Genomic DNA, 114,889 nt, shown 5'->3' on the forward strand with positions numbered 1-114,889 from the left:
CGGGCTCTTGGGGTCGACGCTGTGGACGTAGCTGGCCAGCGCCTGTTCGCGCATCCCGGCGCGCAGGCGCGATTCCGCGCTGCCATCGTCCGGCAGTGCCAGCCACGGCGCAAGCCCGTCGATCAGCCGGCCGAATGCCTCCAGATAGGCGACCTTGGGATTGCGGCCGTCCCAGGAGGGGCTGAGTTCCGGCGTCCATTCCTGCTGCAGCCGACCCTGCGCCATGCGTGAGAGCACCGGGGTTGCCATGCGCTCCAGCAGGCCCAGCATATAGGCGCGATCTTCCGTGCCCGCGTGAAGTCCGGCCTGGCCCAGCGGCTTTTGCCCTGCAACGCGGGCAGTGGCCGCACCGGTCGAAAGCGCCGCAGTCCCGGCCACAGCGCCGGCGAGCATCGCGCGGCGATCCAGATTCATGGTCATGTTCAGTCCTTCGGAATCGAGAAGTCGAGCGTTTGGGAAGCGGCGTAGGCATCCCACGCCTCCCGCGTCGTGAAGGTATCCTGCCCTTTGCTCCACGCGCTGCCCGAATAGTAGACGAAGGGCTTGCCGGGTTGCACGTTGAGCAGCACGAGGTAATTGTCCGCATCCTGCCTGATGTCGGCGATCATGCCGGGATCGACGCGCACCGCGATCGCCATGCGGCCATGCGCGCCGTCTTCCGGTCCCCACCAGGAAATCAGGCCCTTGGCGCGATCGACGGTCACTTCGCCGTCACGCGAGCCGGTCGTGCGCTTGCCGACACCGATCCCGACAACCAGCGGCGCGGGCGAGTCCGATTGCAGCGTCGACACCAGCCGCGTGAAATGCGTGCCAAGCGGGAGCGTGAAGCGCCGCGTTTCCCAGACCTTGCGATTTACATCCACCGGCCAGGGCGCATAGTCCACGCTGAAATCGGCTTCTTTCCCGCCGGATTTCAGGATGCGCGCACGCACATAATTGCGGGAGGTCCACAGCTTGTTGTCCTGCCAGATCCCCAGTCCACCGGCGCCGCGCGCAGTGCCCACGTTGTAGAAATCCAAACCCTCGCCGTGATAGCCGTGCTGGTCGCCACTGCGCAGTTGCCGGTCTGTGAACGGCCAGGACACGTTCTTGCCCCAGCTGTCGATGCCCGATCCGGACGGCGACTCCGCCGCTTCCAGCGCGTGTCCATAGATGCGGTGCGCGGTCTTGTCGTTTTCCCAGAGCAGGTCGTCATAGCGATAGGGGGCGAACTGGGCCACGGCTGCCGGCGTCTTGCTGTCAGGCGCGGGAAGCGGCTTATCCATTTTCAGTTGCGTGTCGCCCTGCTGCTGGGCGAGCACGGCGCCCGGTGCACAGGCCAGTGCCATGCTCGCCACGATCAGGGTGCGCGCCGATCTTCGAATTTGCCGCATGTCCTCTCCAAGACTATGTGCCAAAGTTGTATGCCAACCTGATAAATTGCTATCTGTCGTTTGCCAAGAGCTTCGTGTAGGAATGAACCGTGCCGGAGGTTCTTCTCCTGCCAGCGACGAAAGACTGCCCATGGTAAAAGCCGCCTCCCTGGCCGATATCCTCTACGCGAAGCTGGAGGAGGAGATCATCTCCGGGGTCCTCCCTGCCGGATCCAAGCTGCCTTCGCAGAAGGATATTGCCGAGCGCGAGGAAGTGAGCCGAACCGTGGTGCGAGAGGCGGTGGCGCGGCTTGAAGCGCAAGGGTTCGCGGTGGCCCGTCAAGGGTCCGGCGTCTATGTGTCCGAAAACGCCCAATACCGTGCCTTTCAGGTGACGAAGGAAGAGCTTACGGAGCTTTCCGACGTGATCAAGTTGCTCGAAATGCGGCAGGCGATCGAGGCTGAAATGGCCGGTCTGGCTGCTGCGCGGCGTACTCAGGCCGATATTACCGAAATGCGCGCCGCGCTGCGCCGCATGCGTGACGTAGGGGATGATGCCACAGCTTCCGCGCAGGCAGACAGCGAGTTCCACCTAGCAATCGCGCGGGCCACGCAGAACGATTATTTCTTTAGATTCATACAGTTCCTGGGCGTGCGGCTGGTCCCGCCGCGAAGCCTCTATCTGCGCGACCAGTCCGAAGACGCGCATCAGGCCTATGTCGGCAAAGTTCGTGACGAGCACGAGGCGCTGCTGGAGGCGATCATCCGGATGGACATCGAAGGCGCACGCACTTCCGCGCGGCTGCACATGCAGGAAAGCCTTATCCGCCATTCCGAACTGAGCGATGCCATCACTGGTGCGGATCTTGGTGAAAGATCCTAAGTAGTCCGACAATTGACAAATAGGTATGGTTGTATGACAACTTTCTCGTCACGCGGCGAATCGCGGATGAGGGAGGATGTTCATGAGGGTGGTTACTGCCGCAGCATTGACGGCGAGCGCTTTGGCAATCCTGGCGGCGAGCAACGCGGCCTACGCGCAACAGGCAACAGCTTCGGGTGAAGCGGCCGGTGAAGCGGCCGGTGGGGGGGCGACAGACGCCTCCGCGCCGACGACCGAGGACATCGTCGTCACCGGGTTCCGTAAGAGCCTTCAGCAAGGCATCGAGCTGAAACGCGAAGCGGTGGGCGTGCGCGATTCCATCGTTGCGGAGGATATCGGCAAGTTCCCCGAGGCCAACGTTGCGGACTCGCTCCAGCGCATTCCCGGCGTATTCCTTTCCCGCGACGGCGCCTCGAACGAAGGGCAGCGCATCAGCATCCGCGGGCTGGGTTCGGAATTCACCGTCACCACCATCAATGGGGCGCCGGTTCACACCACTTCTTCGCAGAACGTCGGATCGTCGACGCGCGACTTCAACTATGACGTGTTTCCGTCCGAGCTGTTTGGCCGGGTGGACGTCTACAAGTCGCCGCTGGCCAATCTTGAGGAAGGTGGCATCGGCGGCAACGTGGACCTGCAAACGCCGCGCCCGTTCGACAGCGCGGGTCGGGTGATCCGCTATACCGCGCAGGGCAACTACAACACCCAGTCGAAGAAGTGGCAGCCGCGCGGATCGCTGCTGTTCAGCGATACGTGGGGCGATTTCGGCGTTTTGCTGGGGGCGGCCTATGCCAAGAATGTCAACGAGCGTTCGGGCTTCCAGTCCACCGGCGGCTACAACTCGTCCGCGATCGGTTCGCTGGCCTATCAGGGGCCGACTACGGTGGGCGGGCCGTTCCAGTTCCAGATGGATCTCGATAATCCGCTGGCGAATTTTGGGGATCTGACCCGCGATGAGATCAACAACGCCTACTTGCCACGCTTCTACCGTGTGTTCACATCGAACAACACGCGCGAGCGCATCGGTCTGGTCGGATCGATCCAGTACAAGACCGATCGGCTGGACGTCAGCGTGGACGGTATCTTTTCCGAACTGAAGGACCAGGCGGACGAGTTCACGTTCGGCGCGGCCGTGCGCAATTCGCGCACCGTTGCCGGCACCACCAATGCGCCGGGCGTCGGCACGAATTCGGGAATCATCCCGCTGGACGTGCATATCGACGAATTCAATAATCTCTACGGCACGTTCGGCAACACCAGCTTCATTCAGGAAAGCTTCTTTCGCAACGCGCGGACCCGCTTCAAGTACGGCATCGTGCGCGCCGTCTATGACTTGACCGACAATCTGAAGCTTTCAGCGCAGGGCAATCTCAGCGACAGCAATGCCCGCTACACCGCAAACCGCATCACGAGTAATATCTACGGCATCACCAGCACGTTCGACCCCACGGTCAACGTCACGTACCCGACGATCAGTTCGCCGGTCGATTTCACCGATCCCGCCAACTTCACGGCGCCGGGCCTGGGTTTCTCGCTCAATCGGGAGATCGACAAGGAAAAGACCGCGCGCGCGGTATTGGACTGGAAGCCGGTGGACGACGGCGACCGGACCTTCGCCATCAAACTGGGCGGCAGCTATGTGGACACCGGCAAGCAAATCTCGCAGCAGGACGGCAGCAGCATCGCCTCTGCCCAGCTCGCCGGGCTGGACGTGTTTTCGTACATGGATCCCTACATCCAGTTCGGCCGGATCCGCGACGGGGGTAACTCCGGCTATCCCTCGCAATTTGCGACCTTTCCGCGCTCCTTCGTGATGGACGTTCTGGATGCCAATGCCGCCAACGCGGCGGCGCCGGTCAATCTCAACGGCGCGTTCAAAGCCAACGAGATCGTCAAGACCGGATTCTTCGAAGCCAACTTTACGCTGCCGGTCTTCGGCCGCGAACTGCGCGGCAACGTGGGCATGCGCTATTCCAACACCTCCACGATCATTCATAACTACCAGAGCGCGGGCTCGGGCGTGTTCGTGCCGCAGCGGCGCGAGGGCGGCTATGACAACTGGCTGCCATCGGCCAGCCTTGCCTATGACGTGACCGACAAGGTGGTGCTGCGCGCATCCGCCGGCAAGACGATTACCCGTGCTGCGTTGACCGCGATTGCCGGTGGCACCATCGTGCCCAACGTGTTCAACGCGGACGTGACGGTGGGCAATCCGAACCTGCGGCCGCAGATGGCGACGCAGTTCGACGCCGGTGTCGAATGGTACTTCGCGCCGGGCGGCCTGCTCAGCATCGGTGCGTTCAAGAAGGACATCGTCGATCGCGCCATGGCGGTGCAGGACTTCGTGACCTTCGGCTCGCTCGGCCTGCCGGACACGGCATTCAACGCGGTTGCGCTGGGCTATCCGGATGGGGACATCCCCGACGATTTCCTGATCCGCCGAACCCAGTACGTCAATCAGGGACAGTTGAAGCTGAAGGGCCTGGAATTCGCCTATCAGCAGAACTTCACCTTCCTGCCAAAGCCGTTCGACGGACTGGGCTTCACCGGAAGCCTGACGCTGATCGACCAGAAGGGTGACGACTTCGTCACGACGGAGGGGACGCGCGTGCCGATCCAGTTCGTGCCGAAGTATTCGTACAGCGCCACCGCCTTCTACGAAAAGGGCCCCTTCGCCGTACGTGCTTCTTACAATTATCGCGCGAAGACCGGTATAACCTCGCAGAATACCGGCAACGATCAGATCCCCTATACGGCGCCGCAAGGCTTCCTGGATGGAACGATCAGTTACAAGCTGAACGACATGATCGAACTGCGGATCGACGCGCTGAATATCACCAACGAGAACGTCTACATCTTCTACTCCGATCCGGATGGCCCGAAGGGTAACGGCAAGTCGCGGCGCGACAACTCGTTCTTCAACGGCACCACCGTCTCGTTCGGCGTTCGCGGCAAATTCTGAGCCACTCCCAACTGGGCGCCCGGGCCCATGGTCCGGGCGTCCTCTCTTTCGCGAGGGGACGATAATGCAGCAAATGCCGCGGAAAGTGTTGGAACAGGCTGTCGTCGAGCAGGCCGCACAAACGGCTGCACGCAGGGCCGGGCGCTATCGCTGGGCGATCTGCGGACTGTTGTTCGCGGCAACCGCGATCAACTATGTCGACCGCCAGATGATCGGCGTGCTGAAGCCGGTGCTGCAAGCCGATCTGGGCTGGAGCGAGCGCGAATATGCCGACATCGTGTTCTGGTTCCAGTGCGCCTATGCACTGGGATTTCTGGCGATGGGCCGCTTCATCGATGCGGTGGGCGCGCGGCTGGGCTATGCCGTGGCGTTCACCTTCTGGACTTTGGCGCATGCGGCGCACGGCCTGGTGGGCAGTGTCAGCCAATTCGTCATGGTGCGTTTCGCATTGGGTGTGGGTGAGGCGGGAAACTTCCCTGCTGGCCTGAAAGTCGTGGCGGACTGGTTTCCGCAGCGCGAGCGCGCCTTTGCGATCGGCCTGTTCAACGCCGGCGCCAATGTGGGCGCGATCGCCACGCCGCTGATCGTCCCGGCCATCACGCTCGCATACGGCTGGCGGGCGGCGTTCATCGCCACCGGGCTGGCCAGCCTGATCTGGGTGGCAGCCTGGCTTGCGATCTATCGACGGCCGGAAGAGCATCGACGCGTCTCGCCGGAGGAACTGGCCTATATCCGCAGCGATCCTGCCCAACCCACCCAGCATCCGACTTTGGGCCGGCTGCCCTGGGGGCGGCTGTTCGCGGTTCGCCAGACCTGGGCCTATGCCATCCCGAAGTTCTGCATAGATCCCATCTGGTGGATGTTCCTGTTCTGGCTGCCGGATTTTTTGGGCAAGCGCTATGGCCTCGATCTTAAGAGCTTCGGCCCGCCGCTGGTCGTCATCTACCTGATGTCGGACCTTGGCAGTGTGGCGGGCGGCTGGATATCCTCGCGACTGATCGCACGGGGCTGGAGCGTCAATTCCGCGCGCAAGCTGACCTTGCTGGGCTGCGCGCTGGCGGTCATGCCGGTGATGACCGTCCAGTCGGTCGACAATCTCTGGCTGGCTGTTTTGCTGATCGGCCTGGCGACCGCCGGGCATCAGGCATTCTCCGCCAATATCCTGACTTTGCCATCAGACCTGTTCCCGCGCGCGGCGGTCGGCTCGGTCGTCGGCATCGGCGGTACGGCCGGCGCGATCGGCGGCATGCTGATCGCCCAGTTCGTCGGCACCGTTCTGCAGTTGACCGGCAGCTATGCATTGATCTTCATGGTCGCCGGATGCGCTTACCTCGTCGCCCTAGTGGCGCTTCACCTCATCAGCCCCCGCCTGACCCCGACAGGAGAGCTTGCCTCGTGAATATCCGAAACCTGATCCCCGCCGCGATCGTCTGTGCGGCCATGGCGCCCCCCGCTTTTGCGGCGCAAGCGCCCAAATCGGCAGCTGCCCAGCCAGCAAAGTCGCCCATGGCGGCAGCGGTGAAGCTGGCCGACTGGCAACTCGCCCATCTCGACGATCTTTCCCACATCCCCCGCGCCACGGACGAGACGCGCAGGACTCGCGGATGGGAGCAGGCAGTGTTCTGGGTCGGCATGACCGCGCTGGCTGATGCCGGCGCGCCGCCGCGCATTACAGAGGCTGTGTTGGCGATGGGCCGCCGCAACGCATGGCGTCCTGGCGACAACCTCTACTTCGCCGACGACCAGGCCATTGCGCAGGCCTATGTCTGGGCTGCCGGCCACGGCGGCGGAGAGGGGGCGTTGGCGCCGACCAGGGCCGCGTTCGACACGGTTGTGAACAAGCCCGCCATCACCACCCTCGCTTTCGCGATCCCACCCGAGGGCTATGGCGCCACGGAGTGCCTGAAACGCTGGTGCTGGTGCGACGCGCTGTTCATGGCGCCGCCCGCCTTTGTGGAACTGTCCCGCCAGACCGGCGACAACCGCTACCTGACCTTCGCGATGAAGGAGTTCTGGGCGACCACGGACTTCCTCTATGACCCGGTCGAACATCTCTACTACCGCGACAGCCGCTTCTTCGAACGGCGCGACATCGGCCGCAAGGTGTTCTGGAGCCGTGGCAACGGCTGGGTCTTCGGCGGCATGGCGCGGGTGATCCCGCAGCTCGATGCCGGCAGTGCAGACCGCACGCGGATGGAGGCGCTGTTCAAGGATATGGCGACCAAGGTGAAGGCCTTGCAGAAGCCGGACGGTTACTGGGCGCCGTCGCTGCTCGCGCCGGAAAACTCTCCGCCGGAAACCAGCGGAACGGCGTTCTACACGTACGGCATCGCCTGGGGCATCAATCAGGGATTGCTGCCAAGGGCCGAGTACGAACCGGTGGTGCGCAAGGGCTGGGCGGCGCTGGAGCGCGCGATCCAGCCGGACGGCCGCCTTGGCTGGGTGCAGCAAGTGGGCGATCGCCCCGATCAGGTTCTGCCCAGCGACACCCAGTACTTCGGCGTCGGCGCCTTTCTGCTGGCGGCGACGGCAGTGGCGGAACTCGACCGCAAGCCGCGCTGACGGAGACGATCCTTGTTCGAAAAGACCTACTATGGCGCCCATCCCAACATGATGCAGGGTGCGAGCAATGCGGACTTGCGGGAGCGGCATCTGGTTTCCGGCCTGTTCCGCCCGGGTGAGATTGTGCTGACCTATTCGCATGGCGAACGCTTCATCATCGGCGGTGCGGTGCCGGGGCATGAGCCGTTGGCGCTGCCGTGCCAGACGGAGCCTGAAAGCGCGGGCGGGCGCTCGCTGCTGGAACGCCGCGAGCTGGCGGTGATCAACATCGGCGCGGGCGAGGGTACGGTCACCGCCGATGGACAGGCGTTCCCGCTGGCGAAGTATGAGGCGCTCTATGTGCCGATGGGCACAGAAGCGGTCAGCTTCGCAGGCGAGGGTGCGCGCTTCTATCTGCTGAGCGTGCCCGCTCACGCGGCGTTTCCCTTGCGCAAGGTGGGAACGGCGGACGCCAATGTCATGCAGCGCGGCAGCCTGGAGAATTCCAACGCGCGCACGATCTATCAGCTGATCTTGCCGCACACTTGCCAAAGCGCCTCGATCTGCCTGGGGCTGACCCGGCTGGAGCCGGGAAGCGTGTGGAACACGATGCCGCCGCACGTTCATGAGCGCCGCTCGGAAATCTACCTCTACTTCGATTTGGAGCAGGACGACCGGGTCTTCCATTACATGGGCCAACCTGAGGACTTGCGCCACATCGTCATGGAGAACGAGGACGTGGTGATTTCGCCACCATGGTCGGTCCACATGGGCGCGGGAACGCGAAACTACAGCTTCATCTGGGCCATGGCGGGCGAGAACCTGGATTATGAGGACATGGACGTCCTCGACATCTGCCAGCTGCGATAACGGGAGAGAATTAGGTGTCTCGCATGGGGAAATGGCGCGCGGCGGCAGCCGGTATCGGATTTGCGACTGCAACCTTGGCGCAGGCCCAGCCGCCGCAAGTGCAGCCGGTGCAGGTCGATCCGACTCGTCCGGACTGGGAGAATCCGGCGGTCAACGCGATCGGCAAGCTGCCGCCCCGCGCGACCGGGTTTCCGTTCGAAAGCCGAGAACGTGCCATTGCCGGCCATCGCACGCACTCGTCACGGTTCCTGCTGCTGAATGGCGAGTGGAAGTTCGCGCTCTCCCCCAGTGCCGATGCGCTGCCGGCGGGCTTCGAAAAGCCCGAATATGACGTGTCGGCCTGGAAATCGATCAAGGTCCCCGCCGACTGGCAGGCCGAAGGGTTCGACCAGCCGCGCTACAACAACATCACCTATCCCTTCCCCGCCAACCGTCCGCTGATCCCGCATGCGACCAATCCGGTCGGTTCCTACCGCCGCGACGTTGACGTGCCGGCGGGGTGGAGCGGGCAGGACGTGATCCTGCACATCGGCGCGGCGGGATCGGCCTACTATGTCTGGGTGAACGGCCAGAAGGTCGGCTATTCGGAAGACAGCAAGCTGCCGTCCGAATTCGATGTGACGCGCTTCGTCCGTCCTGGCCGCAACACGGTGGCCATCCAGGTGTTCCGCTGGTCGGACGGGTCCTACCTCGAAGATCAGGATTTCTGGCGCGTGTCGGGCATCGAGCGCGAGGTGTTCCTGATGGCGGCGCCGAAGACGCGCATTCGCGACTTCTTCGTCCACGCCGGGCTCGACGAGGGCTTTACCACCGGCGCGCTGGCGATCGACGTCGCGGTCACGCCCGGGGCGGTGACGAGCGCACGCTATGTGCTGATGGACGGCGACCGCGCGGTTCTGGAAGGGAGGCAACCGGTGTCGGCCGGGAATGCCGAACGTACCATCACGCTCACCGGCCGCCTGCCGGGGGTGAAGCCGTGGACGGCGGAAACGCCCAACCTTTATTTCCTGCTGGTCGAACTCTACGATGCCAAGGGCGGGATCATCCAATCGACCTATGCGCGCGTCGGCTTCCGCAACGTCGCGATCCGAAATGGCCTTGTCACCGTGAACGGCAAGCCGATCACCATTCGCGGCGTCAATCGGCACGAGCACGATCCGGAAACCTTCCACGTCGTTTCGCTGGAAACGATGGAGCGCGACATCCAGTTGATGAAGCGGAACAATATCAATGCGATCCGCACATCGCACTATCCCAACGACCCGCGCCTCTACGAGCTTGCCGACCGCTATGGCCTCTATGTCATGGACGAGGCGAACCTGGAGAGCCATGCCTACATGGACTATGCCAACAAGCATCCGGAACGGCGGGCCGAATTCCAGCTCGGCTTCGATCCGGCGTGGAAGGACGCGCATGTCAGCCGCGCGGTGAACATGGTGGAGCGGGACAAGAACCATCCCTCGGTGATCTTCTGGTCGTTGGGGAACGAGGCGGGCATCGGCCCGAACTTTGCCGCTGCCGCCGCTGCAGTGAAGGCGCGCGATCCGGATCGGTTGGTCAGCTATCTGGGCTGGGGCACGTGGGATGGAATCAGCGACCATCGCCCCAACTGGTACGCGGACATCTATGCGCCGATGTACGATCCGGTGGCGAAGCTGGTCGACTATGCCACCAATTGGAACTTCAAACAGCCGATGATCCAGTGTGAATATGCCCACATGATGGGAAATTCGGGCGGTAATCTGAAGGAATACTGGGATACGATCTACGCTTATCCAGACAAGTTGCAGGGCGGTTTCGTGTGGGACTGGGTAGATCAGTCAATGTACCGATATACCAAGGATGGACGCCGATATTGGGGCGATGGCGGCGAATATGGTCCCAATCCGGGCGGCGATATCGAATTCGGTGACGGGCTGCTGCAATCGGACCGTACCCCGAATCCGGCGCTGTTCGAAGTGCGCAAGGTCTATGCGCCGATCCAGTTCGACGGATTCGATCCGGCAACGGGCCGGGTCACCGTGCGCAACCGGCACGATTTCGTCGATCTTTCCGGCTTTACGTTCGACTGGGAATTGCTGGAGAACGGAATCACGGTGGCGCAAGGCGTGCTGCCGGCTCCAAACGTGGCCGCTCATCAGGCGGGCACGCTGACGCTGCCGATCGGGACGTTCCCGCGCCGCGCCGGGGCGGAGTATTTCGTGACGGTTCGCGCCCACGCCAAGGCGGGCATTGTACCGGCGGTAGAGGATGGGCAAGTGATCGGCTGGGAGCAGTTCGCGCTCGATCCGGGGGCACGCCCAGTGGTGCCAGGTGTGGCGCCAGCCGTCACAGGGCCGGTATCGACTTCGGAAACGGGCGGAGTGATCGAACTCTCGGCAGGCGGTGCCAGCTTGAAGGTGGACCGCAAGACCGGGTTGCTCAAGTCCTACGCCCGCAACGGCCAGACGCTGGCGTCAGGAGGCACGCCCAATTTCTGGCGCGCGGTGACGGACAACGACATTGGCATCGGAACCGAGCGCCAGCTGGCCGTGTGGAAGACTTTGAGCCACGAACGCAAGGTGGCAAATGTCACGACGCGCTCTGTCGATGGCGGCGCGCGCGAGATTGCGGTTACGTACGATCTAGGCAAGGACGACGCACGCTTCGTGCTTGGTTACCGGATGGAGGGTGATGGTGCCGTCGCGGTTTCGGGCGAACTCACGCCGCTCAATTCCCGGCTGCCGCCACCTTTCCGCGTGGGCCTGGAATTCAGCTTGCCAACCGATCTGGACACGGTCGAATGGTACGGACGCGGGCCGCACGAAAGCTATGTCGACCGCAAGACATCGGCACCGATCGGCCTCTGGCGCGGGCCCTTGGCGGGGCAGAACCACGACTACATCCGGCCGCAGGAGACGGGTAACAAGGTGGACGTGCGCTGGATCGAGGTGTCGGGTGCGGGCAGGGGCCTGCGCGTGGAAGGGGCTGAGCCGCTGATGGCGAACGCGCTGGCCTTCCCTTACGAGGATCTTGACCGGCACGCGCCCGGCACGTGGAAGTCCACCGACATCCGGCCGCACGACCATGGCACTCTGCTGATCGACGGCGCGCAATGGGGCGTCGGCGGCGACACGCAGTGGAGCGAATTTGGCAAGCCCATGCCCCAATACCGCACCCGTCTGGAATCCACCCGCTTCACGTTCCGCATCAGTGCTTTCGATGGTGCAGGGACCGCGCCAGACAAGGCGAAGCCTGCCGCCGATACGGAGGGCGAATGATGCGGTCGACAGAAATGGGTCCGTCCATGCAAGCGTAGCGACAGCCATTGGCGTGTTCAGGACAGGCGTAATCTGGCGCAGGATGAATGACCGGTCGGACATCCTGCGCCGGGCGGATGGCGGCGACTGACCGTTTTCGGCCAGCCTTGGATATCTATGGAGCGGACGAGCCGGCCCCGCTTCCCCTTATCGGAAGATTCATAGTAGCCACCAACGATTCTTTCAGTAATTGCGAAAATTCACGGCTTTCAAGAAAGAAGGGGCCGGGGCGATTGCTCAAAGTATTGTTGAGGACGCCGTACATGATCTGGAAAGCGAAGCGAATGCGTTCCTCGTTCACGCCGGTTTGATCTATCTCCGGAGCGGCAAGGACGCGGTCGATATACGCGCTGGCGAGATTTTGAGAGTTGCGCCGAAAGGGCTCCCACGCTTGTTCGCTATCAAGGCTGACCTTGAATGCAGAACGGAAAAACGTCTGCTGGCTTAAATATCGGTCAACTTGCGCGCTCACCAGTTTCGGCAGGATGTCCTCGAAAGCCTCATCGCGGACTATGTTTTCCAAAAGTGGCCCGGATTCTGCGGCGGCGAAGACCATTACTGCCTTGAAGAGCGTAATTTTGTCCGGAAACCTCGAATAGAAGGCGCCGGTCGAACACTGCGCGGCGGCGCAGATATCGATGATACTGACATCGTCGAACGGCACCTTACGCGCAATTTCCAACGATTCCTGGATCAGCCTATCGCGCAGCGTACGGCTGCGGGATTGCTGCGCGGGCATCACGCCCACACGGGCAAGGTCGTCCTCGATATTTATGGTCAGGCTCGCCTCCGTCATGAACCGGGCATCGCCGATGGAGCGACCCTTGTCCATCGCTATAAAAACAGAATGAGATTCGCATTCGTATTGACGAGGGGGGAAAGCGGGTGTTAGGCAGAGCCCAACAAGCCCGGCCAGGGCTGGATTCGAGTGGTTGAGAGGAGTTCCCATGTTTTCCGCGTCGCGCATTCCCGCGCTCAATCGCCGCACATTGCTGCAGGCAGCGATGACGACTGCCGCTGGCGGTCTGCTGGCAGGTTCTGCCCAGTCGCTTCTGGCGCAGTCCATCGTGGCCAAGCCCGCCGGAGCGAAAGGCGCAAAGCTGGTACTGCTGGGCACGAAGGGCGGCCCGCGTGTGGGCGGTACCCGTTCCAATCCGGCCAATGCGCTGGTGGTGGACGGCAAGGTCTACGTCATCGATACCGGCATGGGGGTGACCGCGCAGATCGTGAAGGCCGGGCTTAATCTGGCCGATATCCGCGCGATCTTTATCTCGCACATGCATTCGGACCATGAGCTGGAATTCGGCAACCTCGTCTACAACATGTGGGCGGCGGGCGCGCTGCGCACGCCGGTGGATGCCTATGGCCCGGTGGGGATCGAGGCGATGGCGGCCGACTTCTGGCGGCTCAACCGCATGGATATCGCCACCCGCATGGCCGACGAGGGCAAGGTAGATCCCTCCACGCTGCTGCGCGCGCACGATTTCGCGGCCAAGCAGGGGCCGGTCATGGCCGAAGGCGGCGTGAAAGTGACTGCCTTCACCACGCCGCATCCGCCGATCGAGAACCTCGCCTATCGGTTCGAGACGCCTTACGGCAGCGTGGTCTATTCGGGCGATACCGCCTACAATCCGGCGCTGGCGGACTTCGCACGCGATGTCGACGTGCTGGTCCACGAAGTGCTCTACGTTCCCGGCGTCGACCGTCTCGTCCAGAAGGCGAACGGCACCCCGGCCTTCCGCAACCATCTTATCGAAAGCCACACCACGGCAGAGCAGGTCGGCCAGATTGCCACGCGCGCGCGGGCGAAGAAGCTGGTGCTCAGCCACTTCGTACCGGGTGACATGGACTGGATCACCGACGCCATGTGGCGTGAGGAAGTCGCCAAGCACTACAAGGGTGAGATCGTGGTCGGCCGCGATCTCATGGAAATCCCGCTCGGATAAGCGTGGAGAGGACAACGATGCGCAACCGGATCTTTCCGCTGCGCGATCGGGGTCTTGCCGGATGCGTGACGATCGGACTGCTCATGCCGGGCTGCGCTTTTGCAGCCGCGGGCGATGACGTGCAGGCCGTTTCCGCGCAGACGGTGGCTCCGGCGCCGCAGCCCGCCACTTCTTCCGCCCCTCTTTCCAGCACAGCAGGCGATCCGCTGAGATCGCCTTATCCGGCCGAGGCAGATGGACAGGGGCCGAAGATGGGCCCCAACTACATGATGCTGCGCGGTGCCGAGGACTGGCGCTTCCTTCGCAGTCCGAAGGCGAAGCGCGACTGGGCCTCACCGCTCAAGTTCATTCCACTCGATGGAGACGGGGATGTCTCGCTGACGCTGAACGGCGATCAGCGCAGCAGCGTCAGCCTTTCCACCCGCCCGCTGCTGAGCGATACGACCGATCGCGTGGAAGTGCTTTCGCGCACGACCATCGGTGCCGACCTTCGGATCGGCCCGGCGGTGCGGTTCTACGGCGAACTGGCGTCGGGCCAGATCTTCGGGAAGAATGAGAACAAGCACATTCCGATCCAGAAGAACGACCTGATCGTCCAGCAGCTTTTCGCGGAAGTGCGCGCGCCGGTCGCGGGGGGCGTGGCGCGGATGACCGTGGGGCGGCAGGAATTCTTCGACGGTCCGCGTTTCATCATCAGCCCGCGCGAGAATCCTAATATCCGCGTCTCGATGAACGGTGCGCGGCTGTCCATGGACTGGAGCCGCTTTCGCTTCAGCGCCTTCTACTTCGAGCCGACCGAACAAGGCACCGGGTGGTTGGATGACAGGATCGGAAACGGCGAGAAACTGAGCGGCATCTATTCCAGCTTCCTGGTCTCGGGCGGAGGCCCCAAGGCCAAGTCCGCGGTCTATTTCGACCCGTTCTACTATCATTTCGAGGACGACGATCGCACGCTGGGCCGCCTGTCGGGCAAGGATCGGCGGGAGACTTACGGGGCACGGCTCTGGGGCCATCTGGGGCCGGTCGCCTTCGACTGGACGGCGATGAAGCAGGATGGTCGCTTCGACAACCGCACGGTCGATGCCTGGGGGGTGAGCACCAACCAGTCGGTCGCGCTGGGCAAGGGCGCGTCGGCTCCGAAGCTGGGCTTCCATGCCGACTATGCCTCTGGCGGGGGCACGTTCGATACGAGCGGGAAGGTGAACTCGTTCAACTTCCTCTACAACGCCACCGTCATGTTCAGCGACGACAATTATATCGGCGCGGTCAACATGATGGGCGTGGCGCCCACGCTGGTCGTGCCGGTGACCAAGAAGCTCCAACTGACGGGAGAGACCGGCTTCTACTGGCGGCCGGACGAGAACGATGCCGTCTATCGCGGCAATTCGCAGGTCTATGCCGGCACCCAGAACGTCGCCGGGCGGCATGTCGCCAATATCGCCAGGCTCAAGGCGAACTGGACGTTGGATCCGCATGTCACCCTCTCGGGCTTCGTGAACTATGTCGATGCCGGAAAGGTCTTACGCCGGGCCGGCTATGGCGATAACCTGTTCGTCGAGACGATGGTGACCCTGCGGTTCTGAGGCCCGGGGCGAGGAAGCAGGGCGGTCAAGTGGCACAGGGCAGATGGCGCGGCGTGGCGATGATCCTGTGCTGTGCCATGGTCCTGTTCGTCAGTGGCTATGCATTCCAGGTGCTGAGCTTCTCTATGCCCGGTTTGGTGCGGGACTGGCAGCTGCCTGCCCGACTGGTCGGGCCGCTGCTGTCCGCCGCCATCTTCGGGCTGCTGCCGGGATATATCCTCATCGCCCCGCTTGCCGACCGGTGGGGAGCACGCCCCGTGCTGAGCGCCGCGATGGTGGGGCTCTCGCTGGCGACGGTAATCTGTATCGCCGCGCCGGGCTACGACGCTCTCTTCCTTGGGCGGGTGCTGACCGGCCTGGCCATCGGAGCGGCGCTGCCGAGCGCGGTTTCCGTCGCCAGCCAGCATGGCAGTGCCCGTTGGCAAGGCGCGCAGGTCGTGGGCATCTACGTCGCCTTTTCATTCGGCTTTCTGGTTGCAGGGCTGGCCAGCGGCGCGCTTGTGCCAAGGCTGGGTTGGCACGCGCCGTGGTGGCCCACGGTGCCGTTCGGGGTGGCTCTGGCGGGGCTGATCCTGATCGTTTTGCCGCAAGGCGAGGCGCGAGCCTTACAGGCGCGCCCGCTTGCGGTTCTGTTCGCGCCCCGCTTGCGGACGGGGACGGTGCTTTTCTGGATCATGTTCTCGGTCGATCTGGGTCTGTTCTATGCGCTCCAATCCTGGCTGCCGCTGCTTGCGGCGCGGGAGGGGATGGCCTTTGCCACCGGCGTTGCCGCAACCAGCATGTTCACGCTTGGCACGGCCTGCGGCGCCTTGCCGGCGATCTGGTGGGCCGATCGCCTGGGCCCGTTCCGTGCGCTGGCGGCAATGAGTGGGATCGGCCTGGTCGGCATCCTTTGCCTCGGCGCGTTTGCCGGGCCGGGCGGCACCCTGTTCCATGCTGCGGCGTTCATGGCGGGCATCGGCATCGGCGGCGGCCAGAAGGGCATGATTGCGGCCGCCTCGCTGTTTTATCCGCCACCGGTGCGCACGACCGGCCTAGGCTGGGCGCTGGGTATCGGCAGGTTGGGCGCGGCCTGTGGCCCCCTGTTGATCGGCTATCTCACGGCGCAGGATCTGCGCAGCGGTACGGTCTTGCTTTGCCTGGCGCTGCCCGTTCCGGTGGTGATCGCCGCCTCGAGTTGGCTGGAGAGGACCTACGGCCGGATCGACCGTGCCGCTCACCATCCATCGTCGTTCTAGGCCGTAAACTCAGCCTTGAAACGCGGCGGCTTTTGCCTTGCTCGCGGCGACGAAGGGCGCGGGATCGTAGTAATAGGGCTTGATCGCGCAGCACTTGCCGTCGCGGAAGCGGAACATCTCGCAGATTTCGGCCGGCGGCAGCGACGGGTCCGCGAAACGGAGCGACAGGATGGTCACCGCGTGATCCTTGCCAGCCGTCGTCTCGATCTTGTCCAGCGCCACTACATCGCACAGGCCCATGACTTTGGCGTAGAGGTCGCGCAGGCCGCTCTTGCCGCGATATTCGCCCGCCATCGGCAGCCCGTCCGCCTCATAGGCGACGAAATCGTCGGTCAGCATCTGCTCTGCCGTGTCCCAGTCGCCCACGCCGGTGGCGGCATAGAGGCGGTCGACGAAATCGATCATCTGGTCGGGACTCATGGTCATAGCGATGCTCCTCTTTTCCCGGCACCAACTCTGACAAAGCCGCGATTGTCCCGAACCTAGCGTTTCGACTAGCGTGCCAGCGCCAGAAGCGCGGTTAAGCTGCCGGGATGGGAAAGGTCAGACAGATCGTGCTGGCGCGGCGGCCTAAAGGGGTGCCGGTGCCGGAAGACTTCCAGCTGGTGGAGACGGAGGGCCCCGAGCCGGGGCCGGGCGAGTTTCTGGTGGCGATGCGGGTAGGATCGGTCGATCCCGCAATCCGCGGATTCCTGGACGATCGGCCCAGCTATATCGATCCGGTGGCGCTGGGCGCGCCGATCAACGGCATGTCGCTGGGCGAAGTGGTTGCCTCCAACCACGCCGACTATCCGGTGGGCACTTTCGTGCGCGCCTTCGCCACATGGTCGGACCACTACGTGCTGTCGGGCGATGCCTGGGGACTGGAGACGGTGCACCGGCAACCCGATACCGAGCTGCATCACTACATGGGCGCCTTGGGCCCGGTGGGGCTGACGGCCTGGGTCGGCCTGTTTGCGGTGGGCGAGGCGAAGGCGGGCGAGACCGTAGTGGTCAGCGCCGCAGCCGGCGCCACCGGATCGACGGTGGGCCAGATCGCCAAGGCGCGCGGCTGCAAGGTCGTGGGCATCGTCGGATCGCCGGAGAAGGCGCGGGTGATCCGCGAATTGGGCTTCGACGCTGCGATCGACTACCGCGCCACGCCCGACATCGCGGCGGAGATCGCCAAGGCCGCACCGGAAGGCGTGGACGTCTATTTCGACAATGTTGGCGGAGAAGTGCTGGAGGCGGTGCTGCCGCTGATGCGCCTGCACGGCCGCGTCGCCGTTTGCGGCATGGTTGGCCAGTACAACGATGCGGACCATCCCCACGGCGTCACCACGCTGTGGCAATTGGTGGTCAACCGCATCCGCATGCAGGGCTTCATCACGTACGACTATCCCGATGTGCTGGCCCAGGCTCAAGCCGAACTGGACGGCTGGGTGGCCGAAGGCAAGCTGAAGCCGCTGGCCAATGTGCGCGACGGGTTCGAAAAACTTCCCGAGGCCTTCATCGAACTGATGTCGGGCCGCACCATAGGCAAGACTCTTGTCCGGATCTGACATCATGGGTGAAACTTGGCACCCGCTCGTGGCCGAGGCCGATTTCCCTGAGGACGGCAAGCTGGCCACGCGGATCGCGGGATGGAGCGTACTGGTGGCGCGCACCGAGGACGGTTTCAGCGCCGTCAACGATCGCTGCACCCATCAGGCGGCGTTGCTTTCGGGCGGCAAAGTGCGGCGCGGCGCGATCATGTGCCCGCTGCACGGCGCACGTTTCGAGGTGGCCACCGGCCGCTGCATCGGCGGCACGTACGCCGATTTGCGCCGCTTCGACTTGCGCATTGTGGGCGGGATGATCGAGGTGGCCGTACCCGACGTTCCGCCGGGCCCGCACGAGCGTCCGGTCGAAAGCTGATACCTGAACGGGAGAGAACCATGCCCTATACCGGACCTTTCGAGGACCGCCTTGCCATCCGCGAACTGCTGGAAACTTATGCCGATGCGGTGACGCGCCGTGATGCCGACGCCTGGGGCGCAACCTGGGCGGAGGATGCCGAATGGTCGCTGCCGGATTATCCTGAACTCGGCACGCAGAAGGGCCGCCCGGCCATCGTCGCCATGTGGATGGAGGCGATGAAGGCCTATCCCGGCATCATGTTCGAAGCCTGGCCCGGTTCGATCGAGGTCAATGGCACGAGCGCGACGATGCGCAGCTACACCTCTGAAATCTACGACAAGGACGGCGTCACCATGCGCGACCGGGGCGTCTATGAGGACACCTGCACTAAAATCGGCGGCAAGTGGCTGTTCCAGAGCCGTACGTTCCGCAACATCCACCGCCAGCACGCGCCGAAGGGCTGTTAGGGCAGAACTCCAAACACGGGCTGGTCGTCAGTCGAACGTCCATTTGAGCAGGGAAGCGTCGACCACGTCGCTTCCCATATGCCGAAGGAACGCGTCCATCAGGCCGCGCCTGTGCTTTAGCCATTTCGATGGATCGTCTGCGGGATCCAGACCATCCGCCCGAAACAGCCAATCGACAAATTGGTCGGCGGAAACGGGCCCGCTTTCCGGAATGAAATCATCCACATGCGACGGACGTCCATCGACGATACCGCCGCACCATCCGCGATCGACGCAGACTTCACGCATCAGCGCGTTGTAGGCAGCTTCCTGTCGCATCGGCCTGCAAACTACCCTTGCGGCGTGGCGTGGCAAAGAGGCTGATTGCGGGTGTCGAGCTGGTCGAAGTGTGAGCCACGCATGCCCAAAGAAAAGCCCGGCCTCCTTGCGTGGAGACCGGGCTTTTCCCTTGCAGGAGAGAGCAAGTACGGAGGGGATCAGAAGTTCTTCGTCAGTTCCACCATGACGGTGCGCGGCAGCGTGCCGAAGCCAAGCTGGTCGGCATGAACGCCTGCCGCCGTTCCGGTGCCGCTGCCGGTGGAGGGGCCGTCCACCACGCCGGTGACGTAGAACTGGTTGGTCAGGTTCTTGCCGATCAGCGCGATCTGCCAGTTGTCGTCCTCCGCGCCGAAGCGCAGGCCGGCGTCGAGCGTGACGTACTTGTCCTGCTTCGACAGCGGATTGCCGAAGGCGGAGGCCAGATAGCTGTCCGAATAGCGCGCATCGACATTCATGCCGAGCTTCATCGAGGATCCGACCGACATCTCGTAGTTCACGCCCAGGTTGCCGGTCCAGCGCGGTGCCACCGAAAGCGGCGCGCCGGTCAGGTCCTGCCGGGTATTGCCGGCAAGATTGCAGCCTTCCGTCGGGGTCTGGCCGGCATAGCACGGGGCCAGCGGGAAATCGGTGTAGCGGGCCTTGTTGTAGTTGATCGAACCGTGCAGATCGAAGCCGGGAATGCCGTTGGGCGCGAACTGGAATTCGGCCTCTACCCCCTTGGTGCGCGCATCGGCGGTCAATGTCTGGAACGCGAAGATGGGCGAGTTGAAGAAGTCCACCTGCAGGTTCTTGTACTTGTAGTTGAAGGCCGTGACGTTGAAGCGCAGCTGGCGGTTGAACAGGGTGGATTTGAAGCCCAGTTCGTAGCCTTCCGCCTTTTCCGGATCGAACGTAAGGTCCGCCGTGGGATCGTTCGAGAATTTCGAATTGATGCCGCCGTTGGAGAACCCGCCGGACTTATACGCCGTCTTGTACGCGGCATAGACCATCAGGTCCTGCGTGGGCTTCCAGGTCAGCGTCGCTTCGGGCGACCAGTTGGTGAAGTGTTGGCGCGCGGTCACTTCGCCCAACCCGTCCGGATCGTTCTGGTCGCGGAAGATGCTGGTGACCAGCGGGTTGTTGTAGGGCTGGGTGAAGAAGCTGTTCTTGGTCTCGTCCGAATAGCGCACGCCGCCCGCCAGTTCCACGGTGGGGACGATCTTGTAGGTGAGCTGGCCGAACACGGCCATCGTCTCACCCTTGGTGAAGCTGCTCTTGGCCGTGGCGACATATTCGTAGCCTTCGGGCGCGGCGGAATTGGAAACGCCGCCGGTCATCACGAACTGCGCGAAATCGCGCTTCGTGTTCTGGTAGAGTGCGCCCACCATCATGTTGAACGGCCCGCTGAACTGCGTCAGTGCGCGGAATTCCTGGCTGTATGCCCGCCAGGACGAATTCTCCGTCGCCCAGGTGCTGCCCGGGCCGCTGCCGCTGTCGCTGGACTGGAAATCGCAGGCGCAGGCCCAGCGGTTATTGTTCCACTGGTAGTTGGTGACGGAGGAAAGTTGCAACTCGTCGGCGTCGTAGGTCACGTTCAGCGTGCCCGATGCCGAGTGGTAACGGTTGTAGAGCGAACCGTCCTTCTTGGCATAGGGGTAGTTGGCGGCGATGTCGGCCGGCATGTTGTTCTGGTGGGTGACGAAGTCCTTCTGACAGGCGTAGCCGTTCAATTGCGATGTCTCGCCGTTGCCGCAGGCATAGGCGACGTAGTTCCAGGATGAGTTGTTGACCTCGTTCAGATCCACGCTGCCCTTCAGGCTGACGGTAAGCCGGTCGCTCGGTTCCCACTTCAGGGTGCCGCGCGCCAGGAACTCTTCTTCTCCCGGTGCCTTGTGCGCTGCCGGGGTGGCGATGTGCGAGGTGGGATTGCCATTGCCGCCGGCCAGGATGCTGACGGAATCGATGTCCGTGAACGTCACATCGTTGGCGACGTTGCGGTAATAGCCGCCATCCATCTTCGAATAGCGCGCGGCGATGCGGATGCCCAGAGTATCGGTGATCGGCATCGAGGCGAAGCCTTCGACGCGGTATTGCTGGCTCTTGAACTCGTACCCGCCCTTGATCTGGAACTGCGGGGTGGGCGTGGGGTCGGCGGTGGTAATGGAGATCACGCCGGCGGTGGCGTTCTTGCCGAAGAACAGCGCCTGCGGGCCCTTCAGCACTTCCACGCGGGCCAGATCGAAGAAGCCTTCCTGGATCACGCGGCCTTGCCCGTAATAGGCGCCGTCCACCACCACCGCCACCGACTGTTCGATGCCGATCGAGGTGGAGGAGGAGCCGATGCCGCGTAGGGTAAGCTGCGCGCCCGATCCGTTGGAGGCGCGGCCGACGTTGAATTGCGGGGCGATGGCGGCGATCTTTTCCACGCTGGTGATGTCGCGCGAAACGATCTGCTCGGCCGAGATCGCAGTGACCGCCACCGGCACGTCCTGCGCGGTTTCCTGCCGTTTGCGTGCGGTGACGATGATTTCCTGGATACCGCCGGTGGCATGGGTCGCCTCGGCTTGCGCGGGCGACGGGGCCGGGGCGGGAGACCCCGCCGGCGGCGCCTCCTGCGCATGAGCCGAAGCGGTGCCCAGCGCGACGGTTAGCACCGTCGATGTGAGCAGGATGGATTTCGAGAATCGCATGTCAGGACCTCCCACCAATTTTCTTGTCGCGTATTTTCTTGTCTTGGCTCCTTCGTAGAACTGCGGGGGCGGTGCGATGGCCTGTGCAAACGGATAGCCCTATCTGTTTGGTCAGGTGGCGGGGGCGGGCCTACGGGCGACGGTGCCCGTTCGGGCCAAGAGAACCCGGCCAAAGAGCCGGCCAAGCCAAAAAAAGCAGACAGGAGAGTGAGTTTGACCGGCAACCGTTTCTGGCGCCTGGACCGTCATCCCGAAGGCAATGCGGATTTCGCTCGCTTCCTTACGCTTTGCGAGGAGGATGCGGTGCCGCTGGCGGAGGGTGAAGTGCGCATCGCGGTCGAATGGCTGTCGATGGATGCCGGCACCCGCATGTGGATGAGCCCGCGCACTGATGGCTATCAGCCGCCGCTGCCGCTGGGCGCGAAGATGGTCGGCCTGGTGCTCGGCCGTGTCAGCGAGAGCCGCGATTCGGTCTTTCCGGTGGGCACCCTGGTGCGCGGCTTCGGCCAATGGGCGGAGGAGGCCGTGGTCGTGCCCGCGCTCGCCGGGCTGGAGGCGGTGGACGAGAGCGTCTCCGATCCACGCCAGCATTTCGGCGCATTGGGGATGAACGCCTGGACGGCCTATGTCGGTGTCAGGGAAGTGGCGGCGGTCAAGCCGGGCGAATGGCTGGCGGTTTCGGCGGCGGCGGGGGCGACGGGCAGTCTGGCCTGTCAGGTCGGCCGCAATCTCGGCGCCAACGTGGTCGGCATCGCCGGCGGGGCTGAGAAGTGCCGCTGGCTGATCGAGGAGCTGGGCGTCCAGATGGCAATCGACTACCGCGCGGAGGACGTGGAGGCCCGGTTGGCGACGATCCCCGGCGGAATCCATGCCTTCTTCGACAATGTCGGCGGCCCGATCCTCGACGCGGTGCTCCCCAACATGGCGCATTACGGGCGCGTGGCGATCTGCGGCATGGTGGCGGGCTACGACAGCGACGCGCCGATGCCCGGCCCCGCGCGTTTCGACCAGATCCTGATGCGGCGTTTGCGGGTGGAGGGGTTCTTCATTCCCGATTTCCTCGAACGCGGCGCCGAATTCCTGCCGCAGCTGCGCGCGTGGCTGGATGCGGGCAAGCTGACGGTGCGTTTCGACGAGACGCGGGGGATCGAAAACGTGCTCACCGCCTATGAGCGGATGCTGACGGGCAAGAACATCGGCAAGGTTGTCGTGCGGCTTTAGGCGGCCGCCTTGAGGCACTTATTCCCGCCATCCTTCGCCGTCTAGCACCCCCGTCGCCCCCGCGCAGGCGGGGGCCCCGCTATCTTCTGCGGCTAAGCGCGATGGCTCAGTAATAAGCGGGATCCCCGCATGCGCGGGGATGACGAAGGGAGTTTTCTTCAGCGCTCGTGGCGCATCGCATCGTGCCGCCGAGAAATGCGCGCTCGTTGCAGCGGCAAATGATAGAGGCAGAAGCGGCCGATTTGCGCTGCCTGCTTGAGCCGATAGATCCGTCCGGCAGGGACGAACCGGCCCGGGCACCGCTTTTTTCGCGCGCAGCCCAGGCCGGCCGGCTCACATTGCGGTCACGCCCCCGTCCACCACGAACTCACCGCCGGTGATGTAGTTCGCCTCATCGCTGGCTAGGAACAGGATCATGTTCGCAATGTCGAGCGGGCTGCCCATGCGCTTCATCGGGATGGATGCGACGATCTCCTTGAAGCCTTCGGGATTGTCGTGCCGGGCAACGTCCTGCATGGCCGTCTCGATCATGCCGGGGTGCACCGAATTGCAGCGAATGCCCTCCGCCGCGCATTCCATCGCGACGACCTTGGAGAAGATCCGCACGCCGCCCTTGGCGGCGCCATAGGCCCCGCACATCGGCACGCCGACCAGCCCGCCGATGGATGAGAGGTTGACGATCGATCCGCCCCCGCCGGTCTTGCGCATCAGTTCCACCGCGCGGCGCGTGCCCAGGAACACGCTGTCCAGATTGACCTTGTTCTGCCGCTCCCAATCCGCGATCGAGAGCGAGGTCAGCGGCTTCAGCACCGCGATGCCGGCATTGTTCACCAGCACGTCCAGTCGGCCATGGCCTTTCTCGATCGCCTGGAAGAGGTCTTCCCATGCGGTCTCGCTCGTCACATCCTGCGCGAAAGCTTCGGCCTGGCCGCCGCTGTCGCGGATTGCGGAGGCGACGGCTTCGGCGCCCTTTGCGTCCAGGTCGGTGAGATAGACGAACGCGCCTTCCTCCGCGAAGCGCCGCGCCGTAGCTGCACCCAGCCCGCGTTCGTTTCCGGCGCCGGTAACCAGCGCGATCTTGCCTTCCAGACGGCCCATGCTTTTCTTACTCCGATTGTGCGACCCGATAAGGGCCTAGAATTTGATGCCGATGGTGGCGCCGTAAGTGCGCGGTTCCAGCGCCATGCCGAACGACCAAAGCCCGGCGACGGTGAAGGCGTGCGTCGTCGTCTTCTCGTTCAGAAGGTTGCGGCCGAACACGCGCAGGTAGGCTTCCTTGTCGGCGATATCGAAATTGAAGGTCAGGCTGGCATCGACCAGATCCTGCGTCGTGGTGCGCACGCGCGGGTCGTTGCCGTTGACGATCACGCTGGTAACGTTGCCGTCGGCATCGAGCACGGGCGTGAGCGAGGCTTGCGAGATCTGCTCGTCATAGGGGCTGATATGGCGCCATCCCGCCGTTGCCACCACTTTGCCGAAGCTGGTGGGAATGGTGTAGTCGCCATTGATCGAAGCGGTGAACTTCGGGGCGTAGATCAGCCGGTTCGCCGAATAGTCGAACGGCACGATCAGCGTGCCATAGGCCCCGTCGGTCACGAAATTGCGGAAGTGCGACTTCATGTAGGCAGCGGAAGTGGTGATCGTGAAGTCCGGCATCACGCGGAAGGTCCCGTCCATCTCGATGCCCTTGATCAGCGCGCCGCCGGGCACGTTGCCGGTGATCGTCTGGTTGCCGGTGGGACCGCCGGGCACCGTCAGGTTCTGCTGCATGTTCTTGTAGTCGGAAACATAGGCGGCCAGGTTGATCTGCACCCTGCGCTGGAAGGCGGAAAGCTTGGCGCCGATTTCGTAGGCGTCCACGGTCTCCGGCTGAAACGGCGTGCTGGCAGTATCTTCCGTTGCCGCGCGCGGGCTAAACCCGCCCGACCGGTATCCGCGCGACCAGCTGGCATAAAGCATCACGTCCGAATTGGGCCGATAGTCGATACCCACTTTCGGCGTGAACTTGGAAAAGTTGGCATCGCCTGATCCGATCAGACCGGTTTCGGCAAAGCTGTTGGTCAGCTTCTTGTTGTCATGGGACCAGCGTCCACCGAACGAGAGGCGCCATTTGTCGGCAAAGGCCCAGTTGAAGTCTCCGAAAAATGCATAGCTGGTGGTCCTGCCCTCCACGCTCTGCGGATTCTTGTCAAACGTCGTCGGTGGGATGGACGAATCGAAGCCGAACAGGCGCGTCCACTGGATCAGGTCGTAGTTGGAGTGGAAATAGTATCCGCCGACCACGTAATCGAACCCGGTGAACAGGTTGCCGGCCGCACGCAGTTCCTGGCTCCATTGGGTATAGTGTTGGCGCCGGTCGACATAGTAGAGATCGGTGGACGATCCGTCGAAATCCTGCGTCTGGCGCTCCTTGCTGTGCCGCCAGCCCGTGATCGAGGTCAGCTTCACGCCGCCCAGATCGTAGTTCATCTGCAAGGTAGCGTTAGGGGCGTGATAGGTGCTCTTCGCCGCATCGCCGAACGTGGTATAGAGGTCGCTCGTCGTGTTGCGATTGCACTGGTTCGCCGGCTCGTACTGGCAGAACACTTCGGTGCTGTTGGTCAGGTTGCTGACCACAGGGTTGAACGACTGGACCACGTTCTCCACGCTCAACTGCGCGTCGAAACCCGTACCCTTGGGTTCGAACAGCACGCTGGCGCCATAGCTGTCGCCTTTGCTCCAGCCGTCGCTCGTGTCGCGGGTGACGTTGTGGTAGAAACCGTCGGTCTGGTCGTGGAAGTACCAGGCCTTCACGCCCCAGGTCTCTCCATCGCCATAGTTGGCGATGGCCTTGGCGGCCAGGTGTTCCAGCGGCCATAGGTGAATTCCGCCCGCACCCCCGGCTGCATGGTGGGCTTGGTACGGGTAATGTTGATGACGCCGCCGATCGTGTTGGCGCCGAACAGCGTGCCCTGCGGCCCGCGCAGCACTTCGATCTGTGCGATGTCGAACGCGTCCTGAAGCTGGCCGGTGCTGGTACCGATCGTTACCCCGTCCACCACGACGCCCACGGTGGGGGTTTGGGACTTTTCGATATCGGCATAGGTCAGGCCGCGGATGGAAATATTCGCCGCTTGCGCGCCCGAATTCTGCTGGGTGATCAGCAGGCCCGGCGCGGCACCTTGAAGGTCGCCGATGTTCACCGCCGCCTTGTTTTCCAGCATCGCGGCGTTGATCGCGGTGATCGCCACGGGCGTCGATTGCAGCGTTTCGGAACGCCGGCGGGCGGTGACGATGATCTCGGTGGCATCCACCGTAGCGTGTTGGGGAGTGGCCGCCGGCGCTTCCGGCGGGGCAGCGCTGGCACCCTCGCTTTGGGCATAGGCTGGAGACGCGATGCATGAGAGCGCGCTTGTCGATAGTGCGACAAGCAACGCTCCGCGACGATGTGCGGATGCCATTGGTTTTCTCCCTCTCCCCGACTATTCGTGTAGCCGTCTTTTACTCTGCTACTATGCTACGAATTCAGTCCGAGCCCGACCTGACAATTTGCACAGGTGCACACTAGGCAGGGAATGGCGAGGCAGCGGATGCTGGAGAGGAGAACCACGCCATGCCCGTAAACCGCCGCTTCCTGCTTGCCCGCAGACCCGTTGGCGAACCCGTGCCCGAGGATTTCGTACTGGTGGAGGAGGCCGTACCGGCGCCGCCACCCGGTGGCATAGTGGTGCGTAACCATTACGCCTCGCTCGATCCCGCGCAGCGTGGGTGGATGGACGATACGCCCAGCTATATGCCGCCTATCCCGCTGGGCGATCCGGTGCGCGCGACGACGGTGGGTGTAGTGCACGCCTCGGACAATCCGGACTTCCGCGTGGGGCAATGGGTGATGGGCCTGAATGCGCTGGAGGATTACTCGCTGGCGATGCCGGGCGGCTTCACGATGCCGATCGACGTCGATGCGGTGGCCTCGCCCTCCAACTACCTCTCGGCTCTCGGGGCGGTGGGTCTGACGGCCTATTTCGGCCTGCTGGAAGTGGCACAGCCGCGCGAGGGCGAGGCGCTGCTTATCTCTGGCGCGGCGGGCGCGGTGGGGTCGGCGGTGGGGCAACTCGGCAAGATTGTCGGCTGCCGCGTGGTCGGCATTGCGGGCGGCGCGGAGAAGTGCCGCCGCCTGATCGAGGATTACGGCTTCGATGCCGCCGTGGACTACAAGGACAAGGATCACGCCGCGCTGGTCGCCGCGATTGCCGAGGCAGCACCCAATGGGGCGAACGTGGTGTTCGAGAACGTGGGCGGGCCAGTACTGGAGGCGGAGGTGTTCAACCTTGCGCTCCATGCCCGGATCGTGCTCTGCGGGCTGATCAGCGAATACAATGCGCCGGAGAAGCTGGGCCTGCGCAACCTCTGGCAAGTGCTGACGCGGCGGGCGACCGTGCACGGGTTCCTGATCGCGGATTATGCCCACCGTTTTGCGGAAGGCGGCACGCAGATGGCGAAATGGCTGGCCGACGGCCGCCTCCGCGCGGATGAGGATGTGCAGGACGGGCTGGAGAACGCCTATGCGGCGTTCATGCGGCTGTTTTCCGGGGCAAATACCGGGAAGCTGGTGTTGCGGATTGCTTGAGCGCGGGGCCAGCGTGTGCCGGCCAACGAAAAACCCCGTCGCCCCCGCGAAGGCGGGGGCTCCGCTTCCATCCTCCACGCTCGCGAAGAACAAGCGGGATCCCCGCCTTCGCGGGGATGACGGGAGTGGGGGAAATCGCTTGGAAGCGTATATCTCAAACTGGCTCAAGGCGGGCTTTTTGAAGGCCCCGCGCCATCAAGAAAAAAGACGGCGGACCTTGCGGTCCGCCGTCAGCTCCATGCTCGGAGGGTAATGCTTAAAACTGCACGCGCTTGGTATAGCCGCCGTCGACCACGACATTGGTTCCGGTGGTGTAGGAGGAGGCTGCGCTGGCGAGGAACACGATGGTGCGCGCCACTTCCTCCGGCCCGCCCCAGCGGCCCAGCGCGAAAGTGGCTTCGGTGGCCTGGTAGAGTTCGGGCATGGCCTGCCCGATCGCTTCCCAGTTGCCGCCGGGAAACTTGATGGGGCCAGGCGAGACGCAGTTCACGCGAATGCCCATCGGACCCACCATCTGGCTGAGTTGGCCGGAATAGGCGATCAGCGCCGCCTTCATGGCGTTGAAGGCCTGGGGCACGATGAATGTCTCGGTCCCCGCCGTGGAGGCCATGATGACGATGGCGCCCGCGGCCGATTTCTCTAGCCAGGGCTGCAGGGTCTCGCAGCCGAGCACGGTGCCCTTGATGTCGGCGGCGAAGCAGGCTTCCCAATCGCCCGTCGCGCCGGAGCCGGAGGCGCTGGCGCCGGGGACGAATACGTCGCAGCCGCCTAGCCGGTCGGCAGCGGATTTCAGCCATTCGACGTAAGCGCCGTGGTCCAGCATGTCGAGCGCCTCGCCGATAACGATGCCGCCGTGGCGCGCCAGCGATTCCACCGTTTCGGCCACTTGTTCGGCATTGCGCGAGAAGAACGCGATATCGCAGCCTTCCTCCGCGAAGACTTCCAGCGCCGCGCGGCCGATGCCGCGGCTGCCGCCGGTGAGAATGACCTTCTTGCCTTTCAGTCCAAGATCCATGGCTGCCTGTCCTCTGCCTTCGCGCGTTGTTCTGTGCCCCGGTTGTCGCCGCTCGCGGGGCCGGGGGCCACTCCTATTTTGGTCAGGAACGAGGCGCCGCCCGCCATGCTAGCCCCACGGAACAAACGGGAGAGAACGATGGGACGACTGCAAGGCAAGCGCGCCGTGATTCTGGGCGCCAGCAGCCCGGACAACATGGGCCAGCACATCGCCCGGCGCTTCATCGCGGAAGGTGCGCGCGTGCTGGTTTCGGGACGCAAGGAGGCGGTTCTGGCCGACTTCGCCGCGCGTAATGGCTGCGAATGGGCGGCCTGTGACCTGACCGATGCGCAGAGCGTCGAGGCATTGGCCGAAGCAGCGGCCGCGAAGCTGGGCGGCATCGACATTGCCCTCAATGCCACTGGCTGGGGGCTGCTGAAGCCGTTCCTCGACACCACGCACGAGGATGTGATGGCGATGACCATGCTCCAATATGTGGGGCCGTTTCATTTCTTTCAGTCGATGGTGCGGCGCATGGCGCGCAGCCGGGGCGGGGAGGGTGGATCGATCATCCAGATCAGTTCCGCCACCGCGACGATCATGCTGGACGACCACGCCGCCTACATGGGCACCAAGGCGGGCACGGACCATGTGATCCGCTGCGTGGCCAATGAATTCGGGCAAGAGGGGGTGCGGGCGAACTCGATCTCGCCGGGACTGACAGATACGCCGATGACGGCGGAGGCCAAGCAGGTGCCGGGGCTGTTCGACGCGTTCCTCGCCGGTTATCCGCTCGGTCGCATCGGCACTTCGGACGACATCGCCGCCGCCGCCGTCTGGCTGGCCAGCGATGAGTGCTTCATGACCGGCGAGAACCTTCAGGTGAACGGCGGGCTGACCCTGCGGCGCAATCCGATGAAGAGTGAGATTGAGGCAGCCGTGGCGGCGGCGATGGGGGGATAAGCGACTTCGCCGCAGCCAGAGCGTCGAATCCCGTCTCAATCCCGTCATCCCCGCGAAGGCGGGGATCCCGCTTCTGTTGAGAAGGGCGAGAGCGCGCAAAGGCAGCGGGGCCCCGCCTTCGCGGGGGCGACGATGCGGAGGAGGCACAGGTTTCGCTTGAATCAGATCGTCCGGGACAGCTGCTCGGACCTCACGGAACCAGCAACGCCCGCACATCCTTGCGCAGCAGGTCCTTGCGCACTTTGCCCGAGGCGGTGCGCGGAAAATCGTCGCGGAATTCGAAGCGCTCCGGGATTTTCTGTCGCGCCAGACCGCTTGCCGCTACGTGGGCGGCAAGGTCTTCGCCCGAAACCGGGCCCTCCGCTGCGATAACGTAGGCGCAGACCCCTTCGCCGAGGCGCGCGTGGGGCATGGCGACCACCGCCGCTTCGCGCACCAGCGGGTGCGCATGAAGCACGTCCTCGATCTCCTTGGCGGAGATGTTTTCGCCGCCCCGGATGATCAGGTCCTTCTTGCGTCCGGTCACGGTGATCGCGCCTTCGGCTGAGCGAACGCCAAGGTCGCCGGTGCGGAAGAAGCCCTCTTCCGTAATCGCCTCGGCCGTCTGCGCGGCGTCGGCATAGCCCAGTAACATGCCCGGCCCGCGCGCGAGGATTTCGCCTTCCTGCCCGTCGGGCCGGTCGCGGTCCTCGTCGTCGACGATCCGCACTTCGTAATCGACCACCTTGCCATCGGTGGTGGCGGCAAGCGCCCCATCATGCGGCCAGCCGAAGGTGACCAGCGGTACTTCGGACGCCCCAAACACGCGGAACGCCCGGCACTGAGCGAAAGCGGCATTGGCGGCCGGGATCAGGTCCGCCGGAACCGCCGCGCCGCCGCAGGCGAAGAAGCGGAATGAGGGAAGCGGATTGCCCGCCGCCCGTGCCGCTGCCGCCAGTTCGACTAGAAACGGCGTTGCCGCCACCGTGCCGACCAGCCGGTGCGAGTCGATCAGTGCTACTGCCTCAGCGGCGTTCCAGCTTTCCATCAGCACCGTGCGCGTGCCGCAGATGAAGGGCGCCTCCAGCCCGTTGGCATAGCCAGAGACATGGGTGACGGGGGACGGCATCAGCGTCGCCTCACCGGGGGCGAGGCCCCAATGCGCGGCGCTTGTCCGCAGGATCCGGGCGATCGAGACGTGGCTGTGCAGCACGCCCTTGGGCCTGCCCGTGGTGCCGGAGGTGTAGAGCACCATTTTTACACCCAGCGGATCGACCGTGGGCCGGGAGAAGCGGGCGGCGCGTCCTTCGGCGACAAGCGCGGCGTAATCGTTCGCGCCGTCCCCGCGCACGGTGAAGACGTGGCGCAAGTCCGGCAGATCGGCGGCGATGCGGGCGGCCATGGCGGCATAGTCGAACTTGCGGAAGGCCGCCGGCACGAACAGCGCGGAGGCGCGGCAGTCGGCCAGCATCTGCGTTACTTCGTGGTCCCGGTAGATCGGCACGATCGGGTTGACCACCAGGCCGGACATCGCGGCGGCCAGATTGATTACCATCGCCTCACGCCAGTTCGGCACCTGAAACGCCAGCACGTCACCCGGCCGCAGACCCCGCGCGTACAGGGCGGCCGACAGCGCTTCCGCATCGGTCAGCGCCTGCGTGCGGGTTACCGAAACATCGCCGTCGATCAACGCCACGAAATCGGGGTCTGCCTCGGCCAATGCTGCTGCCTGCTGCGCGATCGTGCGCGGATCCCAGACGCCTGTTCCGGCATAGGCGGCAAGGTGCGGCGGCGGCGTTTCCAGCCACGCCCAGGGGCTTTCGTTCCTCTCCATCATCGCCGATGACTGCCCCTGCCGAAGATCGCGGCCAACTGGCCAAAGTGCCAATCCGATGCCGATCGATTCCTGTCGACCTATCACCTTGCGCAGCTTGCCGCCACTCGCCGGGGCGCACAGGATCGGGGACGATAACGATGCGGGAGAGGACCGAGTGGACCGCGTGAAGCAGATTGGCGACGTTGCCGAGATCATGCTCGATTACGTCGAGAACAAGAAGACTTTCCAGACGGACCGTACCTACAAGGTCCCCACAGCCAGTTATACCGACAAGGACCAGTTCAACGCCGAGATGGAGCTGGTGTTCAAGCGCGTGCCGCTGATGCTGGCCTTCACGGCGGAAATGCCGAATCCCGGCGATTACAAGGCGATGGAAGCCGTCGGCCTGCCGGTGCTGATCACCCGCGACAAGCAGGGTAAGGTCCGCGCGTTCCTGAACGTCTGTTCGCATCGGGGCGCACCGGTGGCGGCGGACGGGCATGGCAACTGCGCGCGCTTCACCTGCAAGTATCACGCCTGGACGTACGGGGCCGATGGCCGCCTGCTCGGCATTTCGGAGGCGAGCACGTTCGGACAGGTCGACAAGGCCGAGATGGGCCTGCGCCAGCTTCCGTGCGAGGAACGCAGCGGAATGATCTTCGTCTGCCTGACGCCTAATGCGCCGATAGACCTCGACAATCATTTCCGGGGTTTCCTGGAGGATTTTGACGCGCTCGACTTTGCGGACTGGACGTACCTGGGCAACCGCACGATCGAGGGCGCGAACTGGAAGATCGCCTTCGATGGGTATCTGGAGGGCTATCACTTCCAGTCGCTTCACCCGGAAACGATCTTCCCGCGCACGCCGTCCAACTGCACGCATTACGAAGGTTTCGGCCCGAACATCCGTATCGGTTTCCCCCAGCACTCGATCGCCGAGCAGCTAAAGGACGTGCCGCGTGCGGAATGGGGTTTGAAGGAGAACTACGGCTACGATTTCGTGCGGATTTTCTTCCCTAACGTTTCGATCTTCATTGCGCCTGAAATCACCCAGGTTGCCCAGCTTTTCCCGGGACCGACGCCCGATCGCAACCGCACCGTGCTGAACTATCTGCGACGCGATCCCGTGCGCGATGAGGCGGACCGCGAGGGTGTGGAAGCGGCGATGAACTTCTTTCGCGACGTAACCTACCAGGAGGATTACGTCATCGGGCTGGAGATCCAGAAAGGCCTCGAATCCGGGGCGCATGACGAGCTTACCTTCGGTCGCAACGAAAGGGGCAACCAGTACTTCCACGAGTGGCTGAACTGGTATCTGCAGGACGACGCTTCGCTTCCCGAACCGCAGATGTAAGGCGGGCGGGACAGATGGCGCGCAAGCTTTCGCTCGCTTCGGGCGTCTTGCCCGAATTTGGCGCGGTGGACGTGGTGGAGGCGGGCGCGGCGACGGGGTTCGACGCGGTCGGCCTCTGGATCGATCCGGCGGAATGGACGGTGCAATCGACGCGGGAAACGCGCGCGGCGCTGGTCCGCACCGGGCTTCCCGTGCTGGATGTGGAGGTGGTCTGGATCAAGCCCGACTCCGCGCTGGACGATCATCGCAAGGTGATCGACGTGGGCGCGGAATTGGGCGCGGCGAATGTGCTGTGCGTCTCCTCCGATCCCGATCACGGCAAAACCGCCGCCACGCTGTCCGCGCTGTGCCGCCATGCGGAGGGTTCGGGGATGCGTGTGGCGCTGGAATTCGGCATCTTTACCGAAGTGCGGAACCTGAAACAGGCGTTGAACGTGATCGGCCAGGTCGACCATCCGCTGGCGGCGGTGCTGGTCGATCCGATCCATGTCGATCGTTCGGGCACGACCGTGGCAGAAGTGGCGGCGATCGACCCGGCGCTGCTACCCTATGCGCAGTTCTGTGACGCCCGCACAGTACGGCCCGATCCCGCTGATTTCGCTGCCGTGATTACCGATGCCGTGGACCTACGCGAACAATGCGGCGAGGGCGCGCTGCCGCTGGCGGCACTGCTGGAGGCGCTGCCGGTGGATGTCCCGTTGTCGATAGAGTTGCGCTCTGCCGCGCTGCGGGAGGCGTTCAGTCATCCGGCCTTGCGCGCCAAGGCGGTGCTTGATGCCACGCGCAGCTGGCTGGACACGCTGGCGTGACGGTTACCGTCATCACTCTGCTCAAGCGCCGGCAGGGCATGAGCCATGAGGACTTTCGCATCTATTACGAGACGCATCACCGCCGCATCGGTGAGCGGGTGCTGGCCGGCCATGCCACGCGCTACGTCCGTCGCTATCTCGCCCCGCTCGACGGTGTGGACCAGCCTTGCGACGCCGATGTGGTGATGGAGATCGACTTTCCCGACGAGGCCGCGCGCGACGCCTGCTTCGCCTCGCTGGCCGATCCCGCGACGCAGGCGATGATCGCCGAAGACGAGGAGCGCCTGTTCGATCGCGCGCGCATACGCACGTTCAGCGTCAGCGAAGCCAGTTCGGATATGAGCTAAAGACCTCTCAATCTTCCCGCGCGTCCATCGTCGTGTATTCACGCCGGGTGAACAGCCATTGCCCGTCGATCTGCGCCAGTTCGTCGGCATAGCGGCCGCGTAGGCGCATGGTCTTGCCGCTGGCCGGATCCTCGAAGATTTCGGAAGTGTAGGAGATCGCCGTCGCCCGGTTCCCCTCCACCCGGATCTCGCCGGGATGCGCGACGTAGATCATCGGCCGGCTGCCACCGCCAAGGCCATAGCGCTTCATCGATTCCGCCCAGGCGGCAGCGATCGCCGGCTTGCCGGTATAGCCGCCCAGGTCGGGAAACTCGGGCAGCGCCCAGTAGGCATCTTCCGCCCATGTTCCCGCCCACAGCTCGGCATCGCGCGTCATCACCCCGTGGGCGTAAGTATCCAGCAGTTCGCGGATCAGGATGCGGTCTTCCAGCGGTCCGGTGAAGGCCATGGGCGGGTCTCCTGCCTCAATACGCGTGGGGTTCGCCGTTCCACTTGTAGAACCCGCCTGACATCGCCGGGGTTAGCCGTTCGGTCAGCGCGGCGATGCCTTCGGCACTTTCCTGCGGGGTCAGCTCGGCCTGCGGGCCGCCCATGTCGGTCTGTACCCAGCCGGGATGGACGCTGATCGCGATGATCCCGCGATCTTTCGTGCCCAGCGCTAGCGAGACCATCAGCCGGTGCAGCGCCGCCTTGGAGGCGGAGTAGGCCTCATACCCCGCATAGGGCCATGTCGATGCGCCCACCTGGCTGCCGAAGCTGACGACTTTTGCGCCCGGCTTCAGGCGCGGCAGGAAGGCCTGGAACACGCGCATCGGGCCGTTGACGTTGATGTTGAACACATCCAGCCAGTCCGCGAAATCGGCATCCGCCAGCTCGGACGTGGTGCTGCCCGATACGCCCGCGACGTTGTAGAGCACGTCGATCGCCTCATCTCCGGTATCCGTCGCGCCTGCCTTGACCGAGGCATCGTTCGCCACGTCCATCGCGTGTAGCGTGACGCGGCCACCCGACCCGGCGGCGATTTCCCGCAGCGCGGCGGCGCCGTTCGGATCGCGCAGCAGGCCGAAAACCCGATCCCCCTTCGCCAGATGCAGCTTGACGAGTTCGAGCGCGATGCCGCGCCCCGCACCGGTGATTGCCACGTTCGCCATCAGGGCTTCCTTCCTTCGATCCAGTCGTTGAGCACTTCATGGAAGAAGCGCACGCGGGTTTCCTGCGCCGGCAGGTAAGCGTCGGTATAGCCGCGCGAATGCATTCCCGCCTGCATTCCTTCGGCCAGTTCCATGTCCTGATAGACGATTTGCCCGGCGAGTTCCGGAATGCCCCGGCCGCCGTCGAAAGCGCGGTGCTCGCATTCCGCCGCCTCGCGCAGCGGCCTTGGCCCGGCCATCACCGATTCCACCATGTCCTGCCCGGCCACCGGGAAGGCCATGCACCACAAGTCGAAGAAGCACTTCTCCGGATCGTCGGGATGGGGTTCGGATCGGAACAGCAGAAGGTGATCAGGCAGGAAGCTGATGGTGACATTGGGGAAGATCACCGTGTGCGGACTGTCGGTGATCTCCTCCTCGTCCATATGCTCGTAATGAAGATAGCCGCGTTCCTTCCAGTCGCGCTTCTTCACGGCCTTCAGGTCCAGCCAGCCCTGCATCGCCATGTCCTCGTAAGAGGCATAGCCATCCGGATCGATGCCCCAGGACTGGAGGATCAGCTTGTAGGGATGCGGCAAATCGTCCGGCAGCCGGTCGGAGAGCGAGGGGCGCATCGGCTGCACCGTGCGACCATGTCCGGCGGGCCACATCTCATGCCGGGCGGTGTCGACGTCCTGATCGATCCATGGTGGCACTTGCGGATGGGCGGTGCGGGTATGGTAGCTTTCGGAGAAATTGTCGGTCACGAATTTCCAGTTGGCATCCAACGCAATGCGATACCAGGCGACGCGAACGGCCGTTTCCATCGGATAGCGCGCGTAGACTTCGGGCAGGGGCGCCAGATAGTCGAGCAGGCCTGGGCCGCTCCCGGCCATCGTGTACCAGACGAAGCCGCCCCAGCTTTCGCAGCGAAGCTCCTTCAAAGACAGTTTGCCGCAAGGGCTGCCCTGCGGAAAGTCGCCTTCATCCTGCACATGGACCAGCTTGCCGTCGAGGGCGTAGCGCCAGCCGTGATAGGGGCAGGAAATCGTATCGACCGAGGACATGCCGCGTACCAGCCGCATGCCGCGATGCGCGCAGGAATTGTAGAAGGCGCGGACGCTGCCGTCGTCCTGCCGGATCGCGATCACCGATTCCTTCATGAAATCGTGCACCATGAAGTCGCCCGGTTCCGGAATGTCGGCCAGGCGCCCGGCGATGTGCCAGATGCGGGTCCAGAGGTGGTCCCACTCCTTCTGCGCGAAGTCGCGGGCGAAGTAGCGGTCACCGGTGATCGGATCGCCGCGCAGATTGGCGGGATCGCGGCCGTCGAGCGGGGCCATGCCCTCGGCAGGCTTGTTCATGTCGATGCTCTCCCGTTCTCGATTTGCCGGCCAGTCTGGTGGCGGACGATCGGCGCGGCACCTGTCACTTGTGCGAGAAAGCCCGCGCCTATCGCCGTTCGTTCAGGTCCTGCATGGTGCGCGCGGCGAAGCGGCGCAGGCGGTCCATCCGCTTTCCGTCCTGCTCCCCATCACCGAAGATCGGGCGATGCAGCAGCATGCCCATGTGCAGGGCGCTGGTGAAATCGTGCGCCAGTTTCAGGTTGTCCCAATCGTCGCGCCACTGGGGAAAGGCCTCGATCATCTCGCTCATCCAGATCTCGTCATAGCGGCGCGCGACCGGGGCGAAGATCGCGGAGAGTTCGCCATCGGTCCGTGCGGCGACAGCAAGTTCCAGCCAGGCGGCATATTCGCGCGTCTGCACCGATCGCCAGTGCGCCTCGCACGCCAGCTCAATCTTCGGTTCGCCCGAGCGGCGGGAAAGCGCATCGAGATAGTCGTCCAGAAAGCTGCGCATTCGGTGATAGACCGCGTGGTCCAGCACGGCGGCGACCAGCGCCATGCGCGAGGGGAAGTGGTGGTGCATGGCCCCGCGCGAAACGTCGCAGCGGGCGGCGACGGCGGCGGTGGTGAGGCCGGGATAGCCGTGATCCACCAGGCAGTCGATCGCCGCCGAGACCAGCCGCTCGCGCATCCGCGCGCTCTTGCGCTGCTGCCATTTGGCCGGCGGCTCGGCATGGATATCCGGGGCCAGGGCGCCCAGAATGCGGTCCTGAAGGGTCTCGCTGTTCATGGCCTCTCCTTGACGACAAGGCTGCCTGTCCCGCCTCCCATGCGTCACCTAGCCTAAGTCGCAGGTGAGGAATTGTGCCGTGGCAGACCATAAAACCGGCAGATGAGTCGGTTTCAGCAAGGCCGACCGCGAGCCCCTCCAGACATGCCGCAAAGGCATGCGCGGGCGGAGAGGAAGGCAGACCATGACCGAGGCGCAACTGGCGCAAGGATTCGATTTCGCCGCCGAACTGCGCGACCTTGCCGCGCGGCGCGACATTGCCGAGGCGGCGCACCGCTACATGCGCGGGCTGGACCGGCTGGACCCTGTCCTGCAGCGCCGGGCCTTCCACGACGATGCCGTGGTCGACTGCGGGCTGATGAAGGGCACGGCGGACGAATTCGTGGCCTTCTGCCAGGACTTCCTGGGCACGATGGAGGCCACGCATCACTTGCTGGGCCAGCACCGCATCGAGATTGTGGGCGATAGCGCAAGCGGAGAGGCTTATTTCCAGGCCTGGCACGGCGTGCGCGACGAGGGCGGCGCGGTGCGCGATCTCTTCATCGCCGGGCGCTACCTTGACCAATATGCCTGCCGGGACGGCGAATGGCGCATCACCGCGCGCCTGCTGGTGACCGACTGGGTCAAGGACGATCCCGGTTCGCTCGATTTCTTTGCCGCCAATCCCGGCGCCGTGCGCGGCGGCCGGCGCGGCGCGGATCCCAGCCAATCAGGAGTACGTTCATGAACCTCCAGAGCAAGGTTTCCCGCTACTCGCAGGAATACGATCCGCCGGTGCGCGGGGACACGATCACGGCGGACCGCTATATCTCCAAGGAATGGATGGCGGGCGAGATGAAGAACCTCTGGCCCAAGGTCTGGCACCTTGGCGGCGTGCTGGCCGATCTGGAGGAGCCGGGCGATGTGATTCGGCACAATTTCGCCAAGGAATCGGTGATCATGGTGCGGCAGGAGGACGATTCCATCCGCGCCTTCTACAATTCCTGCCCCCATCGCGGAAACCGGCTGATCCTGGCCGATGTGACCAGCGTGCCCCGCATCACCTGCGGCTATCACAACTGGACCTACGACTTGGACGGCACGCTGATCAAGGTGCAGGACCCGGATGACTTCGAGGGTGGCAGCCCCTGCGGCAAGGTCCACTTGTCCGAACTGCGCTGCGAGACCTGGGGGCCGTTCGTTTTCTGGTGCATGGACGATGATGTCGCCCCGCTGCACGAATGGCTCGCGCCTTTCCCGGAGCGTCTGGCCGGTTACGGCATCGACAACTGGGTGCGCGTGCTCAACCTCTCGGCCGATTGCGAATTCAACTGGAAGATCATTCGCGACAATTTCAACGAGAGCTACCACCTGCCGACCATCCACCCGGAACTGGCGACGTTCATCAACGACGGGCTGCCGGATACGCTGTTCGAGATGTACCCCTCGGGCCACAACTCGATGTGGATGAAGGGCCATCAGGCTACCACCCGCGTCGATTACCACACCACCGAAGTTCCCGCCCCGCTCGACCAGATCGCGCAGGCCTGGGGCATCGATCCGGCGGATTATACCGGCCATACCGGCGACCTTCGCGCCGCGGTGATCGAGGCGAAGCGGCGGCTGGGGCCTGAGCGGGGCTTCACCAACTATGACCAGATGAGCGACCAGCAACTGGTGGACTATTTCCACTGCACGCTATTTCCCAACCTGACGCTGACCATGAGCCCGGAGCAGTTGCAGGTGCTGCGCACCGAACCGCATCCGACCGATCCCGAGAAATGCATCTTCCAGCATTGGTGCCTCTATCCGCCGATTGCGGGGATGCGAGAGGTGGAGACCCCGCTCGGCACCGTGCCGTTACGGCATGACGCGGTGGCGCGCCATTCGACTTACGGCGACGGCGTTTCGGTGGGCTTCGTGGCCGATCAGGACCTGTCGATCGGTACCAGCCAGCAACAGGGCCTCAACTCGCGCGGCTTCAAGGGCTGCATCCTACCGGGCCAGGAAAAGCGCGTGCAGCGGTTCCACGAACTGCTCAACGACATGGTGCAGCCGCAGGAATGAACGGCCCCGCGCCCGGCGTGCCGGGGCGGCACGTGATGCAGGCGGCGTGGATGGTCGACGACCTGCACGCCGCTTGCGCGCGCTGGACGCGAACCACCGGCATTGGGCCGTTTCTGACCGTGCCGCATGTCGTGCTGGAGGAATATCGCCATCGCGGACGGTCGGCCGGCGGCCTCGATTTCTCGGTGGCGATCGCGCAGTGGGGCGGAGTGCAAGTGGAACTGGTGCAGCAGCACTGCGACAACCCTTCCGCCTATCGCGACACTATCGCGAAAGGGCAGGGCGGTTTCCATCACCTTGCCATCTATACGGCCGATTACGATGCGGCCTACGCGCACTACCGCGACCAGGGTTTCGAAGCGGCGGTGGACGGCACCTTCGGCGGCTTCCGTTTCAGTTACATCGATACGAGCACGGCGATCGGCTGCATGGTCGAACTGATCGAGGAAAACCTCGCCCAGTCCGACTTCTTCCGCCGCGTCGCCCAAGCCGCTGACGGCTGGGACGGCGCGACCGACCCGATCCGCCCTGGCTTTCCGGCATAACTCCTCACCCAAGGAACCAAAGCCCATGGTGCACTGCCCCGTCGAGGATCGCCTGGCGATCCAGGACCTGCTCATCGCCTATGCCCACGCCGTGGACAGCTTGCACGACATCGACGGGATATTGGACATCTTCGTGGAAGATGCGGTGTTCGATCTGTCCGGTATCGGCTTTCCGAACCTGGAAGGGCATGGCGCGATCGGCGGGTTTTTTCGCGATACGTTCGCGGGGATGGCGGCCCACGCGCATTACCTGACCAACTTCGCGATCACGGCCTATCAAGGCGATCAAGCCTCGATCCGGGCCTATGTGATCGGCATGGGGCGGTACAAGGCGGGCGGCGGGATTACCGTCCATGGGCGGTACTATTTCGACGTGGTGCGCACCTCGGCGGGGTGGAAGGCCACGCGGTATACGATGGATTTTCTGATACCGCCGGAGGGGTGAGGGGCATCAATCCCGCTGGAACGATCAGTCCATGGTCGGTGCACTAAGGCTGGCAATCAATGTTTCGTCGCCCCCCCGAAGGCGGGAGCCCCGCTTCCTTCTCGCCCCGCTCGCAGGAACAAGCGGGATCCCCGCCTTCGCGGGGATGACGGGGTTGGTTGGGTGAGGTGGGTGTTGAGCGGTGGGAAGTGCGTTGAGGGGTTGGGGCCTCAGTGGATTGAGTTCTGAAGCGAGACGCCGAATATCTCCGTTCGCGGCCATCCTTCGTCATCATAAACGGGCTCGATCCCGGCGGCGGAATAGAGCTGCACCGCGAAACCCGTCAGCTCGAACTCGCCCAGATGCTCGCGCATCGCCGCATAGGATGCATGCGCGAAGTGGCCGAGCAGGGCGCGTTCGCTTTCCCATTCCTCGTAGACGTGGATCAGGCCCGGATCGAGCGGATCGACCGCCCAGTTGTAGGCGACGCATCCCTCTTCCTGGCGGCTGGAAGCGATGTGCTCGGAGCCGCCCTGGATGATCCGCGTGCAGAGCGCCTCGTCTCCGGCGAAGCGGAGGGTTCCGGCGACGATGATGCGCATACTTGGTCCTTTCAGACGATCGGACGGATCGCCGGCGTCTCGTGGATTTCCAGGATTTCGAAGACGTTGCCGAAGTAGTCGCGGCAGTAAGTGCCCGCATAACCGTGCCTGGTGCCGTTCGCGTCGGTGGTGATCGTCGCCAGTTCGGGTGGGGCGTGGACGGGCAGGCCCGCCGCGACGATCCGCTCGTGAACGGCGGCAAGGTCCTCCACCTGCAGGGCGATATGAGTATAGCCATATTCGTTGACGCCCCGGCGCGGATCCTGGGCCTGCTTCTGCTTCGGGGCGCTATATTCGAAGCATTCGATCTGCACGTTGCCAAGCCGGCAGAAGAACTGCTCCGCCGCACTGCCTTCCAGGCCGACGATCTCGTCGATGAAGGGATTGTCCGCCCATTGCAGTGGTTCAACTTCCTCCACCGCGCCCAGGATATCGAGGTAGAAGTGCCGCGCCTTGGCAAGATCAGGCACCGAAACCCCGATGTGATGGACACCCAGGATACCGGGCAGAACGTCGGAACGCGGCGCGCTCATGCCGCCACCGTGCTTTCCGCGCCGACGTTGCGCTGGGCGGCGTGCTTGCCGGCGAGATAGCCGAAGACCATGCCCGGCCCAAGCGTGCCGCCGCCGCCGCCGTAGGTCATGCCCATCATCGATCCCATGGCGTTGCCCGCGGCATAGAGCCCGTCGATCGGCTTCAGGTCAACGTCGAGCACGCGGCCCAGCGTGTCCGTCTTCGGCCCGCCCTTGGTGCCCAGTGCGCCGGACTTCACCTCGGCCGCGTAGTACGGCCCGCCGTCGATCCTGCCGAGCGTGGCTTCCTTGCGGCCCTTGGCGTCAGGATCGCCCCAGTAGAGGTCGTAGTAGCTGTCGCCCCGGCCGAAGTCGGCGTCCTTGCCGTTGTCGACCATGGCGTTCCAGCGTTCCACCGTGGCTTCCAGCGCGTCCGCCGGAATGCCCAGCTTGTCCGCGAGTTCGGCCAGGGTGTCACCGCGCACGATCCAGTCGGCAGGCTCGCGCTTGTGGTCGCCGTCGCCGACGCCGATCAGCTGCGTGTCGAGGAAGCCCCATTTGTCGTAGAAGGCCTGATTGAACAGGCACCAGGCGGGAAGATTGGCCCAGGAGCAGGAATTGAGGTCCTGCACATGGAATGCGGCACCGAACGCGTTGTAGTTGGCGGCCTCGTTGGTGAAGCGCTTGCCGGTCCTGTTGACCATGATCGTGCCGGGCAGCGTGCGCTCGCCGGTGAACAGCATGCGGCCCATCTCGTTGAGCGGGGCCTCCACCACCGGCATCCACCACGCTTCCCGCATGGAGGAGAGCATGGCCCCGGCCTTCATCGCCATGCGTAGGCCGTCACCGGTATTGGTGCGGATCGAAACGGGCGAGGTGAGCGGGCCGCGCAGGAAGGCGGTCTTGAACGCCTCGTTGTGTTCGAACCCGCCGGTCGCCAGCACCACGTTGGGCGCGTCGATCACGGTGCCGTCGTCCAGCTCCACGCCTTTCATCGCTCCGTCCTCGATCCGCAGCTCCTTGCCGCCGGTGCCGAGCCGGAATTCCACGCCGCGATCGAGGCATCCGCGCAGCAGACGGCCGACGAGGGCATGGCCCAGTCCGCGCTCGTCGTTGTCGGCGCGGCGCTTGGCTTCAGCCGGATCGAGCGGATCGGGTATGGCCTGCGCCAGCGAGGTTTCGCCCACGGTGAAGTAGACGTGCGGCCAGTAATAGGGCGAGACTTCCACCCGGTCCCGCCATTCGCCCAGCTCGCCATAGGGATAGACCGCGCATTCCAGCGTCCGTCCGCCGCGCGATGCCGCGCCGGGCTGCTCGGGGTGGTAGTCCGGGAAATCGGGCACGACCATGAACTTCACCGGCGTGCGGCCTTCGAGGAAGGCGACCATCTCGACCCCGCCGTCGATATAGGCCTCCGCCATCTGGGGCTCGATCAGTCCGTTGGACATCGATGCGAGGTAGGTCAGCGCCTTGTCGCGGCTGTCTTCCTTGCCGAATTCCTTCTGGTGCGGATTGCAGGGGATCCAGATTTGCCCGCCGGACCAGGCCGAAGTGCCGCCCAGCTTCGTGCCCTTTTCGACCACGAGAACTTTCGCGCCATGCTCGGCTGCCGTCAGCGCAGCCGTCAGCCCCGCCGCACCCGAACCGAGCACGACGAGATCGTATGCCGTATTGGTCATTATCTCTCTCCCGATGGCCTCTTCAGGGCCTCTAAAAATCAGACCTGACTAAAGCCGCCGTCCATCACGAGTTCGTCGCAGGTCATGAAACTGGATGCCTCGCTGGCGAGGAAGACCACGCCGCCGGCCATTTCTTCCGGCCGGCCGAGGCGGCCGATGGGGTGGGTAGTGTTCATGGCGGCCAGCGAAGCCTCGCGTGAGGGCGAGGCGCCGAGTTCGACGTAGCGGTCCATGATAGAGGCCAGCATCGGCGTCTCGATCCCGCCGGGATGCACCGAATTGACGCGGATATTGTACTTCAGCGCCGCGAATTCGGCGCCCAGGCACTTCGACAGCATCTTGATCGCCGCCTTGCTGACGCAATAGGCCGCATTGAACGCCGCGCCGCGTAGGCCGCCGACGCTGGAGAAGTTGATCACCGAGGCTCCGCCCTTGCGCGCCTTGCCGCCCGCCTTGAGCAGGTCGAGCAGGACTTGCGTGCCGATGATCGCGGAATCGACGTTGATCGCGTTGACCCGGTGGAATTCGGAGAGCGGGGTCTCCTCGAACTTGGTGACGATCGAGAGACCGGCATTGTTCACCAGCACGTCGAGCCGGCCGTAGTTCTCACGAACCAGTGCCTCCACTGCGCGCCAGTCGGCCTCGCTGGTGACATCGTGCTTCAGGTAATGGTCGGCGCCTTCGACCTCGGCTCCGTCCTTCAAATCGGTGGCGATCACGGTGGCGCCGGCCGCCTTCAAGGCTTTCACGATCTCGCGACCGATGCCGCCTGCCGCGCCGGTGACGACGGCGATGGTATCGGGAAGGGCGCCGGGTGAGGGTGCGGTCATTGTTGGGCTTCTCCGGGAATTGTGTAGGTCATTCGGCACGTCACTGGCAGGTCACTCGGCAGGTGTCTGGGCGGATCACTGCGCGGTCCAGCCGCCGTCGATCACCAGTTCCGCGCCGGTCATGTAGGAACTGTCGCTTGAGGCCAGGAAGAACACCGCGCTGGCCAGTTCGGAAGGGTCGGCAAGGCGGCCGATCGGCGTCTTGCTCGACATCAGATCCACCAGATCCTGCGGCTTTTCGGCGACGCCCTTGTCCACCCAGCGCTGGAAGCCTTCCTTGAGCAAGGGCGTCATCACGAAGCCGGGATGCAGCGAATTGGCGCGGATCGGCATCTTCTTTTCGGCGAATTCCAGTGCGATCGACTTGGTGAACAGCCGCACCGCGCCCTTGCTGGCGTTGTAGCCGGAAACCTCGCTCATGCCGACAAGGCCCATGATCGAACTGACATTGACGATCGAGGCACCGCCGGTAACGCCCGCACCGCTGGCGGCCATCAGCGGCACGAATGTGCGCACGCCCAGGAACACGCCGTCGACATTGATGCTCATGATCCGCCGCCAGCCCTCCAGCGAGGTTTCGGCGACCGGGCCGGTCAGGTCGATCCCGGCATTGTTGACCAGGATGTGCAGCTTGCCGTGTCGCTGGGTAACGGCATCGAGCGTGGCCGCCCAATCTTCCTCGCTGGTGACGTTGGCCTGCACATAGCTGGCCGCCTGCCCCAGCCGGCGCAGCGTTTCGCCTACCAGCGCGCTGTCCTGCGTCTCAAGATCGGTGAGCACCACTTCCGCGCCTTCGGCCAGAAAGCGCTCCACGCAGGCGAGGCCGATGCCGCGAAGGCCGCCCGAAACCAGCGCCACGCGGCCCTTCAGCCGCTGCGAACCCAGATCGCTCATACGCCCATCATCCCTGCCGTGGTTGCCCCGTCGATCACGTATTCGCTGCCGGAGACGAACTGCGACTCGTCGGAGGCGAACCATGCGACCAGCCCGGCGATCTCCTCCACACGCGCCATCCGGCCGAACGGCGACAGGCCTTCGTAGGCGGCGCGCGTGGCCGCGGGATCGCCAGAAGTCTCGATCAGGTTGCGGATCAGCGCCGTCTCCACCACGCCGGGCAGGATCGCGTTGACGCGGATGCGGTACTTGCGATTGCCGGCATGGACCGCTGCCGATTTTACCAGCGCGACGACTGCCGCCTTGGAGACAGAATAGGCCACGAAATTGCCCATCGCCCGGTGCGCGTTCATTGAGGAGTTGACCAGGATAGATCCGGCCGGGCCGTCCGGGTTGCTGGCCATCAGGCGCATCGCGTGCTGCACGGTGAGCATGGCGCCGGTCTGGTTGACGCCGATCACGTTCTCCCACCCTTCCAGCGAGATATCCTCCACGCTGCCGTCGCCATGTTCGGTGCCGGCATTGGCAAAGGCGAAGTCCAGCCGGCCGTAGTCGCTGGCGATCCGGGCGGAAAGCGCGTCCCACGCGGCGCCATCGCGCACGTTGTGGCTGACGAATTCGGCGCCGCTGGCGGCGCAGACTTCATCGGCCGCGCTGCGGTTCGATCCGGTAAACACGACGCGCGCGCCTTCCGCGCTGAGCCGCCGCACGGCGCCGGCGCCAATGCCGGATGTGCCTCCGGTGACCAGCGCCACTTTGCCTTCAAGCCGCTTCACGGCATTCTCCCAGCTATTCGTTGCGCCGAACATGGCCGATCTGCGGGAAGGGGCAACCTATGATTAGAGCAAGGTGACTTCGTCTTCCCCCCGGTCCAGACATGACCCAAACAGGGAAAAACAAATCAGGTTGGGAGACCTTGGACCAATGGCCGAACGCGACCTCGAATTGGGCTCTACGCTGGGGGAAGACCGCAGCGAGGGCATCAGCTGGGCCGAACTGATGGCGCTGGATTCGCGGGAAGCCCCTGCGATCCTGACCGAAGAAAGCTACACCTATCGCGGGTCCGACCCGATCCCCGCCGACCGGTACACCAGCGCCGAATTCGCGCAGTTGGAGCGGGAGCGGATGTGGCCCTACGTCTGGCAGTTTGTGGCGCGCGAGGAAGACCTGCCCGAAGCGGGCGACTTCATCGTCTATGAGAACGCGGGGCGTTCCTACCTCGTCAGCCGGCAGGATGATGGATCGATCCGGGCGATGCACAACGTGTGCCTCCATCGCGGCCGCAAGCTACGGACTGAGGACGGCCATGCCGACAAGTTCGTTTGCCCTTTCCACGGCTTTGCCTGGAACAAGGACGCCAGCTTCAATTCGATGCCCTGCCAATGGGATTTCCCGCATCTGGCCGAACAGAACCTGGATTTGCCCGAGGCGGAAGTGGGCCGCTGGGCAGGCTACGTCTTCATCCGCGAGGAGAAGGGCGGGCCAAGCCTCGAAGAGTTCCTTGCCCCGCTGCCCGAACACTTCAAGCGCTGGCGGCACGAGGAATGCGCCAGCGTGATGCGCGTGGCCAAGGAAGTGCCGGCCAACTGGAAAGTGGTGATGGAAGCCTTCATGGAGGCCTGGCACACCATCGTCACCCATCCGCAACTGCTGCCGTTCACTGGCGATTCCAACGCCGCCTACTGGACCTGGGGGGACAATGTGAACGTCAACCTCGTCCCCTTCGGCGTGATGAGCCCGCATATTCAAGAGGGACAGGGCGAGCAGTGGATCGTCGACGAGTTCATCAAGTACAACGGTCGCTCCGGCGACAACTATGAGGGCGAGGCATCCGCCAATCCCATGGCGATCCGAGTGCCGGAGGGCATTACTGCCCGCGCCGCGCTGGGCGCCGCGATGCGCGCGGCCTATACCGAGAGTACCGGTTACGACCATGCCGAGGCGACCGACGCCGAACTGCTGGACGCGCTGGTCTACAACGTGTTCCCCAATTTCGCGCCTTGGGGCGGGTATATGCCGAACATCGTCTACAACTGGCTGCCCGGTAAGACGCCGGATACCTGCGTGATGGAAGTGCGCGTGTTGGCGCGCATCCCCAAGGGCCAACCGATCCCGCGCGGCGCGCCGCTGAAGATGCTTCGGCTGGACCAGAAATGGACCGAGGCGCCCGAACTCGGTATTCTGGGGGACGTGTTCGAGCAGGACATGGACAACCTGCCTTACGTGCAGGAGGGGCTCCATGCCTCGAAGACCGGCAAGGTGAACCTGGGCAACTATCAGGAAATCCGCATCCGCCAGTTTCAGGACACGCTGATGAAGTACATCAATGGCGAACTTGGCGGCTCGAAGTCAGGCGGGGCAGTTTGAATTCATGACCGAAACTGCTGAAAGCCACCCTCCGCGCATCGACTGCGTGCTGATCTGCGGCGGGGTCTGGCACGACATGGACTTCGCCCGGCTGGAACTGCTCAAGCTGTTGGCCGAGGATCCGTCCGTGCGCACCCGCGTGTTCGAGGATTACGAAAACCTCGACGCGATCCGCGCCGCCCATGTGCTGATCACTTATACTTGCGACGTCACGCCCTCGCTGGCGGCGCAGGAGGTGCTGCGCGACTGGCTCTCGGCGGGCGGGCGCTGGTATGCGCTCCACGGCACCAACTCGGTGCTGCGCCTGTTGGCGGACGGACCCAATGCCGGGCTGTGGGACGCGCCGCGCTGGGCGCCGCTGTTCATGGACCTCCTCGGCAGTCAGTTCGTGAGCCACCCGCCGATCGCGCCTTACACGGTGACGGTAGCCGATCCCGCCCATCCGTTGGTGCAGGGGATCGAGCCGTTCGACACGACCGACGAACTCTACCACATGGAGCGGCACGGCGACCTGCATGTTCTGCTGGAAACCGAATGCGCCGAGGAAGGCACCGGCTTCGTCGAGGCGGCCGATGCCATCGGCACGCATCCGGTGATGTACATCAAGGCGCACGGCAAGGGCGGGGTGCTCTACAATACGCTCGGCCATTGCCGGGGGCATTACGACTTGCAGCCGATGTTGGACTGGTGGCCAACGGTGGACCGCTGTGCCTGGGACCTGCCGGTGTTCTACGAATTGCTGCGCCGAGGCATCGGCTGGATCAAGCAGCGCGAGGGGTGAGGTAGCGAGGAGGAAAGCGGGGCCCCCGCCTGCGCGGGGGCGACGAGTTTTGGGGGGTGAGCTAGTGTCGATTTCAGACGGTCAGTTCCTGCCAGATTGAAATCAATCCTAGCCAACACACTCCCCGTCGCCCCCGCGCAGGCGGGGGCCCCGCTTCCTTCTCCCCCCGCCGCTAATTCAACGACCTAACATATCGATCCAGCGCCGCTTGCGGCCCCTCCGGCCAACGCGACAGCACCAGCAGCCGCTTGTGTCCGGCGCCGATGGCCAGTTCGTCGGTCACGCCCATGCCGCCGTGGAACTGCACCATCTCGTGCGCCAGCGTAACCGAAGCCTCGCAGATCCACGCCCGCGCGCCGCTCGCCGCCTCGGCAAAGCGGTCACCGCCCCAGGATACAAGCGCCAGGTTCAGCAGCGCGCGGCTTTGTTCGATCGCGGCGTATTGCGCCACCATGCGGTGCTGGATCGCCTGGAAGGATCCTAGCGCCGCGCCGAACTGGTCGCGAGTGCGCACGTAGTCGAGCGTGTCGTGAAACATGCGTTCCATGATTCCCAGCGCTTCGGCGCAGCGGGCGATCGCGGCGACCTGTTGCGCCTCTTCGATCGTCGCGACGCCACCATCCAACCGTTGGCTCTCCAGCACATGCACGCTGTCGAAGGTGAGGGCGACGGCGATGGAACCATCTGCCAGCGGCCAGTCGCGGCGCTGCAGGCCGGGCGTATCGGCGGGCACTAGAAACAGCGCGGCGCCTTCCGGATCATCGGGCGCGCCCGATAGCCGAGCGCTGACGATGTAGCCGTCCGCGCCGCCGCCGGTGATGCAATAGGGCTTTGTGCCGTCCAGCCGATAGCCGCCATTGTCCGCCACGGCCGCAGTCTCGATCCAGGTCAGCCCATCGCGAGCACCCACTTCGTCATGGGCGAGAGCGAGGCGCCTTTCGCCGGTGAGCAGCGCCTCCAGCCATTCGTCGCGCAAGGCTTCCGGCGCGGTTCGCGCGAACAGGCGGCCGGCCAGCACCGACGCTTCGGCCAGCGGCTCGACCACCATGCCGCGTCCCAGTGCCTCGAAAATCGTGGCGATGCCGGTGGCATCGAGACTGAGGCCGCCTAATTCCTCGGGAAACGGCGCTGCAATCAGCCCCAGATCACCCATCAACGCCCAGTTCTTGCCCGAAAAGCCACTGGGCTCGGCCAGGAAGGCGCGGCGGGTTGTGTGATCGTAAGTGTTGGTGACGAATCGCTCGGTCAGCGCCTTGAGCATTTCCTCGTCTTCGCTGAGATCGAAATTCACGTGCCTCTCCCATCTGTCACACGGGTGTAGCACCTGCCGTGGGAGCATCTCCGCTGGGCAAAAGGCTAGGCCGAACCGGCCCGGTTCAGGCTTTCGGGCGATTGTGCACACGGTCGGGCCACGTTAAGCTTGGCAGCGAGAGAGGAAAAACATGTCGCTGTTGTCACAGGAAAACATAGACGCCGTGCGTGTCCCGTCACCGGCGGGCATTCGTCCGGCGGCGGAGGCCTTGCACACAATCGCCATGGACCTCGGCTATCGCGCCGCGCCCGCGCACGACATTGCCGACAAGCGCACGCCGGTTGATGGCGAGGGCAAGGTGCTGGCCATCGAGGTGTTCGGCTGGGGCGATGACGAGCGGGTGTGGTGGCGCAATTCGCGCATCGCCCTCGATTCCCCGCTGACTACCGCCTGCCGCTTCGAAAGCCAGCCGTTCTGGGCCAATGCGCAAGGTTTCCGCACGCGCGAGCCGAACGCTTATCTCACCTCTATCGACATCGCCAATTTCGAGCAGCGCGCGATGACGCGGGCCTGTATCGCGGTGCCAGTGCACCTGCCGTTCGGCCAGATCGGCGCGGTAAGCTTCAATCCGCTGGACCGCGAGCGGACCGATCTTGCGGACGATTTCCTGCGCCTGTCGGACGCGCTGGGCCTCTATGCCCGCACCTTCATTGCGACTTACGTACAGGTGATGGGTTCGACGCAGGCGCTGCCGCCAGGATCGCGTCTGTCCAAGCGTGAGGTGGAGTGCCTGCGCTGGGCGGCGATCGGCAAGACGGACATGGAAATCAGCATGATCATGTCGCGCAGCCGCGCCACCGTGCGCTTCCACATCCACAATGCGGCGACCAAGCTGAACGCGGTGAACCGCAGCCAGACGGTCTTCAAGGCTGCGCAGCTGGGGTATATTTCGCTGCATAATTGACGGGCGGCGTCAGTGTAGCCGGTCCTCCAGCATCAGTTTTGCACCGCGCAGGCCCAGCGCCATGGCGGGGGCATTGGTGTTTCCCGTGACATGCCCCGGCATCACCGAACAATCTGCCACGCGTACGCCCTGTACGCCCTTTACCCGCAGGCGCGGATCGACCACGGCTTCGGGATCGTCACCCATGCGGCAGGATCGGATGGCGTGGAGCCCGCAGCTGGACAGGCGCCGGAAGGCGGACAGGATCTCCTCGTCGCTCTCCACCTGAGGACCGGGCACCAGTTCCGCGCCGACCATCTGCCCCAGCGGCGCTTCCGCCATGAACGCGCGCATCTTGCGTACCAGCGCGATGGCGGATCGGCGGTCGTGCTCGGTCGAAAGGAAGTTGTGGCGGATATCGGCGAGGTCGCCTGAATTCGGGCCGGTCGCCCGCACCGCGCTCTCGCTGGTGAGACGCAGGAGCTGGCCGTAGATAGTGACGCCGGGGCGCGGGTCGATCTTGTCGAGCGGGACCGGATCCTTGTCGTCGCCGACCTTGAAGGTGTAGCCGCCGAGGTAGAACTGCGCGTCGGTGCGCCTGTCGGGATGGGCGACGTTGCAGAATGCGCCCACCTCGAATGGTCCGGTCGCCAGCACGCCATCATGGCGCAGCAGATAGCGCAGCATGGCCATGGCTGCGCCCAGGCCGAAGAAGCTGCGGTTGGTGCCGCGCCCACGTTCCAGCCGGAACGGGATGGAGATCGACAGGTGCTCGATCATCCGCTCTCCCACATCGGGCGAATGAACGAGCGGGGCGATCCCCGCCGCCTTTAGCCGGGCAGTATCGCCGATGCCGGAGCGCTGGAGAAGCAGGGGGCTTTCCATGGCCCCCGCGCTCACCACGATCTCGCCCGCGCAATCGAAGCGTTGCGGGCGACCATCGACCACGGCGTCGAGGCCCACCGCGCGGGTGCCGTCGAACACGATCTGCTCCGCCAGCGCGCTTGTAATCACGGTCAGGTTCGGTCGCCCCCGCGCTGCTGCCAGATAGGTCCGTGCCGAGGATTCGCGCTGCCCGTTGCGGATGTTGTGGCTGTAATAGCCGACGCGCGGGCCGGTCGCGGCGTTGAGGTCGTCCACGCGTTTCAGCCCCAGCGCTTGGCCGGATTCGATCATCCGCTCGGCCAGCGGATAGGTGAAACAGGCCGGATCGACATGGACCAGGCCGCCGCTGCCGCGCATCGGCGAAGCGCCGGCGGCGTGGTCTTCCAGTTCCAGGAAAGCCTCGGTCATGCTCGCGCCGTTCCAGCCTGTGGCGCCGGCGTCGCTTTCCCAGGCGTCGTAGTCTGCCGGCTCGCCCCGGCTCCAGATCATGCCGTTGATCGAGGACGAACCGCCAAGGCCCTTGCCCCGAATCCAGACTTCGCCGCCGCTGTCCTCGTTCGCGCCCTCGTCGCGCGGCTGGGAGACCGGATAGGCCCACATATGCTCGGGCTTCTTGACCAGCTTGGCCACGCCTTTGGGCAAGGTGACCCAGAAGCTGTCGTTGCTGCCGCCCGCTTCCAGCAGCAGCACCTGAGATCGGCCGTCGGCGCTGAGCCGTTCGGCCATGACGCAGCCCGCCGAACCGGCGCCGACGATGATGTAGTCCCAGGCTTTTGCCATCAGTTCGTTCTCCCGGCCACATGCGTCGCACGAACTGGCACATTGGCTACCCTAGCGTTTTGATGAGTCACAAAGGCGGCGCGGGCACGCTTAAATCAATCACATCAACGGACTCGAAAGCCGAGAGATGGGGAGAACGATGCGCGCCATTGCCGAAGGCCTGTTTACCGATGAGACGCCGCCCCGCTTGCTGGGCGGCCGCGAACGGCAAACGGGGCGCGTGGTGTTTCCCTGTCCTGCCGGTGACAGCTGCGATCCGGTGCCGCTCTCGCGCGAGGGCACGCTCTGGTCCTACACCGTGCAGCGCTATCGCCCCAAGACGCCGCCTTATGCAGGCCCCGAAGCCTTCACGCCTTGGATCGTCGCCTATGTCGAACTGCCGGGCGAAGTGATCGTCGAGGCGCGGCTGGTGGATGTGGATTTCGGCGCGGTGGAGATCGGCATGCCGGTGCGTCTCGTGCCACTGGCGCTCGATCCAGAGGTGGCGGATCCGCTCGCCATTCCCGCCTTCGCGCCGATGCAAGGAGCGCGCGCATGAGCGACGTCTGCATCGTCGGCATCGGTATCCATCCGTTCGGCCGCACCGATGGCCTGTCGGGCGTGGATCAGGGCGTGTTCGCCGTCCGGCAGGCGCTGGCCGATGCCGGGGTGGATTGGCCGCAGATCCAGTTCGCCTATGGCAGTTCGGATGCCGCCGGAAACCCGGACACGATGGTCGATCGGCTGGGTCTGACCGGCGTTCAGTTCATCAATGTGCGCAATGGCTGCGCGGCGGGTGGATCGGCGCTGTTCTCGACGCAGATGGCGATCAAGTCGGGCGAGTTCGAGCTTGGCCTTGCCGTCGGGTTCGACAAGCATCCGCGCGGCGCCTTCAATGCGCTGCCCAGCGAATACAACCTGCCGGACTGGTACGGGGAGGCGGGCTACATGGTCACCACCCAGTTCTTCGCGGCGAAGATCATGCGCTACATGCATATGTTCGGCATCTCCACCGAGACGCTGGCGCGCGTGTCCGAAAAGGCGTTCCGCAACGGCGTTCATGCGCCGCATGCCTGGCGCCGCCAGCCGGTGCCGATCGAGGAAATTCTGGCGGCGCCGCTCGTGTCGGACCCCTACACCAAATACATGTTCTGCTCCCCCGCCGAGGGCGGCGTGGCGCTCGTGCTCGCCAGCGAGAAGAAGGCGCGCGAACTGGGCAAACCGCTGGTCCGTCTGAAGGCAGCGACCATGCGCACCCGTCCGCCGCATAGCTTCGAGGTTTTCGCACCCAGCGTCGACGTTGTGGCGGATGACAACGTGCCGCGCGGCACTGCCACCCGCATCGCCTCTGCCGATGCCTTCCGGCTTGCGGGGATCGGGCCGGGCGATGTCGATGTGGCGCAGCTTCAGGATACCGAGGCAGGTGCGGAGATCATGCACATGGCCGAAAACGGTTTCTGCGCCGATGGCGATCAGGAACGCTGGCTGGCCGAGGGGCGGACCGAGATCGGCGGCGCCCTGCCGGTCAATACCGATGGCGGCTGTCTTGCCTGCGGAGAGCCGATCGGCGCTTCGGGGCTGCGGCAGGTCTACGAAAATGTGGTGCAACTGCGCGGAGACGGTGGCGGCCGTCAGGTGCCTAACAATCCGAAGACGGCCTACAGCCACGTCTACGGGGCACCGGGCGTATCGGCAGTGACGATTCTGGAACGATAGAACGCATGGACATCGAACTTTCCCCCGCCGACCAAGCCTTCCGCGAAGACGTGCGCGCGTTCCTGCGAGATCACTTGCCCGATGCGGTGAAGGCCGGCGCTGCCGCCACGCCGTCGGTCTTTGTGGAGCCGGATATCGGGCAGGCCTGGAACGCGGTGCTCGATGCCAAGGGCTGGCTAGGCTATCAGTGGCCGGTCGAGCATGGCGGCACCGGCTGGACGCCGCTCCAACGCTACCTTTTCGAGAAGGAATGCGCCGCCGCCGGCGCGCCGAACCTCACCGTGCTGGGCCTGAAGCTGCTGGCCCCGGTGCTCTGGACGTTCGGCAATGCGGCACAAAAGGCCCGCTACCTGCCGCGCATCCTTTCGGGCGAAGATTACTGGTGCCAGGGCTTTTCCGAGCCCGGCGCGGGGTCGGACCTTGCCAGCCTGAAGACCCGCGCAGTTCGGGATGGCGAGCACTACGTCGTCAACGGATCGAAGATCTGGACCACCCATGCCCACCACGCAAATGGCATGTTCACGCTGGTGCGTACCAATCCCGATGTGAAGAAGCAGGCGGGCATCTCTTTCCTGCTGATCGACCTCGCCAGCCCTGGCGTCTCGGTACGCCCGATCCTGACGACGGCGGGCGATCATGAGGTCAACCAGGTCTTCCTCGAAGACGTGCGGGTACCGGTCGAAAACCTTGTGGGTGCGGAGGGTGAGGGCTGGACCATCGCCAAGTTCCTGCTCGAAAACGAGCGCGGCGGATCGTGCCATGCGCCCAAGCTCGGCTACGACCTTGCCCAGATCGAGGCAGCTGCGAAAGCGGAGAGCGACGGGCGCGGCGGGGCTCTGGCGGGCAGCATCGACTGGCGCCGCCGCGTGGCGAAGGCGCGGCTGGGGGTGGAGGCGCTGGAGATGATCGAACTGAAGATCATTTCGGAGATCGCCAAGGGCCGCAAGCCGGGGCCGCAGACATCGCTGACCAAGCTGCTGGCATCGAACTTGCGGCAGGAGATCGACCTTCTGGCGGTGGACCTGTTCGGCATCGCCGGGCTGCAACTGGAAATGTCGCGCCCGCTCTATGGCGACAATGCGCCGGATCCGCTGCACTCGCGCGCCGCGCAAGTCGCTGCCGCGCGCTATCTCAACAGCCGGGCCTGGACGATTTTCGGTGGGACAAACGAGGTGCAGAGCACCATCATCGCCAAGTCCGTTTTGGGCCTTTGAAAAGGAACCGTGAAGAGATGCGGACGACAACGGGAGAGGAAGCAGGCATGCAACTGAACCGCGAGGCGCTGACCCGCGCCTATCGGCAGATGAAGCTGATCCGCGAATTCGAGGAACGCCTTCACGAGGAAATCCAGACCGGAGAGATCGCTGGCTTCACGCACCTCTACTGCGGGCAAGAAGCCGTGGCGGTGGGCGTGTGCGAGCATCTTTCAGAGAGGGACAAGATCGTCTCCACCCATCGCGGCCACGGCCACTGCCTGGCCAAGGGCTGCGACGTCACCGGCATGATGAAGGAGATCTGGGGCAGCCAGGAGGGCCTTTGCAACGGCAAGGGCGGCTCCATGCACATCGCCGATATCGACAAGGGCATGCTGGGCGCCAACGGCATCGTTGGTGCAGGCGCGCCGATAGCGGTGGGCGCGGCGCTTTCGAACAAGATCGACGGGCCCGATGCCGATGGCAAGCTGGCCGTCTCCATCGCCTTTTCCGGCGACGGCGCCTGCAACCAGGGCACCACGTTCGAAGCGATGAACCTGGCCGTGGTCACCAAGGCGCCGGCGATTTTCGTCTTCGAGAACAACCACTATTCCGAACACACCGGCGATGCCTATGCGGTAGGCACCGCGCAGGACATCGCCAGCCGCGCCGAAGCCTTTGGCATGAAGGTCTGGCGCGCGGACGGGACGGACTTCTTCTCGGTCTTCGACACATTCGGCGAAGTGCTGGAATTCGTGCGGACGCCCGGCAATGGCCCGGCGGCGGTGGAGTTCGATACCGAACGCTTCTTCGGCCATTTCGAGGGTGATCCCCAGCGCTATCGCGGCGAGGGTGAACTGGACCGCCTGCGCGCCACCCGCGACTGTCTTCGCCACTTCCGCGAGCGGGTGACCGGCGCGAAGCTGCTGACGGGTGAGGACCTCGACGCGGTGGATGCCGATGCCCTGCAGGCCATCGAGGATGCCGTCACGGCATCGCGCGCGGCGGCGCGGCCAACGGCCGAGAACGTCCTCGAAAACGTCTACATCAGCTACTGACGGCGGAGCGGAAGACATGGCAAAGATGATGTACCGCGACGCCATACGCGGCACGATATTCCAGGAAATGCAGCGCGATCCGCGCGTCGTTGTCTTGGGCGAGGACGTGGTGGGCGGCATGGGTACGGCCGGCGGGCCGGAAGCGATCGGCGGGATCTGGTCAACCTCCACAGGCTTCTACGAGGCTTTCGGACCGGACCGGGTGATCGACACCCCGATCAGCGAAAGCGCGATCATGGGCGCGGCGGGCGGACTGGCGCTGGCGGGCAAGCGGCCGGTGGCGGAGATCATGTTCGCGGACTTCATCGGCGTCTGCATGGACCAGCTGTGGAACCAGATCGCCAAGTTCCGCTACATGTTCGGCGGCAAGTCGGTCTGTCCGGCAGTGATCCGCATGCCCTGCGGCGCGGGCTACAACGCTGCCGCGCAGCATAGCCAGATGATCAGCCAGTTCGTGACGTCGATGCCCGGGCTCAAGGTCGTGATGCCTGCGACGCCCGCCGATGCCTGCGGATTGCTGCGGCAGGCGATCCGGGACGATGATCCGGTGGTCTTCCTCGAACATAAGTTCCTTTACGCCATGACCGGCGAAGTGCCGGACGATCCGGACTTCACGATCCCCTTCGGCCACGCGCGACTGGCGCGGGCGGGGGAGGACGTCACCATCGTCGCTTCCGGCATGATGGTCGGCTACGCCGAGACGGCGGCGGATGATCTGGCGCAGGACGGTATCGGCTGCGACGTGATCGACCTCCGCACCACGTCCCCGCTGGACGAGGAAGCGATCCTCGATTCCGTGGAAGTGACCGGGCGACTGGTGATCGTGGACGAGGCTCCGCCCCGTTGCAGCCTTGCCACCGACATTGCCGCGCTGGTGGCCAACAAGGCCTTCGCCAGCTTGAAGGCACCGATCGAGATGGTCACCGCGCCCCATACCCCGGTGCCTTTCGCCCGCGAGTTGGAAGGGGCCTATTTGCCCAGTCCCGCGAAAGTGGCCGCTGCCGTCCGCAAGACGCTGGCATACCGGTGAGGGGGGCGCTGTCATGAGCAGAATCCGCGCTTTCACGATGCCGAAGTGGGGCATCGAGATGACCGAGGGCACAGTGGCCGAATGGATGGTCAAGGAAGGCGAAAGCTTCACGCGCGGCCAGACGCTGTGCCTGATCGAAACCGCCAAGATCACCAATGAGGTGGAGGCCGAATACGATGCCACCGTGCGCCGCGTGCTGGTCACGGGTGGTAGCGAGGCCGAGCCGGTCGGCGCGCTGTTGGCGGTGTTCGATGAAGGCACCCATTCCGAAGATGAGATCGAGGCGTTCATAGCCGCCTTCACCCCGGCCGAGGGCGGCGTGGCGCAAGGCGCCTCGAAAGCCAAGGCCGCCGTGCCCGAGCCGGTGGGGGCTGTCGTCGGCGCCTCGGAGCGTGTGCGCGTGCCGATCGATACCAACCGTCCGATCAGCCCGGAGGCATTGCGTCTGGCCGAGGAGGAAGGCGTCGATATCTCGGATATCGAGGGTTCCGGCCGTCAGGGCAGGATCACCCATCAGGACGTGGTCAAGGCGATGCGCGGCCCGGCTAGTCCGGTACTGAAAGGTGCGCTGGCACAGCACGAGGACGACGGGAAAGCGTTCGCTTCCCCGCTCGCCCGCCGCATCGCCGCGCTTCATGGAATTGCGCTGGCGGGGATGAAGGGCACTGGCCCGCGCGGACGCATTTCCAAGGCGGACGTGCTGGCACTCGTTCCCGCACCGGCAAGTTCAGCCTCGCTCGCCGCGCCGCAGTTCGTGGCCGGCGAGAACCGGCCCGAGATTGTCCCCTTCGACCGCATTCGCAAGGTCGTCGCTCAGCGGCTCACGCAGGCGAAGCAGGAAATCCCGCACTTCTACTTGCGCCTGTCCGCCCGCGCCGATGCCCTGCTGGAATTGCGCAAGAGCGCCAATCTGGTGCTGGGCTGCAAGGCATCGGTGAACGACTGGGTGGTCAAGGCCTGCGCGATGGCGCTGGTTCGCCATCCGGAGGTGAACGTGCAGGTCCACGGCACCGACATCTACCGCTTTCCCCATGCCGACGTCTCGATCGCGGTTGCGGGCCCCAAGGGCCTCGTCACCCCGGTCGTGCGGCAGGCTGACCGTATGCGGATCGACCAGCTTGCGGCCGAAACCCGCCGCCTGATCGATAAGGCGCAAGGGAGGGGGCTGGGCATGGAGGACATGGAGGGCGGCACGTTTTCCGTCTCCAACCTCGGCATGTTCGGGGTGGAGAACTTCGATGCGATCATCAACCCGCCGCAGGGCGCGATCCTTGCCGTGGGTGCAGCGCAGCGCCAGCCGGTGGAGACGGCAGGCGGCGGCATAGCGTTCGAGACGCGGATCGCTTTGACGCTCTCGGTAGACCACCGCGCCATCGATGGGGCTGCGGGCGCGCAGTTCCTCCAGACGCTGAAGACCCTGATCGAAGAGCCGCAGGGCCTCTTCGCCTGATTGAAGGACACGCCATGACCAGTTCCGCCAGACCGGGACCTCTCAAAGCCCTGGGCGAGGTGATCCAGCTCGCCTACTTCCCCACCGATTTCGATGCCGCGATGACGTACTGGATCGAGACCGTGGGCGTCGGGCCGTTCTTCGTGCTCAATGACGTGCGGCTGGGCGAGATGAAGTACAAGGGCCAGCCCACCGACGCGACTTTCTCCATGGCGATCGGCTATTGGGGCGATATCCAGATCGAGCTGATCCGCACCGAGAGCGAGGCACCGTCGCTCTACACCGGCGAATATGCCGTGCGCGACCGGCTGCACCACGTCTGCGTTTTCGTGAAGGACATTGCCGAAGCCCGCCGCGCCTGCGCCGAAGTGGGCGCCGAAGTGATCGTCGAGGGCAAAGTGGGCGATGATGGCGAGGTGATCTACGTCGATCCCGGCCAGGGCCCTGGTTTCGTGATCGAATACCTTCAGCCGATGGCCGGATCGGCAGGCCTGTTCGAGATGATGAAGGACGCGGCGCGCGATTGGGACGGCAGCGATCCCGTGCGGGTGCTGCAATGAGCAAGCCGCTCTCCGACCACGCTACGGCCATGGCGGACCGGGTGGAAGCCTTCGTGCGCCAGGTCGTCGTGCCCTGCGAGCAGGACACGCGCCGCGACCATCACGGCGCGCCGACCGACGAACTGGTCATGGAACTGCGCGAAAAGGCGCGTGGGGCGGGCGTGCTCACCCCCCATATCCGCGAAGACGGCAGCCATCTGACCCAGCGGGAAACGGCCGAAGTGCTGATCCGCTCCGGCCTCTCGCCGCTCGGCCCGCTCGCCTGCAACACCATGGCGCCCGACGAGGGCAACATGTACCTGATCGGCCATGTCGGGACCCCCGAACTCAAGGCGCGCTTCCTCCAGCCGCTGGTCGAGGGCAAGGGGCGCTCCGCCTTCTTCATGACCGAGCCTGCCGATTGGGGCGGCGCCGGATCCGACCCGTCGATGATGAAGACCACCTGCCGCCGCGACGGCGAGGACTGGGTGATCGACGGCCGCAAGACCTTCATCACCGGCGCCAAGGGCGCGATGGTGGGCATCGTCATGGCCGCATCGGCGGAGGAAGACACAAAGGGCGGCGCCTGCATGTTCCTGGTGGACCTGCCCGATCCCGCCATCGTGATCGACGAAGTGCCGAACACCATTGATACCTCGATGCCCGGCGGTCATTCCACGGTGACGATCCGGGAGCTTCGCGTTCCCGCCGCGCAGATGCTGGGCCAGCCGGGGGAGGGTTTCAAGTATGCGCAAGTCCGCCTGAGCCCCGCGCGGCTTTCGCACTGCATGCGCTGGCTGGGCGCCTGCATCCGCGCGCACGAGATCGCGGTGGACTATGCCTGCCGCCGCGAGGCTTTCGGCAAGACATTGATCGACCACGAAGGCGTCGGCTTCATGCTGGCGGAGAACCGCATCCTGCTCCAGCAGAGCCGGCTGATGATCGACTGGTGCGCGGATGTGTTGGACACCGGATCGCTGGGCACTGTCGAAAGCTCGATGGCGAAAGTCGCGGTGAGCGAGGCGCTTATGAAGATCGCCGACAATTGCGTGCAGGTGATGGGCGGCATCGGCGTGACCGATCGCACGATTGTGGAGCAGGTGTTCCGCGAAATCCGCGCATTCCGCATCTATGATGGGCCGACTGAGGTGCACAAATGGTCGCTCGCGAAGAAGATCAAGCGCGAGTGGAAGCAGAGCCAGCAAGAGAAGGCGGCGTAAGTCATGTCCACCGACCTTGCCGCCGACAATTCGGGCACCGTTCCCGTCCGCGAAGGCTATCGCTTCGACGAGGCGGCGCTGGCCCGCTGGATGGCGCAGAATGTCGATGGGTTCGCCGGCCCGCTGATGGTGGAGCAGTTCAAGGGCGGGCAGTCCAACCCGACCTACCGATTGGTCACGCCGTCGCGCAGCTATGTCCTGCGGCGCAAGCCGCCGGGTGATCTGCTGCCCGGCGCGCATGCGGTGGACCGCGAGGCGCGGGTGCAGATGGCGCTGGGCGCGGCGGGCTTCCCGGTGGTACGCATTCACGGCCTGTGCACCGACGATTCCGTGATCGGCACGTGGTTCTACGTCATGGACATGGTGGAGGGCCGCATCTTCTGGGATGCGACATTCCCGCAAGTCTCGCGCGAGGAACGGCCGGCCTACTTCGATGCGATGAACGCGACGATGGCCGTGCTTCATGCCATCGACCCGGACAAGGCGGGGCTGGGCGACTATGGCAAGCCCGGGAATTACTTCGCGCGCCAGATCGGCCGCTGGACGAAGCAGTACCAGGCCGACGAACTCGCCGGTCGCAATGCCGATATGGACGCGCTGGTGGAAGCGCTGCCAAGCCTGATCCCGCCGGGTGACGAGACTTCGGTGATCCACGGCGACTGCCGCTGCGACAACATGATCTTCCACCCCACCGAGCCGCGCGTGCTGGCGGTGCTGGATTGGGAGCTATCGACCCTGGGCCACCCACTGGCGGACTTCGCTTATCACACGCTGATGTACCGGATGCCGCCGGAGATCGTGCCGGGCCTGATCGGCGCGGATCTGGCCGCGCTGAACATCCCGTCGGAGCAGGACTACGTTGCCGCCTACTGTGCGCGAACCGGGCGCGAGGGCATTCCCGATTACGCGTTCTACGTCGCCTTCAACCTGTTCCGCCTTGCTGCCATTTTTCACGGCATCAAGGGCCGAGTCCTGCGGGGAAATGCGGCCAATGCGCAGGCGGCGACCCGCGCCGAATGCTTCCCGACGCTTGCTCGTATGGCGCGCGAACGCCTGGAGAGCGGCATCGAGTGATTCTGCGAGGTCCGCCTCGCCCAATCTTTGCGCGGCGGCGCGGAGACCCGTAAACTAAACCCGCAGGCCTTTCGGTGTAGTGGGAATGGCAGGGTATGCGAAACGATTGAATTCGTGCCGCTAGGACAGGCTATCTCCCGTCCAAAACTGACTGCGGGATCGTCCTGTTCCGCCCCCGTTCAAGCCATTCCGCAACTGCCGCTTGAGCGTCTGCTTTCGCTGTATCCTGCCGCTGTTGATGCTCTGCGTCTCGCTTGGTCTGCCCGCTTTCTACGTGGTTACCAGTGGGCAATGCGTCGGCGGGGTGCTCTCCCATCGCAGAGCTATACCGCGGCGCGCGCTTCCATACCTTAAACTTCAAAAAATGCAGCGCCGTCCGTCGATCGGGAAGGGTGTCGATAAAAGGTCAAAAAAAGCACTTGTACCGATCGGTCAAAGGTTGTACCGATCGGTACAAGGCAGCGGACCTTCTACGGAAATTACATGCATCGCCGCTCCTTCATCGTTGCCCTTCCTTCTGCGCTTCTCGCGGCCTCGGCTCTCGCCAAGACCATTTACATCACGAAAGGAACTGAAATGTCCCGTCCTCCTCTCCCCCCCTTCACCCACGAAACTGCTGTCGAGAAGGTTCGTCTGGCCGAAGATGGCTGGAACACGCGCGATGCAGCCAAGGTCGCCCTTGCGTACACCCTCGACACGCGCTGGCGTAACCGGGTCGAGTTCTCGACCAACCGCGAACAGGCTCAAGCCTTTCTGGAGCGCAAGTGGAACAAGGAGCACGAATACCGGCTCATCAAGGAACTGTGGGCCTTCACCGGCAACCGTATTGCCGTGCGCTATGCCTACGAGTATCGCGATGACGCCGGACAATGGTTCCGCGCCTATGGAAACGAAAACTGGCTCTTCGCCGAAGACGGACTGATGTCGAACCGCCACGCCAGCATCAACGAGATGCCGATCAAGGAATCGGAGCGCCTGTTCCACTGGCCTCTCGGCCGCCGTCCGGATGATCACCCCTCGCTGAGCGACCTCGGCCTGTGAGTTCCAAGCGCGCCCTCACTGATCGCGAAAGTGCGCTGCCGGCATTGGCGGAAGCATTTCGCGAGCATGGTTTCGAGGGCGCGAGCCTGGCGGCTCTGTCAAAGGCGACCGGCCTTGGCAAAGGCAGCCTCTACAACTTCTTTCCTGGTGGGAAGGAAGAGATGATGGAAGCTGTCCTTGAGAATATCGATGGCTGGTTCGCCGAAGCGATTTTCTCACCATTGGAGCATGTTGTGGATCCGGCGGCGGCTGTCACGGCCATGTTTGATGACGTGACTGCGTATTTTCGCTCCGGACGAAGAGTATGCGTCGTTGGATGCCTTGGGCTGAACTCCGCTGGCGAGACATTCTCCGTCAAAGTGAAGGAATACTTCGCTCGCTGGATTTCGGCCCTGGTCCACTGCCTTGAAGTGGGGAAGGTTCCGCCAGCGTTGGCCTTGGATCTCGCCGAAGAGGCGGTTTCTGGAATACAGGGTGCAATCGTGCTGGCGCGGGCGCTTGGCGAGGAAGAGAGCTTTCTACGGATCGTTCGCCGCCTCCAATCGTCCTTGCTCGATGCGATCGGTCGCTACGGCTGAGGCCTCCTAACCGCTCGGCTCCCGGGCGGTTCATTCCAGCTCCCAAAATGATGTCTGCCGGACAGACTAATCGCATCTGCGGTTAGCCCCTCAGCGCGAGCTGGTGGCGCGCGAATGCTGGGCACTGCCAAACCGACATCCTTACACGAGGACATGCCCATGACCATTGGCAACCACGTACCCGCAATCAGGAAGTGGCTGAGCCGCATGGCTGACGAGTTTCAGCCTGTCATTGTGGCATCGAATGTCGCCGGGATAACCGGCGGTGCGATCGCCGCAGCAGGGCTGATCACGAACCGGGCGTTTCAGGGCCGACCGGGGGGAGATACCTGAGCAGCTCAGCCCCGACCCTACTCAATCTGCCACTGCCCCCCGTTCACACCGTACAGGTGGCCGCCCCCGCCCACCGTGGGCTCAACCCCTCCCTTAGAAGAGGGGCCTTGGCAAGCTCAGTCCGACCTCCTTCCAAGCCGCCGATCGGGCTGAGCGTGTCCAAGCATCTTTCAGCTTCATTCCCAGAGTTTTTCCAGGGAGCCCTCACGGATCACCGACCGAGCCGGCTCCTGTTCAACGAACCCAGAACACGCAGACAGGACACCTGCATGCCAAACACGCAGTGCAATTTTTCGCGGCGAAGCGTCCTCGTGAGCGGGGCGGTTGCAGCCACCTTGCCCTGGCTACCGGGCGCAGTCGCCGCTCGCACCACATCTCACCTTACCTCCAACGGAGAAACAATCATGAGCAATGGATTTGTCACGACCAAAGACGGCACCGAGATTTTCTACAAGGATTGGGGCTCGAAGGACGCCCAGCCAATTGTATTCCACCATGGCTGGCCTCTCTCGTCGGACGACTGGGACACACAGATGCTCTATTTCCTGTCGAAGGGCTACCGCGTCGTTGCCCATGACCGCCGTGGCCATGGCCGTTCCGAACAGGTCAGTGATGGGCACGACATGGACCACTACGCCGCCGACGCCGCAGCGGTGATGGAGCACCTGAACCTGCGCAATGCCGTCCATATCGGTCACTCGACCGGCGGAGGCGAAGTGGCGGCCTATGTTGCGCGCTATGGCATCCCGCAGGGCCGCGTCGCAAAGGTTGTGTTGGTCAGCGCCGTGCCGCCGATCATGCTGAAGACCGATCGCTATCCCGGCGGGCTCCCGATCGAGGTGTTCGACGGCCTGCGTGCTGGCCTCGCCGCCAATCGCGCTCAGTTCTTCCACGACGTTGCCGCCGGCCCGTTCTACGGTTTCAACCGCGACGGCGCCAAAGTGCAGGAAGCGGTTATCGATAACTGGTGGCGTCAGGGCATGATGGGCAGCGCCAAGGCCCATTACGAGGGCATCAAGGCCTTCTCCGAAACCGACCAGACCAACGATCTGAAGGCAATCACCGTCCCGACGCTCGTCCTGCATGGCGATGATGATCAGGTCGTACCCTACAAGAACGCAGGCGTGCTGCAGGCTGAGATCCTGCCCAGCGCCACGCTGAAAATCTACGCAGGCTTCTCGCACGGTATGCTCACCGTGAACGCCGACATGATCAACCCCGATTTGCTCGCCTTTGTGCAGGGCTGATCGACCATTGCCGGGGGCTGCGCTGAGAGCCGGCCCCCGGCACGGAATGCAAGAAAGGATATCGCAATGGCCCAACCAAATGAAAATTGCGCCTTGCCACCGTCATACGAACAGGCTGCCAATGCTGCGCACCAGGAAGAGTTGCTCGACGAGGCGCTGGAAGAGACGTTTCCGGCCAGCGATCCGATTTCCCCGGCCTGAGGCAGCTCGCCTGGAATTCGCTATACTCGCCGCAAAGGATGGGAGTGCACGCCGGCTCTCGCCCTAAAGCCGGGCATCTTCAGCTCGACAGATGACCGGCCGCTATCGGTGAGACCGGTCATTGCAGCTATTCAACGCTTTGGACGCGTGAGTCGCCAATCCGGTCCCGCTGGCATTGCGCAAATTCCACGTTGGATTAATCGATTGCCGTCCATGCGACAGGAGCGTGTGAAAGGGAATTTCGAGTTGGGAATTGATGCACAATCTTTCGAGGAAGCAGAAGTCGTAAGGCGCCAACTCGACGCATATAACGCGCGCGACATCGATGGGTTCATGGCCTGCTGGGCAAACGATGCGGAGGTTTATGCTTGGCCATCGGACCGTATCGCCAAGGGCGCAGAGGAAATTCGCACCCGGCACATCGAGCGTTTCAATGAGCCGGATCTGTTTGCTCACCTAGTTAGCCGGACTGCGGTTGATGGTTTGGTCGTGGATAGGGAAGTCGTAACACGCAACTTTCCGCAGGGCCGAGGCACCCTAGATGTGATCGGTATCTACGAATTGGAAGCGGGCAAGATCAAGCGTGCGTGGTTCAAGCAGGGCGTACCTGTTTTCGGCGACTGATCTGGCTAATGCCCGACCTTTCCGTCACTCCAGCTTCGCTTTCCGCTGATAGCTACCACTGCTCTGGAGGCGTCAAAAATCCGTGATGGGCTGGATTTGAAGAAACGGTACCATTCGCTGCTCTGCTCCGAAGGGCAACGATGTCGGCGTTAACCGGCGAGAGCGCCTTAAGGCGCTTTTGATTGCGTCACCGCCGCGACCATTGCGCATAGAGCTTCTTCGAAGGACGGGGCGTCGCCCACTTGGAACGTGCCGCTGATCTCGATGGAAGCATCGCCGGGGTTGGCAAGTTTAAGGTGTTGCACCAGGTAGGGACTGAGGCGCTCCAGCGTCGGCAGTGGAGATGGTAAAGTGCCCGCAGTGTTGGTTTTCGCCGTGTCCCGGCTGACTGTGCAGGGGTTCTCTACGTTTGCTATGTTGGCGGTTGCAGGCGTCAAATGAGCTTTCGGTGCATTGAGAGCATAGGAAAGAAAGGGGCCGCAATCCTGTCACGGGGGCCCCAAGCTCAACCATTGAACGATACAGATGTGCACACCAAACTGATCAGCATAGCTTCAGAAACTGAAACGCACCGGCCATAGACAGGCGTCGCGGTGTCCGATCCGCTAGGAGCATGCGATTTGGAACAGCAAAACCGGCATTTCTACGAGCCGGCGCTTGGTCACGGACTGGCGCACGATCCCTTCAACGCCATCGTGGGCCCGCGCCCCATCGGCTGGATATCGTCCGTATCGGCGGAAGGGCTGGTCAACCTTGCCCCCTACAGCTTCTTCAACGCCTTCAATTACCGTCCGCCGATCGTCGGATTCTCTTCGATCGGCTGGAAGGACACAGTCGCGAATATCGAGGCCACCCGATCCTTCGTCTGGAACCTTGCCACCAAGGGACTGGCGGAGCAGATGAACATGTCCTGCGCGCCGGTCGATCCCCAAGTCGATGAATTCGACCTTGCAGGGCTGCGTGCAGCCCCCAGCCGGCTGGTGACGGCGCCGAGGGTGGCCGACAGTCCGGTTTCCTTCGAGTGCGCCTTGACCCAGCTCATTCAATTGCAGGGCAAGGACGGCAGCAAGGCGGAGAGCTGGCTGGTGCTGGGAGAAGTGATCGGCGTCCATATCGACCCGGCATTCATCGTCGAAGGTGTCTATCAGACCGCTCTTGCGGAACCGATCCTGAGAGCGGGCGGGCCGACCAGCTACTTTTCCATCACGCCCGAAAACGAATTTCACATGACGCGCCCGTCCGCCGGCCAGGCCGCCTTCGGGTAGCCCAAAAAACGGTCCCGTGCGGTAAGGCGCTGGCCCGCTGTTCAGCGCGGCTTTCGGAACTTCAGCACGAACTGATCGGTCCTTCCGCGAATGGCGGGATCGAAGACCTTGGTCAAGTGATCGTCCTGCGGATTGGCGAGCACCTGCGATTCCCCGACGAGCTTGAAACCGGCGGCTTCCACCTGGCGAACGACCACGCTCTTCTCGATCCGGTGCCGGGTTGAGGTTCCGCTCAGCCCGCTTCCCGCGCCGTCGGCGTGGTCTATGACGACATATGTGCCGCCCGGCTTCAGAGACTTGAAAACGGCAGCGTTGAAGGCCTTCAACGCTTCCTCGCCGCCTTCGTTGGCGACATCGTGATAGTTCTGCACGGTCCAGAACAGGTCGACGGGCTGGGGAACCGTTGGCAGGTTGGAGGACTGCACCTCGGCCGTGACGTTGGGCAATTTGCGGGCCTGCAACGCCGGTAGCGTATCGGTCGCGTATTTTGCCGCCGAAGCCGGCCAGATCGCGTAGACGCGGCCCTTCTCTCCTACGATCCCCGTGAAGATGCGCGTCCAGTAGCCGCTGCCCGGAAAGAAATCGACGACCTTGTCGCCGCTCTTTACCTCGGAGAACGCCAGAACCTCGGCCGCCTTGCGCCGGGCGTCGTCTCCCTTTTGATCCGCGCGCGAGGGATCGGCCAGCGCGCGCTCGATTGCCGGGGTGGAGGTTGCCGCAGTTGCCGGCGCCAGCGAACAGATCAGAGCGGTAGCGAGCACGGAATATCGCAGGGAACGCATGGACAAGTTCATGACGCAGATCCTTTTGACGACGGATTGATCGGGACGGAGATCGATAACAACTACCATCACATGCGGAGGATCGCTGAGAAAGCGGTTATTGAAAAGTCCGCCTAAAATGATCGATCGCTACAATACGCCGACCCGCGCCTAAACAGTCAAGTTGGCCCGCTGTTGACCCGATCGCAAACGAGGATCCCCACCGCCGTTTCACCGCAATGAAGTGCAGCCATGAGGTGAAGGGCCGCGCCACTTCTGCTTTGCGGGCGGAGGAAACAGAGGGCCAATCTGGCGATGCGATCCTTGCCGTCGACCGACAGATTGCCTTCAGAAGTAGCTATTCTCGCAGATGTGGATGATGCGCGGCGCCGACCCGGCCAGCGCTGGATGCGGGCGCGACCAAGCAAATGTCGATGCTCTTGCCCCCGGTAAATTTCCGCTCTTGGCTGCCACAGTTTCGCTGCTCGCGCGGCGTTGTGGGCTTCGTGATCGGACCGATTATCTCAATCTCGAGGCGCCAAGATTGGTATGACGACGAAACCTGGCACTCATGTCCCGCAGGGTCATTCCGGCGTCGATCTGTGTGTAGACGCGCATAGGCCTGCCCGACGGTTTATCCGCATAACTCCCATCGTCCAGTAGGCGAGGCGTGGGAATTGAGCGGAATCGACTGGAGGTAGGGTCCGGTTGCATTGGAGGTACCAAGGCCGTCAACGTCACGAGAGGGCTGTCGCCCAGCACATAGGCGTCCGTAACCGGAGGTAGCGGTAGCCCGGGTATTTTGGCCAGCATCGAGGGGAGCGCATCCACCTTGGCCTTGAGGTAAGCCCCCAGCGGACCCGAGGCTCCCAATTCCTCAAGCTCGCCCATGCCGAACAGCATCTGCGCATATGCATTGGATGGGACCTGCCAGATTTCGATGTCGGATTCGTTGAAGATGACCTGCGCTGCGATCGGATCGATGGAAAAGTTAAACTCCGCCCCGCTGGGCGCTGGGCTCTGATCGCCAAGGTCGGAATGGGGGGTGCCGCCGATCCAGATCAGCTTGATACGCTTTCCGATCCGGGGTTCGGCCAACCAGGCGAGTGCCAACTCCGTCAGTCCCGCGCCAGCGGCATAAATGAGCGGTTCCTGCGCGTCATCGCGCATGGCTTCCCGAACGATTGCAGCAGTTGCGGGGCCAGGTTTCCACGTCCTGCGGGATGCGATCGGTGCTTCTGATCCGGCGATTACGGTGAACGCCTGCGCCTTGCCCATCACCGTCAGGAGGTCGCGCGCAGCGATTGCTGAATCTGCAGCATCATGCCCACTGCCGAAGGCGGCTGGCAAATGCGATCCCACGATCAGTGGAATCCTGACCGAATTGCACAACACATGATGGGCGAGCTGGAAAAGACCATCGGGATCTCCAGCGAAATCATTGTCAAGGATGAGCCGTGCCAGCAATGGCTGCCCGATTGCGTCAGTTCGGGCGTTAGAAGGGATCGCCAACATGGCGGCATACGCCGCTACCGCTTCTACAAATCCGCGACGATCCAAACCCACTCTCATCTTCAACTTTCCTGAGCCCTTTGTGCGGTACCGTCTGCGGTTTTTGCGTTGAGGTAAAATATCGAATTTTAGCAGTTCCATAGCACAAACCTATGGATTCTGTTCGACGCATTAACCTGATGGAATTTTATTTTCCCGCGCGTAGCCGCCCAAATGCAGGCCGCTGGGTTTGAGCTGGCGCGCGAAGGTTTGCCGATCGACCGAAGCGAGTCCGAACTGCGCGGTGTAGGCGCGGTTCCATTCGAAGTTGTCCAGCAGCGACCAGTGTATGTAACCCTGCACGTCCGCGCCTTCGTCCATCGCTCGCGCCAGGCCGGCCAGTGCGCGATCAATATAGGTTATGCGGCGAGTGTCGTCCGCAGTGGCTACGCCGTTCTCGGTGACAATGATCGGACGTCCTGTCTCCTTGGCCGCCCACTTCACGGTCGCCCCGAGAGCTTCGGGCCAGAACTCCATCCCGGTCTGCGTCAGTTCCGCACCGGGCGGAGGTGGCAGGTCGAGCGAGGCGCCAACTACGGCGCGACCGTAAGTCTGCACGCCCACGAAATCGTCACGCGACACGGCTTCGAACCACGGTTGGTAGACTTCCGCAATCTTGTGGTCCCGCGCACTGTCGCCGGGCGCGGCCTGCTCGTCCGCCAGCGTCAGACTCAGGCCTAGCTGAAGGTCGGGCCGGATCGCCTTGATCGCGTCGTAGGCGCGATGGTGCGCCGCGATCTGGTTGGGCAGAGCCCGGGCAATGTCGAACGTTGGCGTGGCCGAGAAGCGGGCCGATCCGATCCGGTTCGCCGCCATACGGTTGGCTGCGGAAAAATAGGCCATGGTCTGGCGAAACTCGGGCTGCCAGGAAAGCTGCGCGGCGAGATTCGGTTCGTTGAAGGTTAGTGCGTGGGCATAATTCGGCCCAAGCGCTCGCGCTGCCGTTTCGCAGAAACGCACGAAGTGCTCGACATTGGCGGCCTTTTCCCATCCGCCCAGCCCGGCAAACCAGCGCGGCGCGGTGAAGTGAGAGAAGGTAACAAACGCTCGCAGCCCAAGTGCAGCGCAATAGTCGAGCATCGCGCGATAGTGCGCCAGTGCGGCGCGCGACCATTCGCCGCGTTCCGGCTCTATCCGCGACCATTCGATGCCGAAGCGATAGGTGTTGAGGCCCATGCGCTTCACAAGATCGATATCCTCGCGCCAGCGGTTCCAGCTGTCGCAGGCATCGCCTGAAGGTTCGGCAAAGGCGCTGGGTGACAGATGCTCCATTACCCAGCTGTCGGCGTTGACGTTGCCGCCTTCCACCTGATGCCCCGCCGTCGCCGCGCCCCAGAGAAAGTCGCTTCGGAGCTTGCGGGGCATCGTTCCTGATGCGCTCCCGCCCGGCACCGCCAGCAAAGGCGATGCGGCGGCCATGGCAAGGCCCGCGCCCGCCGCTTGCAAGACCGTGCGGCGGCTCATGTCTTCGACCACGCCCGCCCTCCTCAGAACCGGAACTGTACGCTGGCACCGATGGTGCGGACGGAATCGAAGCCGAACTGCTGATTATAGCTGGCGATGCCTTGCGTGGCGTCTCCGGCGTCGAGGCCAATGAAATTCGGGTTGTATTGCTTCGTGCAGTTCTTGCAGAACACCGCGATGCGGATACCGTTGTCCATCCGCACACCAGCGCTTGCCCCGATCAGGTCGATCGTCGGAACCTGAGCGCCGGGTGCCTGGTTGATCAGGTAGTTGATCGGCGAGCGATGATACCAGTTGCCTTCGATGAATGGATGGACCGTGCTACCTGTGTCGAATTCGTAGATCGCCTGGAGAGAGGATGCGAATTTCGGTGCCGTGGGCGTGCGCGAACCCTTGGCGTTGAACGACCCGGTTGCCGCGCAGCTGGATTCAGGCTGGCCCGGGTAGCATTCGGCGCCGTCGAAATCGCCGAACTTTGAATTCAGCAGCGTGGCGGACCCGTTGATCGTCAGGCCATGGACCGGGCTGGCGTTGACCGTCACCTCGATACCCTTGCTGGTCACGGAAGCTGCGTTCTGCACCACGAAGGCCTGCAAGGCGGTGTCGAGCGACTGAACCTGATAGTTGTCGAACTTCGTGTGGAAGGCGGAAAGATTGAAGATCAGGCGACGGTTGAACCAGCTTGTCTTGAAGCCGATCTCGGCCGTGTTGGACGTTTCGCCGCGCACCAGCAGGTCCGCATCGGCCGAGGCGGCAGTATCGTTGAAGCCCGGGCCCTTGTAGCCGCGGCCGTATGAGGCATAGACCATAGCATCCGGCGTCACCTGATATTGCCCGCCCGCGCGCCAGCTGAAGTTGGTGTGGTTGTAGGACTGGTCGAAGCTGCCCGGTACGCCCAGCGGAACGAAGTAGGCATCCTGGATCTGCACGAGATCGATGCCGATCTCGTCCCGGGTGACGCGGCCGCCCGCAAACAGCTTCAGCGCATCGGTCACCGCATAAGTAAGCTGGCCGAAGGCGGCGTAGCTGTTGGTGGTCATGCGATAGGTATTGTCGCGACCAAGGAAGTAGCTGTTGCTGCTCGTGCAGCCCGTCGCCGTAGTGCCGCCGACGCAGAACGGATAGTTGGGGAGCAGGAACGCCGGCAGGTAATTGTTGCCCGCGATCTGTCCTTCCTGCGCGATGCGTGAATGGAAGTAGTAGAGCCCTGCCTGTCCCGAAAGCCTGTTTTCCGAAGGCAGTGCCACGCGCAGCTCGTTCGAGAACTGGTCGTAATCGGCATGCGACCAGTTGCGGTTGGCGCCGTTGCTGTTGGTGAAATCGGTATCGAGCTGCGCGTCGTAGTTGTAGAACTTCCACGCGGCGATATTGCTGACGACCACGCCGCCAGGGCTCGTCCAGGCGAGCGAGGCCTGCGCGCCGCCCAGCTTGAGGTCGCGCCAGTAGCCGCCATCGCCCGCGAACGTGAAGTTGTCGTCACCCGGCACGATGCCCGAAGCGGCAAGCGGCGCGGCATTGCCGCTGCCATCGCCCAGCGAGCGGTAAGTCCGGTCGTAAATTCCCGCAATGCCGTGGGATTCGGCATATTCGCCGATGACGTAGAGTTCCAGCGCTGGCGTCAGCTCCTGAAGATACTTGGCGCGAACACCGTACTGCTCGCGATTGAGGTCGTTGCGCACGTCCCGGTTGCCAACGAACGTGGTGCCTGGCTCTTCATAGGAATAAGTGCCGTTGATGCGCAGCGCGCCGTTATCACCGATCGGCACGTTCACGGTTTGCCGGGCGATCACCGACCATGATGCGGCATCGCTGCCCGGCGTATCCCGGTTGTCCAGTTCCAGACTGGTCTCGCCACCCAGCACGCCCAGCTTCGGCCGCGCGGACACGACATTGAGCAGACCTGCAGAGGCGTTCTTGCCAAACAGCAGGCCTTGCGGGCCGTTCAGCACCTCTACCCGCTCCACATCGTTGAACAGACCTTGCGCCAGGAAAGGTCGGCCCAGATTTACATCGTCCAGTGCAGTGGCAACGCTGGAATCGATCGTCGTCGCGAACGCCTGCGTGCCGACGCCGCGCACAGCGAATGTGTTGTCATTGCCGACCTGAAGGCTGGGCGCGGCCAGAGCAACCTGGCTGAGGTCGTTCAGGTTGCGCGATTTCAACGCGTCCGCGCCCAGAGCGGTGACGCTGACCGGCACGTCCTGAAGCCGCTCCACACGGCGCTGCGCGCTGACGACGATTTCAGGAATGCCGCCATCTGTCGCTGTGGTCGGCTCAGCCGCTTCTGCTCGTGCATCCGCTTGCGCGAAAGCGGGGTTTGTCACGGCGATCAGGCTCGCGCCGACAAGGAGAATGGTCCTGCACATGAATTCCCTCCCATTGGGTGCGCCGATTGTTCGGCGCTTGACCGGCGGGATACGGATCGATCATACATCCAGTCAAGCATGAATGTTTTTAATCGCTGGCTATCGGTTTTCCGGTTGGATACCCGATGGTCGGATCGACAGGACGCACGGCGAGAACAGGAAACAGATGGCAGTCACCCCGAAGCAGCGCCGCACGCAGGAGGAGCGCACCGCGCAAACGCGTCTCGCGCTTATAGAGGCGGCGATCTCCGCCATTCACGAGATGGGCTACACTGGCACGAACACCGCAACTATCGCCGAACGCGCCGGCGTATCGCGCGGTGCCATGCTCCACCATTTCGGAACCCGCGCCGCGCTGATGGCCGAAGTTGTACGCCACGTCTTCGAAGGCGAGATGGCCGAATACGAGGAAACCCGCTTGGCAACTGGCCTGGGAGACCGGCTGGACGATTGGCCGAAACTACTCTGGTCGGTGCTGGGGCGCCCCTCTGGCCTGGCTGTGCTGGAAATCCTGCAGGCGACGCGCAGCGATGCCGAACTGGCAGCCTCAGTGGTACCAATGCAGGAAGCTGTCGAGCGATCGGCGCTGCAGGTCATGCAGGGCGCTTTCGGTGGTAACGAAGTTCTCGCGCGTTCGGTCATGCGGCTGATGGTCTGGTCGGTGCGTGGACTTTCGATCGCCGAACGCTACCTGCCGCACCGTGAGGAGAATGAGGCGGCGATCGCATTGCTCTCGCAACTGCTGAAGCTTGCCGCGCCCGATGGTACGATGGTGCCATTGGCCGCTCTCGGCAAGGAGAAGCCCTGACACCTGCCGCTAGTGGATCGGGCTTTCGGGCGAGGGATCCCGGCCAAGGAACAGTTCCGCGATCAGTCCGCGCAGCCATTGGCCGGCCGGATCGTCATGCACCCGGCGATGCCAGAATTGCTGGATGTTGATCATCGGTGAAGGCAGCGGTGGATCGATCAGGCGCAGCGGAGCCATCGTGGCGAAAATCGCGCCAACGGCGGATGGAACGGTGCTGACCAGATCGGATCCAGCCGCAAGCAGTGGCACGCTCATGAAATGGGGTGATTGTAACTGGATGCGCCGCTTGTAGCCCTGCCGTGCAAGATTGGCCTCAAACAGTTCCTGGCTGCGTCCACGTTGTGCCACCACGATGTGGCCGAGCGCCAGAAAGGTATCGAGCGACCATCCGGGCACGGCTTCGGCATGGTCGTGCCGCGCGATGCAGGTGAAAGGATGGTCGAACAGCTTCTGCGTCAGAAAATTCGTGCCACCAAGGTCGGGAAAGTAGCCCAGCGCCAAATCGACCGCTCCGTCAACCATGGCACGCTCCAGTTCTATCGGCGTCATCGAACGTGATTCTAGTGTCACTCCCGGAGCGCGAAGGGCCAGTTCCGCCATCAGGCGCGGCAGGAAGACCAGTTCTCCGATGTCCGACGTGCTGATGACGAAGCGACGCTCCGCACGTGCGGGATCGAACGCGCGTTCGGCCAGGATCTCTCCCTCCAGCGTGGTCAGCATCCGTCGCAGCGGATCGCGCAGGGTTTCCGCCAGCGCCGTGGGCTGCATCGTATTGCCTTCCCGTACCAGCAGGGCGTCATCGAACCGCGCGCGCAGCTTGGTGAGCGCGAAGCTGACATTGGGTTGGCTCATGCCGAGGCGCCTCGCCGTGGCGTTCACGCCGCGCTCCTCAAGAAGCGTGTCGAGCACCACCAGCAGGTTGAGGTCGAAGCGGCGATAGTCCATCCAGGTTATCCATAAAGCTGATAACCCATATCAGAACAAACACTCCTGCCGATCAACCCTCCCGTCGCTAGGCTGCGTGCATAAGAGGAGAGAATGATGGCTGGCGCATCCTATCTGAAGGACCTGTGGTATGTCGCGGGATGGAGCAGCGATCTGGCACCGGGCGAGCGGGTGGGGCGCACGTTCCTGGATCAGCAAGTGGTACTCTGGCGTTCGGCGGACGGCGTCGTCTCGGCGCTGGAGGATCGCTGCATCCATCGCGCCATGCCGCTGTCCGCGGGAGTTGTCGACGGTGCGGTTATCCGCTGCCCCTACCATGGCCTGGAATTCGGCGGCAACGGCCGTTGCACGCGGATCCCAGCGCAGGATCGCGTGCCCGACACGGCGCGGATACGGGCCTATCCGCTGGTCGAACGGCAGGGTCTGCTGTGGATCTGGATGGGTGACGCGCACCGGGCCGATCCCGCGCTGGTGCCCGATTATCCGATCCATGAAGACCCGGTCTATGCTTGGCGCAGCGCGCATTTCCCTGTGAACGGAAACTGGCAACTGCTGGTCGACAACCTCATGGATCTGTCACATCTGCCCTACATCCATGCCAACACCATCGGCGGCAATCCGGAGCTGCATTTCAGCACCAGAACTCGATCCGAAAAGCTGCCCAACGGCGTGCGCGTGGTGCGCCACATGCCGGATTCAGTGCCGCCACCCACTTATGTCGATGCGGCGGGTTTCACGGGTAGGATCGATCGCTGGCAGGAGATCGAGTTCGAACCCTTGCTGATCCGCATCCACACCGGGGCCTGCGACGCTGGGACCGGCGCCTTTGAAGGGCGGCGCGACCATGGTTTCTCGATGCGCGGGTTCCACGGCATCACGCCGGAGACGGAGACGACTACGCACTATTTCTGGTCGATGGCGACCAACATCCTGGACAATGGTGTGCCCGACGAGGTGTTCGAGCAAACCGCACGTACTTTCCGGGAGGATCAGGAGGTTCTGGAATTGCAGCAACTGCGCATCTCCGCCGATCCCGGCCATGCCATGATCGACATCGCCAGCGATGTGGGTGGCCGTCACACCCGGCAACTTATCGCCAGGCTGCAAAATGAGGAAATGTCCGGCGCGCTCGAATCGAGATAACCGATGAGCCGATCCCGGTGAGTTCATCGTGCCGATCTCATTTCCGGCTCAAGGCGTTACGCCCACTCTGGCCCAAACAGCTCGTCCTTGGCGGCCATGGGGGCAACCGGTAGCGATTTTCCTTAATGCTGGGAGCGGAAAGGGCGGCGAACTGACGTTCCTGCCTGAAACCGGCGAGTCTTTTCGCGGCCAGTCTTGCCCGTTCCTGGGGCGGCCAACTCGCACTCACGAGCGGCTGCATTGACCGGAACCCGGCGCTCCCAGGCATGGTCGCCAACGACGCGTTTGTCCCACCCCAAGTCGTTCAGGTTCATCCGCTACTCGGTGAACCGCAGGCCGCTATCATGGAACCGAGATGAGGCGGTCTACGGCCGCTATGTCGGCGAAATTGAGCAAATCACGCACCGGCAAGTTCTTGCATCACCGTTTCGAGGTCGCCCTTTACGACGACATAATGCCCTTTTTCGAAATTGATGGCGCTGGCTTGATCTGTACCTCGATAACGTCGAACAAAACTGACGCGATCCGCATTGATGGCGAGAATATCGCCATCAGGCGTTTCGAATTTGACGTAACCATTCATGGCGTTTTTGCACCGGAGCCAGGCGCATCTGATGTGCCAACCTTCTTGGTTTTATGCTGCGCAAGCAGCCGGTCCAATTCCGCAATTCTGATGTGCGCCGGCGTATCTTTTGCCAAACCCTTCAGCCTGCATTCGGCCCATAGGCTTCTGCGTTCCGACTCTAATGCTTTCTGATATAGGTCAGCCATGATGTCTCCAGAATTAGGGTGTATTCTCAGGCGTCGAGCAGCTTGGGCTGTCTCGCCGAACTCCACTATTTCTTTCGAGCTTTGCGTGCAGCGTAGCGCGCATCCCGTGCTGCCTTCATTTCGGCGGCGCCGGCGGGTGTCAGCCTAGCGGCTTTGAGTGCTGCTGCGGCTTCAGCGGCGGCTTTGCGTTCTGCCTTTTCCGCTTTGGCTAACGCAATAGCCTCAAGCTTGGCGGCGCGCTTGATTGCAGCGGCCTGATCCCGTGCTTCCTGCACCCGGAGTCGCTCTGCCATCACGGCTGCGTCAATAGGCGGCTTGGCCTTGAGTGCATCCAGAGCCTTTTGTTTGGCCGATCCGGCTGCGGCAATACGGTCTTGAAAAGAGGGGGCTTTGTAGGAAGACAATGTTTATCCTTGGACGTTCGAAATCTATGGCACGCCGCATGCCCAAAGGGCACCGCGGTGCTTTGCGTTGAGGTGGGCTCCAATAGCAAAGAACCTCCGGGTTCTCAACGTTGCCCGGATTGCGTGGCACGAATGCGGGAATTGTCTTCCATCCGATTGTTCAGGGTAGCTCGTTGCACGCTGAACGGACGGTAGAATTCAAGGATGCGAGATCGGGTGATCTGCGGCCGCTTTGTGGGCGATGTCCCCCAACTCACGCCGTTTCCCGGACTGGACGCCGATGGCTGCAACCCGCGATTCCCGTTCCATTGGCCTATCAGGGGGCTGTGGGCCACCTGCCGGCATTAGCCTTGAGCTTGGAAGAAAATTCCCTGCACTTAGGCAACGGTTATCCTGGCCAGCCGGGCTCATGCCGAGAATGTTGATCTGACCTGATTCCTTCCTTCCTGCTTGGCCGCATAGAGCAACTTGTCGACTGCATCGCAGAAATGGAGTGCGTTACTTTCAAAAGGCGGGATGACTGTCCCAACTCCGACACTCGCGGTCACGACGGTACTGGTGCTAGACCTTTCGTGGCGGATATGCAGGCTCTCGATCGCGGCGCGGCATCGTTCTGCAAACACAGCCGCTTCAGCTTCGGTTGTTTCCGGGAGAAGGAGGACGAACTCCTCGCCGCCATAACGAGCGACGATGTCTCGCGGACGCGCGCAGATATCCTTCAGCGCGCTGGCTACCTTGACCAGACATTCGTCGCCTTGAATGTGGCCATAGAAGTCGTTGTAGTTCTTGAAGTGGTCGATATCGAGCAGGATCAGGGATAGGGGGTGCTGGGCGGCCTGAGCACCTTTCCACTCCGCTTGAAGCCGTTCATCGTAGTGGCGCCGGTTGGACGTTCCGGTCAGACCATCCTCGAACGAGAGAGCCTCAAGCTTCTTCTGCATTTTCACCAGCTCATGCTCGATGCGTTTGCGCTCGCTGATGTCGAACATGAAGCCGATAAGGCTCTCGACCTCACCGTCCTCCCTGCGCACCACATGCACCACATCACGGATCCACACATAGCCGTCGTCCTTGGTCAACGCGCGATAGTCCGCTTCGTGATCCTTGCCTGCGATCGACTGCGAGACGCAAAAATTGACGACATGATCGCGGTCCTCGGGGTGGATCCGGGAGGCCCAATCTTCGACAGATATCCAGCTATCCTGCGACCAACCAAGGAGCGGCGCGATCTGTGGACCTATGTAGGCGAACCGCATCGTCGCCCAGTCGATCTTCCAGGGAATAGCCAAGGTCGATTCCAGCAAAGTCTTATATACCGCCGGATCGACTTCCATCTCCGGCATCGTGGCGCTTACTGGCTCATTGGCAGCCTTGGTCGGATTCATTGAGGATTGGTCCCTTACGATCGTTCAGCGGCATTAGCGCGGGGCGCGTCACACTCCTTAACTGCTAGCCTGCAGATTTCTATATGGTTAACCTAATCGTCGAACGGGCCAGGGGCCATGACGCGCAGGATCAATGACCGGCCTGCTTCATGCAGGCCGTTCGAGCCCTGGAAGGACTGCATTGTCTGCGGCTCGGACGGCTATAACCGGCATGCGATGTTGCGCGATGCCGCGTGCCGATCAAGCGCGCAGAGCGGTCGCCAGCGTCAGGCGATCAGCCAGCTGCCGTCAGGTTCCTTGTGGACGATGGTGTTCCAGAGGTAGCTTTCGCCACTGTCGTCCGCGGTGAACAAGATGTCGAAGGAGAATTGGTTTGCCGCGGTGCGCTTCCAGTTTTGGATGCGTGTGACGGAAAGGCAGCCGCCCATGTCGTGGCTTCGGATGCGCTTGGCCGGTGAGTTTGCACCGGCCCATCCATTGAACATGGTGGTACCGCGCGATCCCACGAATTTCTGGACCAAGCCTTGCGTGGCTCGATCGTCCTGAACGCACATAAGGGTAACGACGAAGGGGCGCAGCGTCGGTAGCGCAGCCGCAACATCCGACTTCAACGGGGGCGGAGCCGAGCCAAGCGCCTTTTCGAGATTATGAATCTGTTCCTCGCTTGGGCGCGCCAAAGTCGTGAGAGGAGCGGCATTGGCAGCTGAAGCGAGCGCTCCAAAAGCTGCAAGCCCCGCGAGGATCGATAGGGGGCGGGCTCGGCTCTGAAACATGCTGAAAATCCTGTCGCAGCGCCGATCCGACTTAGGACAGGCCGGTGGCGTAATTTGTCCATGAAATACGACGCATTGCACCGACATGCTCGGACAGGCAACCACTGCCGCTATAAAAGTTCCGTCATATTCATAAGGTTATTAGTATTGGCCGCATGGCGTAGCCCGCTTTTCGCGTTATTTGAGACGCGATGATCAAACTTGCCGGACTCCAGCATCCCGGGGTCCCGCAGTCCCTGAAGGATCGGTGGCCTTAAAGGAGGGCGTCTTAGATGGTGAAGAGCCAAAATGCAGGCGGCTCCCGTTCGACGGCCGTTGGAAAACAATGAATGATCCCACTCCGCGATTGCACGATCGCCAATCCGCCACGCGCCGAATATCGCGTCCGAATGTTCGAGGAAAGGATGGTGGGCGGGCATGACAGAGTATGAACCGCCCCGAATGGATTTGCGCCTGCTGCGCCAGTTCGTTGCCGTCGCAGAGGAATTGCATTTCACACGGGCGGCTATTCGGCTCGGCATGTCGCAGCCGCCGCTGACGGCGGCCATCCGGAGGCTGGAGGACGAAGTGGGGGCCACGCTGATCGAGCGTGGCAGGAAGACCGTGCGCCTTACGCCTGCAGGTCTGGTCATGTTGGAGCAGGCCAAGCGGCTGATGCGGGCTGCCGAAGAGGCACTGGCGCTCACGCGCGACACGGCAGAGGGCAAGCGCGGCAAAGTGCGGCTCGGTTATGTCGGCAGTGCGATGTACGGGCGTTTGCCCGCAGCTCTTCGCGCGTTTCGCAGGGCTTGCCCCGATCTGCGGGTGGACCTGCACGAGATGACCACGGTCGCCCAGGTCAGGGCGCTGCGCGAAGGTACGCTCGATCTCGGGATCGTGGTTCCGCCGCTGTTCGATCTTGCCGGGTTGAGCACCGCCGTCTTCGACGAGGACAGGCTGGCCATCGCCCTGCCGGCCGGTCATCCGATGGCGAGGGAGGACACAGTGGATGTCGCCAGGCTGACGCACGAGCCCTTCGTATGCTGGCCGCGAACCGAAGGGCCGGGATTTCACGACCAGGTCGTCAGCTTGTGTGAAGAGCAGGGCTTCGCGCCGCAAGTGGAGCAGGAAGCGCACAGCATGCATGCCGTGCTCTCGCTGGTCGCGGTGGAGGCCGGCGTAGCGATCGTACCGGCGAGCATGCGCCAAGTGCGCGCCGGCGAGATCGCGTATTTCCCGATTGCCGGAGCGAGTGCGCGCTTCGATCTTCTGCTCTGTCGCCGCGACGGCGCCGTTTCCGCGGCGACCGCCCGACTGGAGGCGGCCCTGCTTCAATAGTCTGCACCTATCACGGCGTCCTGTCATCGATATTGGACCGGACCGCATCGGCCTTCCATCTGCGCTGCGAAGGAGAGGTGGCATGATCGATTTTTCCGGACGAGTGGCTTTGGTGACCGGTGCGGGGCGGGGCCTGGGTTTTGCTTATGCCAAGGGACTCGCCGTGCGCGGGGCGACCGTCATCATTCAGGACAGCGGTACTCTCATGGACGGTTCAGGCCGGGATCCATCGGTTGCTGAAATGGCGGCGCAAACGCTCAGGCAAGCAGGTGGCGCGGTCTTCGCCGCCACGGGCGACACGGCGAGCCGCCATGCCTGCCACGATGTGGTGGCGGAGGTGATCCGCGCTCACGGCCGGCTGGATATCCTGATCCACAATGCGGGTTGGGTGGGCTACCAGTCGATCGAAGAACTGGAGCCAGATTTCCACACGCGAATGATGCAGATCGGTGTCGATGCAGCGCTATGGCTGGTGCAGGCTGCCTGGCCGACCATGCGTGAAGCGGGGTTCGGACGTATCTTGCTCACCACTTCCGATCGCGCCATCTATTCGCAGTATGCGCTGGAGGGGCTCGCTTCCTACGGCGCGGCCAAGATGGCTGTGGTCGGCATCGCCAATGTGCTGGCCCATGAGGGCCGGCCGCACGGTATCGCCGTCAATGCCATCTCGCCCGTAGCCAAGACCCGCATGTGGGGTGTGGAAGGGGAACCCGATGAACTGCGGCCCGATGACGTCGCTTCCGGCGCGCTCTATCTCGTCTCGCCCGGCTGCACCGCCACCGGGTGGGTTCTGCGCGCCGCGAATGGGCAGTTTATCGCCACGCAGGCGCGGGAAGCGGAAGGCGTCGCCTATCCGCGCGACCTGAACGCGGTAACAGCTACGACACCCGAGGATGTGGCAATGGCATGGCCGCGCATCGCCGCAGATTGTCCGGAGCCGCGTGACAATCCGTAAGTTTATGTAAAATAATACTTTGTCAGCATAATTGAGTTTCGGGAATGCCTGGTCTGGAGTAACCGCCGCGCAAGAACGAGCTTCGTTGACGACCTGCTGTCGGCGGCTTGGCCGGATGGGCCATTCGCACACGTGAGGAGAATTGAAATTCGGAAGGTAGTTCAAGTGTTGGTCGTGGTTCTGATCGCGATCACGGTCATGTTCGGCGGACGCTGGTACATGTACGTCGCCCGGGCGGAGAGCCCGTACGATGAAGTGGGCATTGCTCTCAATGGATACATGCCCGGCCCGCTGCGAACCTGGGGTTGCCATCAGCTGAAAGCCAGGTTTGCGGGGCAATTGCCGCCCTACGGCTGTGGCGGAGTGGACGGGCGCACCTGGATCTGACGTCTGGCTCGGCAGGGTGGCGATCCGCGCCGTCCTGCCGAGCATGGATAGCTCCCGTCAACGTATGAAAAGTCCCCGTAGAGCCTGCGGATGGGAGGGTGTCCCCGTGCTCCGGGTCGTTTAGAACCTCCGCTGATGGATGACCGCAGGGCCGGATCGCGATGGCACCGCGGAGCGCTCACTCCGCCGGTGTGGTGATGCGCAGCGCGGCAAGGGCGGCGATCAGCAGGGTTCCTGCGGCGAAGGCCATCGTCCAGATCGGATCGTGCGGGAAGAAATGCTTCATCACCGATCCCATGACGGTTGCCACCAGAAGCTGCGGAAGCACCACGAAGACATTGAACAGGCCCATATAGATGCCGAGTTTCGACTGCGGCAGGCTGCTTGCGAGGATGGCATAGGGCATGGCCAGGATCGAGGCCCATGCCACGCCGATGCCGATCTCTGGCAAGACCAGGGCGTGGGGATCGCGCAGCACGAGAAATCCGGCAAAGCCCAGCGCGCCGAACGTGAGGCACAGGGCATGGGTGCGCGCCTTGCCGAGGCGTCTCGCCAGCCAGGGCAGCAGGGCCAGCGCGGCGATCGCGGCGACGCCGTTGTAGACCGAGAAAAGCACGCCCACCCAGTTTCCGGCCTCTTGATAGGCGGAACTGGCGGGATCGGCCGATCCGAAGTGATATTGCGCGACCACCGGCGTGGTGTTGATCCACATGATGAACAGGGCCGACCAGCTGAAGAACTGCACGAAGGCGAGCCGCTTCATGATCGGCGGCATTCCGCCGAAATCGCCGACGATTCCGGCCAGCATCGATGCCCTGCGGCCGGCGCGGGCGAGCAGGATTGCCGCAATCACCGCCGCACCGTAACCCGCCAGCAGACCGGCAAGGAGGTAGACTTCCTTCTCTAGCGCCCATTGCCAGACGGCCAGTGCGACCACCGCGCCTGCGCCGATCCAGGCGAGGCCGCCGAAGGGGTTACGCTGGGCCAGCGCGGCCGAGTTCGTGGCATCGTGACTGCCCTCGTCGTCGAAGGCCGCCTGTTCTACGGGGGAATATTCGCGCGTGGTCAGCACGGTCCAGAGCACGGCGGCAAACAGCGCAAGCGCTCCGGCGCGAAAGCTCAAGCGCACGGTGTCGGGAATGCCGCCGGGGCCGGCGAGATTGCTGACGCCAAGGTGGTCAAGAACGTAGGGAAACAGCGATCCCACCACTGCGCCCACGCCGATGAAGGCGGTCTGCACCGCGTACCCCGCAGTGTGCTGGTCCTTGCGTAGCATATCGCCCACGAACGCGCGGAACGGCTCCATCGAGATGTTGAGGCTGGCGTCCAGCATCCACAGCAGCATCGCCGCCATGAGGAGCCCGGTGCTTTCCGGCATGACCAGCAGCGCCAGCGTGGCCAGCAGTGCGCCGCCCAGGAAATAGGGGCGACGGCGGCCGAGCCGGCCCAGCCATGTTCTGTCGGACAAATGGCCGACAACCGGCTGCACCAGCAGCCCGGTCAGTGGGGCGGCGATCCACAGTGCCGGCAGGTCGTCGATCGAGGAGCCCAGCGACTGGAAGACGCGGCTCATGTTGGCGTTCTGAAGCGCGAAGCCGATCTGGATGCCGAAGAAGCCGAAGCTGATGTTCCACAGCCCGGCCCAGCTTTGCCGCGGCTTTTCAGCCCTGATTGCGCCCGAGACCGCCTGTTCCATCACGTCCTTTCCCTGAGTTCCGCGCGCCTTCCCGGCGTGTCGGTTGCATGGCTTCGGGCGTCGCACGGGGGCGCGCCGGCGGCAACATGCATACGAATGCCTAAGACATGCCTGACCGTGCCTAGAGCGTTTTTTAATCAGGTGGAATCACCTGATGACTCGGAAAACGCTGAAAACCAAAAGCTTAGAGCAGTCGATCCGATGCAACCGGATCGACTGCTCTAGACGACACCTAAAGCGACCTTGACGGCACCGGCCGTGCTCTGCCGCACGATCAACCGCGAGGGCAGGGTGGTGGCCGGCAGCGGCTTGTCCTCGATCAGTGCGACCAGCGTTTCGACCAGTCTTTCACCCGCGCCCTTCAGGTCCTGCATGACGGTGGTAAGCGGCGGATTGGTCATGCTGGCGGTGGGCAGATCGTCGAACCCCATCACCGCCACGTCGCCGGGGATCGCCTTTCCGGCCGCCGCGAGGGCGCGCATCGCGCCGATCGCGATCAGGTCGCTGGCGGCGAATACCGCGTCGAACTGCGCGCCGCTGTCCAGCATGTCCTGCATTGCCGCCTGGCCCAGCTCCTCATGGCTGATTGCATTGCGCTGCAGAGCGGGGTCGCATGCCAGCCCTGCTTCCGCCATGGCGGTGCACAGGCCCCGGTAGCGGTCGGCGAATTCGGGATAGTGCTCATCCGCCTGGCCCAGAAAGGCGATGCGTTTGCGGCCCAGCGCGATCAGGTGTTCGCCCGCCAGCTTGCCCGCGCCGAAATTGTCCGAACCCACCGTGGCGCCGATGTTCTCCTCGCTCACCGAACCCCAGCGCACGAACTGCGTGCCCTGGCCCACCAACTGCTCCAGCCGGCTTTCGTAGAGCGTGTAGTCGCCATAGCCGAGCAGGATCAGCCCGTCGGCTCGGTGGCTGTCCTGATAGCGGACGTGCCAGTCATCCTCCATCTTCTGGAACGAGATGAGGAGGTCCAGCCCCCGATTCGCGCATTGGCGAGTGATCGATCCCAACATGGCGAGGAAGAACGGATTGATCTTCGAATCGTCCGGCGTCTGCTCCTCGAAAAACAGCAGTGCGATCGTGTTTGAGCGCTGCGAACGCAGCGAGGATGCGTTCTTGTCGACCGAATAGTTCAGTTCCCGCGCAATCTCCTCGATCCGGGCGCGCGTTGCGGCGCTGACCGACCGGGAACCACGCAACGCACGGCTGACGGTGGGCTGCGAAACCCCGGCGAGATAGGCGATGTCGAAACTTGTCGGCCTGTTGCTCGGCTTGCGTCCCACCTTGTTCTTTTCCTCAAAAATCCAGCATTTCCACTATATTACGCGGTTCCCCGGAGGTGGCATAACTGCAACGCCGCGTGACTTCCCGACACTTGCGTATACGTATGCCATATTATGCATTCGTCTGTCCCGCCCTAAGCGATGGGGGAACGGGAACGTCACGGTCGACAACGGCCGGGCCTTCCACGGTCGCCACGGACGGACATTTGCCGCGGCTGCCGGTCACACTGGAGGAGGACACCGATGTCGCTTCACGAAAGAATTTCGCGCCCCGGAACCGTTTCCGCGCTGGCGCTGGCAGCGGCCCTGACGGCCATGCCGCACACGGCCTTCGCGCAGGATACCGCCGCGGCACAGCCGGGCGACGTTACCTCGGACCCCGACAGCCAGTCGATCATCGTCACCGGCTTCCGCGCCAGCCTTGAATCCGCCGTCAACCGCAAACGCGAGGCGCAGCAGGTGGTCGAATCGGTTTCGGCCGAAGACATCGGCAAGCTGCCCGACGCATCGATCGCCGAATCGATCGCCCGCCTGCCGGGCCTGACCTCTCAGCGCGTCAACGGCCGTTCCAACGCGATCTCGATCCGCGGCTTCGCGCCGGACTTCTCGACCACGCTGCTGAACGGCCGCGAGCAGACCTCCACCGGCGACAACCGCGCCGTGGAATACGACCAATATCCGTCCGAAGTGATCAATGCGGTCAACGTCTACAAGACGCCGATGGCCAGCCTTGTGGGTCAGGGGCTTTCGGGCACGGTGGACATGCGCACGATCCGCCCGCTGGATACCGGCAAGCGCATCGTTACCGTGGGCGCACGCGGCGTCTATGCGGACCTTGGCAAGCTGAACAAGGGGTCTGACGACAAGGGTTACCGCGTCAACGGCATGTACGTGGACCAGTTCGCCAACGACACGCTGGGCATCGCACTGGGCGCCAGCTACACGGACGAGCCCTATCAGGTTCAGGAGTTCAACTCCTGGGGCTATGCCGATGCGGCCGATGGCAATCAGGTGATCGGTGGGTCGAAGTCCTACAACACGTCCAGCAAGCTGAAGCGTCTGGGCCTGAACGGCACCGTGCAGTGGCGGCCGATGCCCAACTTCACCTCGACGCTGGACGCCTTCTATTCGGACTTCAAGGACGACCAGATCAAGCGCGGTATCGAACTGCCGCTCTACTGGTCATCCGCGGTTCTGGATCCCGGCTATACCGTCGAGGACGGTCTGATCAAGTCGGGCAGCTTTTCCGACGTGAAGGGCGTCGTCCGCAACGACGTGTTCCAGCGTCATGCCAAGCTCTATTCGTTCGGCTGGAACAACACCTGGAAGGGTGACGATGGCTGGAACGCGATGTTCGACGCCAGCTATTCGAAGACCGATCGCAACGAGCTGACGGTCGAGAGTTATTCGGGCACCGGCCGCGCGGGCGAGGGCGCCACCGACGTCATCGGCTTCACCAGCGCCGCCAAGGGCACCACATTCACGCACCAGCTGGACTATGGCGACTGGAACCAGATCCTGCTAACCAGCCCGCAAGGCTGGGGCGGGACCCAGATCGGCACCGACGGCACCGCGATCTATGGCGGGCAGGACGGTTACTACAACAACCGCAAGATCAAGGACGAACTCTGGCAGTTCCGTACCGAGGTGACGAAGGAGTTCGACTCCTCGTTCCTCAGTTCGATCCAGGCGGGAATGAATTACACCAACCATTCCAAGACGCTTGTACCGGAAGAATACTTCCTTGGCCTTGCCGCCAATACCGACGGCACCGTCAGCGTGGCGGTTCCGGAGGAGTATCGCCTTGGCACTACCAACCTGAAGTATCTGGGACTGGGCAACGTCATCAGCTACAACCCGCTCGCGCTGATCCGTGACGGTATCTACAATCTGGTGCCGAACCCCACGGGCGATGTCGTTTCCAAGGGCTATGCCATCCGCGAAAAACTGATGACCGGCTATATCCAGGCCAACATCAAGTCGCAGATCGGCAGTGCGGAACTGACCGGCAATGCCGGCGTGCAGGCGATCTGGACCGACCAGAACTCCAACGGCGGCAGCGCGGCGCCGAACCTGGATCCGGTGACCGGCGAGCAGATCCTGAACGCCAACGGTTCGCCCAGCTACCTCTACAGCCAGCGCAAATCGAGCACCGACTATCTGGACGTGCTGCCCAGTCTGAACCTTTCGCTGCGCTTCCCGGACGAATGGGTGATCCGCTTCGCCGCCGCGCGGGAGATCATCCGCCCGCGCCTGGACGACATGCGCGCCTCGCTGGAATACGGCTACACCTTCACCAACGGCGTTGCCGTGGTCACCGGTACCTCCGGCAACCCGGATCTGCGCCCGTGGCGCGCCAACGCGCTGGACCTGACGTTCGAGAAGTACTTCGCGGGCAAGGGCTACATCGCCGCGCAGTTCTACTTCAAGGACCTGAAGAGCTACATCTACAACCAAGACGTGGTGATCGACAGTTCCACGCTGGCGCTGCCCAATCCGGGCAACGGTTACACGATCTCGCCCACGGCGGTGGTCAACGTGCCGGTCAACGGACAGGGCGGCAAGCTCTATGGCGTGGAAGTGGCGGGCACCATTCCGTTCGACGCCTTTACCTCGGCGCTTTCGGGCTTCGGCGTGACGGGATCGGTCGCCTATACGGAATCGAAAATCCATCCGACGCCGGGCGAGCCTTCCTCGGCCCTGCCGGGCTATTCCAAGTGGGTCGCCAACGGCACCGCCTTCTTCGAAAAGTGGGGCTTCAACGCCCGCGCTTCGGTTCGCTATCGCTCTACCTTCATCGGTGAAGTGTCCGGCTTTGCGGCCAACCGCGTGCGACGCCGCGCCCAGCCAGAAACGATCGTGGACGCGCAGATCGGCTACGACTTCCAGCCGGGCAGCGCGCTGGAAGGGCTCTCGCTCTACATTCAGGGCCAGAACCTGACCAACGCGCCGTTCGTGACGACCAATCCGGGCGATAGCCGCCAGATCATCGACTACCAGCGCTATGGCGCGCGCTATCTGGCGGGCTTTACGTACAAGTTTTGAGCTCATCCGGGCTCGGGTAAGTTATCGGTGCTGCCGGGGAACCTCCTCCTCTCAGGCAGCACCGTAAAGGCGGAACCGGGAAGTCCCTCTCCCTCCCTTCCCGGTTCCGCTTCCCCCGAACCTGTTTCGGGGCGACGATGATGCGAATGTTCGGAGATAGCCTGAAATGAACCGCCTGCTTCCCTCCCTTGCTGTGCTGGCGTTCTCGCTTGCCGCTCCCGCCGCTTTCGCCGGGCCGCTGGAGGATCTGCGCGCGCGTTCGCCGGAGCAGGAGGTGATCTACTTCGTGTTGCCCGACCGCTTCGAGAACGGCGATCCGTCGAACGATGCGGGCGGGCTCAAGGGCGGCAAGCTCACCACCGGCTTCGATCCGGCGGACAAGGCTTTCTACCACGGCGGCGACCTCAAGGGGCTGACCCAGCGCCTCGGCTATATCCAGAACCTGGGCGCGACGGCGATCTGGGTGGGGCCGATCTTCAAGAACAAGCCCGTGCAGGGGCCGAAGGGCGGCGAAAGCGCGGGCTATCACGGCTACTGGATCACCGACTTCACCCATGTCGATCCGCACTTCGGCACGGACGCGGACTTCAAGGCGCTGGTCGATGCCGCCCATGCGCGGGGCATGAAGGTCTACATGGACATCATCGCCAACCACACAGCGGACGTGATCCAGTACCGCGAAGGTGCGGCGCAGGAGTATCCCTATCGCTCGAAGGCGGACTATCCGTTCTCGCGCAAAGGCGGCGTCGGCGGAGCGCCGATCAATCCCGGCTTTGCGGGCGACGGCGATGCCAGCGCGGCGAACTGGGCGAAGATGACCGATCCCTCGTTCGCCTACACGCCCTACGTGCCGAAGGGCGAGGAGCGGGTGAAAGTGCCCGCCTGGCTCAACGATCCGATCTATTACCACAATCGCGGCAATACCGACTGGAAGGGCGAAAGCGCGCAGTACGGCGATTTCGTGGGCCTGGACGATCTCGCAACCGAAAACCCGCGCGTGGTCGAAGGGATGATCGCGATCTATGGCGACTGGATCGACAGGTACGGCGTGGACGGCTTCCGCATCGATACCGCCAAGCATGTGAACCCGCAGTTCTGGCGCCAGTTCGTCCCCGCCATGAAGGCACGCGCGGCGGCGAAGGGTATTCCGAACTTCCATATCTTCGGCGAAGTGATGACCGGGGACTACGACCCGGCGCTGCTCGCCAGTTGGACGCGCAATGCCGGGCTTCCCGGCGTGCTGGACTTCGCCTTCATGCACGCGGTGCTGAAGTCAGCGGGCGAAGGAAGCAGTGAGGAACTCGCGCGCCTGCCCGATGACGATGGGCTTTACGAGGGCGGCGCGAAGGCAGCGCTGCAACTGCCGACCTTCCTCGGCAACCATGACGCCGGGCGCGCGGCGATGTTCCTCAAGGCGGCGAACCCGGCGATAAGCGCGGACGAACTGCTCAGGCGCGACGAACTGGCCCATGCTATGCTGCTCACCCTGCGCGGCGTGCCGACGATCTACTACGGCGACGAGCAGGGCTTGGCCGGCGCCGGCGGCGACCAGCTTTCGCGGCAGGACATGTTCGCCAGCAAGGTGGCGGTCTACAACGCTGAGGCGCTGGTGGGCACGACCAAGACCACAGCGACCGAAAGCTTCGATCCCGACCATCCGCTCTACCGCCTGATCGCGCAGCTTTCCGCCTTGCGCGTGAAGACCCCGGCACTGACCCAAGGCCGATCCGTCACCCGCGCGGCTTCGAGTAAGCCCGGCCTCATCGCCGTATCGCGCTTCGATCCGAAAACGGGGGCTGAGGTGCTGCTGGCCTTCAACACGTCCACCGCGCCGGTTTCGGCGCAAGTGGCCGTCGATCCCGCCTCGCCCTCGTTCGAGACGCTGGCGGGCACGACCTGCGCCGCCACGGCCAGCGCGCCCGGCTCTGTCCGCGTCGAACTGCCGCCGCTGGGCTTTGCGGTCTGCGCGGCGAAACCCTGATCCACTCCCCCCGGAAAAGACCATGACTTCAACACCCGAATGGTGGCGCGGCGCCGCCATCTACCAGATCTATCCCCGCAGCTTCGCGGACGCCAATGGCGACGGCATCGGCGACCTGCCGGGCATCGCCGCGCGGCTGGACCATGTGGCCAGCCTCGGCGTGGAGGCGGTGTGGATTTCGCCGTTCTACGCCTCTCCGATGGCCGATTTCGGCTACGACATCGCGGACTACTGTGCGGTCGATCCGATCTTCGGCACGCTCGAAGACTTCGATGCGGTGATCGCCCGCGCCCGCGACCTCAAGCTGAAGATCATCGTCGATCAGGTCTACGCGCATACCTCCGACAAGCACGCGTGGTTCGTGGAGAGCCGCTCCAGCCGCGATAATCCGCGCACAGACTGGTACGTCTGGGCCGATGCCAAGGCAGACGGCACCCCGCCCAACAACTGGCAGTCGATCTTCGGCGGACCCGCCTGGCGCTGGGATGCGCGGCGCGGGCAATACTACATGCACAACTTCCTGGCCGAGCAGCCGCAGCTCAACTGCCACAACCCCGAAGTGCAGGAAGCGCTGCTGGGCGTGGCGAAGTTCTGGCTGGATCGGGGCGTCTCGGGCTTTCGTATCGATGCGCTCAACCATTCGATGCACGACCCGCTGCTGCGCGACAATCCGGCGGCGGCGGACGAGGGCAAAGTCCGCACGCGGCCCTATGATTTCCAGATCCAGCGCTACAACCAGTCGCACCCGGATATCCTGGCCTTCATCGAACGGTTGCAGGCGCTGATCGCGTCCTATCCCGATACCTATTCGCTGGCCGAAGTGGGCGGGCTCAATGCCGGGGAGGAAATGAAGGCCTTCACCCAGGGGCCCGCCCGGCTTAACAGCGCCTATGGCTTCGACTTCCTCTATGCCGAGAACCTGAGCCCCGCGCGCGTGGCCGCCGCGCAGGACTTCTGGCCGGAAGAGCCCGGTATCGGATGGCCGAGCTGGGCTTTCGAGAACCACGACGCCCCCCGCGCAATCTCGCGTTGGTGCGCTCCGCAGCACCGCGACGCTTTCGCGCGGATGAAGGCGATGCTGCTGCTGTCGCTGCGCGGCAATCCGATCTTGTTCCAGGGCGAGGAACTCGGGCTGGAACAGGACGACGTGCCGTTCGAGCTGCTTCAGGACCCGGAGGCGATCGCCAACTGGCCGCTCACCCTCTCGCGCGACGGCGTGCGCACCCCGCTGCCGTGGAAGGCGCAGGACGAGCATGGCGGTTTCAGCAGTGGCGCGCCGTGGCTGCCACTCTCCGAGGCGAATCTTGCCCGTTCGATCGACCGGCAGGAGGCCGATCCCGCCTCGCTCCTGCATCTGACGCGGCGATTGGTCCAATTGCGGCGCGAGGATCCCGCGTTGCGCCGGGGCACCTGCGCAGTGCTTCTGGCCGACGAGACGCGCCTTGTCCTGCGCCGCGAAGCCGAAGGGCGATCGGTGCTGGCCGTGTTCAACATCGGTGAGCGCGATGCCGCTTGGCCGGATGGCCTGCCTACTACGGGCAATGTCCTTGCCACCGTCAACGATACCGCACTCGGCTCGCTCCCCGCATGGGCAGCGATCTGGATCGAGGAATGACCTCTCACCCAATGTCGGCAAACGGGATCGGACCATGACCATCCCCTTTCGTCGCCCCCGCGCAGGCGGGGGACCCGCTTCCTTCTTTGCCCTCTCGTTTGAGCGCAAGAAAAGCGGGATCCCCGCCTTCGCGGGGATGACGGGATTTTTTGAACGGGCTGGTCGGTCCGCATTCGCACACGTTTCAAAAGGAGATCGGGCATGAAGCCTTTCCGCCTGCTGGCCCCCGCCAGCTTTCTAAAAGCCGGCATCCTCGCCGCCGCTCTCGCGCCGCTTGCTGGTCATGCCCAGGAAGCCAAGCCCGCAGTCACCGCCGCCTCGCCCGATGGTTCGATCGTGCTCACCGTCAGCACGGACAACGATAGCCGCCCCACCTGGTCGCTGTCGCGCAAGGGCAAGCTGCTGATCGCGCCCAGCAAGCTGGGCTTCGTGCTGACAGACGGCGTGAACATGGTGCGCGGTTTTGCCATCTCCGGCAGCGAAAAGGGCACGCAAGACGATACCTGGCAGCAGCCCTGGGGCGAGCGCACCGATGTGCGCGATCACTATAACGAGGTGACCGTCCACTTCCGCCAGTCCGCCGCGCAGGGCAGCCGGTTGATGGACGTGCATTTCCGCCTTTTCGATAACGGCGTGGGCTTCCGCTACGAACTGCCCGAGCAGCCGGCGATGAAGACGATGAAGATCGCCGACGAGACCACCGAATTCGACATCGTGCCCAAGGGGACTGCGTGGTGGATTCCGGGCGGCGAGTGGAACCGTTACGAGCAGGTCTACCAGAAGACCCCGATCGACGCCGTTTCCACCGCCCACACGCCGATCACCATGAAGCTGGATGACGGCACCCACCTGTCGTTCCACGAAGCGGCGCTGGTCGACTATGCCGGCTATTGGTTCAAGCGCGCGGATGGGCAGAAATTTCGCACCACGCTTTCACCATCCTCACGCGGTGCGCGGGTGGTGCGCGACCTGCCGTTCAACACGCCCTGGCGCACCATCCGCATTGCCGACAACGCGGCGGGCCTTGTCGAGAACGATCTGGAACTCAACCTCAACGAACCCAACAAGCTGGGCGATGTCAGCTGGGTGAAGCCGATGCGCTACATCGGCATCTGGTGGGGCATGATCCGCGGCGACTGGACCTGGGCGACCGGCCCGAAGCACGGCGCCACCACCGCGCGCGCCAAGCAGTACATCGACTATGCCGCCCGTCACAATTTCGGCGGCGTGCTGATCGAAGGCTGGAACAAGGGCTGGGATGGCGACTGGTTCGGCCACGGCGACTTCAGCTTCACCGAGGCGACGCCGGACTTCGATATCAAGGCAGTGACTGACTATGCGCGTAAGAAGGGCGTGGTGCTGATCGGCCATCACGAGACGGGCGGCAATATCGCCATCTACGAAAAGCAGATGGATGCCGGCTTCGCGCTTTATGAGAAGCTGGGCGTTCCGGCGGTGAAGACCGGCTATGTCGCCGATGGTGGCGGCATCATCGCCGATACCTGGCATTACGGCGAACAGCCGGGCGAAACGCACATGGAATGGCATGACGGGCAGCGTCAGGTGAACCACCACCTCGACGTGGTGAAGCTGGCCGCGCAGCATCACATCTCGATCGACGCGCATGAGCCGGTGAAGGACACCGGCCTGCGCCGCACCTATCCGAACTGGGTCAGCCGCGAAGGTGCACGGGGCATGGAATACAACGCCTGGGGTGCCTTCGCCAACGGGCCGGACCATGAACCGACGCTGGTCTATACCCGCATGCTTTCCGGCCCGATGGACTTCACCCCCGGCGTGCTGAGCCTGGAAGGCGCGAACCACGATCCGCTGGCCTCCACGCTGGCCAAGCAGCTTGGGCTCTACCTCGCGATCTATTCGCCGATCCAGATGGCCGCGGACTTCGTCGAGAACCTGGACAAGTATCCGCGCGAGATGGAGTTCATCAGCCACGTCCCCACGGACTGGGCCGAAAGCCATCTGATCGCGGGCGAAGTGGGCGATTACGCGGTCTTCGCGCGCAAGGACCGGGGGAGCCCCGAATGGTTCGTCGGCGGCGTGAACGATGCGACCGCGCGTAGTGTCACGCTCTCGTTCGACTTCCTCGAACCCGGCAAGACCTACAAGGCAACGATCTGGAAGGATGGGGAGGGCGCCACTTACCTCACCGACGCCCGCCACAAGATCGCCTACGAGACGCGCACGGTGAAGAAGGGCGACACCTATGATCTCTGGCTGGCGCCGGGCGGCGGCGCGGCGATGCGGCTGGTGCCGGGCAAGTAAGCCAAAGGGGGGGCGAAAGGCCGCCTCCCCCCAAAAAAAGGCGTTCCTAGGGCCCTCCAAGGCCCTCCAAGGGCGCCCCCTCAACGGTGCGCCCTCTCGCCGGCTGGCGAGGATCAGGTGAGCACGGCTGCCGCGAAGGGCGCTTGGGCGGGGGTCGGTGACAGGTCCGGTATCGCACGATCTACTGTGACGCGCTGGTCGCCTTTCAGCAGGGCCAGCGCTTCGCGCCTGTCGCCGACGGCCGGGGGCGATCCGCGCAGGGGCAGCCCGGCGGTTTCGCGCACGGTCAGCATGGTGACGATGCCGATCGCGGCAGCGCCCATCAGGTAATAGGCGGGCACCAGCGGGTCGCCGGTGCGGCTGACCAGCCACGCGGTTACCAGCGGGGTCGTGCCGCCAAACACCGAGACGGACAGATTGAACGCGATCGACAGCGCGCTGTAGCGAACCGGCGTGTAGAACAGAGCCGGTAGGGTGGAGGGCATTGAACTGGTAAAGCAAACCAGCGCCACGCCCAATGCCATCAGGCCAAGGAAAATCAGCCAGTCGTTGCCCGTGCCGATCAGCAGCAGACTGGGAACCGACAGCACGATCAGTGCCACGCAGGCGCCGATGATCATCGGGCGGCGGCCCAGGCGATCGCTGAACAGCCCGCCGACGACATTGAGCGGCATCATTACCAGCATCACCAGGATGATCAGCAACAGGCCTTTGCTCTCGGCATAGCCCATCGTCACCGTCAGGTAATTGGGCATGTAGGTCAGCAGCATGTAGTCGGTCACGTTGAAGACCAGGACCAGTCCAACGCACTTCACCAGCTGGCGCCAGTGCAGGCGGATCGTGTCGGACAGTCCCGGCCGATCGGCTTCGCGCGCGTCCACTTGTTCGCTATAGGCCTGGAATGCCGGGGTTTCCTCCAGCTTCAGGCGCATGTAAAGGCCCAGCAGACCCAGCGGGCCGGCGATCAGGAACGGCAGTCGCCAGCCCCAGGCGAGCATCTGGGCGTCGGTGAGCACCATTTGCAGCAGGGTCACTGTGCCGGCCCCGGCGATGTAGCCGCCCAAGGTGCCGAATTCGAGCCAGCTTCCCATCAGGCCGCGCTTTCGGTCGGTCGAATATTCGGCAATGAAGGTCGCCGCGCCCCCATATTCGCCGCCGGTGGAGAAGCCCTGAACCAGGCGGGCGACCAGCAGCAGGATCGGTGCGGCAACGCCGATCCGTTCGTAGGAGGGGATGAGGCCGATGGAAAAGGTCCCCACGGCCATCATCACCATGGTCAGCGCCAGGATCTTGTGGCGACCGTAACGGTCGCCCAGCGGGCCGAACACTAGCCCGCCCAGCGGACGGACGAGGAACGCGGCGGCGAAGGTGGCCAGCGTGGCGATCAGCTGGACGGTCGGGTCGCCGGATGGAAAGAAGACATGGCCCAGCGTGACCGCGATGTAGCCATAGACGCCGAAATCGAACCATTCCATGGCGTTGCCCAGCGCAGCCGCGGCCACCGCGCGGTTCAGCAGCGAGCGGTCCACCACGGTAATGTCGTCGATAGCCAGTTCCCGGCGGGATTTGAACCAGCCGAACTGCGCGTGCTGCGCAGCGGTGCCGAATTGCGCATTTTGCGCAACGGGATCGTGCATGTCTGTCTCCGTTCGCGCCCGGGCAGGCGCGCAGGAAGGCACCACATATCGCCAGGCGGGAGGCGGCCGTCGGACGGCCGTGAAAGGATGCGATGCCGCAGGGGGCATCAAGCGGGGAGGGCTCCCCATAGACATGTCTTTGGCAAAACGGGGTATCTAATGGCTGAGCCGTGGCTCAGCGACGATGGACCGATAAAGCGGCGAAGTAAGGCCGACGGCGAATGCGCTTCGCCGCCGGCCATTTCCGGTACTGTCTGGAGCCGATCAGAACTGGAGGTTGATCGATGCCGACACGGTGCGCGGAGCACCGATATAGGCGTATGTCGTCGCGGTATTGGTGATGCCGGCGTCGTCGAAGGCGCCGTAGTAGAACTTGTCGAACAGGTTGGTGACGTTGACCTGCACGAACGTCTTGTCGTTCAGGCCCAGGAAGCCGAGGTTCAGACGCGCGTCGAGGTTGACGACGGTATAGGCCGGGACCTTGGCCGCCCAGAGCTGATTACCCGAACTGTCGACCACGGCGGTGTTCAGGCTGTTGTAGTAGCGCGATCCGGTCTTCTTGACCTCCACGCCCAGCGATGCCGGGCCGGCATTGCCTTCCACGCGGCCGCCGAAGCTGTAGTGCGGCACGCCGCCTTCCATCTTGCCCGACGTGGCTGCGTAAGTGGAGGTTCCGGTCTGCACGTCGTCACGGATGTTCGACCAGAGGTAGGAGCCGAACAGATAGGCCGAGACATGCTTGTCCGGCCGGAACGACACGCTGCCATCGATGCCGTAGCGGTCCACGGTGCCGAGGTTGGTGTATGTGGAGGTCTGCGTGTCCGGGTTGTAGGCCGAGGACAGGCGGTTCGAGAAGATCGTGTACCAGCCGGCGACGGACGCCTGGAACATGCCCGAACGATAGCGCAGGCCGACGTCGAAGTTGTCGGTCGTCTCCGGCTTGGGATCGGCCGAACCGTCCGAATAGTAGAACGCGTTGGTGTAGAGGTTATCGGTGCCGGGAACTTGCAAGCCCTTCGAATAGTTGCCGTTCATCGACAGGGCCGGCGTGAAGTCGTACGTGAAGCCTACGTTCGGCAGCACGCGGCTATAGTTGAACACCTTGTTCTGCGGCGCGGCGTAGGTCGTGGTCAGGCTCGCTTCGTAGGCAGCCAGGCTGTCCGCATCGGCAAAGCAGTTGACCGAGCCGGTGCTGGTGTAAGTCACGCAGTTCTGCGTCAGGTTGCGGCGGAAGAACGGCACGCGCACGCCGGCGACGACATGCAGCGCGTCACCCACGAAATCGCCCGAGTATTCGCCCGACACCTGATGCAGGATCGCGTAGGACAGGCGATCGCGCTTTTGCAGGATATTGCCGTTCACGTCGGTCAGTGCATCGTCGGTGTTGAAGTAGTTCGATGCGAAGCCGTTCGAATCCAGAGTGCCCAGTTCGCCGGTCTGGCGATGGCGACCGCGGTCGTAGGTATAGGCCACGCGCACGCGCTGGTTGTCAGAAAGGTCGTAACGGAGTGAGGCGATCACGCCGATGCGATAGGTTTCGGTCTGGCTGGGGGCCGAAAGACGCACCGAGTCCAGCGTATCGCCGTCGCCATTCAGGTCCACGCCGCCGAAATAGGGGGTGCCGTTGATATAGCCGCTGGCGATCGTGCTGCTGTAGCTGCCTTCCTTGGCGACCACCGTGCCGCCGCCGTTGGCGGAAGTGTACTGGAAGTAGGGATCGACCGTCAGGGTCAGCTTGTCGCTAAGGGTGAAGCGCGAATTGATGCGGATGTTCGCGGTTCTGGACGGGTTGTAACGGTACTCCCACGCAGAGCCGCAGGAGCTGGCGGCATCTGCCACGCCGTCGGTGCCGGCCGGGATCGTGCAGCGGGCGACGGTATAGGCGTCACGCTCGTCGGCATTGGTGGGAATGCCGCTGGTGTTGGTCAGCAGCCAGTCCGACGCCATCGTGTTGTGGTTGACGTTGTAGTGGCCGGAGATCGAGATGAAGTCGCCGTTGCTGCCCAGCGGCTGGTAGATCTTGGCGTTGAACTGGGTCTTGTCGATCTTTCCCACGCCGCCGTAGAGCGCGTCGTAGGTGTCCTTGGAGGCGGAGAACCACGCGCGGGTGCCGGACGAGTTGAGATCGCCGGTGTTGATCATGCCGAAGATGCGCAGCTTGCCGTAATCGCCGACGGTACCGACCATGCGCGCGCCGAATTCGTGGCTGGGGTCGATCGAGCGGTAGTTCACCGTCGAGCCCGAGGCGGCCGCCGTGGGCGAGTCCACATCGGTGGTACCCAGGTTGACGTTCACCTGCTCGATCAGTTCGGGGTCGAGCTGCTGATTGGTGTAGAGCGCGTAATTGCCGGTATCGTTCAGCGGAATACCGTCGAACGTCTGCGAGATGCGGGTATCGTCGAAACCGCGGATCATCAGGCTGCCGCCCGAGGAGCCGTAGCCGTCATAACTCTGGAAGCTGACGCCGGGAACGAGGTTGATGATCTCGTCGATCGACTGGCCCGGCGTCTCGCGACCGATGACTTCCTTGGTCAGGACCTGCTTGGCCTTGGGCGTATCGGGAATCTTGATGCCGGCAATGTCGCCCTGGCTGCTACCGGCGACGACGATCTCCGACTTCTCGAAATCGATCGAGCCGGTCGACTGGGCGCGGGCCGGGGCGGAACCGAGCGCGCAAGTCACAGCGATGCCTGCCGCGGAAGCGGCAAGAACGGAACGTTTCTGCATTGGATTTACGACCTCAATTGTGGTGCCCGCGAGGGGGCATCATGACTGCAGCGTGCGTCTCCCGGCTGCTGGAAGCGTGGTCGTCCGCCAACGATCGTCTTCCGGCAGCCCGAGCCTTGCTGCTGCCGAAGCCTTAGTCGTCCGAATGTGACAGTGTCGAGACAGCGGCCGCAGAGTCGCGCTGTCTAAAAAGTAAAATCCAAGTAGTGAGGATTTTGTGCAACTGCGTCATACAGTATTGCTGGATAATGTCGCCGTCATTTCATCAATATTGTACTGTATAGCTACACGGTAACCTGACGGCTACACATTGAAACCGTCTCTGTTGTCGCGAATCGCGCTGCCGGGGATACGGATTTCCGCAACCAGCCCGCCTTGCGGCGCGTTGTGCAAGCTGAGCGTCGCGCCGAAAGTACCGACCTGGGCCAGCGCGATGGCCAGCCCGATCCCCGTGCCGTTGCCCTTGCTGGAGGAAAGGCGGCGGAAGGGCTGGAACGCCAGCGCCAGTTCGTCTTCCGGCAGGCCCGGTCCCCGGTCCGCCACGCGAATGACAAGATCTGCACCTTCACGCAGGCAGCTCAATTCCGCGCTGCCGCCGTACTTCAGCGCATTGTCCACCAGATTGCCCAGTGCGCGGGCGAGGGCATTGGGCTTTACCCGCGCTTCCGCGCCGCAGCCCCGCGTGAAGGCCACGCGGTGGCCGAATTCGGCGGCATCTTCGGCAATGCTGGAAAGGATGGAATCGATGTCCAGCACGGCCCAGGGCTCACGGATCTCGCTGCTGCGGGCAAGGTCCAGCCCGTCGCGCACCATTTGCTGGGTCACTTGCAGATCGGCGACGAGGCGTTCGCGCAGAGCGTCGTCCTCCACTTGCTCCAACCGCAGGCGCAGGCGGGTGAGGGGCGTCTGCAGATCGTGCGTGACGGAGGCGAGGATCTGCGTGCGTTCGCGCAGGCCCTCGCGCACACGCTCCTGCGCCAGGTTGAAGGTTTCGAGCGCCGCGCGCACTTCGCTGGGACCCTTGACCGGGATCGGTTCGAACTCGCCGACCAATGAGAAAGCGCGCGCGGCGCGTTCCATGCGGCGCAAGGGCGCGGTGGCAAGGCTGGCCGCCATGAGGCCGAGCAGGGCGCCGGCGAGGATGATCAGTTCGAGATAGGGCGGGCCGACGCGGTGGCGGTTCCAGCTGCGATCCGGCCAGAGATCGACGACGTAGCTGAACGTCCTGCCGCCGGAATTGACCTGGATGAACCAGCAATCCGGCAGGGGATCGGTGTTCATTCCCGCCGCATGGGGATAGCGGGTGAGCTGGACGAAGCATTCGCCGTTCAGCAGCGGCATCACTTGCGCAGGGCGGCCGAGGCGCCCGGTCAGTCGCCGCGAGAATTCCGGGTCCGGCGCGGTCATGCGCCATTCGGGATTGGGGTCGTGCGCGCCCAGAATGACGCCGCGCGACAGCAGGTTGGCGGTCTGCGCGGGGTCCCGGTCGAAGCGATGCGCGATATCGACGGCGCTATTGAGCGCCGCGTCGATCTGATCCTTGCGGAAGGTGTAGTGGCCCAGGTTGTCGGACGCCTGGAGCGCGAGGATCGCAGAAATCGCCATGCCCAACGAGAGTACCAGCGTCAGTCGCCCCGCCAGCGAGCGGGGATAATCGCGCAGGCGCCGCCAGAAACTGCGCTTTTCGGGGGGCGAGGTCATTCGAAGGCGACGGGGCCGGGCAGGACGTAGCCTTCGCTCCGCACTGTCAGGATCAGTTCGTCGCCGCCCGGCACGCTCGCCAGCTTGTGGCGCAGGCGGCTGATCTGGATATCGATCGATCGGTCGAAGGCGACGGTGGCGCTACGTTCGGGCAGCAGTTCCTCGCGCGAGAGCACCTGGTTCGGTGCTTCTATGAAGCGGGTGAGCAGGCGGTATTCCGCGGAGGAGAGCATGACCAGCCGCTCATCGTCGGTCACCAGCCGGCGCTGGTGCAGGTCCAGCCGCCAAGGGCCCACGCGGGCGAAACGGGCGACGCGCGGGCGGGTGCCGGCTTGCGCCTGTACCCCGTCGAACACGCGCGACCGGCGCAGCAGGTTGCGTACGCGCGCCAGCAGTTCGCGCGGCTCGAAAGGTTTGGTGAGGTAATCGTCCGCGCCCAATTCCAGCCCGAGCACGCGGTCGATCGGGCCTTCGCGCGCGGTGACCATCATGATCGCGCCTTGATGCCCGGCGGCACGCAAGTCGCGGCAGATATCCAGCCCATCCCCATCCGGCAGGTTCAGGTCCAGGATCAGCAGGTCTACCGGCCCAAGGTCCAGGCTCTCGCGCAGTTCGGCGACCGAGCCGACGGAGTCCACGCGCTGCGGTTCGCGCGAAAGCTGCGCGGCGATCAGTTCGCGAATGTCGGGATCGTCCTCCAGGACGATGATGCGCCCCTCCGGCGCATCGCTCTGCGGGATCATGAAAGAGGCCATAGACGCGCTGCCCGGTGAAGTCTGCCCTGCTGATACACGATGAAACAATAGGCTACCGCTGGCAACTTGACGATACGCACCGTTGATTGCCGATCCGTGCTGCGGCGCACAATTGCATGCTCAAAGCTGCAACCGTGCACAGGAGCCCCCCGCTTGCGCCATTCCTTCCAACATCTCGCCATCGTATCGGCGCTTGCGCTGGCGACGTTCAGCCTCGGCGGCTGCGGCCAGCAGCAGGCGATGCCGCAGCAGGACACCGAAGTCGGCGTGGTTACGCTGAAGGCGGAGCCGGTCACGGTTTCCACCACGTTGTCCGGCCGCACCGCCGCCACCATGGTCGCCGAAGTGCGCCCGCAAGTGGCCGGCATCATCCAGTCGCGCCTGTTCGAGGAGGGCTCGCTGGTCCACGCCGGGCAGCCGCTCTACCAGATCGACCCGCGCCTCTATCGCGCCTCGCTCGATACCTCGCGCGCGCAATTGGAGAATGCGCAGGCCACTCTTTACAGCGCCGAAGCCAAGGCCAAGCGGTATCGCACGCTGGGTGACAGCGAGGCGGTGAGTGCGCAGGACAAGGACGAGACGATCGCCGCCGCGCGCGCCGCGCAGGCCGCCGTCCACCAGTATCAGGCAAGCAGCCGCAGCGATGCCGTCAGCCTGGAATTCACGCGGGTGCTGGCGCCGATCACCGGGCGCATCGGCCGTTCCTCGGTCACCAAGGGGGCGCTCGTCACCGCCAGCCAGACCGATGCGATGGCGACGATCCAGCAGCTCGATCCGATCTTCGTGGACATCACCCAGTCCTCCGCCGACCTGCTGCGCCTGCGCAGCGCGCTTGCCAAGGGCAGCATTCTGCCGGGCAGCACCAAGGTCTCGCTGACGCTGGAGGACGGCACGAAGTACCCCACGGAGGGGACCATCGAATTCAGCGAGGTCAACGTCGATCCGGAAGCGGGTACGGTGACGATCCGCGCCCGTTTCCCCAATCCCGATGGGTTGTTGCTTCCGGGCATGTTCGTGAAGGTCGATGCGCCGCAGGGCGTGGTGCAGAACGGGATTCTCGCCCCCCAGCAGGGTATCTCGCGCGATGCCAAGGGCAACGGCACTGCACTGGTCGTCGATGCATCGGGCAAGGTGGAGCAGCGCAAGGTCACCACGGGCCAGGCGATCGGCGACAAGTGGCTGATCACCAGTGGATTGAAGGCGGGTGACCGCCTGATCGTGGAGGGCACCGACAAGGCGCGCGCCGGCGCCAAGGTCAAGGCCGTCACCGTGAAGCTGGGCGACTGATCCGATGAACATCAGCCGCTATTTCGTCGACCGGCCGATCTTCGCCTGGGTCATCGCCATCATCGTCATGATGGCCGGCATCGCCGGCATCATGAGCCTTCCTGTCGCGCAGTATCCCGACGTTGCGCCGCCTTCCGTCACCGTCAGCGCCACCTATCCGGGCGCTTCGGCGCAGACGCTGGAGAATTCGGTCACCCAGGTGATCGAACAGCAGCTGACCGGCATCGACAACCTGCTCTACTTCTCGTCGAGTTCGGACAGTTCCGGCTCCGCTTCCGTCACCGCGACATTCGCCAAGGGCACCGACCCGGACGTGGCGCAAGTGCAAGTGCAGAACAAGGTGCAGCAGGCCAATTCGCGCCTGCCGACCCAGGTTCAGCAACAGGGGCTGACAGTCACCAAATCCAGCTCGGACATGCTGCTGGTGGTCGCGCTCTATGACCAGAGCGACAAGACGACCGACAGCGACGTTGCCGACTACCTTGTCTCCAACTTTCAGGACGATCTGGCCCGCGTGAACGGCGTTGGCGGGGTGCGCGTGCTGGGTTCGCAATATGCGATGCGCATCTGGCTCGATCCGGCCAAGCTGATGGCGCGGCAGTTGATCCCGTCCGACGTGGAAAGCGCCATCACCGCACAGAACGTGGACCTTTCCGCCGGCCAGCTGGGCGCGGAGCCGCTGGTGAAGGGCCAGATGCTCAACGCTGTGGTCAAGGCCAAGTCGCGCCTGCAGACTGCCGAGCAGTTCCGCCAGATCGTCGTCAAGACACTGACCGACGGTTCGGTTGTCCGCCTGTCCGACGTCGCGCAGGTGGAGATGGGGCAGGAAAGCTACATGATGTCCGCCCGCATGAACGGCCATCCGGGCGCGGGCATCGGCATCGAACTGGCATCGGGCGCGGATGCGCTGAAGACGGTCGCCGCCGTGAAGGCGCGTGTTGCCGAACTGTCGAAAGACCTGCCCGAGGGCTACAAGATCGCCTATCCGCGCGACACCAGCGATTTCGTGAAGCTGTCGATCCAGGAAGTGATCGAGACGCTGGTGATCGCCATCGTGCTGGTCGTGCTGGTGATGTACGCCTTCCTGCAAAGCTGGCGCGCCACGCTGGTGCCGGCGATTGCCGTGCCGGTGGTGCTGTTGGGCACGTTCGGCATCCTGGCGGTGCTGGGCTACTCCATCAATACGCTGACGCTGTTCGCCATGGTGCTGGCCATCGGCCTGCTGGTCGATGACGCCATCGTCGTGGTCGAGAATGTCGAGCGCCTGATGCACGAGGATGGTCTGTCGCCATATCGCGCCACGGTCCGCTCGATGGACGAGATCGGTTCCGCGCTCGTCGGCATCGCGCTGGTGCTCTCGGCGGTGCTGCTGCCGATGGCCTTCTTCGGCGGCTCGACCGGCGTCATCTATCGCCAGTTCTCGGTCACCATCGTTTCGGCCATGGGGCTTTCGGTGCTGACCGCGCTGATCCTCTCCCCCGCACTGTGCTCCACTTTGCTGAAGCCGCGCGAGCGTGTGGATGCCGATCAGGCGCCTGCTACCGGCCTGCGCGGCGCGGTGCTGCGTCTCAAGCACCGGCTGGACGGCTGGTTCGGCGGCTTCAACCGCTGGTTCGATCGCATGACCGGCCGCTATGTCGATGCGACCGAGAAGCTGATCGCCCGCCGCCGCATCTGGCTGGTGGTCTACGGACTGGTGATCGTCGCGCTCGTGGTGATCTTCACACGCCTGCCCACCGGCTTCCTGCCGACCGAGGATCAGGGCCAGGTCATGGTCGTCTACCAGCTTCCCGCCGGCGCGACCTCCGAACGGACCGACAAGGTGCGCGCGCAGATCGAGGAGGCGTTCCAGTCCGAAGGCAGCAACGTGCCGATCCGCTTCACCGTTGGCGGCTTCAGCTTCAACGGTTCGGGCCAGAATGCGGGCATGGGCTTCGCCAACCTCGCCCCGTTCGATGAGCGCAAGGATTCCAGCAAGAGCGCCAATGCCATTACCGGGCGGATCATGGCCAAGCTGTCGAAGATCCGCGACGCGCAGGTCTTCGTGATGACGCCGCCTTCGATCCAGGGCCTTGGCCAGTCGAACGGCTTCACTTTCCAACTGCTCAACTCGACCAACATGGACCGCGAGAAATTCGTCGCGCTGCGTGACAAGCTGATCGCCGCCGCCAATCAGGACCCGAAGCTCTCGCAAGTCCGCGCTTCGACTCTGCCGGATACGCCGCAGTTCGACGTGCATTTCGATGATGCCAAGCTCTCCGTGCTCGGCCTGTCCGTGGCCAATGCCACCGATACCTTGAGCACGGCCTGGGGCGGTACGTATGTCAACGACTTCATCGATCGTGGCCGCGTGAAGAAGGTCTATGTGCAGGGCGAGGCGGAAGCGCGCATGCTGCCTAGCGACCTCGACAAGTGGTTCGTCCGCTCGACTGCGGGCACCAATGGCGACGGCACCAGCAAGATGGTTCCGTTCTCCGCCTTCACGACGATGGGTTGGGAAACCGGCCCGAACAGCCTCTCTCGCTTCAATGGCCGCTCGTCCTACACGATCCAGGGCGATGCCGGTTCGGGCTACAGCTCCGGCGATGCGATGAAGGAGATGGTTGCGCTCCAGCAGAAGATCGCGCCCGGCACCAGCTACGCCTGGAGCGATCTGTCCTACCAGCAGAACCAGTCGAGCGGACAGGCGGTCTACCTCTATGCCCTGTCGATCGCGGTGGTGTTCCTGTGCCTTGCTGCGCTGTACGAAAGCTGGTCGGTGCCGCTGGCGGTGCTGCTCGTCATCCCGCTGGGTGTGATCGGCGCGGTGATCGCGGTGGCCGCACGCGGGCTGGAGAACGACATCTACTTCCAGGTCGGCCTGCTCACCACGATCGGCCTTGCCGCCAAGAACGCGATCCTGATCGTGGAGTTTGCCGAACAATCCTGGCGGGACGGGAAGGACATGCTCCACGCCGCATTGGAAGCAGCCCGCGTGCGCCTGCGGCCGATCATGATGACGTCGATCGCCTTCATGGCCGGCGTCGTCCCGCTCGCCATCGCAACCGGCGCGGGTGCGCAAGGGCGCATCGCCATCGGCACCGCCGTTCTTGGCGGCATGCTGACCGCAACGATGCTGGCGATCTTCTACGTGCCGATGTTCTTCGTCGTCGTTGCCAGGCTCTTCCACCGAGGAGGCGACGCCGATGAGGCCCGGAACCTGCGGCATGAACCCCATGCCGAAGTTCCGGGCACCCCATCCGAGGGAGAGGCCTGAGCGCCTTCTCTCACCCCCATTCATCGGCGCGGAGAATATCGCACCCTCCTGCGCCGGTGAGCCCGGGGCCCTGTCGATCCGCCATCGATCGGGGCCTCGGGCACCTTCATCGAGGACCATGCCGATGCGCCGCACCCTGATCCCGCTCCTGATTGCCGCCACGGCCCTGTCGGGCTGCAATCTGGCACCCAAGTACGTCCAGCCCGCAGCCGCTGCCCCGGCCGAATGGCCGCAGGGCGCCGCCTATGCCCCGGCGGCATCCGCAGAAGCCGGCATGCCTTGGCGCACGCTGTTCGCCGATCCGCGCCTTCAGACCGTGATCGAGCGGGCACTGGCGAACAACCAGAACCTTCAGGCCAGCCTTGCCAATGTCGCCTCCGCACGGGCACAGTATCATGTCGAGCGGTCGTACCAGTTGCCCACGCTGGCCGCGAACGCGAGCGCGGTGGGCACGCGCGGGCTCAAGTCCTCGCAAGCCGATACGCAGACCTACGATGCCAACGCCGGCTTCAGTTCCTTCGAACTCGACCTGTTCGGCCGCCTGAAGAACCAGAGCCGGGAGGCGATGGAGACCTACCTCTCGACCGAATCCGGCTACCGCTCCGCGCGGCTGACGCTGGTGGCCAATGTCGCCACGGCCTATGTCACGCTTGCTTCCGACCGCGACCTGCTCGCCCTGGCCGAACGCACGCGCGCCAGTGGGCAGCGATCGGTCGACCTGACGCAAAGCCTGCTCAAATCCGGGCTCGCCGCTGCGGGGGATCTCGCCTCGGCACAGACGGTGCTGGAACAGGCCAATTCCGACGTGGCATCGCAGACGACGCTGGTGGCGCAGGATCGCAATGCGTTGGAACTGCTGGTCGGCGGCCCGGTGGAAGATGGTCTGCTTCCTGCCTCGCTCACCGAACTGGACGCGCGGATCGGACAAGTACCGGCCGGCCTGTCATCCGAAGTGCTGCAGCGCCGCCCTGACGTGGTGGAGGCGGAGCACCAGCTGAAGGGCACTTACGCCCAGATCGGTGCCGCCCGCGCGGCCTTCTTCCCGACGATTTCATTGACCACCGCGCTCGGGCTGGCCAGCACTGCGCTGGGCAGCCTGTTCACCGGCGGGGCGTCTCTCGCCAGCGGCACGGCCAGCGCCAGCCTGCCGATCCTGGGCGGCACCAACAAGGGCAACCTGGAATATGCCAAGGCGCAGCGCGACTATTACCTTGCCACCTACCGGGCGACGGTGCAGTCCGCCTTCAAGGATGTGGCCGATGCGCTGGCCCGGCGCGGCACCATTACCGAGCAACGCGCCGCGCAGGATCGGCTGGTGACGGCGGCGCAGAAAAGCTACGATCTTGCCGATGCGCAATATCGCGCAGGCACCGAAACTTCGCTCAACGTGCTGGTCGCCCAGCGCTCGCTCTATGCCTATCAGCAGACCCGGATCGCGACGGTCTTGGCCGACCTCACTAACCGCGTCACCGTCTACAGCGCGATCGGCGCGGACGAGAGCCTGGGCGGAGCGGCCGTTGGTGGTTGACGGCCGATGAGGAGCAGACGGTGCGTGGGCCTGGCTCCCATAGCCCGGCGCTCGCACCGCGGCTGACCCGAGCATGGCTCGTTGAGCGTCGGCCCGGTCTCATCGGCGGCGATCCTTGCCAGCAGCCGATGGACCTTGAGGCTAGTCCGAGCGTCGGGGAGTGGCTCGGACCGTGACTGGCTTTCCCTGAATCTTCCACACCCTCATCGCAATTTTGCCCCCGCCTCGCTTCGGCCAGCGCCGCATCAACTCTTAGGCATCAGCGCCTCGACCACCTGATCGACCGTAAAGCTCGCCGCCTTTGCGCGCGGGGGGAATTCCTTGAAGCTCTCAAGCCATTCGTAGACGATCGCTTGCACCGGCACTTGCAGGAAGATGCGGTCCGCAGTCCATTTGTCGTAGAGGAAGCTTTCGTCCCCACGTTCGAATGGGTCGGAGCGGAGGTCGAACATCTTCGGGACCCGCATCTGCGCGAAGGGTTCGCGCCAGACGCTTATGCCGCCGGAGTTGCGCTGCTCCTGGAAATGGATCTTGTACTTGTTGACCCGGATTGCGAGCAGGTCGCCGTCGTCGCTCCAATACAGGAAGCCTTCGCGCGGGCATTTTTCCTTGCCCGACAGGAACGGCAGCAGGTTGTAGCCATCGAGGTGAACCTTGAAGGTCTTCTCGCCGATCTTGTAGCCCTGCTTCACTTTGGCAACCAGGTCGGGCTCGCCCGCGGCTGCTGCAAAAGTGGGGATGAAGTCCTGCAACGATGCAATGTCGTTGATCAGCTGGCCGGGTTCGATCACGCCGGGCCAGCGGATTACGCAGGGCACCCGCCAGCCGCCTTCCCAATTGGTGTCCTTCTCGCCCCGGAACGGCGTCGCGCCGCCATCGGGCCAGGACATGACTTCGGCACCATTGTCGGTGGTGAACACGACCACAGTGTCATCGGCGATGCCGAGGTCTTCCAGCTTGGCAAGCAATTGGCCGACGTAGCCATCAAGTTCCACCATGCCGTCGGGATAGAGCCCCAAGCCGGTCTTGCCCTCTGATTCCGGCTTGAGATGCGTCCACACATGCATGCGCGTGGTGTTCATGTAGCAGAAGAACGGTTGATCGGCCTTGGCCTGCCGGTCCATGAAATCGAGCGCCGCGCCCAGGAATTCCTCATCCACCGTCTGCATTCGCTTGGTGTCCAGTGGGCCGGTGTTTTCAATCACCTGCTTGCCAACGCGGCCGAACTGGGGGTCTTCGGTGGCGTCGTCGGTCTCGCTGGCCTTGCATTTGAGCACGCCGCGCGGGCCGTATTTTTTCCGGAATTCAGGATCCTTGGGATAGTCGGGATTCTCGGGCTCCTCCTCGGCATTGAGGTGATAGAGGTTGCCGAAGAATTCGTCGAAGCCATGTACGGTCGGCAAATGCTCGTTGCGGTCGCCCAGATGGTTCTTGCCGAACTGGCCGGTCGCGTAACCGAGATTCTTCAGAAACTGTGCGATGGACGGATCGTCTGCGCCCAGGCCGAGCTTGGCACCGGGCAGGCCGACTTTGGTAAGCCCGGTGCGGATCGGGGATTGCCCGGTGATGAAGGCGGCACGGCCGGCAGTGCAGCTTTGTTGGCCATAGAAATCGGTGAAGTTTGCCCCTTCCTTCGCGATCCGGTCGATGTTGGGCGTGCGATAACCCATGATGCCGTTGTTATTGCAGCTGATGTTGAACCAGCCGATATCGTCCGACATGATGAACAGGATATTGGGCTTGCCGTTCGGCATGATCTTCTCCTGAATCCGACACGGAAGGAGGGATCGTACCAGCCAATTTCTGACCCCGCAGATCGGGGCAAACCCGGAAAAATCCTGGTTATGCTACCGAGAAGCGGGGCGCCCACAGCCGCAAGCCTTTGACCGTTCCAGGTAGTATAGCAAGTCGGCCTGGAGGCTGCGTTTCAGCAGCCGGCCCAATTGCCGCATTCCGTCCCGCTGCCCGATTGTCCGTTTCCAGACCAACAGCGGTACAATTGGCTTGCCGCCGCCCGCATGGGCTCCCTCCAACGCGGATCGACATCTCGCCTGCTGCGACGGCGATCAGAGTGGATCAGCCGGACAATAGGATTTTAGAAAGTCCGGATGCGTCGGCATGCTGGCTGCGATTTCGGAGATTTCGGAGCGCATTCGATCGAGATGGCTCCGCAATGCGACGTCAGGCATCATTTCTGCGAGGCGGTGGTAGCCAAGCGGATTCATGCGTTGGCCCAACAATACCGAAGTCCAGCTGTCGACGCGGAACAGTTCATCCTCCAGCTTGAAGGCACGGGCATCGTCGCGCCAGATTTCCAGGCGCTCCTTGAGTGAATCCGGAATGTCCATGGTGCGGCAACGGCGCCAGAAGTCGGAATCGTCCCGCTCGGTAACGTGGTAGTGCAGGATGATGAAATCCCGGATGGATTCGAATTCCAGCCGCGACTTCTCGTTGAAATGATGGATCAGCGCTTCGTTGCAGCCGTTGAAAGGGAAATCCTGGATCAGCCGGGTGACGGCTGCCATCATCAGATGGATGCTGGTCGATTCCAGCGGCTCGATAAAACCGCCGGCAAGCCCCAAGCCGACGCAATTGCGGAACCAGCTCCTTTTGCGCATCCCGGTCTTGAAGCGTAGCAGCCATGGCTCGATGGTCGGTTCGCCGTCGATCTCCGCCAGAAGCTTGGCCCGCGCTTCGTCGTCCGACATGAACTCGTTGCAGAACACAAGGCCGTTGCCTTCGCGGTGCTGCAGCGGAATTTTCCAACGCCAGCCTGCCTCGTGCGCGTAGGCGCCGGTGTAGGGCTGGGGCGGGTAGGATGATTTCGACTGTACGGCTACGGCGCTGTTGGTGGTGATCCAACGACCCCAATCATCGAATTCCACACCCAGGGCCTGGCCCAGCAGGAGGGAACGGAAACCGGTGCAGTCGACGAAGAGATCGCCTTCGATCCGTTCGCCTGTTTCCAATGTCAACGCATCGATGAAGCCGCTTTCGGGGTGGAGATCGATATGACGAATCTTCCCTTCGACCCGCTTCACGCCGGCGGGTTCGGCAATGGCGCGCAGGAAACGGGCATAGCGCGTGGCATCGACGTGGTAGGCATAGCCCATGTTCGGCGCGGCGTGCACCGACATGCGATTGGCCTCGCCCGCCACCCATTCCAGGCAATATTCGCCCAGTTCACCACCAAATCCGCGCGATTGGGCGTGCAGCCAGAAGTGATGGAATTCCGCCATCCAGGACGCGCGTGTGCCGATCGTTCCGAACGGGTGGATGTAGCGATCGCCAATCCGGCCCCAGTTCCGAAACTCGATCCCCAGCTTGAAGGTCGCCTGTGCGGCGGCCATGAACTGGTCTTCCTTGATTCCCATCAGATCATGGAAGCTCTTGAAGGTCGGCACGGTGGACTCGCCCACGCCAACGGTCGAGATTTCTTCCGATTCGATGAGCGTAACGTCGATCAGCGGTCCGAGATGACGCACCAAGGCCGTCGCAGTGACCCATCCGGCGGTGCCGCCCCCTGCTACCACGACTCGCTTTACCACACGGTCCGATGCCGGATCCTGCTGCATGCTCATTTCCCATGATGCCGGCGTTCGCGCCGCATTGTACGATATTGGAAACGCCGAACCCGACGGGGCGCGCGGTCGGCCAGGTGTCTGTGTCAGATGGCGGATGAGGCGGGACGATCCGCCAGTTCATCCTGATCCTCGTTCAGTGCGCCCAACGCACCGCTGGCCCGGGCGCGACGGCCATAGACGACTTCGAACAGTGGAGAGGCCATCAGCGTCGTCACCAGCGCCATGACGACAAGCATGGAGAACAGCGCGGGGCCGATGATGCCCTTTTGCAGGCCGATGTTGATGATTATCAGCTCCATCAGCCCGCGCGCGTTCATCAACGCGCCGACGGCGAGCGCGGTGGGGTTGTCCTGTCCGGTCAGTCGGGCCGCTGCCCAGCAGGCCGCGCCTTTGGCGATGATGGAGCCAGCCAGGATGACCAGCGCGACGCCTACCAAGGCAACGCTGTTTACCAGCGTAAGCTGCGTGTTGAGGCCGGAAAAGGTGAAGAACATCGGTACCAGCAGAGCCAGTGTGAAAGGCTCCATTTGGTTCTTCAGTTCGCGGCTCAGCAATCCGCGCGGCATTGCTACGCCCAGCAGGAAGCCACCGAACACCGAATGGAGGCCCGCCGCGTCCATCGCCCAGGCACAGAGCATGAATAGCGCGACGATCGTGGCGAGCAGGGGCGGCGTGATGCGGCCTTCCCGCTCGGCCCAGCGGGAGAGCGGCGCCAGCAGGCGCGGCCCGGCGGTCAGCATGAACAGCGCGAAGAGCCCCCCGCCGAGTACGGCTTTCAGCGCCACTGCGGTACCACCGCCAAAGCTCGCGAGCACGATCGCAAGCACCGTCCAGGCGCCCACATCGTCAATTGCGCCAGCGGAAAGCGACAGCGAGCCGAGCGGCGTACGCGAAAGGCCGCGCTCCTGAATGATGCGGGCGAGAACGGGGAAAGCGGTGATCGAGATCGCAGCGCCCATGAACAGTGTCGCCTGGAACGCGCTGACCTGCGGACCGAACAAGTTTAGGTTGAACAGCCATGGCGTCATCGCGACGGCGACCAGAAAAGGCGCGGCCATACCTGAGAGTGACACCGCGACGGCGCTGCGGGCGTTAAGTCGGAAATGGTCGGTGCGGAAACCGAGCCCGACCAGAAACATGTAGAGGCCAACGCCCAGCTGCGCTCCGACGTAGAGCACGGATTTGGTTTCGTTCGGGAACAGTAAATGCTGGATATCCGGCGCGACAAGTCCGAGCAGCGAGGGGCCGAGCAGAATGCCGGCGATCATTTCACCGATGACCTGAGGTTGATCAAAGTATCGTTTCAAGAGCCAGCCCGTTGCCCGGCATGCGGCCACAATCACGAACATCTGCAAGAAAAACGCAACGCTCAGTTCCGCAGGACTCATCCGCCACTCTCCTTAGCACCCGCCCTTTCTCGGTGCGGTGTGCGGACGCGAAATGAGACCGCCGCACACATTGTCGCAAGTAGTTTCTTGCTTGGGTGACAATCTCGAAAGCGAATTTCGTCTGTAGGCTTTGTAATGTTGCCAATGCGCCACAACCCAAGGATTTCAGCGATTGATTGCGATGTCATATTCGTGAATTTGGGTCCCGCTGAGACGGTCGTGAGAGCAATTTGACGATAGGGAATCGGCCGCGTCCCGAGACGCTGGACTGGAACTGGAAATTCTTCACGAAACGTTGCCCGCTTTGCGCTCGTTTGTACCCGGACGAACGTTCCGCACCTGTCAGAAGAGATCATCAGCGCATCGCGTTTCACGGGCGACTGCGTCCATGTCGCTGTCTTTCTTCGCCTGCATGACCAGCGCACGATAAAGAGGCTCTGGGAGCCATAAACTGCTCGGCGCATGCGCCGGCTTGTCCGCGGGTTCATGGAGACGCGGATCCTGCCGATCTTGGGGAACGTGACTTTGTGCTTGGGGGATCAATGTTACACCCCGGCAGCATCTTTCGACGATTGATGGCGAATGTCGCTCCGTCGCGCGCGCGCGGTGCGCAGGGTTTCCGGCGTGAAGTGCGTTCCTGCGGCTCTTTTCGGAACAGCGATGCGTTGCGAGAGGTATATGCCGTTATGTCCCGAACAGATGTAGGCAACGAAGCACGCGACCGCGAGCGGGACCGCGTGGGTCCGGCCGAACAACTCAATGCCCATGATCGTGCAGGCGAGCGGCGTATTGGCGGCCCCCGCGAACACCGCGACGAAGCCGAGTGCCGCAAACAGGTCAAGCGGTGCCCCCAGCAGCCAGCCCAGTGCATTGCCAAGCGCTGCCCCAATGAAGAACAACGGCGTCACTTCGCCGCCCTTGAAGCCCGCGCTAAGGGTCACGACGGTGAAAAGCAGTTTGAGCGCCCAACTCCATCGATCGACGGGGCCAGTAAAGAAGCCTGCTATCGTGGGATCGCCCGGGATGACGGACCAGACGCCAAGGCCAAGGTAGGCGCGCGTCCCCACGATCCAGACGAGCAGGATCACCATGATACCGCCCAACCCGGCACGGCTCGGGCCATAGGGAAAGCTGCGCTTCAAGAAGCCGCCCAGCGCGTGATTGGCTTCTGCAAACACATGGCCGACGAGCCCGAAGGCGACGCCTGCCATGGCCGCCTTGGCTACCAGCAGGGGCTCAACGAGAAGCCTGGCGGAGTCGGGCGTCACATAGCCAATGTGGTAAACTGTATGATGAATGCCCCAAGCATGGCACGTCCAGTCGCCCACGAGTGCCGAAAGCAAGCAGGGCATGATCCCGGCATATTCGGTTCGCCCGATCGCCAGAACCTCCAGCGCGAAGACTGCACCTGCCAGCGGCGTTCCGAAAACCGCGCCGAAACCCGCCGCGACACCCGCCATTAGCAGGATCCGCATGCTAGGCGGATCAAGCCTGACCAGACTTGCAATTGCGCTGGCAATGCTGCCGCCAAGCTGCACGGCAGTACCCTCGCGTCCGGCGGATCCACCGAACAGATGTGTTGCGATAGTGCCGATAAAGACGAGCGGGGCCATGCGCAGCGGGATGCCGCCACCAGGTTCATGGATTTGCTCGACAATCAGATTATTGCCCGCCTCCACGGAGCGGCCGACGCGGTCGTAAAGCCAGGCGATGGTCGCTCCACCAACCGGAAGGAAGTACAGTAGTGAGGGGTGGTCGAACCGTGCACGTGTCGCGGCATCAAGGCTCCATAGGAACGCCGCGCACAATGTTCCGACTATTGCAGCCATCGGTATCAGCAGCAGCGTCCATCGGGCCACGGACATTGCGTGATCTTGGCGATCGCGCATAGACGCCGCCAAGTTGAACTGGGTGAACAGATTAAAAAATATCGCGCGCACAATTCCTCCATTGCTGGCTAGCAGCGTCAGGTAGGAATCATCGGCCCTTGCGAGGGCGGTTCGGCCAGACAGCCCGGCGGAAATCCATCGCCGTGCGGAGGCATATGTCGGCTCGAAGCTTGGCCGTCAACGGGCCTTCCGGAAGCTCCAAGCATAATTTACTCAGGCCTCAGGCGCCAAGGCTTCGATGATGCGGCAATCGCCAATGGTCGTGCCGGAACAGCAGTCCAGTTTGCGCACCAGTTCAGCACGCAATTTGGCAAGATCGGTCATTTTGCGGTCGATCTCGGCAATGTTCGCGGCAGTGATGGCGTCTACTTCGGCGCAGGAGGCTTCGGAATCGTCGGCAAGTGCAAGCAGGATCCGCACTTGCGCCAACGAAAAGCCCAGATCGCGCGATCGCCGGACGAACGAGAGCCGGTTGAGATGGACCGCATTGTAGATCCTGTAATTGCCTGCCGTCCGGGAAGGCTCGGGGATAAGCCCCTCCTTCTCGTAAAAGCGGATCGTTTCGACGCGAGTGTCGGTCAATTTCGCAAGATCGCCGATTTTCATGCTTGACCCTATAGCGGCTTCAGGGTGCATCAGTCCAAGCCATATTCAGATTGTCGGATGCGAATCATGGCTCATGACTGTTGCTCGAAGAAGGGCGATACGCTTGCACAACTGGCCGGGAAGAAGGACCAGCGCCGCGTCCTGATCGTCGTCATGGTGATCAATTTCGCCATGTTCTTCTTCGAATTCGGCGGCGGCCTTGTGGCGCGATCATCGGCCTTGATGGCCAATTCGGTCGATATGTTGGGCGATGCGATCGTCTATGCGCTCAGCCTCCACGCCCTGCATCGCGGAGCGCGCTGGGAGGCAGGAGCCGCGATCGCCAAGGGGCTGATCATCCTGGCCTTCGGCCTGGCGGTGATCGTCGCAATCGCGAACAAGATCGCGCATGGGGTGCCACCTTCTTCGTCGCTGATGCTGGCGTTCGGCGGGTTGGCTCTTGTGGCCAATGTGACATGCCTTGCGCTGCTTTGGCGTTTCCGCAAGGCCAACGTGAACATGTCGAGCACCTTTGAGTGCTCGCGCAATGATGTCGCCGCGAATGTCGGTGTGCTGGCGGCGGGCGGGCTGGTCGCACTCAGTGGAACCGCATGGCCCGACATCGCGATTGGGGGCGTCATCGCCGTGATCTTTCTGCGTTCAGCCTGGCGAGTGCTGGGTGAGGCCATTCTTGTCTGGCGCGCTTCGCCTCCTGCTGCGGGTGGAACCTTGAGGTGACATCCGGCCTCCGATCCCGTACGGCAATTGCCATGTCTCGCTGGGGCCTCGCGCTGATCCTGATGCTGCTGTCGTCATTCATGGCGACATCGGCCATTCATGCCCAGGAGCTTTCGGGCAGCGTCATCGTCGAGTGCTCTGGCTACGTCCATAGCGAAGGCGACGCCGATCAATCGCCCGGCGATGCGGACAAGGGCGCGCCGCATCATCATGCGGGCTGCCACGGCGGTGCTTCGTTCCTGCCGGCACGGGATATGGTTCCCGAACTCTCCGATATGCTGACCCAGCCTTTGCCGGCTGCGCGGGCCGACGCGCTTGGTCGCTGGATTTCCGGTCCGGATCTGCGCCCTCCAATCGCCTGATTGACGCCGTTGGCCGCTGACCTCGCGCTTCGGCGCGCGCGGCCCCACGCCCATCAATCAGGATAGATTT

The 114,889-nt window shown here is 63.6% G+C and carries 100 protein-coding genes and 1 riboswitch (1 of these 101 cut by a window edge); of the genes, 55 read left to right on the forward strand and 45 right to left on the reverse strand.

All coding sequences use genetic code 11. From position 1 onward, the window contains the following. Positions 1-420: the 5' end (the start) of a DUF2264 domain-containing protein gene (locus WBP07_RS28915; protein WP_395396680.1), read on the reverse strand. The gene continues 873 nt to the left of window position 1, outside the view; the window shows 420 of its 1,293 coding nt (coding positions 1-420); it begins with the start codon at positions 418-420; its stop codon lies beyond the left edge, outside the window. Positions 421-422: 2 nt separating this feature from the next. Continuing rightward, on the reverse strand, positions 423-1,328 hold the full coding sequence (locus WBP07_RS28920) for a DUF4861 family protein (RefSeq protein WP_395396681.1): 906 nt from the start codon (positions 1,326-1,328) through the stop codon (positions 423-425). Between WBP07_RS28920 and WBP07_RS28925 the strand changes: the two genes are divergently transcribed. From WBP07_RS28925 to WBP07_RS28950, 6 genes are all read left to right on the forward strand, one after another. Further along, the gene (locus WBP07_RS28925) at positions 1,327-2,235 is read left to right on the forward strand and encodes a FadR/GntR family transcriptional regulator (protein ID WP_395396682.1); all 909 of its coding nucleotides are present in this window, start codon (positions 1,327-1,329) and stop codon (positions 2,233-2,235) included. The two genes, WBP07_RS28920 and WBP07_RS28925, sit on opposite strands and share 2 nt — an antisense overlap. A gap of 82 nt (positions 2,236-2,317) precedes the next feature. Next, on the forward strand, positions 2,318-5,197 hold the full coding sequence (locus WBP07_RS28930) for a TonB-dependent receptor (RefSeq protein ID WP_395396683.1): 2,880 nt from the start codon (positions 2,318-2,320) through the stop codon (positions 5,195-5,197). Between the two features lie 73 nt (positions 5,198-5,270). Next, entirely contained in the window at positions 5,271-6,596 is a 1,326-nt protein-coding gene (locus WBP07_RS28935) for an MFS transporter (RefSeq protein WP_395398267.1), read from the forward strand. Further along, positions 6,593-7,759, forward strand: coding sequence for a glycoside hydrolase family 105 protein (locus WBP07_RS28940; RefSeq protein WP_395396684.1), 1,167 nt, complete (start codon positions 6,593-6,595; stop codon positions 7,757-7,759). Before WBP07_RS28935 ends, WBP07_RS28940 begins: the two co-directional genes overlap by 4 nt. A 12-nt stretch (positions 7,760-7,771) precedes the next feature. Continuing rightward, positions 7,772-8,608 (forward strand): 5-dehydro-4-deoxy-D-glucuronate isomerase, encoded by an 837-nt coding sequence (gene kduI, locus WBP07_RS28945; RefSeq protein ID WP_395396685.1) that lies wholly within the window; start codon positions 7,772-7,774, stop codon positions 8,606-8,608. Positions 8,609-8,631: 23 nt separating this feature from the next. Beyond that, on the forward strand, positions 8,632-11,868 hold the full coding sequence (locus WBP07_RS28950) for a glycoside hydrolase family 2 TIM barrel-domain containing protein (RefSeq protein ID WP_395398268.1): 3,237 nt from the start codon (positions 8,632-8,634) through the stop codon (positions 11,866-11,868). A gap of 154 nt (positions 11,869-12,022) precedes the next feature. Here the strand turns inward: WBP07_RS28950 and WBP07_RS28955 are convergent, their stop codons facing one another. Next, on the reverse strand, positions 12,023-12,739 hold the full coding sequence (locus WBP07_RS28955; RefSeq protein ID WP_395396686.1) for a TetR/AcrR family transcriptional regulator: 717 nt from the start codon (positions 12,737-12,739) through the stop codon (positions 12,023-12,025). Between the two features lie 115 nt (positions 12,740-12,854). Between WBP07_RS28955 and WBP07_RS28960 the strand changes: the two genes are divergently transcribed. Genes WBP07_RS28960 through WBP07_RS28970 form a run of 3 tightly spaced genes read left to right on the forward strand, consistent with a single transcriptional unit; the run spans position 12,855 to position 16,674 of the window. Then, entirely contained in the window at positions 12,855-13,853 is a 999-nt protein-coding gene (locus tag WBP07_RS28960) for an MBL fold metallo-hydrolase (protein ID WP_395396687.1), read from the forward strand. A gap of 17 nt (positions 13,854-13,870) precedes the next feature. Next, positions 13,871-15,436 carry an alginate export family protein gene (locus tag WBP07_RS28965; RefSeq protein ID WP_395396688.1) on the forward strand — a complete coding sequence of 522 codons (1,566 nt, stop codon included), beginning with the start codon at positions 13,871-13,873 and terminating at the stop codon, positions 15,434-15,436. A 29-nt stretch (positions 15,437-15,465) separates the two neighbouring features. Continuing rightward, positions 15,466-16,674, forward strand: coding sequence for an MFS transporter (locus tag WBP07_RS28970; RefSeq protein ID WP_395396689.1), 1,209 nt, complete (start codon positions 15,466-15,468; stop codon positions 16,672-16,674). A gap of 9 nt (positions 16,675-16,683) precedes the next feature. Here the strand turns inward: WBP07_RS28970 and WBP07_RS28975 are convergent, their stop codons facing one another. Beyond that, complete coding sequence (locus WBP07_RS28975; protein WP_395396690.1) at positions 16,684-17,100, reverse strand: nuclear transport factor 2 family protein; 417 nt, start codon at positions 17,098-17,100, stop codon at positions 16,684-16,686. Between the two features lie 107 nt (positions 17,101-17,207). Between WBP07_RS28975 and WBP07_RS28980 the strand changes: the two genes are divergently transcribed. The 3 genes from WBP07_RS28980 to WBP07_RS28990 are packed head-to-tail and all read left to right on the forward strand — an operon-like array spanning position 17,208 to position 19,019. Continuing rightward, complete coding sequence (locus WBP07_RS28980; protein ID WP_395396691.1) at positions 17,208-18,215, forward strand: NADP-dependent oxidoreductase; 1,008 nt, start codon at positions 17,208-17,210, stop codon at positions 18,213-18,215. Between the two features lie 4 nt (positions 18,216-18,219). Beyond that, the gene (locus WBP07_RS28985; protein WP_395396692.1) at positions 18,220-18,570 is read left to right on the forward strand and encodes a Rieske (2Fe-2S) protein; all 351 of its coding nucleotides are present in this window, start codon (positions 18,220-18,222) and stop codon (positions 18,568-18,570) included. A 20-nt stretch (positions 18,571-18,590) separates the two neighbouring features. Continuing rightward, complete coding sequence (locus WBP07_RS28990) at positions 18,591-19,019, forward strand: nuclear transport factor 2 family protein (RefSeq protein ID WP_395396693.1); 429 nt, start codon at positions 18,591-18,593, stop codon at positions 19,017-19,019. Between the two features lie 27 nt (positions 19,020-19,046). On the opposite strand, the gene WBP07_RS28995 is transcribed toward WBP07_RS28990, so the two are convergent. Next, positions 19,047-19,337 carry a hypothetical protein gene (locus WBP07_RS28995; protein WP_395396694.1) on the reverse strand — a complete coding sequence of 97 codons (291 nt, stop codon included), beginning with the start codon at positions 19,335-19,337 and terminating at the stop codon, positions 19,047-19,049. A gap of 158 nt (positions 19,338-19,495) precedes the next feature. Then, positions 19,496-22,006 (reverse strand): TonB-dependent receptor, encoded by a 2,511-nt coding sequence (locus WBP07_RS29000; protein ID WP_395396695.1) that lies wholly within the window; start codon positions 22,004-22,006, stop codon positions 19,496-19,498. Positions 22,007-22,219: 213 nt separating this feature from the next. Between WBP07_RS29000 and WBP07_RS29005 the strand changes: the two genes are divergently transcribed. Further along, entirely contained in the window at positions 22,220-23,227 is a 1,008-nt protein-coding gene (locus WBP07_RS29005) for an NADP-dependent oxidoreductase (RefSeq protein WP_395396696.1), read from the forward strand. Positions 23,228-23,560: 333 nt separating this feature from the next. Here the strand turns inward: WBP07_RS29005 and WBP07_RS29010 are convergent, their stop codons facing one another. From WBP07_RS29010 to WBP07_RS29020, 3 genes are read right to left on the reverse strand one after another with little or no spacing between them, the layout of a single operon-like run. Then, positions 23,561-24,325: an SDR family NAD(P)-dependent oxidoreductase gene (locus WBP07_RS29010; protein ID WP_395396697.1), complete on the reverse strand. Its 765-nt coding sequence runs from the start codon at positions 24,323-24,325 to the stop codon at positions 23,561-23,563. 36 nt (positions 24,326-24,361) lie between these two features. Beyond that, positions 24,362-26,020: a TonB-dependent receptor gene (locus WBP07_RS29015; protein ID WP_395396698.1), complete on the reverse strand. Its 1,659-nt coding sequence runs from the start codon at positions 26,018-26,020 to the stop codon at positions 24,362-24,364. Beyond that, on the reverse strand, positions 26,017-26,667 hold the full coding sequence (locus WBP07_RS29020; RefSeq protein WP_395396699.1) for a TonB-dependent receptor plug domain-containing protein: 651 nt from the start codon (positions 26,665-26,667) through the stop codon (positions 26,017-26,019). Before WBP07_RS29020 ends, WBP07_RS29015 begins: the two co-directional genes overlap by 4 nt. Positions 26,668-26,819: 152 nt before the next feature. Here WBP07_RS29020 and WBP07_RS29025 point away from each other — a divergent pair, with 152 nt between their 5' ends. Continuing rightward, entirely contained in the window at positions 26,820-27,833 is a 1,014-nt protein-coding gene (locus WBP07_RS29025; RefSeq protein ID WP_395396700.1) for an NADP-dependent oxidoreductase, read from the forward strand. Positions 27,834-28,089: 256 nt separating this feature from the next. Here WBP07_RS29025 and WBP07_RS29030 read toward each other — a convergent pair whose 3' ends face one another. After that, complete coding sequence (locus WBP07_RS29030) at positions 28,090-28,848, reverse strand: SDR family NAD(P)-dependent oxidoreductase (RefSeq protein WP_395396701.1); 759 nt, start codon at positions 28,846-28,848, stop codon at positions 28,090-28,092. Positions 28,849-28,986: 138 nt separating this feature from the next. On the opposite strand from WBP07_RS29030, the gene WBP07_RS29035 reads away from it, so the two are divergent. After that, positions 28,987-29,790, forward strand: a complete 804-nt coding sequence (locus WBP07_RS29035) for an SDR family NAD(P)-dependent oxidoreductase (RefSeq protein WP_395396702.1) — start codon at positions 28,987-28,989, stop codon at positions 29,788-29,790. Between the two features lie 190 nt (positions 29,791-29,980). On the opposite strand, the gene WBP07_RS29040 is transcribed toward WBP07_RS29035, so the two are convergent. After that, positions 29,981-31,606, reverse strand: a complete 1,626-nt coding sequence (locus tag WBP07_RS29040; RefSeq protein WP_395396703.1) for an AMP-binding protein — start codon at positions 31,604-31,606, stop codon at positions 29,981-29,983. Between the two features lie 154 nt (positions 31,607-31,760). Here WBP07_RS29040 and WBP07_RS29045 point away from each other — a divergent pair, with 154 nt between their 5' ends. Genes WBP07_RS29045 through WBP07_RS29055 form a run of 3 tightly spaced genes read left to right on the forward strand, consistent with a single transcriptional unit; the run spans position 31,761 to position 34,095 of the window. Continuing rightward, positions 31,761-32,939, forward strand: a complete 1,179-nt coding sequence (locus tag WBP07_RS29045; protein WP_395398269.1) for an aromatic ring-hydroxylating dioxygenase subunit alpha — start codon at positions 31,761-31,763, stop codon at positions 32,937-32,939. A gap of 14 nt (positions 32,940-32,953) precedes the next feature. Further along, a complete protein-coding gene (locus WBP07_RS29050) occupies positions 32,954-33,748 on the forward strand; it encodes a sugar phosphate isomerase/epimerase family protein (protein WP_395396704.1) in 795 nt (264 codons plus the stop codon). Next, a complete protein-coding gene (locus WBP07_RS29055) occupies positions 33,745-34,095 on the forward strand; it encodes an EthD domain-containing protein (RefSeq protein ID WP_395396705.1) in 351 nt (116 codons plus the stop codon). Before WBP07_RS29050 ends, WBP07_RS29055 begins: the two co-directional genes overlap by 4 nt. Before the next feature lie 7 nt (positions 34,096-34,102). On the opposite strand, the gene WBP07_RS29060 is transcribed toward WBP07_RS29055, so the two are convergent. The 4 genes from WBP07_RS29060 to WBP07_RS29075 form a co-directional block, all read right to left on the reverse strand. After that, entirely contained in the window at positions 34,103-34,543 is a 441-nt protein-coding gene (locus WBP07_RS29060; protein ID WP_395396706.1) for a nuclear transport factor 2 family protein, read from the reverse strand. A gap of 16 nt (positions 34,544-34,559) precedes the next feature. Next, the gene (locus WBP07_RS29065) at positions 34,560-35,246 is read right to left on the reverse strand and encodes an SDR family oxidoreductase (RefSeq protein ID WP_395396707.1); all 687 of its coding nucleotides are present in this window, start codon (positions 35,244-35,246) and stop codon (positions 34,560-34,562) included. After that, positions 35,246-36,589 carry an SRPBCC family protein gene (locus WBP07_RS29070; protein ID WP_395396708.1) on the reverse strand — a complete coding sequence of 448 codons (1,344 nt, stop codon included), beginning with the start codon at positions 36,587-36,589 and terminating at the stop codon, positions 35,246-35,248. Before WBP07_RS29070 ends, WBP07_RS29065 begins: the two co-directional genes overlap by 1 nt. A gap of 88 nt (positions 36,590-36,677) precedes the next feature. Further along, positions 36,678-37,361: a TetR/AcrR family transcriptional regulator gene (locus WBP07_RS29075; RefSeq protein WP_395396709.1), complete on the reverse strand. Its 684-nt coding sequence runs from the start codon at positions 37,359-37,361 to the stop codon at positions 36,678-36,680. 184 nt (positions 37,362-37,545) lie between these two features. On the opposite strand from WBP07_RS29075, the gene WBP07_RS29080 reads away from it, so the two are divergent. The 4 genes from WBP07_RS29080 to WBP07_RS29095 are packed head-to-tail and all read left to right on the forward strand — an operon-like array spanning position 37,546 to position 40,397. Next, a complete protein-coding gene (locus WBP07_RS29080) occupies positions 37,546-38,088 on the forward strand; it encodes a nuclear transport factor 2 family protein (RefSeq protein WP_395396710.1) in 543 nt (180 codons plus the stop codon). Beyond that, on the forward strand, positions 38,085-39,407 hold the full coding sequence (locus WBP07_RS29085; protein WP_395396711.1) for an SRPBCC family protein: 1,323 nt from the start codon (positions 38,085-38,087) through the stop codon (positions 39,405-39,407). Before WBP07_RS29080 ends, WBP07_RS29085 begins: the two co-directional genes overlap by 4 nt. Next, positions 39,404-39,952 carry a VOC family protein gene (locus tag WBP07_RS29090; RefSeq protein WP_395396712.1) on the forward strand — a complete coding sequence of 183 codons (549 nt, stop codon included), beginning with the start codon at positions 39,404-39,406 and terminating at the stop codon, positions 39,950-39,952. Before WBP07_RS29085 ends, WBP07_RS29090 begins: the two co-directional genes overlap by 4 nt. Positions 39,953-39,977: 25 nt before the next feature. Next, complete coding sequence (locus WBP07_RS29095) at positions 39,978-40,397, forward strand: nuclear transport factor 2 family protein (protein WP_395396713.1); 420 nt, start codon at positions 39,978-39,980, stop codon at positions 40,395-40,397. A gap of 209 nt (positions 40,398-40,606) precedes the next feature. Here the strand turns inward: WBP07_RS29095 and WBP07_RS29100 are convergent, their stop codons facing one another. The 6 genes from WBP07_RS29100 to WBP07_RS29125 form a co-directional block, all read right to left on the reverse strand. Then, complete coding sequence (locus WBP07_RS29100) at positions 40,607-40,978, reverse strand: putative quinol monooxygenase (protein WP_395396714.1); 372 nt, start codon at positions 40,976-40,978, stop codon at positions 40,607-40,609. Between the two features lie 11 nt (positions 40,979-40,989). Beyond that, on the reverse strand, positions 40,990-41,511 hold the full coding sequence (locus WBP07_RS29105) for a VOC family protein (protein WP_395396715.1): 522 nt from the start codon (positions 41,509-41,511) through the stop codon (positions 40,990-40,992). Continuing rightward, a complete protein-coding gene (locus WBP07_RS29110) occupies positions 41,508-43,169 on the reverse strand; it encodes an FAD-dependent oxidoreductase (RefSeq protein ID WP_395396716.1) in 1,662 nt (553 codons plus the stop codon). The genes WBP07_RS29105 and WBP07_RS29110 overlap by 4 nt, the downstream gene beginning before the upstream one ends. A gap of 38 nt (positions 43,170-43,207) precedes the next feature. Beyond that, complete coding sequence (locus WBP07_RS29115) at positions 43,208-43,999, reverse strand: SDR family NAD(P)-dependent oxidoreductase (protein ID WP_395396717.1); 792 nt, start codon at positions 43,997-43,999, stop codon at positions 43,208-43,210. Between the two features lie 75 nt (positions 44,000-44,074). Then, entirely contained in the window at positions 44,075-44,893 is an 819-nt protein-coding gene (locus tag WBP07_RS29120; protein WP_395396718.1) for an SDR family NAD(P)-dependent oxidoreductase, read from the reverse strand. After that, positions 44,890-45,669, reverse strand: coding sequence for an SDR family NAD(P)-dependent oxidoreductase (locus WBP07_RS29125; protein ID WP_395396719.1), 780 nt, complete (start codon positions 45,667-45,669; stop codon positions 44,890-44,892). The genes WBP07_RS29120 and WBP07_RS29125 overlap by 4 nt, the downstream gene beginning before the upstream one ends. A 148-nt stretch (positions 45,670-45,817) precedes the next feature. Here WBP07_RS29125 and WBP07_RS29130 point away from each other — a divergent pair, with 148 nt between their 5' ends. Together WBP07_RS29130 and WBP07_RS29135 are read left to right on the forward strand one after the other, a co-directional pair. Next, positions 45,818-47,260 (forward strand): SRPBCC family protein, encoded by a 1,443-nt coding sequence (locus WBP07_RS29130; protein WP_395396720.1) that lies wholly within the window; start codon positions 45,818-45,820, stop codon positions 47,258-47,260. A 4-nt stretch (positions 47,261-47,264) separates the two neighbouring features. Further along, a complete protein-coding gene (locus WBP07_RS29135; protein WP_395396721.1) occupies positions 47,265-48,041 on the forward strand; it encodes a ThuA domain-containing protein in 777 nt (258 codons plus the stop codon). 172 nt (positions 48,042-48,213) lie between these two features. On the opposite strand, the gene WBP07_RS29140 is transcribed toward WBP07_RS29135, so the two are convergent. After that, complete coding sequence (locus WBP07_RS29140; protein WP_395396722.1) at positions 48,214-49,332, reverse strand: acyl-CoA dehydrogenase family protein; 1,119 nt, start codon at positions 49,330-49,332, stop codon at positions 48,214-48,216. Between the two features lie 151 nt (positions 49,333-49,483). Between WBP07_RS29140 and WBP07_RS29145 the strand changes: the two genes are divergently transcribed. After that, a complete protein-coding gene (locus WBP07_RS29145; RefSeq protein ID WP_395396723.1) occupies positions 49,484-50,257 on the forward strand; it encodes a LuxR C-terminal-related transcriptional regulator in 774 nt (257 codons plus the stop codon). Positions 50,258-50,266: 9 nt separating this feature from the next. Here WBP07_RS29145 and WBP07_RS29150 read toward each other — a convergent pair whose 3' ends face one another. Next, positions 50,267-51,901: a GMC family oxidoreductase gene (locus WBP07_RS29150; RefSeq protein WP_395396724.1), complete on the reverse strand. Its 1,635-nt coding sequence runs from the start codon at positions 51,899-51,901 to the stop codon at positions 50,267-50,269. A 139-nt stretch (positions 51,902-52,040) separates the two neighbouring features. On the opposite strand from WBP07_RS29150, the gene WBP07_RS29155 reads away from it, so the two are divergent. From WBP07_RS29155 to WBP07_RS29225, 15 genes are all read left to right on the forward strand, one after another. After that, a complete protein-coding gene (locus tag WBP07_RS29155) occupies positions 52,041-52,439 on the forward strand; it encodes a Zn-ribbon domain-containing OB-fold protein (RefSeq protein ID WP_395396725.1) in 399 nt (132 codons plus the stop codon). Next, a complete protein-coding gene (locus tag WBP07_RS29160) occupies positions 52,436-53,596 on the forward strand; it encodes a thiolase family protein (protein WP_395396726.1) in 1,161 nt (386 codons plus the stop codon). Before WBP07_RS29155 ends, WBP07_RS29160 begins: the two co-directional genes overlap by 4 nt. 5 nt (positions 53,597-53,601) lie before the next feature. Beyond that, complete coding sequence (locus WBP07_RS29165) at positions 53,602-54,810, forward strand: acyl-CoA dehydrogenase family protein (protein ID WP_395396727.1); 1,209 nt, start codon at positions 53,602-53,604, stop codon at positions 54,808-54,810. Positions 54,811-54,857: 47 nt separating this feature from the next. Next, positions 54,858-55,847, forward strand: a complete 990-nt coding sequence (locus tag WBP07_RS29170; protein WP_395396728.1) for a thiamine pyrophosphate-dependent dehydrogenase E1 component subunit alpha — start codon at positions 54,858-54,860, stop codon at positions 55,845-55,847. A gap of 16 nt (positions 55,848-55,863) precedes the next feature. After that, positions 55,864-56,877 (forward strand): alpha-ketoacid dehydrogenase subunit beta, encoded by a 1,014-nt coding sequence (locus WBP07_RS29175; RefSeq protein WP_395396729.1) that lies wholly within the window; start codon positions 55,864-55,866, stop codon positions 56,875-56,877. Positions 56,878-56,890: 13 nt separating this feature from the next. Next, complete coding sequence (locus tag WBP07_RS29180) at positions 56,891-58,327, forward strand: 2-oxo acid dehydrogenase subunit E2 (protein ID WP_395396730.1); 1,437 nt, start codon at positions 56,891-56,893, stop codon at positions 58,325-58,327. Between the two features lie 14 nt (positions 58,328-58,341). After that, complete coding sequence (locus WBP07_RS29185; RefSeq protein WP_395396731.1) at positions 58,342-58,887, forward strand: VOC family protein; 546 nt, start codon at positions 58,342-58,344, stop codon at positions 58,885-58,887. Continuing rightward, on the forward strand, positions 58,884-60,086 hold the full coding sequence (locus tag WBP07_RS29190) for an acyl-CoA dehydrogenase family protein (RefSeq protein WP_395396732.1): 1,203 nt from the start codon (positions 58,884-58,886) through the stop codon (positions 60,084-60,086). Before WBP07_RS29185 ends, WBP07_RS29190 begins: the two co-directional genes overlap by 4 nt. A 3-nt stretch (positions 60,087-60,089) precedes the next feature. After that, a complete protein-coding gene (locus WBP07_RS29195) occupies positions 60,090-61,160 on the forward strand; it encodes a phosphotransferase (protein WP_395396733.1) in 1,071 nt (356 codons plus the stop codon). A 576-nt stretch (positions 61,161-61,736) separates the two neighbouring features. Then, entirely contained in the window at positions 61,737-62,201 is a 465-nt protein-coding gene (locus tag WBP07_RS29200; protein WP_395398270.1) for a DUF1348 family protein, read from the forward strand. Then, positions 62,198-62,779: a TetR/AcrR family transcriptional regulator gene (locus WBP07_RS29205; RefSeq protein WP_395396734.1), complete on the forward strand. Its 582-nt coding sequence runs from the start codon at positions 62,198-62,200 to the stop codon at positions 62,777-62,779. The genes WBP07_RS29200 and WBP07_RS29205 overlap by 4 nt, the downstream gene beginning before the upstream one ends. A gap of 159 nt (positions 62,780-62,938) precedes the next feature. Next, positions 62,939-63,112 carry a hypothetical protein gene (locus WBP07_RS29210; RefSeq protein WP_395396735.1) on the forward strand — a complete coding sequence of 58 codons (174 nt, stop codon included), beginning with the start codon at positions 62,939-62,941 and terminating at the stop codon, positions 63,110-63,112. 404 nt (positions 63,113-63,516) lie between these two features. Next, the gene (locus WBP07_RS29215) at positions 63,517-64,359 is read left to right on the forward strand and encodes an alpha/beta fold hydrolase (protein ID WP_395396736.1); all 843 of its coding nucleotides are present in this window, start codon (positions 63,517-63,519) and stop codon (positions 64,357-64,359) included. 66 nt (positions 64,360-64,425) lie between these two features. After that, positions 64,426-64,560 (forward strand): hypothetical protein, encoded by a 135-nt coding sequence (locus tag WBP07_RS29220; protein WP_395396737.1) that lies wholly within the window; start codon positions 64,426-64,428, stop codon positions 64,558-64,560. A 213-nt stretch (positions 64,561-64,773) separates the two neighbouring features. Continuing rightward, on the forward strand, positions 64,774-65,184 hold the full coding sequence (locus WBP07_RS29225) for a nuclear transport factor 2 family protein (protein ID WP_395396738.1): 411 nt from the start codon (positions 64,774-64,776) through the stop codon (positions 65,182-65,184). A 167-nt stretch (positions 65,185-65,351) separates the two neighbouring features. Here WBP07_RS29225 and WBP07_RS29230 read toward each other — a convergent pair whose 3' ends face one another. After that, positions 65,352-65,621 (reverse strand): hypothetical protein, encoded by a 270-nt coding sequence (locus tag WBP07_RS29230; protein ID WP_395396739.1) that lies wholly within the window; start codon positions 65,619-65,621, stop codon positions 65,352-65,354. A gap of 183 nt (positions 65,622-65,804) precedes the next feature. On the opposite strand from WBP07_RS29230, the gene WBP07_RS29235 reads away from it, so the two are divergent. Beyond that, complete coding sequence (locus WBP07_RS29235; protein ID WP_395396740.1) at positions 65,805-66,449, forward strand: flavin reductase family protein; 645 nt, start codon at positions 65,805-65,807, stop codon at positions 66,447-66,449. 41 nt (positions 66,450-66,490) lie between these two features. On the opposite strand, the gene WBP07_RS29240 is transcribed toward WBP07_RS29235, so the two are convergent. From WBP07_RS29240 to WBP07_RS29255, 4 genes are all read right to left on the reverse strand, one after another. Further along, positions 66,491-67,243, reverse strand: coding sequence for a class I SAM-dependent methyltransferase (locus WBP07_RS29240; RefSeq protein WP_395396741.1), 753 nt, complete (start codon positions 67,241-67,243; stop codon positions 66,491-66,493). Positions 67,244-67,729: 486 nt separating this feature from the next. Then, positions 67,730-68,863: a nucleoside hydrolase gene (locus WBP07_RS29245; protein WP_395396742.1), complete on the reverse strand. Its 1,134-nt coding sequence runs from the start codon at positions 68,861-68,863 to the stop codon at positions 67,730-67,732. Between the two features lie 30 nt (positions 68,864-68,893). Further along, positions 68,894-70,237, reverse strand: coding sequence for a glycoside hydrolase family 1 protein (locus WBP07_RS29250; protein ID WP_395396743.1), 1,344 nt, complete (start codon positions 70,235-70,237; stop codon positions 68,894-68,896). 11 nt (positions 70,238-70,248) lie between these two features. Continuing rightward, positions 70,249-72,591 (reverse strand): TonB-dependent receptor, encoded by a 2,343-nt coding sequence (locus WBP07_RS29255; RefSeq protein ID WP_395396745.1) that lies wholly within the window; start codon positions 72,589-72,591, stop codon positions 70,249-70,251. 166 nt (positions 72,592-72,757) lie between these two features. On the opposite strand from WBP07_RS29255, the gene WBP07_RS29260 reads away from it, so the two are divergent. Then, a complete protein-coding gene (locus tag WBP07_RS29260) occupies positions 72,758-73,399 on the forward strand; it encodes a TetR/AcrR family transcriptional regulator (protein WP_395396746.1) in 642 nt (213 codons plus the stop codon). Between the two features lie 9 nt (positions 73,400-73,408). On the opposite strand, the gene WBP07_RS29265 is transcribed toward WBP07_RS29260, so the two are convergent. After that, positions 73,409-74,344, reverse strand: a complete 936-nt coding sequence (locus tag WBP07_RS29265) for a LysR family transcriptional regulator (RefSeq protein WP_395396747.1) — start codon at positions 74,342-74,344, stop codon at positions 73,409-73,411. Between the two features lie 96 nt (positions 74,345-74,440). Here WBP07_RS29265 and WBP07_RS29270 point away from each other — a divergent pair, with 96 nt between their 5' ends. Further along, on the forward strand, positions 74,441-75,487 hold the full coding sequence (locus tag WBP07_RS29270; protein ID WP_395396748.1) for a Rieske 2Fe-2S domain-containing protein: 1,047 nt from the start codon (positions 74,441-74,443) through the stop codon (positions 75,485-75,487). A gap of 397 nt (positions 75,488-75,884) precedes the next feature. Here WBP07_RS29270 and WBP07_RS29275 read toward each other — a convergent pair whose 3' ends face one another. The 5 genes from WBP07_RS29275 to WBP07_RS29295 form a co-directional block, all read right to left on the reverse strand. Next, complete coding sequence (locus WBP07_RS29275; RefSeq protein ID WP_395396749.1) at positions 75,885-76,070, reverse strand: hypothetical protein; 186 nt, start codon at positions 76,068-76,070, stop codon at positions 75,885-75,887. After that, a complete protein-coding gene (locus WBP07_RS29280; protein WP_395396750.1) occupies positions 76,067-76,258 on the reverse strand; it encodes a hypothetical protein in 192 nt (63 codons plus the stop codon). Before WBP07_RS29280 ends, WBP07_RS29275 begins: the two co-directional genes overlap by 4 nt. 65 nt (positions 76,259-76,323) lie before the next feature. Beyond that, complete coding sequence (locus WBP07_RS29285) at positions 76,324-76,662, reverse strand: DUF6481 family protein (RefSeq protein ID WP_395396751.1); 339 nt, start codon at positions 76,660-76,662, stop codon at positions 76,324-76,326. Positions 76,663-77,069: 407 nt separating this feature from the next. Continuing rightward, positions 77,070-78,047 (reverse strand): GGDEF domain-containing protein, encoded by a 978-nt coding sequence (locus WBP07_RS29290; RefSeq protein ID WP_395396752.1) that lies wholly within the window; start codon positions 78,045-78,047, stop codon positions 77,070-77,072. Positions 78,048-78,313: 266 nt separating this feature from the next. Then, positions 78,314-78,907, reverse strand: coding sequence for a hypothetical protein (locus WBP07_RS29295; RefSeq protein WP_395396753.1), 594 nt, complete (start codon positions 78,905-78,907; stop codon positions 78,314-78,316). A gap of 330 nt (positions 78,908-79,237) precedes the next feature. On the opposite strand from WBP07_RS29295, the gene WBP07_RS29300 reads away from it, so the two are divergent. From WBP07_RS29300 to WBP07_RS29310, 3 genes are all read left to right on the forward strand, one after another. Beyond that, on the forward strand, positions 79,238-80,137 hold the full coding sequence (locus tag WBP07_RS29300) for a LysR family transcriptional regulator (protein ID WP_395396754.1): 900 nt from the start codon (positions 79,238-79,240) through the stop codon (positions 80,135-80,137). Between the two features lie 82 nt (positions 80,138-80,219). After that, the gene (locus tag WBP07_RS29305; protein ID WP_395396755.1) at positions 80,220-81,092 is read left to right on the forward strand and encodes an SDR family NAD(P)-dependent oxidoreductase; all 873 of its coding nucleotides are present in this window, start codon (positions 80,220-80,222) and stop codon (positions 81,090-81,092) included. Positions 81,093-81,257: 165 nt separating this feature from the next. Beyond that, entirely contained in the window at positions 81,258-81,479 is a 222-nt protein-coding gene (locus WBP07_RS29310; protein ID WP_395396756.1) for a hypothetical protein, read from the forward strand. A gap of 178 nt (positions 81,480-81,657) precedes the next feature. Here the strand turns inward: WBP07_RS29310 and WBP07_RS29315 are convergent, their stop codons facing one another. Together WBP07_RS29315 and WBP07_RS29320 are read right to left on the reverse strand one after the other, a co-directional pair. Continuing rightward, positions 81,658-83,175, reverse strand: coding sequence for an MFS transporter (locus WBP07_RS29315; RefSeq protein WP_395396757.1), 1,518 nt, complete (start codon positions 83,173-83,175; stop codon positions 81,658-81,660). 221 nt (positions 83,176-83,396) lie between these two features. Further along, entirely contained in the window at positions 83,397-84,458 is a 1,062-nt protein-coding gene (locus tag WBP07_RS29320; protein ID WP_395396758.1) for a LacI family DNA-binding transcriptional regulator, read from the reverse strand. Between the two features lie 243 nt (positions 84,459-84,701). Between WBP07_RS29320 and WBP07_RS29325 the strand changes: the two genes are divergently transcribed. From WBP07_RS29325 to WBP07_RS29340, 4 genes are all read left to right on the forward strand, one after another. Beyond that, positions 84,702-87,503 carry a TonB-dependent receptor gene (locus WBP07_RS29325; RefSeq protein WP_395396759.1) on the forward strand — a complete coding sequence of 934 codons (2,802 nt, stop codon included), beginning with the start codon at positions 84,702-84,704 and terminating at the stop codon, positions 87,501-87,503. 166 nt (positions 87,504-87,669) lie between these two features. Then, entirely contained in the window at positions 87,670-89,484 is a 1,815-nt protein-coding gene (locus tag WBP07_RS29330; protein ID WP_395396760.1) for an alpha-amylase family glycosyl hydrolase, read from the forward strand. 22 nt (positions 89,485-89,506) lie between these two features. Continuing rightward, positions 89,507-91,099 carry an alpha-amylase family glycosyl hydrolase gene (locus WBP07_RS29335; RefSeq protein WP_395396761.1) on the forward strand — a complete coding sequence of 531 codons (1,593 nt, stop codon included), beginning with the start codon at positions 89,507-89,509 and terminating at the stop codon, positions 91,097-91,099. Positions 91,100-91,300: 201 nt separating this feature from the next. Continuing rightward, on the forward strand, positions 91,301-93,382 hold the full coding sequence (locus tag WBP07_RS29340) for a glycoside hydrolase family 97 protein (protein WP_395396762.1): 2,082 nt from the start codon (positions 91,301-91,303) through the stop codon (positions 93,380-93,382). A gap of 113 nt (positions 93,383-93,495) precedes the next feature. Here the strand turns inward: WBP07_RS29340 and proP are convergent, their stop codons facing one another. The 4 genes from proP to WBP07_RS29360 all read right to left on the reverse strand — a co-directional run bounded on the left by proP (position 93,496) and on the right by WBP07_RS29360 (position 100,190). Then, positions 93,496-95,019: a glycine betaine/L-proline transporter ProP gene (gene proP / locus WBP07_RS29345; RefSeq protein WP_395396763.1), complete on the reverse strand. Its 1,524-nt coding sequence runs from the start codon at positions 95,017-95,019 to the stop codon at positions 93,496-93,498. A 264-nt stretch (positions 95,020-95,283) separates the two neighbouring features. After that, the gene (locus WBP07_RS29350; protein ID WP_395396764.1) at positions 95,284-97,746 is read right to left on the reverse strand and encodes a TonB-dependent receptor; all 2,463 of its coding nucleotides are present in this window, start codon (positions 97,744-97,746) and stop codon (positions 95,284-95,286) included. Positions 97,747-98,049: 303 nt separating this feature from the next. After that, positions 98,050-99,447 carry an ATP-binding protein gene (locus WBP07_RS29355; RefSeq protein ID WP_395396765.1) on the reverse strand — a complete coding sequence of 466 codons (1,398 nt, stop codon included), beginning with the start codon at positions 99,445-99,447 and terminating at the stop codon, positions 98,050-98,052. Next, complete coding sequence (locus WBP07_RS29360; protein WP_395398271.1) at positions 99,444-100,190, reverse strand: response regulator transcription factor; 747 nt, start codon at positions 100,188-100,190, stop codon at positions 99,444-99,446. The genes WBP07_RS29355 and WBP07_RS29360 overlap by 4 nt, the downstream gene beginning before the upstream one ends. Before the next feature lie 252 nt (positions 100,191-100,442). Here WBP07_RS29360 and WBP07_RS29365 point away from each other — a divergent pair, with 252 nt between their 5' ends. From WBP07_RS29365 to WBP07_RS29375, 3 genes are all read left to right on the forward strand, one after another. Continuing rightward, the gene (locus tag WBP07_RS29365) at positions 100,443-101,489 is read left to right on the forward strand and encodes an efflux RND transporter periplasmic adaptor subunit (protein ID WP_395398272.1); all 1,047 of its coding nucleotides are present in this window, start codon (positions 100,443-100,445) and stop codon (positions 101,487-101,489) included. A 4-nt stretch (positions 101,490-101,493) separates the two neighbouring features. Then, positions 101,494-104,745 (forward strand): efflux RND transporter permease subunit, encoded by a 3,252-nt coding sequence (locus WBP07_RS29370; RefSeq protein WP_395396766.1) that lies wholly within the window; start codon positions 101,494-101,496, stop codon positions 104,743-104,745. A 124-nt stretch (positions 104,746-104,869) separates the two neighbouring features. Next, positions 104,870-106,273: an efflux transporter outer membrane subunit gene (locus WBP07_RS29375; RefSeq protein ID WP_395396767.1), complete on the forward strand. Its 1,404-nt coding sequence runs from the start codon at positions 104,870-104,872 to the stop codon at positions 106,271-106,273. Between the two features lie 245 nt (positions 106,274-106,518). Here the strand turns inward: WBP07_RS29375 and WBP07_RS29380 are convergent, their stop codons facing one another. The 5 genes from WBP07_RS29380 to WBP07_RS29400 form a co-directional block, all read right to left on the reverse strand. Continuing rightward, positions 106,519-108,027 carry an arylsulfatase gene (locus tag WBP07_RS29380; protein WP_395396768.1) on the reverse strand — a complete coding sequence of 503 codons (1,509 nt, stop codon included), beginning with the start codon at positions 108,025-108,027 and terminating at the stop codon, positions 106,519-106,521. 312 nt (positions 108,028-108,339) lie between these two features. After that, the gene (locus WBP07_RS29385; RefSeq protein WP_395398273.1) at positions 108,340-109,848 is read right to left on the reverse strand and encodes a tryptophan halogenase family protein; all 1,509 of its coding nucleotides are present in this window, start codon (positions 109,846-109,848) and stop codon (positions 108,340-108,342) included. Positions 109,849-109,940: 92 nt separating this feature from the next. Beyond that, entirely contained in the window at positions 109,941-111,245 is a 1,305-nt protein-coding gene (locus tag WBP07_RS29390) for a cation:proton antiporter (RefSeq protein ID WP_395396769.1), read from the reverse strand. Between the two features lie 545 nt (positions 111,246-111,790). Further along, on the reverse strand, positions 111,791-113,185 hold the full coding sequence (locus WBP07_RS29395) for a voltage-gated chloride channel family protein (protein ID WP_395396770.1): 1,395 nt from the start codon (positions 113,183-113,185) through the stop codon (positions 111,791-111,793). 24 nt (positions 113,186-113,209) lie between these two features. Next, positions 113,210-113,286: riboswitch (Fluoride riboswitch) on the reverse strand. Between the two features lie 61 nt (positions 113,287-113,347). Further along, positions 113,348-113,740 (reverse strand): helix-turn-helix domain-containing protein, encoded by a 393-nt coding sequence (locus tag WBP07_RS29400; protein WP_395396771.1) that lies wholly within the window; start codon positions 113,738-113,740, stop codon positions 113,348-113,350. A 66-nt stretch (positions 113,741-113,806) separates the two neighbouring features. Here WBP07_RS29400 and WBP07_RS29405 point away from each other — a divergent pair, with 66 nt between their 5' ends. Then, entirely contained in the window at positions 113,807-114,457 is a 651-nt protein-coding gene (locus WBP07_RS29405) for a cation transporter (protein ID WP_395396772.1), read from the forward strand. Between the two features lie 32 nt (positions 114,458-114,489). After that, the gene (locus tag WBP07_RS29410) at positions 114,490-114,819 is read left to right on the forward strand and encodes a hypothetical protein (RefSeq protein ID WP_395396773.1); all 330 of its coding nucleotides are present in this window, start codon (positions 114,490-114,492) and stop codon (positions 114,817-114,819) included. Positions 114,820-114,889: the final 70 nt, after the last annotated feature.

Source organism: Novosphingobium oxfordense (assembly GCF_044029435.1).
GTDB lineage: Bacteria > Pseudomonadota > Alphaproteobacteria > Sphingomonadales > Sphingomonadaceae > Novosphingobium.

What these genes read in the sequence shown, in the direction of transcription:
- WBP07_RS28925 (WP_395396682.1), top strand. Translation starts at nt 1,327, where the DNA reads ATGCTCGCCACGATCAGGGTGCGCGCCGATCTTCGAATTTGCCGCATG.
- WBP07_RS28920 (WP_395396681.1), bottom strand. Translation starts at nt 1,328, where the DNA reads ATGGCACTGGCCTGTGCACCGGGCGCCGTGCTCGCCCAGCAGCAGGGC.
- WBP07_RS28930 (WP_395396683.1), top strand. Translation starts at nt 2,318, where the DNA reads ATGAGGGTGGTTACTGCCGCAGCATTGACGGCGAGCGCTTTGGCAATC.
- WBP07_RS28935 (WP_395398267.1), top strand. Translation starts at nt 5,271, where the DNA reads ATGCCGCGGAAAGTGTTGGAACAGGCTGTCGTCGAGCAGGCCGCACAA.
- WBP07_RS28950 (WP_395398268.1), top strand. Translation starts at nt 8,632, where the DNA reads ATGGGGAAATGGCGCGCGGCGGCAGCCGGTATCGGATTTGCGACTGCA.
- WBP07_RS28955 (WP_395396686.1), bottom strand. Translation starts at nt 12,739, where the DNA reads ATGGACAAGGGTCGCTCCATCGGCGATGCCCGGTTCATGACGGAGGCG.
- WBP07_RS28960 (WP_395396687.1), top strand. Translation starts at nt 12,855, where the DNA reads ATGTTTTCCGCGTCGCGCATTCCCGCGCTCAATCGCCGCACATTGCTG.
- WBP07_RS28965 (WP_395396688.1), top strand. Translation starts at nt 13,871, where the DNA reads ATGCGCAACCGGATCTTTCCGCTGCGCGATCGGGGTCTTGCCGGATGC.
- WBP07_RS28975 (WP_395396690.1), bottom strand. Translation starts at nt 17,100, where the DNA reads ATGACCATGAGTCCCGACCAGATGATCGATTTCGTCGACCGCCTCTAT.
- WBP07_RS28980 (WP_395396691.1), top strand. Translation starts at nt 17,208, where the DNA reads ATGGGAAAGGTCAGACAGATCGTGCTGGCGCGGCGGCCTAAAGGGGTG.
- WBP07_RS28985 (WP_395396692.1), top strand. Translation starts at nt 18,220, where the DNA reads ATGGGTGAAACTTGGCACCCGCTCGTGGCCGAGGCCGATTTCCCTGAG.
- WBP07_RS28990 (WP_395396693.1), top strand. Translation starts at nt 18,591, where the DNA reads ATGCCCTATACCGGACCTTTCGAGGACCGCCTTGCCATCCGCGAACTG.
- WBP07_RS28995 (WP_395396694.1), bottom strand. Translation starts at nt 19,337, where the DNA reads ATGCGACAGGAAGCTGCCTACAACGCGCTGATGCGTGAAGTCTGCGTC.
- WBP07_RS29000 (WP_395396695.1), bottom strand. Translation starts at nt 22,006, where the DNA reads ATGCGATTCTCGAAATCCATCCTGCTCACATCGACGGTGCTAACCGTC.
- WBP07_RS29010 (WP_395396697.1), bottom strand. Translation starts at nt 24,325, where the DNA reads ATGGGCCGTCTGGAAGGCAAGATCGCGCTGGTTACCGGCGCCGGAAAC.
- WBP07_RS29020 (WP_395396699.1), bottom strand. Translation starts at nt 26,667, where the DNA reads ATGGCATCCGCACATCGTCGCGGAGCGTTGCTTGTCGCACTATCGACA.
- WBP07_RS29025 (WP_395396700.1), top strand. Translation starts at nt 26,820, where the DNA reads ATGCCCGTAAACCGCCGCTTCCTGCTTGCCCGCAGACCCGTTGGCGAA.
- WBP07_RS29030 (WP_395396701.1), bottom strand. Translation starts at nt 28,848, where the DNA reads ATGGATCTTGGACTGAAAGGCAAGAAGGTCATTCTCACCGGCGGCAGC.
- WBP07_RS29035 (WP_395396702.1), top strand. Translation starts at nt 28,987, where the DNA reads ATGGGACGACTGCAAGGCAAGCGCGCCGTGATTCTGGGCGCCAGCAGC.
- WBP07_RS29040 (WP_395396703.1), bottom strand. Translation starts at nt 31,606, where the DNA reads ATGATGGAGAGGAACGAAAGCCCCTGGGCGTGGCTGGAAACGCCGCCG.
- WBP07_RS29050 (WP_395396704.1), top strand. Translation starts at nt 32,954, where the DNA reads ATGGCGCGCAAGCTTTCGCTCGCTTCGGGCGTCTTGCCCGAATTTGGC.
- WBP07_RS29060 (WP_395396706.1), bottom strand. Translation starts at nt 34,543, where the DNA reads ATGGCCTTCACCGGACCGCTGGAAGACCGCATCCTGATCCGCGAACTG.
- WBP07_RS29065 (WP_395396707.1), bottom strand. Translation starts at nt 35,246, where the DNA reads ATGGCGAACGTGGCAATCACCGGTGCGGGGCGCGGCATCGCGCTCGAA.
- WBP07_RS29070 (WP_395396708.1), bottom strand. Translation starts at nt 36,589, where the DNA reads ATGAACAAGCCTGCCGAGGGCATGGCCCCGCTCGACGGCCGCGATCCC.
- WBP07_RS29075 (WP_395396709.1), bottom strand. Translation starts at nt 37,361, where the DNA reads ATGAACAGCGAGACCCTTCAGGACCGCATTCTGGGCGCCCTGGCCCCG.
- WBP07_RS29080 (WP_395396710.1), top strand. Translation starts at nt 37,546, where the DNA reads ATGACCGAGGCGCAACTGGCGCAAGGATTCGATTTCGCCGCCGAACTG.
- WBP07_RS29085 (WP_395396711.1), top strand. Translation starts at nt 38,085, where the DNA reads ATGAACCTCCAGAGCAAGGTTTCCCGCTACTCGCAGGAATACGATCCG.
- WBP07_RS29090 (WP_395396712.1), top strand. Translation starts at nt 39,404, where the DNA reads ATGAACGGCCCCGCGCCCGGCGTGCCGGGGCGGCACGTGATGCAGGCG.
- WBP07_RS29095 (WP_395396713.1), top strand. Translation starts at nt 39,978, where the DNA reads ATGGTGCACTGCCCCGTCGAGGATCGCCTGGCGATCCAGGACCTGCTC.
- WBP07_RS29100 (WP_395396714.1), bottom strand. Translation starts at nt 40,978, where the DNA reads ATGCGCATCATCGTCGCCGGAACCCTCCGCTTCGCCGGAGACGAGGCG.
- WBP07_RS29105 (WP_395396715.1), bottom strand. Translation starts at nt 41,511, where the DNA reads ATGAGCGCGCCGCGTTCCGACGTTCTGCCCGGTATCCTGGGTGTCCAT.
- WBP07_RS29110 (WP_395396716.1), bottom strand. Translation starts at nt 43,169, where the DNA reads ATGACCAATACGGCATACGATCTCGTCGTGCTCGGTTCGGGTGCGGCG.
- WBP07_RS29115 (WP_395396717.1), bottom strand. Translation starts at nt 43,999, where the DNA reads ATGACCGCACCCTCACCCGGCGCCCTTCCCGATACCATCGCCGTCGTC.
- WBP07_RS29120 (WP_395396718.1), bottom strand. Translation starts at nt 44,893, where the DNA reads ATGAGCGATCTGGGTTCGCAGCGGCTGAAGGGCCGCGTGGCGCTGGTT.
- WBP07_RS29130 (WP_395396720.1), top strand. Translation starts at nt 45,818, where the DNA reads ATGGCCGAACGCGACCTCGAATTGGGCTCTACGCTGGGGGAAGACCGC.
- WBP07_RS29135 (WP_395396721.1), top strand. Translation starts at nt 47,265, where the DNA reads ATGACCGAAACTGCTGAAAGCCACCCTCCGCGCATCGACTGCGTGCTG.
- WBP07_RS29145 (WP_395396723.1), top strand. Translation starts at nt 49,484, where the DNA reads ATGTCGCTGTTGTCACAGGAAAACATAGACGCCGTGCGTGTCCCGTCA.
- WBP07_RS29150 (WP_395396724.1), bottom strand. Translation starts at nt 51,901, where the DNA reads ATGGCAAAAGCCTGGGACTACATCATCGTCGGCGCCGGTTCGGCGGGC.
- WBP07_RS29155 (WP_395396725.1), top strand. Translation starts at nt 52,041, where the DNA reads ATGCGCGCCATTGCCGAAGGCCTGTTTACCGATGAGACGCCGCCCCGC.
- WBP07_RS29160 (WP_395396726.1), top strand. Translation starts at nt 52,436, where the DNA reads ATGAGCGACGTCTGCATCGTCGGCATCGGTATCCATCCGTTCGGCCGC.
- WBP07_RS29165 (WP_395396727.1), top strand. Translation starts at nt 53,602, where the DNA reads ATGGACATCGAACTTTCCCCCGCCGACCAAGCCTTCCGCGAAGACGTG.
- WBP07_RS29170 (WP_395396728.1), top strand. Translation starts at nt 54,858, where the DNA reads ATGCAACTGAACCGCGAGGCGCTGACCCGCGCCTATCGGCAGATGAAG.
- WBP07_RS29175 (WP_395396729.1), top strand. Translation starts at nt 55,864, where the DNA reads ATGGCAAAGATGATGTACCGCGACGCCATACGCGGCACGATATTCCAG.
- WBP07_RS29180 (WP_395396730.1), top strand. Translation starts at nt 56,891, where the DNA reads ATGAGCAGAATCCGCGCTTTCACGATGCCGAAGTGGGGCATCGAGATG.
- WBP07_RS29185 (WP_395396731.1), top strand. Translation starts at nt 58,342, where the DNA reads ATGACCAGTTCCGCCAGACCGGGACCTCTCAAAGCCCTGGGCGAGGTG.
- WBP07_RS29190 (WP_395396732.1), top strand. Translation starts at nt 58,884, where the DNA reads ATGAGCAAGCCGCTCTCCGACCACGCTACGGCCATGGCGGACCGGGTG.
- WBP07_RS29195 (WP_395396733.1), top strand. Translation starts at nt 60,090, where the DNA reads ATGTCCACCGACCTTGCCGCCGACAATTCGGGCACCGTTCCCGTCCGC.
- WBP07_RS29200 (WP_395398270.1), top strand. Translation starts at nt 61,737, where the DNA reads ATGTCCCGTCCTCCTCTCCCCCCCTTCACCCACGAAACTGCTGTCGAG.
- WBP07_RS29210 (WP_395396735.1), top strand. Translation starts at nt 62,939, where the DNA reads ATGACCATTGGCAACCACGTACCCGCAATCAGGAAGTGGCTGAGCCGC.
- WBP07_RS29215 (WP_395396736.1), top strand. Translation starts at nt 63,517, where the DNA reads ATGAGCAATGGATTTGTCACGACCAAAGACGGCACCGAGATTTTCTAC.
- WBP07_RS29220 (WP_395396737.1), top strand. Translation starts at nt 64,426, where the DNA reads ATGGCCCAACCAAATGAAAATTGCGCCTTGCCACCGTCATACGAACAG.
- WBP07_RS29225 (WP_395396738.1), top strand. Translation starts at nt 64,774, where the DNA reads ATGCGACAGGAGCGTGTGAAAGGGAATTTCGAGTTGGGAATTGATGCA.
- WBP07_RS29240 (WP_395396741.1), bottom strand. Translation starts at nt 67,243, where the DNA reads ATGAACTTGTCCATGCGTTCCCTGCGATATTCCGTGCTCGCTACCGCT.
- WBP07_RS29245 (WP_395396742.1), bottom strand. Translation starts at nt 68,863, where the DNA reads ATGGAACTGCTAAAATTCGATATTTTACCTCAACGCAAAAACCGCAGA.
- WBP07_RS29255 (WP_395396745.1), bottom strand. Translation starts at nt 72,591, where the DNA reads ATGTGCAGGACCATTCTCCTTGTCGGCGCGAGCCTGATCGCCGTGACA.
- WBP07_RS29260 (WP_395396746.1), top strand. Translation starts at nt 72,758, where the DNA reads ATGGCAGTCACCCCGAAGCAGCGCCGCACGCAGGAGGAGCGCACCGCG.
- WBP07_RS29265 (WP_395396747.1), bottom strand. Translation starts at nt 74,344, where the DNA reads ATGGACTATCGCCGCTTCGACCTCAACCTGCTGGTGGTGCTCGACACG.
- WBP07_RS29270 (WP_395396748.1), top strand. Translation starts at nt 74,441, where the DNA reads ATGGCTGGCGCATCCTATCTGAAGGACCTGTGGTATGTCGCGGGATGG.
- WBP07_RS29275 (WP_395396749.1), bottom strand. Translation starts at nt 76,070, where the DNA reads ATGAATGGTTACGTCAAATTCGAAACGCCTGATGGCGATATTCTCGCC.
- WBP07_RS29280 (WP_395396750.1), bottom strand. Translation starts at nt 76,258, where the DNA reads ATGGCTGACCTATATCAGAAAGCATTAGAGTCGGAACGCAGAAGCCTA.
- WBP07_RS29290 (WP_395396752.1), bottom strand. Translation starts at nt 78,047, where the DNA reads ATGAATCCGACCAAGGCTGCCAATGAGCCAGTAAGCGCCACGATGCCG.
- WBP07_RS29295 (WP_395396753.1), bottom strand. Translation starts at nt 78,907, where the DNA reads ATGTCGGTGCAATGCGTCGTATTTCATGGACAAATTACGCCACCGGCC.
- WBP07_RS29300 (WP_395396754.1), top strand. Translation starts at nt 79,238, where the DNA reads ATGACAGAGTATGAACCGCCCCGAATGGATTTGCGCCTGCTGCGCCAG.
- WBP07_RS29305 (WP_395396755.1), top strand. Translation starts at nt 80,220, where the DNA reads ATGATCGATTTTTCCGGACGAGTGGCTTTGGTGACCGGTGCGGGGCGG.
- WBP07_RS29315 (WP_395396757.1), bottom strand. Translation starts at nt 83,175, where the DNA reads ATGGAACAGGCGGTCTCGGGCGCAATCAGGGCTGAAAAGCCGCGGCAA.
- WBP07_RS29325 (WP_395396759.1), top strand. Translation starts at nt 84,702, where the DNA reads ATGTCGCTTCACGAAAGAATTTCGCGCCCCGGAACCGTTTCCGCGCTG.
- WBP07_RS29330 (WP_395396760.1), top strand. Translation starts at nt 87,670, where the DNA reads ATGAACCGCCTGCTTCCCTCCCTTGCTGTGCTGGCGTTCTCGCTTGCC.
- WBP07_RS29335 (WP_395396761.1), top strand. Translation starts at nt 89,507, where the DNA reads ATGACTTCAACACCCGAATGGTGGCGCGGCGCCGCCATCTACCAGATC.
- WBP07_RS29340 (WP_395396762.1), top strand. Translation starts at nt 91,301, where the DNA reads ATGAAGCCTTTCCGCCTGCTGGCCCCCGCCAGCTTTCTAAAAGCCGGC.
- proP (WP_395396763.1), bottom strand. Translation starts at nt 95,019, where the DNA reads ATGCACGATCCCGTTGCGCAAAATGCGCAATTCGGCACCGCTGCGCAG.
- WBP07_RS29350 (WP_395396764.1), bottom strand. Translation starts at nt 97,746, where the DNA reads ATGCAGAAACGTTCCGTTCTTGCCGCTTCCGCGGCAGGCATCGCTGTG.
- WBP07_RS29355 (WP_395396765.1), bottom strand. Translation starts at nt 99,447, where the DNA reads ATGACCTCGCCCCCCGAAAAGCGCAGTTTCTGGCGGCGCCTGCGCGAT.
- WBP07_RS29360 (WP_395398271.1), bottom strand. Translation starts at nt 100,190, where the DNA reads ATGATCCCGCAGAGCGATGCGCCGGAGGGGCGCATCATCGTCCTGGAG.
- WBP07_RS29365 (WP_395398272.1), top strand. Translation starts at nt 100,443, where the DNA reads ATGCCGCAGCAGGACACCGAAGTCGGCGTGGTTACGCTGAAGGCGGAG.
- WBP07_RS29370 (WP_395396766.1), top strand. Translation starts at nt 101,494, where the DNA reads ATGAACATCAGCCGCTATTTCGTCGACCGGCCGATCTTCGCCTGGGTC.
- WBP07_RS29375 (WP_395396767.1), top strand. Translation starts at nt 104,870, where the DNA reads ATGCGCCGCACCCTGATCCCGCTCCTGATTGCCGCCACGGCCCTGTCG.
- WBP07_RS29380 (WP_395396768.1), bottom strand. Translation starts at nt 108,027, where the DNA reads ATGCCGAACGGCAAGCCCAATATCCTGTTCATCATGTCGGACGATATC.
- WBP07_RS29385 (WP_395398273.1), bottom strand. Translation starts at nt 109,848, where the DNA reads ATGCAGCAGGATCCGGCATCGGACCGTGTGGTAAAGCGAGTCGTGGTA.
- WBP07_RS29390 (WP_395396769.1), bottom strand. Translation starts at nt 111,245, where the DNA reads ATGAGTCCTGCGGAACTGAGCGTTGCGTTTTTCTTGCAGATGTTCGTG.
- WBP07_RS29400 (WP_395396771.1), bottom strand. Translation starts at nt 113,740, where the DNA reads ATGAAAATCGGCGATCTTGCGAAATTGACCGACACTCGCGTCGAAACG.
- WBP07_RS29405 (WP_395396772.1), top strand. Translation starts at nt 113,807, where the DNA reads ATGGCTCATGACTGTTGCTCGAAGAAGGGCGATACGCTTGCACAACTG.
- WBP07_RS29410 (WP_395396773.1), top strand. Translation starts at nt 114,490, where the DNA reads ATGTCTCGCTGGGGCCTCGCGCTGATCCTGATGCTGCTGTCGTCATTC.